This is a genomic window from Aquimarina algiphila (assembly GCF_947494415.1).
GTDB classification, from domain to species: Bacteria; Bacteroidota; Bacteroidia; order Flavobacteriales; family Flavobacteriaceae; genus Aquimarina; species Aquimarina algiphila.
On sequence record NZ_CANLVC010000001.1, the window covers coordinates 403,700 to 519,042 of the forward strand.

A 115,343-nucleotide genomic window follows, 5' to 3' on the forward strand; every position below is an offset into this window, starting at 1 on the left:
TTACGCTAGTTGTTAACTTACACGAGTTATGAAGCATTTGCTTAAATCTTAAAGCGATATGTTCATCATCAAATTTCATTGCTTCACTTATACTAGTAGACAAAACAAGCTCACCAATAAGATATTCTACAAAATAACTTTGCTCATCTGTTAAAAGTACATATTCTGTCATATGGTAATCTATCTAATCTTAATTTTTATAAATACATCCTAACAAGACTGGTAGAATTTGTAAGTAAAAGTAAGTTTAAAACATATGTAAAACAGAAAGTATGTCGAATACTTTTGCACAGAAGTATTAACAATTTATCCTTTATAAACTATGGGTATGATTTTTGATATTATAGAAATCAAAATATGTATTATGCAAATATATTCGTCATCACTAGTTATTCTCATTGTGGTACTTAGCTTTACATCTTGCACAAAATCTTCAAAAAAGCCATACATCCTTCCAGACAATGCCATATCCTTATTGGCAGGAGAAACAGGAAAAACCTGGAAATTAGCATGGAGATATAATAATGGTACTCGCATGAACATGAGAGGTTGTTTTCTTTCATATAGAGCTACTTATTCTCCAGATATGATGTTTAGGGATAATAATGGCGATCATCAAGATTGTGGTCTAACTTTATTAGGAAATTGGGAGATCACTAAGGATAAAAAAGGAAATCCATACATAAAATTAACTAGCGATCAGCTTCCGGATATCATGCACATTGATAAGAATTATAAGTTTTTCAAAATCTTAAAACTCGATAAGGATACGCTTAGAATTCAATTCAGACACAAGCAATTTTCTTCTAAAAGTACTTTTGTCGACACTTTTGTTTCTGAACATATAAAAATCGAGGGGAGAGATTTTCATTGGTAGAATATTTTTTGTTTCAAGAGAATCAAATAAAAAAACCGATCATAATATTCTCTAAATATTATAATCGGTTAATTTAAAACATATGACTGATTTTAATCAGACACAAAACGTAAGTAAACCTGGGGCAAAAAAAGCTTTTCTTCAAACTTAGTTAAATCAATATAACTAATGTTTGTTAGCTATAACTAACTTCAATTTTTCGCAAAAGACCTATTTCTATATATTCTAATATTTTATCAGCTTTACCTATTTTTTCTGTTTCTATTGGTACCCATCCATCAATTTTGATCATGTCATTAGGGTTACTGCTAAAAAACATTTCGTATTCATACTCTTTGGATCTCCCATCATTGAAAGAAGGGTATGGACTATTCTTTGTTTTGTCCATCATCCTTTTTTGAACAATTTCTATTTTTGAAGCTAAATCTAAGGTTTCTGTATCCCTATGTACTTCTACATCCAAAAACTCTGCAATCGAGGCCATAATTACTTCTTCTAAATTCATAAGCATAAATTTTAGTGATTAATAATATCTAACACTACATGTTAAAATATTTTCTTTACTTTTTTATTAAAAAACATAATACCCTTATTTTTACAGGGTGTAATTTAAAAAAAACTTGTTTAAACCAAATTAAACCCTATAAAAACAAGTCAAATCTATATATAATTAGTTAAAAATTAAAAATACACCCCATAAAATATAGGGTATACATTAAAAATTTACATTTTGATGAAATTTAGATTATCCAAATTGAGTATTTGCTAATTGAGTATTAGGAAAATTCTTTTTTTTCCAATGAGTGAATAGAAAAAAACATCATATCAACTAATAATAAGCCCTAAAAAGTTTTGATTACATACCAATAGAGATAGAAGAGTACTTTTTTTACCCCTGTTTTTTTAACCGGAATGTATTAATTTGAAAAAATATTTAGACAACTTCTAAAATTATTTTTTCAAAATTATCCTTAGTAGCCTCACATAGGGAGCAAGAATAAGTTTTTGGTAAATCATGAAAATCGATACCAGCCTGAATTTCTAAAGTTACATCTCCCACTGAGGGATCATAAATGGTTTTACAATCTTTACATTGATACACTTCTATTTCAATACTCTCTCTTTTGGCTATAAAATTTTGAGATTGTTCATCCTCCTCTGTTCCAAGGTTCTGAAAATAAGTTTTAGTTAATTCAATTAGTAGTCTAGGTAAATCCATCTGATCAATATCCTGAGCATATACTTTATACATTCTTGAATTCGGATTAAAATTCCTTGCATACAAGACATTATAAGTCGGTCGTACTACAAAATCCTCTATAGGTTGAGATATTTTATTTTCTTCTATCATTATTGAAGTAAAATACCGGTTTCTATTTTTACTGGCAGTAACTCCAAATGTCAATCCATACGTACTGATATCATTCTGATCAAAATTCATCACTAAAGATTTTTTTAGATCTAAAGCTTTTTTATCATTAACTGGCAGATGCCAATTTAATTCTAACGAAGAATGTCGAACATTTATTCCAGACTGTCCTAATAGCTTTTCTAATGCTAATTTACTCTCCTTGGGAATCGCTTTAATAATAAATGATTTCCATGGTGTTAAGCAGATTTTTCCGATTCTATGTTCTACACAAAAATCACATAGTGTTTTAAGAAATTCTAAATCATATTGATTATTTCTCCAATACAATCCTAACCAGTATTGGTTAATCCCCATTTTATTCATTCCTTCATAGTAAGGAAAAGGATTAAAAGCAACTCGAAGCGGTTTCTCTATAACTCTATTATTAGTATCCAAATTTTCATTTAAAAACAAAAAAAGCTCATTAACATCTCCTACCTTTTTATAGGCGTTCTCAATCGCTTCTGCCACTTTTGCAATATCCCAAGTATAAATTAGCACAGGATAATATTCCTCTTCCCAGCCTGGTAATTTTAGAAACAAATACCAATAATCTTCATGTGAAGATGCAATAAAATTAAGATCTCCAGAAAATAAAGGTACAATTTGTTGTTTAGGATCTGTAATATTTATTTTCAATTCTGGTTTATATCTAAAATTTTCTAAAATATATAAATAGGTCGTTCCTCTTAACCATACTGTAGCATTAAAAATATCTATTGAAACGTAAGAACAGCTTATATTTTGCTGTATTTCAGAAGTAAAAAAAGAGGGGTCAAAAGATTCTTTTTCGGTAATTAAATCTCCATTGCCATCCTGCAACGGAAAAATAATATCTTGTCTAGACCCAAAATGAAATGTTTCCAATCCAAGATTTTGTGCATAGCTTATAATACGCTGTAACTCTATAGGAGATAGCACACCTCCTTTTACATCAATTCTTTGCAAAGACTGTTCTTTATTCATTTTTATTCAGTTTTAAATCTTCAAAAAACACTTTAACACTATGCTAATTGTAAGACAGAATTCAACACCTCTTTAACTTCGGGTTTACAACTACCACATCCCAGACCTGCTCCAGTTTTAGTGCACAATTCTGAGAAATCTTCACATCCAGACTTAATCGCCTCTTCTAAATTACCTTCTCCAACTTGACTACAAGAACAAATGAGTTTACCAATCACGGGTTCATTAGATGTAGCGGATCTTAATAATTCTTCCCGTTTCTCTGATAATTCGATCTTCCCTTCAATAAGATTCTTAAAATCAGCAAATTCACTCTTATCTCCCATTAATATAGCTCCAACTAATCGATCATCCTTTACAATACATTTTTTATAAAAACGCTTTCGAACATCCATCAAAATAACCTCCTCAAAGGATGAATCATTTTTTGGTATATCAACACTACCAATACTGCATAGATCAAGATCTTCAAACTTAAGGATATTCATAAATACAGATCCTCTGTAAATTGCACTATAATCTCCCAATAAATACTTCGCAACGATATCCGCCTGTTGTTCTGCAGCAGCTGTGATACCATATAAATCACCTTCAAATTCTGCTATTTCACCCACAGCAAATATATTGGGATCACTAGATTGTAAATACTGATTTACAAGAATTCCGCGACGACAATCCACATTTGTTTTCTTTACCAAGTCAATATTAGGAATTGTACCAATTGAATATACCACCGCATTACAACTAAATGATTTTCCTGATTTTAAGTTTACCAAAAGATCTCCTCCTTCTTGATTAAATACAGTATCCACTTCATTATCAAAATGAATCTGAATCCCTTTCTCGAGAACATCCTCTGCTAATAAACGACTCGCTACAATATCTAATTGACGCTCCATTAATCGGTTTCCTCTTTGTACAATAGTTATTTTAACTTGTTTTTTACGTAATGCAGCTGCAAGTTCTAACCCTAACAGCCCTCCTCCTACTATTGCTACATGTTGTTCGTTTTCTGGCAGGCCAGTTTCATTAAGATATGTTTTTAATTTATCAGCATCCCCTCTGTCCCGCATTGTAAATCTCCCTGGCAAATGAACAGGTACTTCTTTAGGAACAAATGCACGACTACCGGTTGCCATTAAAATAACATCGTAATCATGTTTATCTCCTTTGCTATCTATGATAAATTTATCTTCTCTATTAATTTCTGCAACGGGATTACTAGTATACAAGTTCACATTTAGAGATTCCATGCTTCCTTCTCGCATTTTCTGCAATTGCTCCCATTTTAATTCTTCACTAACATACTCAGGAAGCAACACCCGATTATAAAACGGATAAGGCTCCTTTGAAAACACTACAATCTCATCTTCGGTATTATACTCTCTATATGTCTGTATAAAACGATACGCGGCTGTACCAGCTCCTATAATACAAATCTTTTGTTTTGATTTCACAAATTTAGAAACCTGCACCGCAGAATATTTAAAATCTGGTTCTTTAGAAATTGGATCTAAGATATCTGTAGTAAGGTTATTTGCTCTGCCATAATCGTTACCCATCACCTTTCCCCAATGCATAGGAAGAAAAACCACTCCTTTTCCTATGTTATCAGACACTTTTACTTTTACCTGTACTTTACCTCTTCTACTCTCTACCACAGCAATATCACCATCCTTTAATTTTCTTAAAAAGGCATCTACTTGATTAATCTCCAAATACGGATCTGGAATATGTGTAATCAACTTATTTACTTTACCCGTTTTTGTGCGAGTATGCCATTGATCTCTCACCCTTCCTGTTGTGAGAATTAAAGGGTGTTTTTCTGTAAGAAGTTCTGAAGTGGGTTTATTAAATTTTGGAACAATAAACTTAGCATTACCTGTATCTGTATAAAACTTTTTATCCTCGAATAATCTTGGTGTACCCGAATGATTAGATTCTGGCACTGGCCACTGAAAACTTCCTTCCATCTTAAGACGGCTGTAAGAAAGACCTGATACATCAATAGAGGTTCCCTTTGTTAATCTACAATGTTCTTTATATACTTCTTCTGCCGAAGTATAATCAAATCCTTTATATCCCATTCGCTGTGCAAATTTCCATAAGATTTCGACATCAGGTAGAGCTTCTCCAGGGGGATCCACCACTTTATTGAGATACGTTATACGTCGTTCGCTATTCGTCATCGTACCTTCTTTCTCTGCCCATCCTGCTGCAGGAAGTACTAAGTCTGCAAATTCTAAAGTCTCAGCACGATGTGATATATCCTGAACTACTACAAATTTTGCGTTTTGTAAGGCCTTTTCTACTTTATTAGAATTAGGTAAACTCACCAATGGATTTGTACATATAATCCAAACTGCCTTTAACTTACCATTTTCTAAAGCATCAAACATTTCGGTAGCAGTATACCCTGGTTTTGGAGATATTTCTTTACCTCCCCAGAAATTCGCCACCTCTCTCCTATGCTCATCGTTACCTAAATCTCTATGCGCTGCCAAAAGATTCGCCATACCTCCAACTTCTCTACCCCCCATTGCATTTGGCTGCCCAGTTAATGAAAATGGTCCTGATCCCGGTTTTCCTATATGACCTGTTAACAAAGACAAATTTAACAACGCATTATTTTTATTCACTCCAATAGAACTTTGATTAAGTCCCATAGCCCAAAGTGTAATAAACCCTTTTGCATCAGCAATATATGTAGCTGCTTTTTTTATATCTGCAACGGTTACTCCACAAGCTTTAGCAGAATCACTTAATGAAACTGATTGTAAAGTTGTTTTAAGTTTTTCGAAATCGTCTGTATGATTTGTTATAAACTGCTTATCGATTTTTTTTCTATCAATCAATCGCTTAGCAATAGCATTATACAATATCACATCTGTACCGGGAAAAATCTGCAAATGTAAATCGGCAATATCACAAGATGGTGTTTTGCGGGGGTCAACTACAATAATTTTAGTATTAGGTTTTCTTTCTTTATGTGCTTCGATTCTCCTAAACAGTATAGGGTGACACCAAGCAGGATTAGCGCCAGCAATCATAAAACAATCCGCCAATTCTATATCCTCATAAGAAATAGGAACACTATCTTCACCAAGTGCCTGTTTATACCCAACTACAGCAGAGCTCATGCACAATCTAGAGTTTGTATCAATATTATTGGTTCCTATAAAACCTTTTGTTAGCTTATTAACCAGATAATACTCTTCTGTAAGACATTGCCCTGACACATAAAAACCAACGCTATCTGGTCCATATTTTTTAATTATTGTATCAAAGACTGAGGTTGCTCTATCTAAAGCTTGATCCCAAGATACCCGTTGACGCTCATGCCCTTTACTCCATCTCATTTCTGGATACAAGATTCGATCACTCTTATCCTGTACCACATGATGCAGATTCATTCCTTTTGAACATAACATTCCACGATTTACAGGATGATCTGGGTCTCCTTCTACCGTGATTGCACCCTTAGGATCTTTTTTAGCAATAATTCCACAGCCCACACCACAATATGAACACGTTGTTTTATATGATTTGAATACGGACATAAAGAGTTTTATCTAGTTTCTATTGAAAATCAAAATTACGTATAATTACGTAAAAATAATTATAAATAACAGCGAAATAGATGAAAGACAAATTAATTATGAAATTGATAAAAGAAGTGCAAAAAAAAGAAAAATCAAAAATAAAAAGGTAGCCTAACTCAAAAATATTAAATATAAAATAATAAGAAAACATCATATTACATAGGCATTTCAGAAAACCAGATTATGTTTTATTTAGTATCTAATTTAGAGAAAACATATTTCAAATAAATGATTCTAAGGATATTACAAAATTTTAAAAACTTGATTTTTACGATTATCGAAAATTAAGAAACAAGAATTTAAACTATTATCATATTTTTTACTAAAAAACCATAAAAATCATCAAAAATTAAACCAAAAAGAAGACAAAACATATAAAAAATCAACTTTTATTGAATATTTCATATTTGTTATTTATGTTTAGTTCAGATATATTTGATCAAAATTAAGTATTAATACTTAAGTATTTATTTTAAAATTGTAAACAATGTAATTATGGAAAAAAGAACAATTGAATTAGTACAGTCCTCTTTTGAAAAAATTGCCCCAATAGCAGAGACAGCTGCAAAAATATTTTATGATAAGCTTTTTGAATTGGATTCTGAGTTAGAAAAGTTATTTCCTACCGCAAATCCTGAAGCTATGAAGGGACAAGGCAATAAACTAATGACTATGCTTGCTTCGGCTGTTGCAGGCTTAACTAATCTAGATAAACTAATCCCAATACTAGAGAACTTAGGAAAAAACCATGTTAGCTATAATGTAGAAGCCTCTCACTATGATACTGTTGGTGCTGCATTACTAGAAACCTTATCCATAGGACTTGGAGAAGATTTTACTCCAGAAGTAAAAGAAGCTTGGACTGATACTTATACCGTAATGGCTTCAGTAATGAAAACAGCTGCATATGGAGAAGTTGTTTAACACAACTCTCTTTATAGCTACAAAATAATAAAAACACTCATCTAAAAAAACAAATGTATGAATCGTTACGGTATTAAAAATTTGGTTTTTCTTTTGGCAATAAATAGCATTGTATTCATTCAATCATGTGGCGGTGTTCCAGAAGAAAAATCTTCAACTACCCAATCTAATAAAGTATTTGCTGTTTCAGAAATTTTGACTCTAATAGCAGAAGAAAATGATATTACTAGAACATTATACACCAAAGGGATTGTTGGAGCAGGTAAAAAACAAGGATTAAAATTTGATGAAGACTGGCAAGATGACGAAATAGAAGCTGGTCCTCTTCCCGCTTTATTTTTAAGAGGAATATCATCAGACATAAGAAAAAGTGCAGTTCCCTTAGGTCTCTATTTAGGATCAGATTTTCCTATCAATGCATCAAATAAGTTCACAGGAAAACAAGCAGAACTCTTTGAAAAAATAAAAACTGACAAAGAGCCTCAACATTTTTTTGAGGAAGATCAAAAACTATATACATCCATGTTTGCAGATTTAGCAGTTGCTGCTCCTTGTGTAAATTGTCATAATGAACATAAAAACACGACAAAGACTGATTGGAAACTTGGAGATGTAATGGGTGCAACCACCTGGCAATATCCTTCAGATTCTCTCTCATATAAAGAAGCAATTGATGTTATTAAAGCATATCGAAACGGAACAAAAGCAATATACACAGCATATCTTGATGAAATAGCGGGTTTTAAAATAGATAGTACAAAACCATCTATAGGAGATAAGTGGCCTTCTAAAGGATTTTATCTTCCAACTGCTGAGGTATTCATTGATAGTGTTAGAAAATTAACTTCATATAAAAGTTTTGAAAAATTATTAGTAGACTCTAACAAGAGAAAGAGCCAATATCTAGTCTCTAATTAACGAATTCAACAAAAGTGAAAAAAACAGGGAGCTTTGTACTTATTGGCAGTATACTATTCTTAGCATATATACTGCAATACATTCTTAATATTAGATGGACTATATTATATGACTTACAGCTTAATGAAAATTATAAGCGATGGTCTGGAGCATTTGTTAGCGCATTCATACTGTTTCAATGGATACTTACGTTTACAAGAATATCAAAAAAACTAAGAATGTATGCGATACAATTCACATACATTCATAAGTGGATCGGTATCTTATCTCCTATTTTTTTCTATCTCCACGCTATGGAATTTGGATACGGTTATTTAGCTCTTTTATCCTATATATTTTTCATCAATATGATACTAGGAACTATTAATTTAGATATTATAAAAAGTACAAAAAACTGGGTATTTCAATCTTGGATGATAACACATGTAGCACTTTCGTTCTTCATTACTTTTTTAGTCCTTTTTCATATAGGTGTAGTCTTTTATTATAAATAAAAAATAAATCACATGTTATTAACTGTTAAAGATATAATACCGGAAACAAAAGATGCTGTAAGCGTAATATTAAAAAACAATCTTTTTTTTAATAAAATAAAATACAAGGCCGGTCAATTTCTTACCGTAAAAATCCCCATTAAAAACAAAATTGAAAAAAGAGCTTACTCATTTAGCAGCAGCCCTGTAACAGATAATTTTTTAAAAATTACTGTGAAAAAAGTTGAAAAAGGTCTGGTCTCTAATTATATCTGTGATATACTAAAACCAGGGCAAAAAATAGAAGTAGAAAAACCTGCTGGTAGTTTTTATGTAATCCCAAACAAAAATACTCAATTCAACTACATACTATTTGCTGCAGGTAGCGGAATAACTCCAATTTTTTCTATTATTAAAACAGTGTTAGAAAAAGAACCTTTATCAAAAATAATTCTAATTTACTCCAATAGAAATGAGGAATCTACTATTTTCAAAAAAGCAATTGAAAACTTAGAAAAGAAACACCCTAATTCCTTTGTCGTAGAACATATCCTGGAAAAAAAGAATTCAGACAAGCCTAATTATCACCAAGACTTATTAAACAAAGAGCTTGTCGATAGTATCTTAAAAAAACATCATACAACATATGAAGATGGTAAATATATGATGTGCGGACCTCATGGGTTTATGGATAAAGCTAAAGAAATTCTTTTAGAAAAAGGAATTACCAGAGACAAAATCAAACTAGAAGCTTTCAGCACTACTCTCATTACATCAAGTGATGCAAAAAAACTAGAAAGCTCTGTAACGATATATCATGATAACAACAAACATACACTTGATGTCAAAGGAGATAAAACAATATTGCAAGCTGCAATGTCCAATAATATTATGCTACCTTATTCATGTAGATCAGGGATGTGTAATAGTTGCAAAGCAAAATGTATATCTGGTTCAGTAAAAATGATAGATGGTCATTTTCTTTCAGAAGAAGAAGTAGCAGAAGGACATATACTTACTTGTATAAGTTTTCCTAGATCAAATAATGTAAGCATAAGTTTTATTAACGATTAGACAAACACATGCTTAACAGAAACCCATTACGGAAAAGACAATACATAGGTACACTAATTGGAATTACAGTTACAATTGTTGCATATATAATTCTCCCTTTAAAGCAGACAGAAGATTTTCTAAGTTTAGGACCTCTTAATACTGGTCACGAAGGTTTATCCTGCAGTGCTTGCCATACTGATGCTAAAGGGAATTTAATTCAGCAGTTACAGTCCAATATGGCTTACACTTTTGGCACCAGAAAAACTAAAGTTGATTTTGGAACACAAAATGTTGATAATAAGAAATGTATAGCATGCCATGATCGTCCAAATGACAGACACCCAACGCATCGGTTTCTAGAACCCAAATTCAAAGATGCCATTGCCAATATTGACGCCACACAATGCGAAACTTGCCATAGAGAGCACAATGACACAAGAGTTGTTCTTGCCGAGGCTAACTTTTGTATCAATTGCCACTACGATTTAGAAGTCAAAAATGACCCTATAGATGTTCCTCACAGTACTCTTATCTCTAATAAACAGTGGAATACCTGTTTACAATGTCATGACTTTCATGGTAATCACCTATACAAATTAGCAGAAAAAATAGAAGATACTATTCCACTACAAGAAATACAAAATTATCTGAAAGGAGGAAAAGATCCTTTTTCTTCGAAAAAAAAGCATTTACCTCTTAGTGAAGATGAATGGTTAAAAATGAAAACCAAGTATACCAATTCAGAATAAAAGCATGTTATTATGAACTCAAAAAAAGTCATTTTTCTTTATCTTTTTTTAACTATATCGATTCTAAACTCTTGTAAAGAAAAAGTTTCTTGCCAGATTCCAGAAAAAGTCACTTATACAAAACAGATCAAAACTATTATAGAAACAGATTGTTTTTTATGTCATGCCCAGGATGTTTATAAAACAAAAGCTTCCAGAAATAAAATATTTGACTACGAAAGTCTAAAAAAAATGGGGGAGTCTGGAGTTCTTATTGGGTCTATTACCCATGCCACAGGTTATATCGCCATGCCTTATAAAAAAGGTGTCAAAATAGATAGCTGCAATATTGAACTCATCAAGAAATGGGTACAAACAGGAATGCACAATTAACAACTAATTACGAATTAATTGAAATACATATTAAATACTCTTTTTTCTAGTCGATTTAGTGGGTTATTACTACTCATATTCGCAATATCAATGGCTATAGCTACTTTTCTAGAAAACGATTATAACACAGAAACTGCAAAAGCTTTGGTATATCATGCTAAATGGTTCGAAATATTATTGCTTCTATTGGTAATCAATTTTATAGGTAATATCACAAAATATAATCTTTTTAGTGTACAAAAAGCTCCAATATTACTATTTCATCTTGCTTTTATAATCATCATCTTGGGAGCCGGAATTACTCGTTATAGAGGTTATGAGGCATTAATTACCATCAAAGAAGGAGAATCTAATGACAGAATGATCTCTATTGATAATTATCTTCAGATAATTGCCGGTAATGGTACTATAAATAAAAACCACATCAGCAAACCAATACTAATGAGCGAATTAGGCTTTAACAATATAATAGAAAGCGTTGATCTTGACGGAAAAAAAATCGAACTCAAATTAAAAAAATATATTCCCAGAGCCAAATATGAACTGAAAGACACAATCTCTGGGCATACCTATTTACATATTGTAATTGCTGAAAACGAAAATAGAAAAGATTTTTATATCCAGGAGGGAACTCGTGAAACCATTTATGGAATATCTATTGCCTTTAATACACAAAACAAACTCAAAACTGATATTCTCGTTACCAAAAAAAATGAAATTTGGCACGCCTCTTTTCCAGAGGTTACCGATTATTTTTCCATGTTGACTAATAAAATCGATTCTTACCCAAAAGATCAACTTACTCCTATTCAATTTAAAGCACTCAGCCAGATAAACAACACTCCCGTTGTATTTAATGAAATAGTCGAAAACAAAGTTCGAATCATTGTTTCCAAGGAAAAAAACTCAAAAATAAAGAATCCTGAGGCTGCTATTATTATTTCTGCAACATCTGGAGCCGACCATAAAGAAATTACATTATTTGGTGGTCCCGGTTATATGAACCCCTTCAATACTTTTTTCATTAATGGTATTCATCTAAAGCTAAGATATGGTGCCAAACCCATTAAACTTCCTTTTTCAATTTTTTTAAAAGATTTCAAGCTAGAACGTTATCCGGGATCAAATAGTCCATCAGCATTTTATAGCGATATAGAAATTCAAGAAAAAAACAAGTTGTTGAATTATTCAATATTTATGAATAACGTTTTGAATTATAAAGGTTATAGATTTTTTCAATCTGCATATTTACCCGACGAAAGTGGTACTATCCTTTCTGTAAATCGTGATTATTGGGGAACATTTATTACCTATATAGGATATAGTTTATTAGCCTTTGGTATGTTATTAAGTCTATTCTGGAAAAATTCTCATTTCGGATTAACACTAAAACTACTACGTTGAAAAAAACCATTATATATAGCATCATAAGTTTAATTTTAGCAACATTAAACACTCTACAGGGACAACAATTGCATAGGCTAAAACCATATGAGCTTGTCAATAGACAATATATTGATATCCAGCATTCTGAAAAATTTGCAGCGATCCAGGTTCAGGATTTTCAAGGTCGAATCAAACCTATCAGCACATTAGCCCTAGAATTAATAAGAAAAATACATGGAAAAAATAGTTTTATCTATGTTGATAAAGAAAATCAAAAAAAGCAATTGACCCCCATACAAGTGTTCATCGGAATGCAATATAAACCAGATTCCTGGCAGTTATTAGATTTTATTAAAATTGAAAAAAAAGCGATCCCTGCTTTAAAAGATTTAATAAAAATCAATCCGTCCGGACATGTTAGTGCTTCGCAATTTTTTGATTTCAAAGGAATATATAAATTGAAATCATTAGTTTCTTCTGCCTATGCTAAACCTCCCGGAAAAAGAACAATATTTGATAAGGATATCATTAAAATAGACGAAAGACTAAATATTGTTTGGAGTATTTTTAATGGTCAATTCTTAAAAATTTTTCCAAAAATAGATGATCCAGACTTAACCTGGTATTCCCCTGTAGCTTCTGAAATTGAATTTAACAAAGACGATAAAAATTTTATTAGTAAAATAATTCCTACTTATTTTTCTTACCTGGATTTAGGAATTGAAAAAGGAAATTGGCAAAAAGCAAATGAAGTCATCGAACTGATAAAAAGTTTTCAGCAAAAAAATGGAAAAGCTATTTTACTATCCGAAAAAAAGGTAAATACAGAAATTTGGTTCAACAAAAATCATATCTTTTTATGGTCTCTTATAGGATATACTTGCTTTGGCAGTATACTGATGCTATTGTGTTTTGTAAGAATATTAAAAAAACATAAATCAACAATCCAAAAAATTATTAAAGTAGTCATCTTTTTATTAATAAGTGTATTCATCTTACATGCACTTGGAATTGGATTAAGATGGTATATATCAGGTCATGCTCCGTGGAGTAACGGGTATGAAGCTAGTATTTTTATTGCTTGGATAGGAATGTTAGCAGGTTTTATTTTTTCAAAAAACAACTCATTTACTCCTGCAGCAGCAGCAATATTAGCAATATGCTTACTTGGAATAGCACATGGTAGTCTAATGAACCCTGAAATTACAAACTTGGTTCCTGTTCTAAAATCTTATTGGCTTTTAATTCACGTAGCGGTGATAACAGCCAGTTATGGGTTTCTTGCATTAGGATCTTTACTTTCATTAATTACCTTGCTCATAATGTGTATTAGCACGTTAATACATAAACAAGAAACAGAAAATACAATTCAAGAATTAACCAATACCAATCAACTTACTAGCACAATTGGTTTATACTTGCTTACAATCGGAACTTTCTTAGGAGGAGTCTGGGCTAACGAATCCTGGGGAAGATATTGGGGTTGGGATCCTAAAGAAACCTGGGCTTTAATAAGTATAATCATATATTCGTTTGTACTACACATCAGAATTATTATTCCTAAAAATTATCTATATATATATAATGTTTGTAGTCTGCTAGCATTAAGTAGCCTTATTATGACCTTTTTTGGAGTAAATTACTATCTATCAGGATTACATTCTTATGCAAAAGGTGATCCATTTCCTATCCCTAAATGGATTTATATCATAATTCCAATTATCCTTATAATTATCATTATTCCATTACTTAAAAAACCTGTAGTTAAGAAAGAGATTCTTGTAAACTATGAATAAAAAAGTTAACTACAATACACAATCAAAACAAAACAAACTTAAAAACTATAACCGTATTTTCAACTCTGTTAAGGACAAAACAAATTTTGTAATTATTATAAAGCATTAATAAACTAACGAAAAGCCATTCATTAGAAGCAGTTTTTAATTTCAAAAAGGAAGGATACAATAGCTATTTAAAACTGAAGTTAAAACCTTTTGTTAGGTTATTAACAAGATAATATTCTTATGTAAGAATTACAGTGATTTGATCACAATTAACTCTAAATATATCAAACAAAAAAACCGGTCACAAACAAACTGTGACCGGCAACACAAGAAACACTTAAAGCTACTTATTCTTTAAGGTTTCAACACTAAATTTTTATACTTTAATTGTACGCAGGAATATTTTTCATTTCCTTTTGCACTTCTTTTTCATCTTCTGTTGAGAATTTAATTGCAAGTGTCATAACAGCAGTAAACACAACAAAAATTCCTATAATAAAATACCCACTCGAAACCGCCTCTGATGAAGCTAACGCTTGTGCTGCGTTCACAGCATCAACTCCGAGATCTTGGTTTTCTGCTATTGCAACTTTTTCTGCAAAAGCAGATTTTGACTTTAACACCAGTGCAGCAACAAAAGCACCTACATTTCCACCAGCACCTACAATACCAGAAATAGAACCTATAGCTTTTTTATTAATAAAAGGAACAACTGAAAAAGTAGCTCCCTCGGCCATTTGAACTGTCAAGCTAAAACCAACCAGAAAAACAATCCCAAAGGTCAGTCCTGTCATACCCGAAAACAAAGATAACATAAGCCCTTCAACTCCCAAAATAATTGCTAAAAATATAACTCTTCCCTTCAAACCTTTTAATTTACCAAACTTATCACCGAAGAAACCACCTAAAGTTCTGGCAAAAATATTCATTAGTGCAAACGACATCACTAAGTTACCTGCTGTAATTCTTTCTAATTGAAATGTATTTTGAAGATAATCATCCATAGTACCGTACACTGTTAACTCCATCCCAAAACAAGCAGCATACACCAAAAAAAGCAACCAAACTCGGTAATCTTTTATTGCTTCCAAAAAACGAACTTCATCCTTTTTGGACTGTAGTATTTCTCCTTTTGCCTTTAACTCCTTATAGTTACCATTAGGCGTATCTTTTGTAAAGAAAAAATACACAATCCCCATTAAAAAACATACCACTCCTGCAACAATCATACTATACCTCCATGCCTCTGTTTCTGCTATCCCAAAGCTCACAACAGCTGCTGCAATTAAAGGCATCCCCAAGCGATTAGCTCCACCACCCAAATTACCCCATCCAGCCGATGTAGCATTAGCTGTACCAACAATATTTGGTGCAAACATTATAGAAGTATGAAATTGTGTAATCACAAACGAAGCACCAATAAAACCTATAAACAATCTACAAACAATAAATTGTATAGGCGTTTGTACAAAACCAAGTAAGATCACCGGTATAGCACCCAAAGTTAGCAGCCATGTATAACAAATTCGAGGACCATATTTATCACATAATTTACCAATCAATAATCTGGCAAACACTGTTCCAGAAACGGCTACAATTATAGAATTCCATTTTTGATCAGGAGTCAATCCTAAATCTCTAACTACATCAGGCATAAATGGCACAATACCAAACCATGCAAAGAAACATAGAAAAAATGCAATTGAAGTGATCCAAAACGTTCGGATCGGTAGACTTTTAAAATTTAACAGTTGTAATGTAGTAGACTTATTCTCGATATTCATGATTACTTAGTTTTGATTCTTTGATTTTTTCGTATCAAAGGCATTAAATGAACAAATTCAAATCAAAACTAAGTACAAATACTTAAAATAAAAATTTAGAAGGGCTTATAATTACGTAATACTATCTATTATTATGATATTCATAAGTACTAAGGATACAATTTAAAAGAAACAAAATAATAAGGTTTATATATTTCAAATATCGTAATTACTCATTTGCAAAAAATTTCAAACCCATACATATTAATGTTCTAAAAAATTAATAAGATGTTCTCTATATTTATAGTAGTCAGGATGGTCTAATACATTTTTTCTAAGTCGTGGTCTTTCAAAATCTATTTCCAGAATATCACCCACTTTTGCCCTTGGACCACTAGTCATCATAATCACTCTATCTGCCAAGAATATAGATTCATCAACATCATGAGTAATCATAATAGCTGTAATCTTTTCCTGATTCCAAACTTCGATCAATACATCTTGCAACTCTCCTCTTGTTAAAGAATCCAACATCCCGAAAGGCTCATCCAACAACAAAACCTTTGGCTTTATTGCAAATGCTCTTGCAATACCTACACGTTGTTGCATACCCTGTGAGAGTTCTTTTGCCTTTTTATACATTGCATCTTCAAGTCCAACTTTTGCCAAATAGTACTTTACAATATCATCTCTATCTCTTTTTGTACCATGCGAAAAAACCTGCTTTACACCAAGCATTACATTCTCATAAGCAGTCATCCAAGGTAAAAGACTTGGAGATTGAAAAATCACTCCTCTATCTGGACCTGGTCCTTTTATAGTTTGATTATTCACAACAATTGTACCTCTGGAAATAGGATTAAGTCCTGCAATCATAGTGAGCAATGTAGATTTACCACATCCTGAATGACCTATTATAGAAACGAATTCCTCATGTTTAATTTTCAAATCCAAATCGTCTAAGACGACATAATCTCCATTAGGTGTTGGATAGATTTTTGTGAGTTGAGAAATATCCATCATATATTTATCCTCAAACAACCCATTATCAGTTCTTCTTATCACAGGTTTTTCCAGTATTTCTTTCATATATGTTGTGTTTTAATTAAAAATTAATCCTCTGAAAGGTATTGGTTTGATTCTAGGCTTGATATCGGGTAACACATAATTATTCTCTTTTTTAGAGTTACGTTGTTCTCCTATTTGTATCAAGTACTCCATAATACTATTACGCAATTTTTTATACTCCTCATTATGATTTAATGCGGTTTTATCCCTTGGGCGTTCTAAATTAACCTTATATTCTGGTCCCAATGTAGCCTTAGGCCCTGGTTTAAGAGGTATAATTCGATCAGCCATCAAAATTCCTTCATCTACATCATTAGTAATCAACAAAGCTGTCTTCTTATCTTTATTCCAAATTTTTAGGATTTCCTGCTGTAGATTTCCCCTTGTAAGAGCATCTAGTGCACTAAGAGGTTCATCCATAAGGATCACATCTGGACTCATCGATAATGCTCTGGTTACCGAAACCCTTTGACGCATTCCCCCGGATAGTTCTTTTGGTAATTTATGAATTGCAGGAGACAGGCTTACCATCTCTACATATTCTTCGACACGCTTAGTCCTATCTTTTCTTGACATTTTTTTAAACGCTTCTTTTACAGCCATACCAACATTATTTTTGACATTAAGCCAAGGCAATAATGAATAATTCTGAAAAATCACTCCACGTTCATGACTAGGTCCTGTTACAGGCTCACCTTTAAACAGCACTTCACCTTCATCTGGCATGATTAATCCGGAAATAATGTTAATTAATGTTGTTTTTCCACTTCCTGTAAATCCGACAATTGCCACAAACTCACCTTCTTCGATTTCGAGATTGATATTAGACAATACCTGTGTCTTGTTTTTTCCGGTACCAAAAGATTTTGATACATTTCTTAATTCTATGTATGCCATATTTTTTTCTTAAGCAGTTTCTTCTGTAAATGTTACGAATTTTTGTATCGTAAGCATAATTCTATCTAATAAGAATCCTATGACACCTATTACGAACATCGCTACTATGATTTTAGAATTTGAATCGTTTGCTCCATTCTGAAACTCTTCCCAAACAAATGATCCTAATCCCGGGCTTTGTGCTAATAATTCTATAGCAATTAACACCATCCAAGCTACAGATAATGTAATTCGCAATCCAGTAAAAATTAATGGAAAAGAAGATGGTAAAATGATTTTAAATACTTTTTGACCAACACTAAGCTGAAGAACCTTAGCAACATTAATATAGTCTTTATCCACCGACGAAACCCCCATACTGGTATTTACCAATGTCGCCCACATAGAACAAAGTCCTACACTAATAAATGAAATAATAAATGAGCTGTCTGTATCTGAGTTTTTTGTTAACGTTTTTACGATCATGAAAACCAAGAGTAACCACACCACTGGAGAAACAGGTTTAAAAATCTGTATCAACCAATTCACTGAAGACCTTAATGTCTCACTTAATCCTAACATAATCCCAATAGGAACTGCTATAAAAAAAGCTAATAAAAATCCAGCAAAAACGGTTTTCAAACTTGTGAAAATCTGGTCTACAAATGATGGCCTACCAGTATATTTAATAGCATCGAGACCTTGCGCTTCTCTTTTTTCATTAGTAGCTGCGACCTTATCAGCAAAAGCAGATTTCTTTTCTGCAATAATTCTATGATCTGCTAATAATGATTTATAAGCTGTCCATACCTGAGTTGGTGATGGTAATGTATTAGGCTGACAACTAACATCTCCTGATTCGATACATACTCTCATTTCATTAGCCGCTGCTTCTCCTCTATCTACGAGAGCCTTTTCTATACGTGCATCCTTTTCTATATTATACAAATACGTTGCTCCAGAATGCCACACGATCAAAAATAATCCCACCGATAAGATTGGCAAAAACACTTTCTTAAACAATATGACCAAATTTTTCTGTACTTCTTCACCTGTCGCCAATCTAATTGCTGGTTCAAAAAAACCTAATCCCACAAAATTTAGGACATGGATTGATCTATCTTTCATCTGTTGTCGTTTTTATATTTTTAAATTTTCTAACAATCAACCATTAAGTTTATATATGATACTTAATGATCGATTGCTATATTTGATATTTTAGTGACGCATCATTTCATTATTCGATGTTCGAAACACCTTCTTCACTTTCTTTATTTCCTATATTAAAACTGTTTATATACCCTATAGGATCTTTGGCATCAAACTTTTTACCATCAATAAAATCTGTCGTTGCTGGTTTATAACCATCTGTTTCTGGCAATTCTGATGCTTCTAAATGCCCTTCTGACACTAATAGGTTAGCAGCTTTTTTCCATATATCTGGTCGGTAAATATCTTTGATTGTTTTCTCATACCATTCTACTGGTTTACTTTCTGGGATTTGCCCCCATCTTCTCATCTGAGTCAAGAACCAAATTCCATCAGAATAGAAAGGATATGTTGCATCATAGCGATAGAATACATTAAAATCTGGCATTTCTCTTTTATCACCTTTCTCAAATTCAAATGTACCAGTCATTGAATTAGCCAATACTACTTCATCTGCACCTACATATCCGGGCATAGATAAAATCTTAACAGCTTCTTTACGATTACCAGGAGCATCCAGCCATTTTCCCGCTCTAATTAATGCTTTTGTAACTGCTACAGCCGTATTAGGGTATTTCTCAATAAATTTCTTAGTCATCACAAACACTTTTTCCGGATTGTTTTTCCAGATGTCATAATTTGTAGTTACAGGCACACCAATCCCTTTAAAAACAGCTTGTTGATTCCAAGGCTCACCTACACAATATCCATAAATTGTTCCTGCTTCAAGTGTAGCTGGCATTTGTGGTGGTGGAGTTACAGACAATAACACTTCAGCATCAATTTGTCCTTGTATATTTTCTTTAGAATACATCCCTGGATTAATTCCGGCTGCCGCGAGCCAGTATCTAATTTCATAATTATGAGTTGATACAGGAAACACCATTCCCATCTTAAAAGCTTTTCCTTCATCTTTATAAGAATCAATTACTGGTTTAAGAGCGGTTGCCGATATCGGATGAATCGGTTTACCATCTTCTCCGACAGGAACATTAGGCTTCATTTTTGACCAAACATCATTAGAAACAGTAATACCATTTCCATTTAAATCCATAGAAAATGGAGTTACCAACTCAGCTTGCCTTCCAAATCCTGCACCAGCTGCTATTGGTTGTCCCGCTAACATATGAGAGCCATCCAATTGACCATCGATCACTCGGTCTAATACATTTTTCCAGTTAGATTGTGCTTCAACAGAAACAAATAAACCTTCATCTTCAAAAAAACCTTTTTCTTTTGCAATAGCAAGAGGTGCCATATCGGTTAATTTTATAAAACCAAAAGTCAATTGAGGCTTTTCTATAAGCAATTTTGATGATTCTTCTACAGAAGAATCACTTGAAGCTATTTCCTTTTTCTTTTCTCCCCCACAAGACATTAATGCCATAGTGGTAATAATTATTATAATTTTAAAATGTACTTTTTTCATAATTCTGTGTTTTGAGAATTTTATTAAATAGGATTATTCAAAACTAAGTATTATTACTTAATTTACATAACAAAAAATACGTATTTGACTCATTATTATCTATTACAAAATATTCGGTATCACAAATTGAGTATTCGATAATTTGAGTCGAAAAAAATTATAAATCGATTAATACTCATTACCAAAACAATAGCATAACTATCAATAAAATAAGGTCTTTTTCCACTTTTAACATGGTTTTTCCGTTAAACAAGTCTTAAATAAGCACTAGCAGATTACTCCTTCTAAACCCTCATGAATAATAAAAAAATAATTATTTGACAGGAATTAAAAAATAAGTATATTTACTTAAAAAATATTAAAACCTAAATCATTCTATATGACATTAAAATATTTACTCAAAAAACCAAAAACCCTATTCATTTCTATTTTTACGATATTATTAATTACCTCTAATTCATTCTCTCAATCTCAAGATTATGGATCAATTAGCTACAATAAGGCCATAAACATATCAGGAAAACAACGAATGTTATCACAAAAAATGTCTAAAGCATTTTTATTGATCTCTAAAGGAATTGATAGCGAAGAAATCAAAAAGGAACTTAATTCGAGTAAGTTTATTTTTGAAAAACAATTAGATATATTAAGTAAAAATGCGCCTAGTTCAGCAATCAAGCTCTCTATAAAAGATGTAAAAAAGTCATGGGTGAAGTTTAAAGGAGTTATAAGTTCCCCTCCTAATTATATGAACTCAGAAGAGGTTATGAAGTTAAATACATCATTACTAAGCAAATCTCATGAACTAGTTTTAAGCATAGAGACAAGTTCTAAATACAATAATCAATTCTTTAAAAATAAAAATCAAGATCTTGCAAATACAATTAATGTCTCTGGTAAGCAACGAATGTTATCACAGAGACTTTGCTTATACTATACAGCTTCTTTAATGTTTCCTGATCAAAAAAACGAGCACAAAAATGTAATGAATAAAATTTTTGATGAGTTTGATTCGGTTATTGGAGATTTATTAATCAATAGCTATAATACAACTGAAATCGAAGAAGAACTTGGTAATGTAATGGCAACATGGGAAAAATTTCAAGCTAACAAAAAAGGATTTCTTAATGGAACTTTTTCACTTGAAGATGTTTTTAATACCACTAACAGCTTAACCAAAAGTTTTAATAAAATAACAGGGGTTTATGAAATAATATCCAAAAGCCTCTGAAACTTTACTTCAAAAAGCTAGGGAATCATTCCATATTCCCTAGCTTTATTATTAAGCTCCAATACATTTTTAACTCCCATCTTTTTCATAAGATTAAAACGATGTACTTCTGTTGTTCTTTTACTTATATTAAGTTCCTGCGCTATGTCTTTATTTGTCATTCCAGAAACAGCAAGGCGCAGTATCTGAGCTTCTCTTTTAGTTAATTCAAACAAATCTTTAGATGATTGTTTCTTTGCAACATTAGTATCTATTACAGAAATATTTGAAGAATCACTACCTTTTATACTTCTAACCAAAATAGAAGATACATCTCCACTAAAATATTTATCTCCTTTACTAACCACAGAAATGGCTTTAAGAAATTCTTCCTTGCCAGCATCTTTAAGTAAATAACCTTCTGCCCCCGCATTAATGGATTGTAATATGTACTCATCAGAATCATGCATTGACAACATGATAGTTCTTACTGAATTATCTAGTGCTGTTATTTTTTGAACAACCTCTATACCTGACATCTGAGGCATTCTTATATCACAGATAACAATATCAGGACTCAAAGACTGAACTAATTCAATAGCCTCTGGACCATTTGACGCTTCTCCCACTACACTGTATTGTTCCTCATCTTCCAGAATAGCACGAATGCCATCTCTTACCATAAAATGATCGTCAACCAATACTATTTTTATCATAATCGCGTATTATTTATTTAAAATGTAGCATAAAATGCAACTTCTTCTGCATCCAAATATATGAATATTTCAAAAACGCTTAAGTAATTTTATAAATTTGAAAAATAAAACTAAGTATTTTTACATATAAAAACAATAAAAAATAAGTATTAATACTTATTTTTGCTTTCAGTAAATGACATTATCATTAATAATACAATCAGAGGAATACAAAATGATATCAGTCATAATTTACATTTAAATCAGGGGGTACTTTTATCAAAACATAAATTAACTTCCTAAGGTTCTATTTTTAAACTAATCTAAAATTATTGAAATGAAAAACAAGTTATTGATAACAACATTACTGTTTGTAGTATTTGCTTTTAGAGGAAAAAGTCAAGAATTAAGTATTGATGCAGATATCAGGCCTCGGTTAGAATATTTAAATGGTTTTGGAAGCCTTTTACCAGATGGAGTTGATGCAGGATTATTTGTACAACAACGTTCGCGTTTAAAATTTGGATATACAACAGATAAATTCTCTACCTACCTAAGTGTTCAGGATGTTAGCGTTTGGGGGGATACTCCACAAATCGCAGCAGCAGATAACAATAATAGCTTTTCTCTGGCACAGGCATGGATAGATTTTAAATTCGGAAGTGGATGGTCCACCAAACTAGGAAGACAAGCCTTGTCTTATGATGATCAACGAATTTTTGGAGGTTTAGATTGGGCGATGCAAGGACGTTTTCATGATGCGGCTCTACTTAAATACTCCAAAGAAGGATTTAAATTTGATCTTGGAGTTGCATTTAATCAAAATGGTGTGAGTAGACAAACGACATTATTTGATCCTAATAATGCAGGTAATGCAAGAGCTGTTTTTGATTATAAAGGAATGGTATATGCTTGGTTACATAAAGACTGGGAGAAATTCTCTGCAAGTGTATTGGTTGCAAATAACTCCTATCAAAATTTGGGAGATGATGGTCAAACTCCGGTGGATGGAAATGTGAATCGTCAAACTTTTGGAACACACCTAGTAGCCAAACCAACCAAAGGACTCTCGATAGCAGCAAACGTATATGGACAAACAGGAGAATTTACAGAAGATATTGATCTATCAGCATACAATGCTATGTTAGAAGTAACATATAAACCAGGAAAAACACTTTTTGGACTTGGATTTGAAACTTTAAGTGGTGATGAAAACGGAGGTACAGATGGAGAAATCGAATCGTTCTTTCCTATTTTTGGTACCAATCATAAATTTAATGGGTATATGGATTATTTCTACGTAGGAAATCATGCCAATAATGTTGGACTCAATGATATTTATGCCAAAACAGTGATAAAAACCGGTGAAAAATCTAGTCTACTACTCAAAGCTCATTATTTCTCTGGAGCCGAAAGCCTGGGAGATAATGTAGATGATTACCTGGGAACTGAAATAGATATTGTATTTACACAAAAACTATTAGCTTTTGCAACACTTAAAATAGGATACTCTCATATGTTTGCCTCTGATTCTATGGAAATACTTAAAGGAGTACCTGAACCTGCAGATAATCAATTTTGGGGATGGGCTATGCTAGTCGTAAAACCTAACTTCTTAAAATGGAGCCCAAAACCTGAGGTTCCCTCAGAATAAAAAATATTAGTTCACAATAAGTTAGCTATAAAACACTATAATATAGACAAAAACCTGCAAAATTGATTTTGCAGGTTTTTGTCTATATTTTTTAGAGATTCATAATTTACCATATTCATAATTACGTAATTCTTATTACATTAATAAGTATTAATACTTAATTTTGACTTATAAATACGTAATTTATGAAAAATGTAGTAGTGATCGGTAATGGAATGGTAGGTTATAAGTTCTGTGAAAAGTTTGTAGCCTCAGAAAAATTTAGCGAATATAAACTTACTGTTTTTGGAGAAGAGCCAAGAAGAGCATATGATAGAGTCCATTTAAGCGAATATTATTCAGGAAAGACAGCAGAAGATTTAAGTATGTCTTCGCCAGGCTGGTATGAAGAGAACAACATCGATCTTCATATCTCAGAAATGATTACAGAAATTAATAGAGAAGAAAAAACAATTGCAAATCATAGAGGAATCAAATATTCATATGATTATTTAATTCTGGCAACAGGATCCTCGGCATTTGTACCTCCTATCCCAGGTGTCGAAAAAGAAGGAGTTTTTGTATATCGTACTATTGAGGATTTAGAAGCAACAGAAGCTTTTGCAAAAAAATTAAAAGCTGCTGGCAAAACAGAAGCTGCGGTGCTTGGTGGAGGGCTTTTAGGTTTAGAAGCTGCAAATGCAGTCAAAAATTTAGGGTTAAATGCTCATGTGGTAGAATTTGCCCCACGTTTAATGCCCAGACAGTTAGACAAAGGAGCAAGTGATATGCTTCAATCAAAAATTGAGAGCCTAGGCTTAAAAGTACACTTATCAAAACAAACACAGTATATTCAAGGAGATAAAACAATTAAAGGTTTACAATATGTAGATGATACAGAATTAAAAGTAGATATGCTTGTAGTTTCTGCTGGTATTCGTCCTCGTGATGAAGTTGCTCGTGAGTGTGGTTTAGAGGTAGGTACTCGTGGTGGTATTCTGGTAAACAATCAAATGCAAACTACAGATCCAAACATCTACGCAATAGGAGAATGTGCCTTACTCAACAATATGATTTATGGCTTGGTAGCTCCTGGTTATGATATGGCAGAAGTTGTTGTAGATCAAATCACAGGCGGAGAAAAAGAAATGCCTTCATATATCGATATGTCTACGCAATTAAAACTTATTGGTACAGAAGTAGCTAGCTTTGGTGATGCATTAAATGATGCTAAAGAAGAGATTGATGAAATTACGTATGTAAATAAACGTAACGGAGTTTATAAAAAAATAAATGTTACTAAAGATGGAAAAAAATTATTAGGTGGTATTCTTGTAGGTGATTCTTCAGATTATAACGCCTTATTTCAGATTTATAATACGGCGATGAAGCTTCCTGAAGAGCCAGAGGATCTAATTTTAGGAAGTCGTGGCGGAGATGGTGGTTCTTTATTAGGGGATGTTATGGATTTACCTGATGATGCACAAATTTGTTCTTGTGAAAGTGTTACTAAAGGTCAAATATGCGGTGCCATACAAAATGGAGAAGCTAAAGACTTAGCTGATGTTGTTAGTTGTACTAAAGCCGGAACAGGTTGTGGTGGATGCAAACCTATGGTAAAAGATCTAACCGATGCCACGCTAAAATCCTTAGGGATCGAAGTAAAAGATCATATTTGTGAGCATTTTGATTACAACAGACAAGAATTATATGATATTATTCAAATAAAAGGATACACAACCTTTGACGAAGTTTTAGATCACATCGGAAACGGAGGGCATGGTTGTGAGCTGTGCAAACCTCTTATCGCCTCATTAATGGCTACTATTCATGCAGATACTGCCAATAAAGAATATACTATTCAGGATTCTAATGATCGTTTTTTAGCGAATATCCAACGTAACGGAACTTATTCTGTAGTGCCACGTATAGCAGGAGGTGAACTAACCGCACAACAATTAATTGATTTAGGCGAAATAGGAAAGCGCTATGATCTATATACCAAAATTACTGGAGGACAACGTATTGACTTTTTTGGCGCAACGCTAAATCAATTACCAAAAATATGGAAAGATTTAATCGATAAAGGTTTTGAAAGTGGGCATGCTTACGGGAAATCATTACGTACTGTAAAAAGTTGTGTAGGTTCTACATGGTGTCGTTATGGAATGGATGAAAGTGTAAGTTTTGCAATCGAATTAGAAAACCGTTATCGCGGAATGCGCTCACCACACAAAATTAAAGGTGGAGTTTCGGGTTGTATTCGTGAATGTGCAGAGGCACGTGGAAAAGATTTTGGGGTCATTGCTGTAGAAGGTGGTTGGAATTTATATGTTGGTGGAAATGGAGGAGCAACCCCAAGACATGCAGAATTACTTGCTGAACAAATTGACAATGAAACCGTAATTAAATACATAGATCGCTTCTTAATGTTTTATATGCGAACTGCAAAACCTTTACAACGAACAGCTGCCTGGCTGGATAGATTAGAAGGTGGTATTGGACATTTAAAAGAAGTAGTGATCAACGACAAATTAGGTATTGCTGAAGATCTAGACCGGGAAATGAAAACACTGGTAAATAAATTTGAATGCGAGTGGAAACAAGCTATTGAAGATCCAGAAATGATGAAACGCTTTAGTCACTTTGTAAATAGTGATGATGACGATGATAATTTGGTATTTGTTCCGTTACGTGAACAAAAAATGCCACAACACTGGAAATAAAAAAATAGAATGGGGTTTCCGTTTTTACGGAAATAACTTAAACAAAACCTTATTATGGAAGAAATTTTAGAAATATATAAATCTACTTCATTAGAAAATGTAACTGTATGGTTCGAAGCTGCCAAAGTAAGTGATTTCCCAAAAAATGGAGGAGCCTGTATCAAATACAAAGAAAAGCAAATTGCAGTTTTTAACTTTGAAAGAAAAAATACCTGGTACGCTTGTCAAAATGTTTGTCCGCATAAAATGGAAATGGTACTAAGCCGGGGTATGATTGGTGATCAGAATGGAATACCAAAAGTTGCGTGTCCAATGCATAAAAAAACATTCTCTTTGGAAAACGGAGAGAATTTAAATGGTGATCTTGCTCCTATAGCTACTTACCCTGTAAAAATAGAAGATAACAAAGTTTATATTGGTTTTTCGGAGTGAGAAAAAGTAGTATTTATAATTCTTTTGTTTAAAATTGTAATTTCATAGAAAAAGGTAGCAACCTAAGGTTACTACCTTTATTAAAAAATTAATCTAATAATTCATAAGTATTATTTAGATTATAAATAATTCCTTTTCTAGTGCACTTAAGCCAAAAAATCCTTAACCGCATGAATAAGATGCTGTGCAAGTAGTCCAATGACCGCCACCTCCGCAATCTTTACCTCTTGTAGGATAATTTCCACCTCCTACTATTTTTCTTTGGTTAGAGTTACTAAGACTACTAATTTTTTGCTTACCTAAAGACAGTTTTAAATTTTTCTTTTTTTTCATGTAATTTAGTTTTAAAAGTTATCTTAAATTTATTTAAAAAATCTAACATATCTTTTCAATTAACAAAAGTTTATTACCCTCATTAACATTACGTTAAACACTGGAAGAATATCATAAATAGTTCCTTAAATTTAATGACTGAAACCTAAAAAATACAATGAAAATACTCCACAGTTTTTGGTCAAAACCCTATTTTTTTAATAAGAACTACAAAAATATTGGAGGTTGGCGACAAAATCGTTTTTTCTATATGAGTTGGGCATTAAGTTGTTTAACTCTAAATAAAATCTACGGTAATATCTCTTTAGTAACAGATCGACAAGGCTATGACATATTAATTAAGAATTTAGACTTACCATATTCGAATATTACTATTGAGCTAGACAATTTAAATAAATATCCTGCTAATCTTTGGGCTTTAGGAAAGATTGCGGCTTATTCTTTACAAAGAGATGCTTTTATTCATGTTGATGGTGATGTCTATATATGGGATCGTTTTGGCTCAAGAATCGAGAACGCAACATTAATTGCCCAAAGTAAAGATATTGATGAAGGTCACTATGAATATGCTATTAAAGAAATTCACAAAAACAATTATATTTTACCAAAATTAATTACCAATAGATTATCATCAGAAAGTAAAATAGTTGCAGCTAATGCTGGTATTTTTGGAGGAAATGACTTAGACTTTTTTGACGAATATTGTGAACATGCTTTTAAGCTTATAGAGGCTAATCAGAAAATTAAAAATTCTGATTTAAATGGCACATCTTATGCATTAATTTATGAGCAATATTTATTTAGTTGTATGGCACACAAAAAAGGGATCAAGATTGAATATCTAGTTTCAGATACTCCTAATCACACCAATTATGTAAAAGACATATCCAACTTTAGTAACAAATACGAATCCTCGTTAAAATATGTTCATTTATTATCAACCAAAAAACGATATATGGATTCGTGTTATGAATTACAAAACCAACTAGAATTAGAGTTTCCAGAGTATATGGATAAAATAGAAAGAATATGTCACAAGATTTAATAGGTAAATTAAAAATATATTACTCCAGAAGTATTGCTTTATCAAAAACATTAGGAATATTCATTCCTGATTTATTAGATTTTCATGACGGTGAAATCAAAGATGAAAATAATCCCATAAAAGGGTATTACAAAAGCAAGATTACTTATCTAAAGAAAAATGATCCCAAACACAATATGCTAAAAGAACTTCTTTCTATCGAATTCGAAAAAGCACAACTTTATACACCTTCTAATTTAGATAAGATTAAAGAAAATGATGTAAAACTAAATATACAAAGAGAAGAAATTTTATCAATCTCTTATGATGAATTGTGTAATAAGAAAATCGTACAAAACCCTTTTGTAAATACTTATGAATCTTCATGGGAGTTTATAAATAATGCCACTGAAAAAAAGTTCTCTACAATAGAAATGAAAGGAGATTATTACTTTGTTTTTCAGTTAACAGGAATGTTTGACAGGGAAACACAGACATCAATTTTAGAATTTCCACTTCACAAACTAGAGTACTATTTTCTTCAACTTTCTGAAACCCCAGTAGTATTATTAGAAGTAATTAATGAATTTAAAAAAGTGTTTGATATTAATGACTTAAAAGAAGAAAATACATTAAACAATGAAATAAAAACAATGATAAGAAAATTACTTTTCAGAAAGTTCTTGATTTTTTACAAAGAGGAAGAGTATTCTATTCTTAAAAACCTATCTTTACAACGAAGACATTCCTTCTCTTCCTAATTAATAATTAAGCACATCTTAAAAATCTGATTATTAGCAGCATAAGTCTTAGTAATAATTGAGATAATACACCTTACATATCCTATAAAAAAGTTATGGGTTGAGCTATATATAATGGGAATTCAAAGTAAGAATCTCATTTGAATTCTGGTTTAAAAAGCACTAACTTTGTAGGTATATCAATACAATACTTTTTATGTCAAGCAATTTATTAGTTGAGGCTTATGCTTTATTTGATCAGGCAAACGCAAAAGATCCAAATCAGCATACTATAAATGGAAAACTTGTTCCTAAAGAATTAATTTATGGCCAAAGAATGTCTCAAACTATTGAAAAATTCGAACCCAATGCTTCTGAGGCACTAAAATTAGCTGCAAGATCTCAACACATCTGTAGGTGGGAAATTCCTCGTAAAGACTACCCTATGGATCGTATTGGATACCTAAAATGGAGAGAAGACTTAAAAAAATTTCATGCCGCAAAAGCTTCTGAGATATTAGAAAAGGTTGGATATGACTCAGAAATTATTGACAGAGTATCTTTTTTACTGCAAAAAAAGAAACTAAAAAAAGATGAGGATACACAAACATTAGAAGATGTAATTTGTCTTGTTTTTCTAAATTTCTATTATGAAGACTTCTTAAACAAACATACTCCTGAGAAAGTAATTGATATTTTACAAAAAACATGGCGTAAAATGTCTGAAAAAGGTCATAAAGCAGCATTACAACTGTCATATTCAGAAAAAGCATTAGATTTGGTTAAAAAGGCATTAGCATAATTATAATTGAACAAACAAGAATCATTAGATCATCAAACTTTTGGACGCCTAAGCAAAATATATAGTATTGCATTAGGTGCTATAGCGCTATTTTCTATTGGAAGTCAATTTTTTATACAGAAATACTTAAACTCTCAGATTGATGATTCACGAATCATTAATATATCAGGTAGACAAAGAATGCTAAGTCAAAAAATATCAAAGGATATTCTTGTGCTGTGCCATCTAGAAGATGAAGAATCAAAAATACAATACGCTAGTGATTTAGAATCTACCCTTGATCTCTGGAAAGAATCTCATGAAGTACTTCTTCAATATAACGAATCTGTACAGAAAAAAAATCGTGATAGTAGTGAAATAAGAAAAATGTTTTCTGTTCTGGAACCCTATTTTCAAAACATTCTACAAAGTAGCACCGAAGTCCTTAATCTTGTGAAAAACGATTCTATTGATGCTATAGCTTTAAAAACAAATCTTGATACTGTACTTCTCAATGAACCTTTGTTTTTAGAACAAATGAATGCAGTTGTTTTTCAATATGATAAAGATGCAAAACAAAAAGTCTCAAGCTTAAAAAGAATTGAATATTTACTTTTTTGTATTATAATTTTAATTCTGGTTTCTGAATTCTTTTTATTATTTAGACCAGCGGCAATACGTATTAAAAAGACAATTTCAAACCTATTAATTTCTCAGGAAAAAGCTGAAAGCATGGCTTCGAGAACAGAAGTATTGAGAAAAATACAAGAAGAAAACGTACAGGAATTACTTACACTTACTAAAGCAATCAATCAAACTCTTTTGTATGCCAGAGTGGATAAAGCAGGCTTAGTTATCGATTTAGGTGAGCGCTTTGGAAAACTCCTTCAAGTTGACCAAGATAACAAGCAAAAAAGCCTTGCTGACCTTATGAGACTTAATGAAGTTCAAAAAAGTAGATTACTTGAGCTTATTTCACAAAATAAAGGAGGTGTTTTTAACGAAGAATTTGAACTACAAATCGTTGCTAACCAAAAAATCTGGTTGGACGTATCTATATACACTGTATTTAAAGAATCAGGAAAATCTGAACGACTTGTATTATGTTCTGATATTTCTAAGCGAAAAGAAGCTCAAAATGAAGTAGAACGACTAAATGCTAAACAATACAAAGAAAAAGAAGAATTACAAAAATCTAACGCCAGTCAAATAGTAGAAGCCCAAGAAGAAGAACGAAAACGCATCGCAAAAGAGATTCATGACAGTATTGGTCAAATGCTAACCGCTCTTAAATTTAATATAGAATCTATAAATCTAAAGAATATTGAAAAGGCAGGGCAAAAAATTGAAGGTTTAAAGAAAGTTTCTAAAGATTTAATTCAAGGAATTAGAATGGCAACTTTTAATCTTACTCCGCCAGAATTAAAAGACTACGGAATACCTATCGCTCTGCAGAAAATGGCTAGGGAGCTTTCTAAATTGACAGGAAAGAACATCATTTTTGAAAACAAATCAAATTTTGAACAAAGGTTTGACACTTTAGTCGAAACCAACTTGTATAGGGTCACTCAGGAAGCCGTTAACAATGCTATTAAATATGCCAATTCTGATTATGTTATGATTTCAGTAAATCATTCTAATTCGATACTTAGCATCATTATTGATGATAATGGTGATGGATTTGACATTGATAGTATTCCTTCTAAACCTAAAAACAACGCCGAAGGTGGCATGGGTTTATTCTTTATGAAAGAACGTATGAATTATATTGATGGCAGAATATTTATTAACTCTATCCCAGGTGAAGGAAGTCGAATTACTTTAAATTACTCTATTTAGCGATAAGATTTCTTTACACTTTATCTTTCTTACCTTTTATAATTTCATTACGGTAATAATCAATAATGCCATCTATAGGTCTTCTCACTATATTTCCAACAGTAAGGTTATATGGCCATACTGCAGCTCTAATAATATCCTCACTAAAATGTGCTATTGAGCCAATAAAATGAATAGGTACATTTTGCGCTTCAGAAAAACACAATACTCTATTCTCTACAAACTCCTGGATACCTTCAGTTACAATTTTATAAAAATACCCATTACGTTCGCTGGTAAAGATAAATTCAGCAAAAGAAGCTAAATACGTATTTGGATTATCTTTTTTGTACAAATTTTCTTTGATCGTATCTGAAGAAAGGTCAAAACGTTTTTCAAATTCTGATGCCACTTCAGGAGGCATTCTTTTATAATAGTAATCACGTATTAAACGTTTCCCAAAATAATTACCACTTGCTTCATCCATAAGAATATACCCTAAAGAATCCACAGTCATATGAATATCATCACCATCATAATAGCAACTATTAGATCCTGTACCCAAAATACAAACAATACCAGGTTCTGTTGTAGCAGCATAAACTGCAGCTACCATATCCTCTTGTACATCAACCTCTGCATTTTCGAAATAATCTTCAAAAATTTTCTTTAGCATTGCAGCCGGTTTTGGTGTACCACACCCTGCTCCATAAAACTTGACGATATCTATTTTTTCTCTATAAGAAGAAAGTTCTTCGTTGGCTCTTATTCTTTCTTCTAGTAAAGATTTTCCAAATACAGCAGGATTTAACCCCTCTGTTCGGGTTTTAAAAACGATTTCTCCAGAGTTATCTAGAAGAATCCAATCGCATTTAGTAGAACCACCGTCAGCTAATAAAATCATTTGAAAATTTATTTGTTGTTTACAAAAGGGAAAAAAGCCCCGAAAAAAGCCTCGGGGCCAAAATTATATAGTCTTCTTATAGGTTACCTACGTACTCTGATAAATCAACTAACTTAGAGGAATACCCATATTCATTATCATACCAAGAAACTAGTTTAAAGAAATTATCGTTTAATGCAATACTGGCTCCTGCATCAAAAGTAGATGTATGTGCTTCTCCAACAAAATCCTGGGATACTACATCTTCATCAGTATATGCTAAAACTCCTTTAAGTTCATTTTCAGAAGCATTTTTAAGCACAGCTTTTACGTCATCATAAGATACTGATTTTTTAGTTCTTACCGTAAGATCTACTACTGAAACATCTGCCGTTGGGACTCTAAATGCCATACCTGTAAGTTTCCCATTTAGTTCAGGGATTACTTTACCTACAGCCTTTGCTGCTCCTGTTGATGATGGTATGATATTATTCAATGCAGAACGACCTCCTCTAAAATCTTTTTTAGATGGAGCATCCACAACAGCTTGTGTTGCAGTAGCTGCATGAACAGTGGTCATTAATCCTTCTTCAATTCCAAAATTATCATCAATCACTTTAGCTAGTGGAGCTAAACAATTTGTTGTACAAGAAGCATTAGAAACAATAGTATCTGTTGCTTTTGCCTGAGTATGGTTAACTCCCATTACAAACATAGGAGCATCTGCAGAAGGAGCTGAGATTACCACCTTTTTTGCTCCTGCTACTAAGTGAGCATTAGCTTTATCTAAAGTTGTGAAAATCCCTGTACAATCCATTACAACATCCACTCCAGCAGCATCCCATTTTAACTCTTCTGGGTTACGCTCTGCAGTCACACGGATTTCTTTTCCATTTACTACAAGGTTTCCATTTGCAACTTCTATTGTACCGTCAAATCTTCCATGTACGGAATCATATTCTAATAAATAAGCTAAATGTTCTACATTTAATAGATCATTGATTGCTACAATCTCTACATTATCACGTTTAGAAGCAATTCTAAATGCAATTCTTCCAATTCTTCCGAAACCGTTAATTCCAATTTTTAACGTACTCATATCTAAAATTTTAGTTGTTTTTGATTTAAATAAAATGTGGTTATAATATAAACTTTACACCGAGGTGATATCTGCGACTTTTATTAATCCGTCATGCTTATGTAATCTTTTGTCTAATGCTGTCTTAAGAGGCACAATAGTAACCACCTTATGAACAATACCAATCATTACTTCACTCTTTCCTTCTAAAAGTGCTTCTACAGCACCTACTCCTAATTTACTTGCCAGCACTCTGTCATAACAACTTGGCGGCCCGCCTCTTTGTATATGCCCTAGTACCGATACTCGTACTTCGTAATCATCAAGGTTTTCTTCAACATACTCTCCAAGTTCAAAAATATTTTTTCCTGACTTATCTCCTTCTGCAACGACAATTATACTTGACGTTTTTCCTGTTTTCTTACTTTTTCTAAGAGAATCCAAAAGTCGTTCTACTCCCATATCCTCCTCTGGGATTAATATCTCCTCTGCTCCTGCTCCAATACCTGCATTAAGTGCAATATCTCCTGCATCACGACCCATAACCTCAATAAGAAATAATCGGTTATGCGAACTTGCAGTATCTCTAATCTTATCGATTGCTTCAACCACTGTATTTAATGCAGTATCATATCCAATAGTATAATCTGTACCATTAATATCATTATCAATAGTACCAGGAATACCTACAACAGGAAAATTAAATTCTTCTGATAATTTTAGCGCGCCTGTAAAACTTCCATCTCCACCAATTACAACTAATGCATCAACATTATTCTTAATTAGGTTTTCATATGCTTTTTTTCTACCTTCTACAGTTCTAAAATCTTTGGATCTAGCAGATTTAAGAAAGGTTCCTCCTTTATTTATAATATTACGAACAGAACGTGCATTTAGCTCTTCAATCTCATTATGTATCAGGCCTTCATATCCTTTATAAACACCAAAACAATTTATTTTATAATAACTACACGCACGGACCACAGCTCGAATGGCAGCATTCATTCCAGGAGCATCTCCCCCAGAAGTTAGCACAGCTATATTTTTAACTTTTTTTGTCATCGAGCCAAATCTATCGTTATTGGAAGTAATAACCTAATTTGCTAAAAAACTAAAACGTTTTCGGTTGATAAATTCAGTATTTACCGACAAAAAAGACATTATTTTAACACATTTTCATACTTTTCGTTAAGAATAAAACAATATATTAAATCACAAATTTTAAATATTATAATATCATAATAGATTATATAAAACATAAAAACGACCTGTCGAGACAAGTCGCTTTTATAAAATATTGCTTTTGTTTTTGATTATTTTATAATATACTCTTATTTAATAAACTGTTTAGTAATCACTTTATCATCCTCTACATATACTTTTACGATATAATTTCCCTTTGATAATTTTTCAATATTTATGGTATTCGTATTTGAAACACTTAACAACCTAGAATTTAGATCATAAATTTCGCTTTTTATAATATTTCCAGAATACTGTACTTTAATTTCTTCATTACCTGGGTTTGGGTAAATCTTTAAGTTTTGAATAGAACGTTCCTTTTCGATGTTAGGAGTTTGCACATCTCTTTCTGGGCCATTTGGTCCAGAAAATATTTGGCTTACAGTACTTGTTGGTACTGTCTGGGCACAATCCTGCATTTCGATTCCTGTCCATCTTATAACCCAATCTCTATTCTTTGCTGTACTTGCTCTTAATGGATTTGCAAAATTTAAAGATCCTACCGTTGGCAAATCAGAAGGAGCATCTGTCCGTCCATCTTAGATATACTCTAAATCCTGTGTAGGCGTAACATTATATAAAGACGGAGTACCCGAAATATTCCAGTGAAAGCCTTTATTAGTTGTGGATTCTAAGGTTACCAGATAATGAGGAGTAGTATTAAAGCCACAAGCCGAGGTATTAATATCCACATAAATACCTGTTGTATTATAATCTACCCAGTCATCTGGAGAGGTCACTCCCTGGCCTATTTTTACCTGAGCTTGAATAATGATAAAACTAAATACTGTAAGAATTGTTAATACTAGTGTTTTAAGAGATTTCATGATTAAAAGGTTTTAAGAATTAAAAAGTTAGTTGTTTTGGCATACCGATTTAGTCAACTTTAAAGCTTTCCTAAGATACCATAAACCTCAAAAAACTTATTATGGAATAACAACAAAAAAAAGATTGACTCTCCTGATGTTTTGTCTTAAAAAACATATAACCCATTGATTACATGAAATTTAAAAACAAAAACCATTAAAGAAGCAATCTTCTAATATCATGCTAATTAATAAATAATTAACAGATTATTTCCCTTAATTTAATTGTGATATATAAATTATTACAATTTTATTTTTTAATCAAGATCCAATAGTCCCAAGCTGCAAGTTCATATTCTTGTCCGGGTTTTATTTCAAAATTATCTCCTGAAAGATAATTTGTAAATTCTCCTTTATATTCTGTTGTAAATTTTACTGGTTCCTTAGTCAAATTAGCCACAAAAACAACTTCATGATTGTCTTTTTTCCTTGCAAATGCTAATACTTTTTTGTCATCTGAAGTTGTAATACGAGTATAAGAAGCTGCATTTTTACCTCCATGTAAGGCAGGGTTAGTATTTTTAAGTTTTCCTAACTTCTTATATAAAGGGAAGAACTTATTTTTCTTTTTAATAATTGTATCTTTTTCAAAGAACAATAAGCGCTTATCCATATCATATTCTTGTCCAGAATAGATTAGCGGCATTCCCGGAGCAACATATGACAGTGCCGCGAATACTTCTGCTGCCTCTCCCATTCTTTCTTTTACTGTTCCGTTCCAGGAGTTTTCATCATGGTTCGAAGTAAAATTCATAAGAATATCATCTTTGGCATACATAGTGTCTATTTGTACCATTCTTTTATCCCATTCACTAACATTACTTTTACCTTGAGCGATATCATTCATTTTATGATGTGTATCCCATCCATATCCCATATCAAAAGCATTTTCTAATAATTCTGGCTCCCATCCTTCAGCTAACATAAATACTGGTTTAATTTTCTTAAGTTCGGTAACCGTCGTATTCCAAAAATCTACAGGAACCATTCCTGCTACATCGCAACGAAAACCATCTACTCCTTCTTCTTTTAACCAATATATCATATCGTTTTTCATCTGCTCCCGCATGGCGGTATTGTCATAATTGAGGTCAGCTACATCTGTCCAATCTGTATCCACAGTATGGGTAATATTACCTTCAGTATCTTTGGTATAGTATTCTGGGTGTTCTTTTAACCAAATATGATCCCATCCCGTATGATTTGCTACCCAGTCTAGAATTACATAAATATCGTTATCATGAGCAGTTTTTACCAGTGTTCTAAAATCCTCGATAGTTCCAAATTCTGGATTTACTTTTGTATAATCTGATATTGCATAATAGCTCCCTAAAGAACCTTTACTTTTGGTTGTCGAAATTGGATAGATAGGCATTAACCATAATACTTTCACTCCAAGTTCTTTAAGAACAGGAATATCTTTTGTAAACGCATTAAATGAACCTTCTGCAGAATATTGACGGATATTTGCTTCATAGATAATAGCATTTTCCATCACGGTATCACTAATTGGTTGAAGTTCTTCTTTTACCTCTTCCTTAATTTCAGTTTCTGCTTCTGCTATAATATTCTCTTCTTTTGTTTTTCCGCAAGAAAATAGAATTCCTATTGCGATAAAACTTAGTATTATTTTCTTCATTTCAAAAAATTTTATATCTGTAAGTATTCGTTTATTTTAATTCGATTATCATTGAGGTTTTTGCCGCCACGCCAAAATTCTCTGTTACATTTATATTAGAATCTGTAATAATATCTGTTCCAATCTTAAAGCTTTTTAACCCTTCTCTAAACCTATTGATATCTAATTCTTGATTTTTTAAACTATTATTAATAATTACCATAACACTTTTCTCTGCATTATGTCTAAAGTATACGTATACATTATCAAAAGGAATAAACTGCAATAGCTTTCCTGTATGAATCACCTTGGTATTTTTCCTCCATTGTAATACTTTTTTTGTAAAAGCATGAAAAGCTTCCTGATCTTCTGTTCTTCCGTTTTTTTGATCTGAAGATAAAAATGCATTTTGCGTATCTTCTGGCCATCCTCCCGGAAAATCTCTACGAATATCTCCATCACCTTTCTTATCTTTATTTCCCAACATCCCTATTTCATCCCCATAATATAGCTGAGGAATACCGCGAGTAGTGAGTATCAATGTCATTACCATTTTATATGTATTGATATCTTCCTGGTAAATTTCATTGATACGGTTGGTATCATGGTTTCCTGAAAATAGAAGAATATTATTAATATCAGGGTATAAAAAGTCATTTGTAAAATTATCATATGCTCTTATCATTCCTTTATCCCAAGCATTTTCATCCTCATTAAACATTACTGTAATTGCATCATGGAGTGTAAAATCCATGACTGATGGTAAATGAGAATTATAATTATCGATAGCTCCTATTTTACTATCTTTTTGCCAATACGCCATTTGAGCCTGATCATGCATCCAGACTTCTCCAACAATATTGAAGTTAGGATATTCATCCATAATTGCTTTAGTCCATTTGGCAATCCCTATCTTATCATTATAAGAATAGGTATCCACTCTAAATCCATCTAAATCGGCATATTCGATCCACCAAATTGCATTTTGAGTGATATATTTGAGTAATAATGGGTTACTTTGATTCATATCAGGCATGGTAGTATCAAACCATCCATCCATACAGCCCTTACTATCAACTTGTGAAGCATTTGTATCAAACTGTGTCGTCATACGATAATTACTACGCTTAAATCCTTCTGGCCACTGATGTATCCAATCTTTGGTTGGCAAATCTGTAATCATCCAATGCTTGGACCCCCAATGATTAGTAACATAATCCATAATCAGTTTCATATCTTTCTTATGCATCTCTGATGCTAATCTTTTATAATCTTCATTTGTTCCATATCTAGGATCAATCTTATAAAAATCACTTTGTGCATAGGTATGATATGAATATGCTGGTTCATTATCTTCCAATAATGGCGTACTCCATAATGCGGTAGCTCCAAGATCTTTTAAATAATCAAGATGATCAATTACTCCCTGAATATCACCTCCATGACGTCCTCCCGGATTAGTGCGATCTGCTTTCTCGGCCGTATCTTTATGTGAATCGTTTTTAGGATTTCCATTTGCAAAACGATCTGGCATAATGAGATACATCACATCACTACTATCAAATCCTTTCCTTTTAGCCGAGTTTTCTTTTCTGGACTTAAACTCGTAGGGTTGCGAAAACACCACTTTATTATTTTCTTTAAAATCAATAGAAATTGTTCCTGTCTTGACTCCTTTTGTATCTATTGTAACAAACAAATAATTAGGATTTTCGGTTTTAGTAATATCACTAATCGTAATATCTTTTATATGAAGATCATATTTGGCTATATCTTTTCCATAGCAAAGTATTTGCAACTCTCCTGTGTACATATCACTCCACCAAAATGGAGGTTCAATTCTTTCTATTTGTGCATGAGTTAAAGAAAAAACAAAACAGAAAAATAGGGTTATTAATGTACTCTTCATTTTTATATTTTTTATTAAATAAATTCATTATGTAAAATCAATACTTTAAAAGTATTTCGGTACAGAAATAAATACCCCAAAAACATCGAGCGTCTTTGAGGTATTTTATCCTTAATCAACACTAAAATTTATATTGTAATTAGACTATTAGGAGAAATTTTGAACTCCTTATCATCAACATAAATTAATAGTTCATGGTCACCCTCAAGATTAAAAGATGTTCCTTCTTGAGAAACATTAACTTTTAGAATTTGATTCCTGAAATTGACATTAAAAGTATATCCTTTCCATTCTTTAGGAATTTTAGGAGCAAAAGACAAAGTATCGTTTTTAATTCTAAGTCCTCCAAACCCCTCTACGATACTCATCCAGGTACCTGCCATACTAGTGATATGCAATCCTTCTTCTACTTCTTTATTATAATCATCAAGGTCTAATCTAGAAGTTCTCAAGTAGAATGTATATGCTTGATCCATTCTGTCCAATGCCGCAGCCTGAATACTATGAACGCAAGGAGACAATGAAGATTCATGTACTGTAAACGGTTCATAAAAATCAAAGTGAAGTGCTAATTCTTCTTTGGTAAACTGGTCCTCAAACATATAGAATCCTTGAAGCACATCTGCTTGCTTAATATAAGGAGAGCGTAATATTCGATCCCAACTCCACTTTTGGTTAATTGGTCGTTGTGATGAATCTAAATCAGAAACACTTATTAATTCTTTATCCAGAAATCCATCCTGTTGTAAATACACTTTATGCTTTTCTGAAAATGGGAAATACATTTTTTCTGCAACTTCAGACATTGCATTAATCTCTTCTTGTTTTAGATTCGTTTTTTCTATAATCCTAGTATAGTCACTTTTGTATTCTGCTTTTACTTTATTGATGTTTTCAATACAATATTCTATACTCCATTTTGCTAAATAGTTAGTATACCAATTGTTGTTGACATTGTTTTCATATTCATTAGGTCCAGTAACTCCTAGAATGACATACTTATTTTTATCTGTTGACAATGTAGCTCTCTGATGCCAAAAGCGGGCAACCCCTATCATAACTTCAAGACCTTTTTCTGGTATATAACTATAATCCCCGGTATAACGATGATAATTATAGATAGCAAATGTCATAGCTCCATTACGATGTATTTCTTCAAACGTAATTTCCCATTCATTATGACATTCTTCTCCATTCATAGTTACCATAGGATATAACGCCGCTCCATTAGTAAAACCAAGTTTTTCGGCATTCTCTATAGCCCTTTCTAAATGGTTATAACGATAGGTTAACAAATTACGTGCTACAACCTGATCTTTGGTTGCCATATAAAAAGGAATACAATATGCTTCTGTATCCCAATACGTACTACCTCCATATTTTTCGCCTGTAAATCCTTTTGGTCCTATATTGAGTCTGGCATCTTTGCCCAAGTAAGTCTGATTCAGTTGAAAGATGTTAAAGCGTATTCCTTGTTGTGCTTTTACGTCACCTTCAATTGTGATATCTGCCATTTCCCAAATTCTTGACCAGGCTTTCTTTTGCAAATCTAATAATGCATCAAATCCTGATTCTGAGGCCTGTTTAAGTACCGTAGTACTAGCGGAAGCTAAATCTTTTTCTTTGTGATTAAGTGATACCGTATATCCACCAAACTTTACTATACCTGCTGTTTTTCCTTTAGGTATAACAATCGAATAGTTTAATTTGACATATGTACTATTTGTTTCTACTTTGGGATAGATATTTTTTTGTTCTCCTTCAAGAAAGATTTGATTCAACATTCCTGTACACACATGAAATTCGGTCTTCATTGTTTTTGACAAAATATATGCTGAATCTCCTTGTTGTGATAAATCATAAGTATCCCAGAATTTATCATCCCAATTTGTATCTTCATTTGTAATTCCTGAATCAAGATAGGGCGTAAACACAACGGTAGCATCATGATTTATAGGAGTCACTTCGTATTTAATAGCACCAACCTCATCCAAATCAAGACTTAGGAACCGTACAGATTTAACCGATACTTCAATACCGTTTAATAAAGTAATATCAAAAGAACGCTGATACCAGCCTTCCTTCATATTTAATTCTCTTCTGAAATTAGTGATCGATCTACATCTATATAAATCGAGTTTCTCTCCATTTATTTCTACATTGATACCTATCCAATTTGGTGCATTAAGAACTTTGGCAAAATATTCTGGGTATCCATTTTTCCACCAACCTACTCGGGTTTTATCAGGATAATATACTCCTGCAACATAACTTCCCTGAAAAGTAGGACCTGAATACGCCTCTTCAAAATTGGCTCGTTGTCCCATTGCTCCATTGCCTATACTAAAAAGGCTCTCTGAGGATTTAACTCGTTCTACATCAAATCCTTCTTCAATTATTGACCAGTTATCTGGTTTTATATAATCCTGATTCATCTGCTTTTAATATTTTTTTAGATGTCAGATGGAATTTGCCACTACATCAACTATATAATTATCAACCAACGCACTAGCTGGTCTCTTCTCTAAAAATGTCTTCAAGACATTTTCTTTACATTTGATCTTATGGCTCATTTCATACTATAAACTGTTAAACTTTTTGAGTTGTAACTAACGTATCTATAAACTCTTCTTTTATTTCTGTAAAATCTTTAAAAATGTAATCTGCTTCATGTAACACACTAGGGTTACCAATACCAATACTGATCATATTGGCGCTATTAGCGGCTTGAATACCTGCTACAGAGTCTTCAAACACCACACAATTCTCTGGGGAAACCCCTAGTGCTTCTGCACCTATAAGAAATACTTCTGGATCAGGTTTTGCTTTTGAAACATTAGTACCATCTACTATGCTATGAAATTTGTCGTATAGCTCTACTTTCTCTAAAATAATTCTGGCATTTTTACTGGCAGAACCTAAGGCTACGCCTTGTTCTTTTGATATTAAATAATCTAAAATTCTTGGTACATCTGGTAGAATTTCACTAGTATCCATTCTAGATATGTAGTTTAGATATTCTTCATTCTTTTCAGACATTAGTTTGGTAAATCTTTCTTCTGATATCGTTTTACCTCCCCACTCTAATATTTTTTCTAAAGAACGAACTCTACTAACTCCTTTAAGTTGTTCGTTTTGTTCTTCTGAAAAAGAAATTTCTAAACTAGTGGCAAGATTTTGCCATGCTAAAAAGTGATATTTAGCGGTGTCCACAATAACACCATCTAAATCAAATATAAATGCTTTCTTCATTATTCTACTACTTATTTTGGGTTATAGGTTATGGCGTCTTTATTAGTTATTAGCAGGTTACAAAAAGCTGCTATTGTCAAACTCATTCCTGCTATTACCATGGCATAAATTGTTTCGTTTCCAATAAGTTTATAAGCAAAATTAACTCCTCCTACAGCCGCTACAATCTGTGGTATCACAATGAACATATTAAATATGCCCATTATAACTCCCATTTTCTTTGGATCGACAGAGCTTGACAACATCGCATATGGCATTGATAGAATACTACCCCAGGCAAATCCTATTAGTGTAAAAGAAAGGAACAACCAATCAGGAGAAGGGATGAAATACATAGATACAAATCCTATACCTCCTAATAATAGTGACCCCATATGAACTAACTTTCTATTAATCCTTTTTCTGGATGTATAGAAGGTTAATATTAGAGCAAAAGCCATTGATGACAGTCCATAGGTTCCCATATATCTACCAACCTCATTAGATGATTTTTGAAATGCTGTATTTGCTAATTCAAATGCTTCTTTGGATTCGGGGATACTCATATCAAATGAGGATTCGGTAGGAACTGGTGTTTTAAAAACATGTTCTGTTAATGCAGGATTAGCAAGGCTCCACATTGTAAAAAAAGCAAACCAACTGAAAAACTGAATCAATCCCAGTTTCTTCATAGTAAGTGGCATACTTCCTATATTATTTAATATATCAGGAATGAATTGGTTTTTTTTCTTTTTCTCTTTTTCGAATTCTTCCATATTTTCTGGAGGATATTCGGAGGTTGTAAATACTGTATATAGAATACTTATAAGAAATATAAAAGCTCCAATAGCAAAAGCTATTTTTACTGACATAGGAATAACACCATTTGGAGCAGAATCGCTTACTCCTATTTGAGAAATCACCCAAGGTAAATTACTTGCTACCCAAGTTCCTATTCCAATAATTAGTGTTTGTGTAACAAAACCATATGATCTTTGAGATTCAGGTAATTTATCAGCTACCAGAGCCCTAAATGGTTCCATTGAAATATTAATAGAAGCATCTAAAATCCATAAAAATCCTGCTGCAACCCATAATGTTGGAGAATGAGGTACCAAAAACAAAGCTATAGAGCTTAATATAGCACCTATTAGAAAATAAGGCCTTCTTCTGCCCCACCTTGGGCTCCAGGTACGATCACTTAAATATCCTATTATAGGCTGAACCAACAAACCTGTTAAAGGAGCAGCAATCCATAATAATGGTATTGCATCTTTTTCTGCACCTAAGGTTTGAAAAATTCTAGACATAAATCCGCCTTGCAAAGCAAAACCGAATTGAATTCCTAGAAAACCGAAACTCATGTTCCAAATTTCCCAGAAACTTAATTTACGCTTGTTCATCAAGTAAAAAATTTAATTATTACTCTGATAAGCGAAACTACTTATCAAAACTTATTTTAGTAGAAAGCGAAAATATAAGTTTTGAATAGAGGCCAAAGATATTATAATTTTTCAATTATTAGGATCACTCCCTATTTTTTTTGTAGATTTTCTTTGGATTAAGCTAGTATCGATAATTACCGTCCTATACTCTTCTGTCACCTCATCATCTCCTTCTAATTTATCTATGAGAAGCTTCGCAGCTCTTATGCCCATATCTTCTCCATGTTGACTAACTGTTGTTAAACTAGGAATAAAATGCTTTGACAATATCCCATCGGTAAAACCTATAACAGAAACATCATCAGGCACTTTCTTTCCTTGTAAATCAAGGACTTTGACAGCAGTAACAGCAAATAATTCATTTACTGCAAAAATAGCATCAATATCTTTATCTTTTAAAAACTCAGAGATTTCAGCTTCACAATTATCTATATCTTCTATCTTAAGTATAAACTCTTCTTTTTCGGTAATATCGTATGCTCTTAGTGCTCTTAAATACCCATTTGTTCTTAATTTCCCAACACTTATGTAATCTACGGTAGTGAGTATTGCGATTTTCTTACAACCTATAGAGAGTAAATGATTTGTAGCGGTTTGTGCTCCTTTAGTATCATCAATAATCACTTTATCACAAACCACTTCATCTATAATTCTATCAAAAAGAACCACAGGCATTCCCTGACTCATGGTTTCCTCAATATGGTGATAATCTTTTTTAAGTTGAGTCTCTTTTGCCACAGATAGAATAAATCCATCGGCACTACCACTAGCTAACATCTCAAGATTGATCACTTCTTTATCAAATGAGTTATTAGATGAACATATAATTACATTATATCCTTTTTCATTTGCTACTTTCTCTACTCCACCAATAACCGTAGTAAAAAAGTGATGTACAATCTCTGGGATAATAACACCAATGGTTTTCGTTTTACGATTTTTAAGGCTTAAAGCTATATTGTTAGGTTTATAATTATAAAGCTTTGCAAATGCTTTTACCTTTTGTCGTGTATCCAGGCTTATTTCTACGCTATCTTTTAGCGCTTTTGATACTGTAGAAATAGAAACATCCAATTCTTTTGCAATCTGTTTTAACGTAACTTTTTGTTTCATTCCCTAATAATTTTGGTTAAAAGTCAAATTTTGAAGCGAAAATATGTCATATGGACAGAATTAAACTTAAAATTTTAACGGAATTTCAAAAGTTTTCCACACGCAAACGTTTGCGTAAGGTTATGGTTAAACCCTACTTAAAATTTAACACAAAATTTACATACTTTGGTTGCGGAAAGCGAAAATATAAGACTTAAAACAATCAAAAACTAATTTAATTTTATGAAAACATTTACTAAAAGCGCATTGTTTTTATTGTGGTTGATACCAATGAGCTTTTTTGCACAGTCGACTGTTAATGGAACAGTTACTGACGCAGGAAATGGTCAACCCATTCCTGGTGTAAATATCATTCTTAAAGGATCTACAAACGGAACAACTTCTGATTTTGATGGAAATTATACTTTAAGCAATGTTAACGATGGGGATATTATTGTATTCTCTTATGTTGGATTTTTACCTCAGGAAATGGCATACAGTGGTCAAGCCACAATAGACATTGTATTAGAAGAGGATGCCGCCGAATTAGAACAAGTAGTTGTAATTGGTTACGGTACTACCAGAAAAAAGGATTTAACAGGATCTGTTGCTCTGATAACTTCAGAGGATTTTAATACTGGTAATAACATTACCGCAGAAACTCTATTTAATGGTCGAGTAGCTGGGGTAAACATTAATACCAACGGTGGTCCTGCAGGGAATTCTGAAATTAGAATTCGAGGAGGAGCGTCATTAAACGCCTCCAACAACCCCCTAATAGTTGTTGATGGTCTACCATTAAATGATCCTGGAGATACTGATAACGGCTCTAGATCTGTTCTTTCTGCCATCAACCCAAATGATATTGAATCATTCTCTATCTTAAAGGATGCTTCAGCGGCAGCCATCTATGGTAACCGTGGAGCAAATGGAGTAATTATCATTACAACCAAAAAAGGTAAAAAGAATTTACAAATAAGCTTGGATTCCAAAACTGGTATAAATTCTGTAACCGATGTGGTAGACGTATTCTCTCCTAGTCAATACAGAACGTTTATAGCAGAAAACTTCCCTTCTCGAGTTGACGATTTAGGTTCTGCTAATACAGACTGGCAAGATGAGATTTATAGAGATGCTTTTTCTTCAGATCACAATTTATCTGTTAGTGGTTCTATATTACAAGTATTACCTACCAGGCTGACCCTAGGTAGATCAGATCAAGAAGGTCTTAGAAAAACTTCAAAATTTGAAAGAACAACAACCTCTCTTTCTTTAAACCCTAGACTTTTCAATAATCATTTAAAGATAGATGTTAATGCAAATCTTAATTTTGAGAAAAATAGATTTGCTCCCAATGTAGAGGGATCTGCTATTACATTCGATCCTACTCAACCAGTACTCGATCCAGGCTCGCAATATGGAGGTTTCTTTGAGTACCTAGATCCTAGTACTGGTTTTGCAAGAGCAAATGTGCAACTAAATCCAGTTGCTCAATTACTCCAAACCAGAGATATTGCAAATGTGAGAAGATATTATGGTAATGCTAAATTCGATTATCAACTACATTTTTTTCCAGATCTAAGAGCCGTAGTAAACCTTGGGTTGGATACTAGTGAAACAGATAGATTTGAAGAACGCTCTACAGAAAGTGCAAATACATTTAATGCTGCTCAAGGAGAATTCAATGGTTATAAATCTGATACTGACTTTATTGCTAAAAACAAATTATTGGATACATATTTGGTATATAACAAAAAAGTTGGCGGTTTAGATATCGAAGCAACTGGAGGATATTCTTATCAAAAATTTGAAGTAGAAGAATTGCTAACAGGAGATCAACGAGATCCAAATATAGAACCTGAAGAAACTATCAATGCCGATGTAGTATTATTAGCATATTTCTTAAGAACAAATTTAAAATTTAATGACAAGTACTTTTTAACTGGATCTATACGTCGAGATGGTACTTCTAGATTTAGTGAAGATAACAGGTTTGGTTATTTCCCTTCAGCATCTTTTGGATGGCAAATTAATGAAGAAGATTTTCTTAAAAGCTCATCCTTAGTAAGTAATCTAAGATTAAGATTAGGTTATGGTATTACTGGACAACAAGATATTCCTTCTGCAAATGATTACTTAGAACGTTACAGAGGTAGTGGGCCAAATACTCAATATATCCTTAATGGAGAAGTTGTAAATATTGTTCAGGCTCAATTTAGAAATGAAGAAATCGAATGGGAAAAGATAACTGAATATAATATCGGTTTAGACTATGGTCTCTGGAATGATCGAATCAGTGGTTCTGTAGATGTGTTTAGAAAAGAATCTGATGATTTACTTTCTCAAGCCCCTGTACCAGATGGTGCGAACTTTTCTAATCAAGGGTTTCAAAACATCGGTAAGTTTGTTACAGAAGGATTAGAATTTTCTATCAGTGCTGATATCATTAAAACCAATGACTTAAATTGGAATGTTAGTTATAATGCTACTTATATTAATAGAGAAATTGAAGAGTTAGCATTTGGGCAAGACATATTAACTACCGGTATTGGAGGTGGTACAGGTAATACTATCCAAATTCAAAGACAAGGAGAAGCCCCTTTTTCTTTCTTTACATTTGCTCAGCTTTATGATTCTAATGGTAGACCAATAGAAGGAGCTTATGCAGATTTAAATGGAGATGGTGTCATAAACAACGATGACAGATATGTTTCTGGTGATGCAACTGCAGATATCACAATGGGACTTCAATCAAGTTTCAATTATAAGAATTTTGACTTTAGCTTTAACATGAGAGCTAGTATTGGAAACGAAATCTACAACAATGTAGCTTCATCAAACGCACAACTTGGAAATGTATTTAGAAATGTATTTAATAATACTCCAGTAAGTGTATTAGATACTAATTTCCAAAATACTTCTGATGTGATTTTATCAGATTACTATGTAGAAGATGCATCATTTGTAAGAATGGATAATATTACAGTAGGATATACAATGCGAGACCTAATGAAAGGGATATCAAGCTTACGTATATGGGCCGGGGTCCAGAACGCATTCGTTATTACGGATTATTCTGGATTAGATCCTGAAATCCAAAATAACGGTGTGGATAACACAATCTTTCCAAGAGGACGCACTTTGTTATTAGGAATTAACTATAAATACTAAAAAAAATAAGGAATGAAACTATATAAGATTTTTTTATACGCATTTCTTTTCATCGGTATATTTGCGTCTTGTGAAGATGACTTAAATATCGAGTTAGAAGATGATGATGATTTACTCGCTGAGGACGTATTTAGTAGTCCTGATGCTTATGAACGAGCAATAGCTGGGGTTTATGCAAACTTTTCTGTGGTAGGTTTGGATGCTCCTGGAACATCAAACATTGCAGGAATAGATGCAGGAACCGGACAATACGTAAGAGGTTTGTTTAGCCTACAAAACTTGGCTACAGATGAGATGATTTTTACATTTGAAAATGACCCTGGTATTCGTGAAATACAAAGAAATTCTTGGAATGCTAATAATGTGGTAGTTCTTGGTTTCTTTGCAAGAGCTACTTTTCAAATTTCTTTGGCTAACGAATTTTTACGTCAAACTACCGATGATAAATTAGATGGTAGAGGGGTTTCTGGAGAATTAAGAAACGAAGTTAGGACTTATAGAGCAGAGGCTCGTGTACTTCGTGCATTAGCAAATTATCATCTATTAGATCTTTTTCGAAGAGCTCCTTTTGCTACCGAAAATGATGCTGTTGGATTTACCAGAGTACCAGAAATCAAAGATCAGGAGTTATTCGATTATATAGAAGCTGAATTGCTTGCTGTTGATACTGATTTATTAGACGTAGCTCCTGGTAATGCTTCTCTCTACGGGCGTGCAAATAAAGGAGTAGCAAAAATGATTCTTGCTAAACTCTATCTAAATGCCGGTGTATATTTAGGAGAAGAAAATGAACGTTTTGCAGATTGTCTTAACACTTGTCAGGAAATTATTAATAGTGGATACTCTCTCACTGCAAACTACTTAAATAATTTCAATGCTGATAATGATTCTAATGGTGCGCAAAATGAAGTTATTTTTCCTATTGTATCAGATGGAGCTTCTGTAAGAAATTTTGGTGGTGCCGGAATTTTAATTCAAGGGCAACAAAATGCTAGAGCCGGTTTTCAACCAACTCCAGAGTCTTTGGGTGTTGGAGGTTTTGGTAACCTTTATAGAACAAGAAAAGAATTTGCAGAGTTATTTGTGAATGACCCACTCTTTGTTAATGATGATAGAAACACCGTAGTTTCTAAAGATATAGAATTGGATGACGAAGGAAATATTATTACCGAAGAAGATCGTCCTATAGAAATTGCAGACATCAGTGATACATCTGGTGGATACCTTATTTCAAAATTTTCTAATATTACTTCTGGTGGACAACCCGGTAAGGATGCCACTTTTGTAGATACAGATTTTCCTCTTTTCAGACTTGCAGATGTATATCTAATGTATGCAGAAGCTCATCTCAATGGTGGAGGTGGTGACCCTAATATAGCACTTGGATATGTAAATGCTTTAAGAGAAAGAGCATTTGGTGATGACACTGGTAATATTGAGATAGGTGATCTTACTTTAGATTTTATTATAGATGAACGAGCAAGAGAATTATATTGGGAGGGTCATAGAAGACAGGACTTAATACGATTTGAAAGATATACAGGAGGAACCTACAATTGGTCATACAAAGGTGGACCACAAAACGGATCTTCAATTTCTGATAATTTTAAACTATTCCCTATCCCTGCTTCTAGTAGATCTGCTAACCCAAATCTTGGTCAGAACAGAGGATTCTAAAAAAAACAATACAACAAATTTAATTTATACAGTCATGAAAAAAATATCAATACTATTGTTTGCATTTGTAGCAGCACTATGTTTTAATGCATGTGTGGAAGATGATGAGCCTACATTTGTTATACAAGAAGAACAATCAGAAGGACCACTAATTGTAACTGCTAACTCATCTGTTACTCTTAACAAAGATATCGAAAACGATCAAGCCTTTACCTTTGTTTGGGAAGACGCTGGATATAATATTAATTCTCCGATTACATATACAATAGAAGCTGCCCGTGCAGGTACAGATTTTGAAACTCCAGAAACAATTGCTTCTACTACTGACCGCTTTTATAGCTGGACAGTAAAAGAATTAAATACTATGGCAATACTAGTTGGTTTATTGCCTGATGAAGAAGCTTCAATAGAATTACGTGTTGTCTCTTCACTTGGAACAAATGGAGGCAGTGCTATAAAATCTAATGTGATTTCTGTAACAGTTACTCCTTACTCCACAATACTTCCTGTGAAAAACTTATTTTTAGTTGGAAATACCGTTGATACTAACAAAAGTGGTGCTGCTGATAATGATGATTGGGAAAATGGTACTAATCCTAGTTCTATAAACACTTACATATTTAGAGATGCAGATGATCCTAATATTTTTCATTTTAGAGGATACTTTGAAGTTGATCCAGGAGAAAATGAATTTAAATTATTAGAAACTCAAGGGTCGTGGCAACCACAATGGGGATTAGATGGTGGTGGATTTACCAGCAGTGATATTCTTGGAGGTGATCCTGGTGCATTTACAGTTCCAGCATCTGGGTATTATGATTTGACAGTGAATATTGATGATTTAACTCACTCTTTTACGCCTTTCACTATTACTACTGAACCTACATATACTACTATTGGTATTATTGGTGCTTCAAGAACTGGTGATGATAGCGGATGGAATGCTCCTGACACAGATATGACTCAATCTCCTTTTAACCCGCATATTTGGTATTTAGAAGGGCAAACTTTATTTGATGGACCTTTAAAATTCAGACATAGTGATGACTGGCCTGGAAACTGGGGAGGAACAACTGAATTTGCAGGTGTTGGAATTACAGATGGTGATCCACCAGCAATACCTGTGACTGCAGGTACATATGACATCTGGTTTAATGACCTTGATGGACGTTATTTATTAGTTCCTGTAGAATAAGTGAATTTAACAAACTTAAAAAGTTGAAATGAAAAAAATAGCAAATATATCAACCAAAGCAATCCTCCTTTTAGGAGGGTTGGTTCTTGGATTGACAGGGTGTTCTGAAGATGATGATTCTGGAAATAATAGTGAAGCTATTATTACTAGTCAATCACTAAAAATGGACCTTACACAATTTGAAAAAGAAGACGCAGGTGTTTTTATGCAAGCTTTCTATTGGGATGTTGAACCTATAGGAGATTGGTATAATGTAGTAGGCGAAAAAGTTGAGGATTGGGCCGATTCTGGTATAAATAGAATCTGGCTACCTTCTCCAAGTAAAGGTGCTTCAGGATCATTTTCTATGGGGTACGACCCGATGGACTATTTTGACGTAGGTGAATTTAGTCAACGTGGTGAAGATAATGTTGAAACTCGTTTCGGATCACGACAAGAATTAGAGGATTTGATCCAAAAATCCCATGCAAATGATATTGAAGTTATCGCAGACGTTGTTATGGGTCATAACTCTGGTGGTGGGTTACAATATAATCCATATAGAGATGCAGAGGTATTTAGCCTATTTAATGAAGAAAATGGAAATGCTTCTGGTAAATTCAATAGAAATTTTGAACATTTTCACCCTAATGCAATTGTTGATTCTGATGAAGAAGCACTGTTTTTTGCTGAAACAGATCTTAGCCACGCAGTACCTTATGTACAAGAATGGTTATGGGGTAGGGATGATTCTGTAGGAGAATTTTACAAATCTTTAGGATTTGATGGATGGCGTTTTGATTATGTAAAAAGTTTTGCTCCAAAATGGGTAAAAGCATGGAATGATAAAATTGGAGGGTTTTCTGTTGGAGAAAATTTTGATGGAAACCAACAAGTATTAAAGGACTGGGTTGATGCATCTGGGTCACCAGCATTTGATTTTGCATGTTTCTATAGATTGGACGAAACACTTGACAGAGCACAAGATCTTACTCCATTGGGAGAAGCAGATAATATGTTAAGAAAACTGGATCCAAATATGGCGGTTACATTTGTTGCCAATCATGATACCGAAAAAGATGAAAACCCTGATAATAGAATTAGCTATGGAAATAAATTATTAGCATATTCTTACATTCTTACGCATGATGGGTATCCTACAATTTTCTACCTTGACTATGAAGCTTTTAAAGGGCAGTTAAAAACATTAATACAGATTTACAATACTTTGGCTGTTGGTGATGTCGAGATAATTGAAGCTAGTAAAGATGAGTATATAATGAAAAGAAGTGGTAGTGGTGATAACCCTGGTCTAATTCTTTACATGAATATTAGTAAACAGACAAAACAACATGTTGTAAAAACCAATTGGGCGGGTAAAACTCTAGTAGACTACACCGATAACTCTAGAGCAACGCCTACCGCAGATGCAGAAGGTAACGCTACTATTCAAGCCCCGCCAGGTAGTTATTCTATCTGGTCTATTACTAAAGAATAATAAAACATATAATTTTATAGTGTTAGCCAATAACAATTAAAGAGTGCTTTTTAGCACTCTTTTTTTATTCCGTTAAAGTAAACCCAAAAAAGAGTCAATAAAATGGTTGATAATTTTAGTATTATAATTTCGATAGTATAATCAAAAAGAATTACTTTTCTTTGTAAGATATCTTATCACACAAAATCAACTTAATAATAACACTTAATGCCAAAATTTCCTTTCTACAAACAAGCTGAATCTAAAGATTGCGGACCTACTTGTATTAAAATTATCGCTAAGCATTATGGAAGAGTTCTTAATACTCAAAAATTAAGAACATTGAGCGAAACAACTCGAGAAGGAAGTTCTCTTTTAGGGCTAAGCGATGCTGTAGAAGAAATTGGATTTAGGTCTCTGGGAGTAAAACTTTCATTAAAAAAATTAGACGAAGTACCATTACCATGTATTGTTCATTGGAATAAAGTTCATTATGTAGTTGTATATAAAATCAAAACTACTCGTAAAGGCCAAATGACAATATACGTTTCTGACCCGGCACATGGATTGATAACGTATACAAAAGAGGAATTTATAAAAGCATGGATAGGTAATAATGCAGACGAAAACACAGAAGAAGGTGTAGCGCTATTGGTAGAACCAACACCAAAATTTTACAGTGACAACCTGGATGAAGAAGATCAAAAATTTGGTTTTAAATTTATCTCTAAATATATATTCAAATATAAAGCCTTCCTTTTTCAATTAGCCTTAGGGCTCGGTGCGGGAAGTTTGCTGCAACTTATCACTCCCTTTTTAACACAAAGTATTGTTGATGTAGGTATAAAAAATCAAGACCTTAATTTTGTTTACCTTGTTCTCATTGCAATGCTTTCTCTTTTTATAGGTAGAACTTTAATTGATGTTCTAAGAAGTTGGATTTTACTTCACCTAAGTACTCGAATAAATATTTCACTGATATCTGATTTCTTTATCAAACTTATGAATTTACCTATCTCCTACTTTGATGTAAAAATGACAGGAGATCTTTTACAGAGGATTAACGATCATAAACGAATAGAACAAATATTAACCATGTCATCACTCAACGTGTTGTTTTCAATGGTAAATCTTATTGTGTTTAGCATCGTTTTGATTTATTATAGCATTCCGATTTTTGGTATTTTTGCTATTGGTAGTACTTTTTATTTTGCATGGATACTCGTGTTCTTTAAGAAACGTAAAAAACTTGATTATAAGCGCTTTTCTCAAATAAGTGAAGAACAAAGTAAAGTGATAGAATTAGTTAACGGTATGCAGGAGATAAAACTCCATAATGCTGAAAAAAGAAAACGTTGGAATTGGGAATTCGTACAAGCCAAACTATTTAGAATATCAATAGAAAACCTGGCATTAGAACAATACCAAAGTGTTGGATCTTCTTTTATAAATGAATTAAAAAATATTCTAATTACTGTTTTCTCTGCCAAGTTAGTTATTGATGGAGATATCACATTAGGTATGATGCTGGCAATAACGGCTATTGTAGGACAGTTAAACGCTCCTATTTCTCAGTTGATTAATTTCCTAAGAGAACTTCAGGATGCACAAATTTCATTAGAGCGTTTGGGAGAAATACATAACAAGGAAGATGAGGAACAAGCTGGAGAAGAGAAAATAAAAGAAATAGCAGAAAATTCTGGTTTTGAAATCAAAAATCTCCTTTTTAGATATGTAGGATCTGATAAACCTGTATTAGAAAATCTTGACCTATCTATTCCTGCCAATAAAATTACTGCTATTGTTGGAGTTAGCGGAAGTGGAAAGACCACCTTGATGAAACTCTTACTAAAGTTTTATGAACCTGATGAAGGACAAATTTTTATCGGTTCCCATGATTTAAAAAATGTATCCCAAAGATCATGGAGAGATCAATTTGGTGTGGTAATGCAAGAAGGGTATATTTTTAATGATACCATTGCAAATAATATTGCTGTAGGAGAAGATTATGTGGACAAGAAAAAATTAGCACATGCTGTGGATGTAGCAAATATTAAAGATTTTATCGAATCTCTCCCCCTTTCTTATAATACTAAAATAGGAATGGAAGGTGTAGGATTAAGTACCGGTCAAAAACAACGTCTTTTTATTGCTCGCTCGGTATATAAAAATCCAAAATATTTGTTTTTTGATGAAGCAACTTCTGCCCTCGATGCGAACAATGAAAAGGTAATTATGGAAAAATTAGATACCTTTTTCAAAGATAAAACCGTTATGGTAATAGCCCACCGATTAAGTACTGTTAAAAATGCACATCAGATTGTCGTCCTGGACAAAGGTGAAATTGTAGAAGTAGGAAATCATGAAACTTTAATCGAAAAGAAGGGTAATTACTATAATTTAGTAAAAAATCAACTCGAATTAGGAAAGTAATACATGAATTAAGAATTATTAATTAGAAATTTATTGATTCATAACTAGATATTATGCCAGATACATTAGACGATATACAATTACGTAGTGAAGAAGTACAAGAGATCTTAACAAGGGTTCCACATTGGATGATCAGGTGGGGTAATCTTTTAATTTTGGCCTTAGTGCTTATGCTTTTATTTCTTTCCTGGTTGGTTAAATACCCTGATGTAATACCTGCAGAAGCTATTATAACCACCAGAATACCACCACAAAAGGAATATGCCAAAGTGAGCGGAAAAATTGAATCGATCCTAGTTGAAGACAACCAGATTGTTCCAAAGGATACTCCTCTTGCAATATTAGAAAGTAGTGCAAACTATAAAGATGTGTTCTTGCTTAAATCTATTATAGATACTATTAAAATAAATAATAAATCGTTTAGTTTTCCTATAGAAAACCTACCTGTTTTGTTTCTGGGAGATATTGAAACTAGTTTTGCTTTATTTGAAAATAGTTATTCTGAGTATATTTTAAACAAAGAGCTTCAACCTTTTTCTAATGAAGCAATAGCAAATCAAGTATCTCTTTCTGAACTTTATAGAAGGCTTGAAAGTCTTAAAGCACAAAAAAGACTTGGTAAAACCGAACTTGAGTTTAAACGAAAAGAACTTCAGCGCCAAAAGAACCTATTTGAAAAAGGAGTTATCTCTGCTCAAGAATATGAAAGTAAAGAACTCGATTATCTTCAAGCTAAACGTACTTATGAAAATAATGACGTTCAGATATCCCAAATCAATGAGAGTATTAGCAATGCTAACAAAACATCTAAGGGTACAGAAATTAATAAAAGAAAAGAAGAAATAAATCTATTTAAAAAAGTATTACAGTCCTTTGATCAATTAAAAAAGAGTATTAAAGACTGGGAGTTACAATATGTCCTTAAATCAGATTTAGAAGGACGCGTATCTTTCTTAAATTTTTGGGTAGAAAATCAGACAGTATCTGTAGGAGATCTTGTCTTCATTGTTATTCCATCAGAAGATTCTTCATATTTAGCAAAAATCAAAGCACCTTCTCAAAACTCTGGAAAAATAAAAATTGGACAAATTGCTAACATTAGATTAGAGAATTTTCCTGATGATGAATTTGGAACTCTGAAAGGTAAAGTAAATCACATATCTCTACTTCCTGATAAAGACGGTTTATACTTAATTGATGTGGCTCTGCCAGATAAACTTATCACTACTTATAATAAAGAAATTCCTTTTAAACAAGAGATGAGAGGTGTAGTAGAGATTATAACAGAAGACCTACGCCTTATGGAGCGTTTCTTTTATCAATTTAGAAATCTTATGGATAAATAAGTAATAAACAAAATAATATCATCTAATAATAAAAGTGCTTCCTAAGAGATTTAGGAAGCACTTTTGTTATCTTGATAAAGACAAACTCTAAGAACTTTTCGATTCTTTAGTTTCATTAGAAATTGTATTTGCAATCCATTGCTCTACTAATTCTTCTAATATGGTAAGTGGCACAGCACCATTAGTTAATACCACATCATGAAACTCTCGTATATCAAATTTATCTCCAAGTTTTTCCTTTGCATTTTCACGTAATTCAAGGATTTTATTCATTCCTATTTTGTATGCCGTTGCTTGACTAGGCATTACAATGTGTCTTTCTACCATTTTTATAGCATCACTCTCTGCATTTGGAGTGTTATCTGTATAATATTTAATCCCTTGTTCTCTACTCCACTTTTTACTATGAATTCCTGTATCTACTACTAATCTACATGCTCTCCAAAGTTCCATTGCTAATCTACCAAAGTCTGAGTATGGATCACTATACATTCCTATTTCTTTGGGTAATAACTCATTATATAAACCCCAACCTTCTACATAAGCCGTATAGCCGCCAAATTTTCTAAACTTAGGAATATTTTGTAATTCCTGAGCTATAGAAATTTGCATATGATGACCTGGAATACCTTCATGGTATGCCAAAGCTTCCATTTGATACTTTGGCATCGCTGTCATATCATATAGATTTGCATAGTATGTTCCTGGTCTTGATCCATCAGGAGTACCTCTTTGATAAAAGGCTTTTCCTGCACTTTTTTCTCTAAAGGATTCGACTGCCTTTACTATAATATCTGCTTTAGGTTTGGTTATAAAAAGTTCATCCATCCTTGATTTCATTGTATCTATTAATCCAACAGCTTGCTCAAGATAAGCAGCTTTTCCTGCATCGTCATTAGCAAAATAGAATTTTGAATCCTCTTTCATGTATGTAAAGAAATCCTGTAACGTCCCTTCATATTTAACTTGTTTCATGATATCCCGCATTTCATTATGAATTCGGTCTACCTCTTTTAAGCCAAGTTCATGAATCTGATCTGCAGTCATGTTAGTCGTTGTAGTTCGTTGTAAGGCATTATTATAGAATGCATTTCCCTTAGGGAATTTCCAAACTCCATCATCTGTCGTTGCTCTTTTCTGTTGGTCACTTAATAATTTAACCAGGTTGTCAAAAGCTGGTTTTACTCCTTCTAATAATGCTTTTTCTGCATTGGCAATTAATTCTTGTCTTTCTTCTGGAGTAATTTCAATTTTTTCAATTTTACCTTTAAAATCAGAAAACAATGTACTTTCTTGGTTAGATTTATCAAATGGTCGTCCAGTTATTATATTACGACTATCATCCAGAACCTTTGCAAATACAAACTTCGGAGGAAGAATACCATTTTTTTCTCTGATTTTCATATTTTCTACAGCCTGTGCAAACATATCATTCATACCATTAAGTCGAGAAATGTAAGCTTCTGCATCACTTTTATTTTCTATCCTGTGCATATTAATCATAAAAGCAGGTATTTCTGCTTGCATTCCATGCATCTGATTTACAGGATAATCATAAAAACGATATTTAAAATCGTCTATCTCATTCTCAAGATCTTGTTTCATCAATTTATAGCTAAGCGCAGTTGCAGCATTTAGTTTGGATACATCAATAGAATCTTTTAGATACACAAGCCTTCTCTTTGCTCGTTCCAGATCTTTCGCATCCTGCTTAGATGAAATATCATCCCATTTACCATAATCTGTTTTTATTCCTAAGTATGTTTGTGTCATCGGAGAGTTGGCTACTTCTTCTTTGAATTGCGTTTCGAACCAATCATTTAGATGTTTAGAATGTTCTTCAATTATTTCTTCTGAAGAAACTATATCCATGTTTGATTCTTTTGCTTCTTGTTTACAGCCAATTACTACAAAAAGTAAAGAAAACAGTAATACACTGACTTTCAATTTATTCATAATATAATTATTAGGGTTAATTAGTTACTTTAAAATTGAGATTTCTATTGCAGAATCATAATATACCTTATGAGTTTGTTTAGTAAAATCTGAGGCTTCTGCCTTAAAAATATTAGGAACATATTTTTGAGGATTTAAATCTATTAAAGGAAACCAGGTACTCTGAACTTGAATTTGAATTTTATGTCCTTTTTTGAAAGTATGATGTATATCCTGTAATTTTATATTCACATCAGTTTTTTTATTTGCGATAAAAGGTTCTGGTTTGCTGAAATCGTTTCTAAACCGCCCTCTCATTACTTCACTACGTACCATCATATGGTAATTCCCCATTTTTAGGTATTTTTGAGTCTCTTCTGTATCCTTTACATCATTAGGATAAACATCTACCAATTTCACCACCCAATCGGCATCTGTACCCGTAGTAGCAACTTTTAGCTTTGCTAAAATTTCTCCCGACAGTGTCATATCCTCTGAAAGAACCGGGGTTTCAAAAACTAATACATCGGGGCGTCGAGCAGCAAATCGTTGGTCATCTGCCATATATTTTCTTGGAGTGAATACCATTTTAATATCCTCAGAATATGGAACGGGCTTTTTAGGGTCGCTTACAAATTCTATGGCACCTCCTGTTGACGAGTTTGATAGTTTTTCATTTTCTGAAAGATATAAAGTTTTCTTTTCTGTATTTGAAGGTGGCCATTTTTCAAAAGAATTCCATTCTTTTTTCCCAGTGTCGAAAATTTGAATTTCTGGTAAACCTGTTTTTCCATCTGCAGCCCCTTTAAGGAAATGGTTAAAAAACTTAGTTTCTACATTTTTTTGATAGTTTATTGAAAGATCATCTCCAAAGTACACATTACTAACCGCCTGACGTTTTTTAGTTCTAGACCAATCCCCATGACTCCAGGGACCAAAAACCATGATATTATAGTTATCACTTCGTTTCTCTATATTCTCATACGTCTCAAATGGGCCATATAAATCTTCTGCATCAAATAACCCTCCAACGACCATAACAGCTGGTTTTATTTTTTCTAAATGTTGAATAATACCTCTCTTTTTCCAAAACTCATCATAGTTAGGATGTTCTTTCAACTGAGTCCAAAATACATTATCTTCCTTGTAATAGGTATCCAAATTACTTAGAGGTCCTGCATCTAAAAAAAATTGATACTGATCCTCACTTGGCAATTTTGCAAATTTATACCAGGCTTCAGATACAGGTTGTGTCTTTTCATGACCAAATAATGCAGTGACTCTCCAATAACTTAGCAAATAGGCTCCATTATGATGAAAATCATCAAAAAAGAAATCCCCTATACATGCTTGTGGAGATACTGCTTTAAGAGCCGGATGAGCATCTAGTAATGAATATGTTGCATAAAACCCTGGATAAGAAATACCCCATATCCCTACTTTTTTATTAGTATTGGCTACGTTTTTAACCAGCCAGTCTATGGTATCATAAGTGTCGCTAGCTTCATCAAATTGTTTTCCTTTTTTATTAGGAATATACGCTCTCATATTATCATATACTCCTTCACTCATCCAACGTCCTCGAACATCCTGATAAACAATAATATTACCTTCTTTCATAAGAAATTCGTTTGGACCTATTTTAGATCTAAACTTATCTTCTCCATATGGCCTGGAGCTATATGGCGTTCTTTGCATTAAAATAGGATACTTTTTGGACGTATCTTTTGGAGAATAAATTGTAGTGTGAAGCTTGACCCCATCTCTCATAACAATATCTACTTCCTGTTTAGTATATTGACTCTTTACATCATAAGAGGCAGTTTCCTGAGAAAACCCAGTGATAAAATAAAAAAAGCATATGCTTCTTAAAAGAATAAATCTGACTGATCGCATTGGTTTAAGTTTAGTTTATGGCTGAAGATAAAAAATTGGAATCTCGGCGAGATAGTTTTAAGGAGATTTTAACACCTAAATACAGGTTATAAAAGAAAAGAAAACCTTTGACTGTGAAGTCAAAGGTTTATCATCTTAGGTTACGAACATTTATATCCCCCAATATAAATGGTTTAGTTCTAAGGAAGGGTATATCTTATTGTGGTTGGATATTTATATCTATTATATTATATCCTCCTCTTGGATCTCCAGACCAAGTTACCCCTGGAGCGCTATTAATAACTCTTTTACCAAATTGCACATCATCTAATGATGATACTCTTCTAATCATAGTATTTGCATCTGCTGGCCCCATATTATCAGATCCCTGATTCATTACCTGATTATCTCCAAATCCAACTGGCTGGTCTTCTTCTGTTCCTGCATCATATAAATATGTATTCGAACTTATGCTGTTACCTGAAAACGCACTTCCATCTTCATTAAATAATGTCAAACCAACATTATTGTTACTTATAAACCAGTCATTAGATTTTACAAACATAGTCCCGAATCCAAGTTTATAATTTTGTCCTTGTGGTACTTCAATTGTAAAAGTATAAGATCCACCTGGGCCAATTGGTCCATTCTCTGCTGGCAGAGCTACAGGAATTCCGAAGTCTTTTAAATAATTATAAGCAACCATTCTATTTCCGTCTTCAGCTATTTCTTCTATACCACTTGCTCCTTTGGCCGCATCTCCTTGCGTAAACCATGGATCTTTTTCTGTATTAAAAGCATATATTAAGGCTGGAGAGAAAGGCGTTAATGAAGAAGATAAACGTAAAGGTGTTCCTTGAGATCCTGTTTCTGTGAACCAATCGTACAATGCTCCTGGCATACCATCTTCTGCGATACCTTCGAGACCTACTCCTCTATCTACTTCTCCCAAAGTAAATAATGGCTCTGACTGAGCATGCAATACTACAATTCCCGGAGTAATTACAAATCCATTATTCTGACTTGTCGGCATGCCAGCATCTGGAGCATTAATTGCAGTAATGGTTAATGTAAACGTTCCAGCTTCATTTCCTCCGCTTGCTGCATAATTTAATATCGCCGTCATATATATTTCTCCTGTACCTCTTCCTGGTACCAAACGTACTGATGTATTTGAATCTGCTGGTCCCACATTTTCTCCTGCTGTAGGAAAAGTAGCCGGATCACCATCTGCCTCTGTTCCTAGGTCATATAAAGAAAGTTGATCTGCAATATCAATACCATTAAGTGCTGTACCTCCAGGAAACAAATCAATTCCTGCAAGGTCTGTTGGTGCAAGAAACCAGTCATTACTATTCCCCATCATAGTTACTGGCGTAAATTTGGTTCCAGGAACAGCTTTAAAAGATATCTGATACTGTGCATTATTAGTCGCTAATGGACCCGGACTTCCTGCTCCAACAGGAGTAGTAAAGGTATGTACATTAAGATAGTTAATTGTATTCTTAATTGTTATAGAAAACGTAGTACTATTAATAGGAGTTGCATTTCCCATTCCGAATGTTGGATTAATTACTTCAGACCAATCAGAAGCAGCGTTTCCTTCTCCATCATATGAGATACTATAACTAGGCAATCTTACGGATTGAACAAATTCTCCTTCAGTCCATATTCCTGCTGTCACTGCTACATTTTCTCTTGCGCTTCCCGCAGCTCCCCATTGTACAAAATCAATAATAGCATCAGCGCTCGCAAAACTATTCGAAGAATATAACCCTAAACCTTCACTATCACCTAATTGATCCCAGTTTACAACCAAAAATTCTCCAGCAGCTAATTGTGTTGTACCACTAATTACAGAAGCATTCTCGATTTGCACATATCTTCCAGGTCCAAGACACAACCAATATGGTGCCAAATCTACGGCAACGGTACCGTTATTCCACAATTCTATTTGTTTACCTTCTCCATAGTTAACTTCATTGATCACAATAGACCTCACATCATTGTTAGGCATTGTAAGAACATTTTCTTCTCCAGGAGTAACCGTAGTCGTTTCTGCCCAATTAGCAGCACCATTACCATCTCCATCAAACACAATACTATTATCCTCGTTCCCCACTGTTGGGACAAATTCTCCCTCGGCCCATATTCCTGCTGCAACGGCTACATTTTCTCTTGCACTTCCTGCTTCACCATATTGAACAAAATCTACAATAGCATCAGCACTTGCGAATTGATCGGTTGAATATAATCCCAGACCTCCGCTAGTATCATTTAGTTCATAAGGTACTACCAAATATCCTCCTGCTGGAATTGTAGTAGTTCCACTTAATGGAGTTACATCACTTAATTGCACATAAGTTCCTGGTCCAAGGCATAACCAGTAGTCGCTAATATCAGCCTCTTCAGTTCCTTTGTTAAAGATTTCAACCCAGTCTGTTCCTTGGTACTTTACTTCGTTTAGTACCACATCAATTTCTGTTGATCCACCATCTGGTGTTACTACATCATCATCATCGCTACATGAAGCGAAAACGACCATAGCCATAATTAAATACGTTAATTTCTTTTTCATGATTTTATTTTTTTTATTCATTTATTTGGTACAAATGTAAAAGCACAAAACCATTAAATTTGGTGACAAAAGTTACTGAAAAACGTTAAAAAAAGATTAAAAAATAAGCACTCAAACACCTGAATATCAATTATTTAAAACAAAAAAAACAGAACAAAAACCAATACTTAAAAAGCATGGTTTTTGTTCTGTTTTTTTATATAATATCTGTTATTTTTTTACATCTAATTGCTGGCTAAAAGTTCTATATGTCTTTTATGTTGAATCAATAAATTTGTAGATTGTAGTTTTTTTGTTATCCTCGATACCACCTCTCTCGAAGTTCCTAAATCAGATGCTATTTGTTGATGAGACATCTGAATCATATTACAATTTTGAAGTTTTGCCTTTTCATTCAAATAATTTACCAACCTATCTTCAATTTTATAACAGACAACTTGCTTAGTTGTATTTAGTAAATCTTCGTAATTGCGTTGAAAATCTTTTAGTATAATTCTAATAAAAGATGGGTATTTTACAAACCATTCTTTTACCTTTTCTATTGGTAAACAAAGAACTTTAGTATCTTTTTCTGTTTTAGCAGAAAACCGAACTGCCTCCTGGTTAAATAAATGATTAAAACTAAGAATACAACACTCATTTGGATGTATATAGTACAACAGAAACTCTACTTCATCTTCTTCTGCATACATTTTAATTAAACCATCTAAAATGATCGGTAAAAAATTCATGTAGCTTCCTTGTTTTACAACATATTCGCCTTTAGGGATTTTTTTAAATGTACCAGAAGAAATTATTTCGTCTTCAAGTTCTTTTTCGATAAAAGGAAAACATTGAGAAAGTTCTATTTTTTCGACCGACATAGATTATTAGTTTTAATACATACAAGAAGTCGATAATATATCTCATCCTTACAATTTTATTATAACAAAAATCTATACAGTTATAAGTGACTATTTTTTATTATTATTCTTTAAACCAGTTTGAAGCCACTTTAGATATTCAATTGCATCAGGAGTATACGCCGTAGTATGGTTTAGAAGATTCATACTTGTATCTAGTAACACATAATAAGGTTGAGAATTATTTTGAAAATTTAAGGTTTGAAAAGTTGCCCATTTATCCCCTATTGTTCGAATATTTTTAACTCTTCCATCGGGTTTTAAAAATTTGAATTGAGATTCTTCAGGTAATTCTTTACGATCATCGACATATAAGGAGATTAATACATATTTATTTTTGAGAATATCTATAACCTCAGGATAACTCCATACCTGTTCTTCCATCTTACGGCAATTTACACAGGCCCAGCCCGTAAAATCAACTATAATTGGTTTATTCTGAGCCTTTGCTGCCTTAACTCCTTCTTCAAAATCTGTATAGGCATTTAGGCCTAAAGGACCATGTGCTTCTTTTTCATAAATACTATAAAATAACGGTGGTGGAAAACCACTAAGTAGTTTTAAGTTAGCATATGCCGTATTGGTTAATCCCGGTATTAAATATAGTACAAATATAAGAGTCAGTATTCCTAGTGTTTTCCTTCCTACACTTAGTTTTTGTATTGGGCTATCATGAGGAAAACGTATTTTTCCAAAAAGATATAATACCATTCCGATTCCTACTAATATCCAAATTGCAATAAATACTTCACGTTTTAAAACTCCCCAATGTTCTACAAGATCGGCATTAGATAAAAATTTAAATGCCAGTGCAAGTTCTATAAATCCAAGAACGACTTTTACAGCATTTAACCAACCTCCACTCTTTGGTAACGAATTTAACCAGTTTGGAAATAATGCAAATAATGCAAATGGCAATGCCAATGCCAATCCAAAACCACCCATTCCAAAACTTAATTGCATTGCTCCACCATCACTACTAAGAGAACCTCCTAACAAAGATCCCAAAATTGGACCAGTACATGAAAATGATACCAATGCTAATGTTAATGCCATAAAAAAGATACCCACTACTCCTCCTATACTTGTAGCTTTACTATCCAGCTTTGTACTCCAGGATGCGGGTAATGTGATTTCAAAATACCCAAAAAAGGATATTGAAAAAATAATAAAAATGACAAAAAAGATAACGTTAAGTGTAACATTTGTTGAAATATTATTCAATATTTCTGGATCTACAGAATCCAAAAGATGAAATGGAAGACTTAAAAGTACATAGATAAAAAAGATAAAAAATCCATAAAGTACTGCATTAAATAACCCTTTCTTACGATCTTTTGCTCCCTTTGTAAAAAACGATACGGTAAGTGGTATCATAGGAAATACACAAGGTGTCAACAGTGCTATTAATCCTCCTAAAAAACCTAAAATAAATATATTGAAGTAACTTTTCTTTTCTACCTCTTCTGAAGGAAAAACATCTTTACCTTTAATATCAATATATAATGCATCTGATTTATTTTGATCTTCTGCAGTAATTGCCGACAAATCTCCTTTATTCTCTGTTGCTTCACCAGAAAGGCTGATATCAAATTCTATAGTCTCGGGAGCCAAACATTTTTCATCATCACATACAGAAAAGAATACTTCTGCCTTAATAGACTTTAAGTTTTTATCAATACGCTTTATCTTTTGAGAAAATGTAACCTTATCTTCAAAATACTTAACATCCATCTCGAATATATTATCGTATTTCTCTATTCCTTTTGGCTCTATAGTCTCGCCAATAAGTTCATATGTCTCTGGAGTATTATTATATCCAAATTCTGTTGGCGTAGGTGCTATTTCATCTGAATCTGCCTCATTTTGTGAGTATAAATGCCAACCTTCATCCAGGGTAGCCTCAAAATATAATGTATAAGAGTCATCTGTCTCTTTTTCTACGCTTGCTTTCCATTTAATTGGGTCAAGCGTCTGAGAAAAAAGTGTCGTTGAAAATAATAATGTGGTCAGTAAAATTAGGAAGTAACGCATCAGGTTATTGTAATTTTTAGTAGTTGTTTAGTTTGGGGCATTATTTTAAATCTATTATCTGCTCTATAATTTATAATCCAGACAATTTCTTTTCCAGAGCACAGTAACCATACTCTTTCCTTGGCAAGTAAAGATAATTTTTCGTCTTTAAAATATTTACTAAGTTTCTTTTTACCTTTCATTCCAAGTGGATAAAAATAGTCGCCTTCTTTCCATTTCCTTACAGATAAAGGATACTTTAACTTTTCTTTATCTACATAAATAGTTTTAAGATCTACTTCAGAGATTTCTTCTACAATTTTAAATTTTAGTGTCCCAGAAGGAATCATTAGCATACTCTCTGCTTCAGAGATTTTATAAGTGCGATCCGAAATATCTTCGATTATGGGGCTTAACAGTAAATAAGCACGATCTTTTACTAATCTATGCGTCTCTGAAAACACTTGCTTTCCTGATTGCGCCACTATCATTTGCTCAATGTCATCCCAAGCCTTAAACCCATATGGTTTTAACAAAAAGTAAAGACATGTTCTTGGATTTCCAAATTCTCGTAATCTATGTATCGGTATTTTGATACAATCTGTTTCACGAATTTCAAATAGCTCATTTTTTAACCGAAACACCTGACTCTTTATAAATTCATTACTTTGCTTAAGATGTTCTAAAGTTGTCATGAAATTTTGCAAAAACTGAGGATTCACTAACTTTAATTCGGGCACCACTTTATGTCTAATAGCATTTCTTAAATACTTTGTACTGCTATTACTACTATCTTCTCTCCACTCTAATTTGCTTTTCTTCGCAAATTCTAAAATTTGATCTCTTGAAAATGGTAAAAGTGGGCGAACAAAAATATCATTAACTTCAGGTATACCTGTTAATCCTTCTATTCCAGTTCCTCTAGATAGATTAATCAAAAAAGTTTCGAGATTATCATCTGCATGATGCGCTGTAAGAATATAATCAAACTGATGTTCTAATGCGAGTTCTTTAAACCAATCATACCTCAACTCCCTCGCCGCCATCTGAATCGATATATTTTGTTTATTGGCATAACTCGATGTATCAAAGCTGGTTATTAAAAAAGTAGCATGAATATAATCTGCCAATGCCTTTACAAACTTCTCATCTTCATCGCTCTCTTTACCTCTCAAATTAAAATTGCAATGCGCAATATCAAATTCGAGATTTATTAATCTACAAAGCGCAATAAGCACAACGCTATCTAACCCCCCGCTACAGGCAATTAATAATTTGCTTCCTGAAAGAAATGAGAGCTTGGTTGTAATATGATCTTTGAACGCTTGTAACAACGGATTCTCGATTAACTTTTTAGTTTTTCAAATATACGATTTTGAATTGCTATTGCAATTCTTCTTAAAAACAGATTTAATCATTGATTATCAAGTTTTTAACACCTAAATTGATTTGTTTTCGTTATTTTTAGGAAACAACTCTTAAATCATTTACCAATGAATAGGACGCATGAATTATCAAAATTTAATGAGGCTGATGATCAAAGAGAATTCAGCAAGAAGTTATTATCAATTGTTCCTCACTTACATCCCTATGTAAAACATAGATTATATATTGCCGAAAGCGTCGGTATCCTCCCACAAAATATGTATTGTTCCAATGGTATTATTGACGACGCTATTGTAAAACTACATCATGATGAAATTGACTTTGAGATAAATACATTATCTCTAGAACTAAAACTTTTTAAAATAGCAGACGAGCTTATCGACGAATTACACATACGAGAAGGCTGGCATCAAAGAAATATTAGTACAAGTCATTTCTTAAAAGAAGAATTGGAAAAACTAGAAGAAAACTTTACCGCAGAAGCCGATAATGAATTGGTCATGAAAGAAGAATTAGATGATATTTGTTATCATCAAAATACAGAAGATAAACAAAACTTTATTTATAATGATAAAGATTCTGCTATTCTTAAGGTTATAAATTCAGAACCCTCATCAGATTTCAGAAAACAAAAACTACTTGGTAAGTTCTATAGTTGGTTACCAATGGAAGCCTCTAAAATAATTGATCTTTTTGTCTTTGGTAGATTAAATTTTGAAGAAATAGCTATTATAAAAGGTATTACGGCAAAAGAAGTTAAAGAAACTATTATTGATGTTAGAAAAAGTTTTAGACGTAATCTAATATGATTATGAGATTTCACATATAGGAAACATCTTTCTATAGTTGATAATTGATAATTGATCTATTATATCAAATCACTTTATATCTCATTTTAAGCCTTTGGTTAAGATAAGGTCTTGACTATAGTAGACTTTATTTAATACAAGGTTTATTGTTTTAAAATTCTCCATATAAAGCCCTGGATTCCTCTCCTTTTTTATCAAAAAAACACTTAGAAACAAAACTTTATTTTTTCAAAATCTTAATTACGGTAAGACTTATCTATCTGTTTTAAACTAAAAAGAAAAATAATGTTTTTAAAAGGATATTCATTTGTTGAGTTGTTTTTATAATAGAATGGCAATCAAAAAGACTTAACTAATCAAATCCATTCAAAATTATAGAAAGAATAAAACCTAACACAAACCCAACTTACCGTGAACACAAAGACATATTTGATTATAGTCATTCTTTTGACTATATCAAAGGGCTTATTCGCACAAACAATGACATTAACCTCAAATGCGCCTTCAAATACCATTTGTAGAGGAGATATTATTCAGGTTGATGTAAATATAACTCCTCCAAATGGAGCCAGTGGATATAATTGGACAAATGTAACTACTGGTCAATTTATTAAAAGTGTAAATGGCAATGCAGGAACATTTCACCTTTTTACTGGTGCAGATAGACTTCTCACAAATAGCACCATAAGAGTTGAAGCTTTTGGCGGAACAGGAGGAAACCTATCACAGACCATTGACATTATAGTACAACAGCCTGCAAACCCAGGTACAGAAGGTAACCTCCTCTTATGTAATAAAACAGGAGATATTGATTTGTTTACATTACTTCAAGGAAATCCTAACAGAGGAGGAACTTGGGATCCACCATTGGCCAATGGAGATAGAGGTACTTTTACCATTGGTACTGATACTCCAGGGATATATCGATATATGGTATCGGCAACAGCTCCCTGTTCTAATAGCGAAGCTCGTGTAGTAGTAAAAGAGTGTTTTAATGATGATTTTGATAATGATGGAGTTAACAACAAAGATGATTTAGATGATGATAATGACGGAATCCTAGATTCCGTAGAAAACTCTGCTTGTACTTCTACTACTTTAACTGAATCGAGTCCTGTCGTAGATATAGATTTTGGAACAGGCAATACTCCTACTACAGATCCTAATATACAAGGACACCAACATAATCCTAATTGGCCGGATGATGGATTCTATAATGTAGCAAATTCTTTATACATGTCTAATTCTGCCAATTTTGATGTATGGTTTATAACGACAGATACAAATCCAGTACCACATTCTGATGGAAACGGAGACGTTAATGGTCGATTTTTAGCGGTCAATATTGCTTCAAACTTCGGAAATAAAGTATTATATGAGCTAAAAGACATTCCTATTTCTGCCGGAATACAATACAATTTTAGAATTGACATGGTTGGACTATGTGATAGAGGGTGCGCAGATGTTCCAGCATTAGATCTGGAAATCATAGATCAAACAACAGGAAATACTATACTTTCTACTACTTCTGCAGCTCTGGGAGTTGCCAATGATGATATTTGGAGAACACTATTAGACGATATTACGGTTCCTACAAATACCTTATTAACATTACGTATACGAAATCAACAGTTGCAAGGGAGTAATGGAAATGATATCGGAATTGACAATATTCGTTTTGCTCCTTTAGAATGTGATTCTGACAGAGATGAAGTCCCAAACTTTCTAGATCTTGATAGTGATAATGACGGTATTTTTGATATTATCGAAGCTGGTCGTTCTGATTTAGATACCAACGGTGATGGAATTGTCGATGGAATTCGAGATATAGATGGAGATGGAATCGCCGATATTGGAGTTGATGCTAATGGTATTCCTATAGCAGCATCTGGAGGGTTAACTCCAATAAGTAGTGATGGAGATGGACTCCCTGATTATTTAGATATCGATGCTGATAATGATGGTATACAGGATAATATTGAAGGACAAGCTACATTAACTTATATAGCCCCAAGTAGGAATGATCTGAATAAAAATGGAGTTGATGATGCATATGAAGGTGTTGGTTCAATTACTCCTGTAAATACGGATACAGATACTTTACCCGATTATTTAGACCTAAATTCTGATGATGATTGCTTAAATGATACTGTAGAAGCATATGATCTTAACCTAGATGGTATTTCTGACATCACCTCTATTGGAGCGGATACTGACAATGATGGTATGGATAATGCCTTTGACGTTGTAATATTAGATGCACTCACAGCTATTACAAACCCCACAGATAATGGTGAATTACCTACCGACTTACCAAACAATCATAACATTGGGGGAGATGTCGATTTTAGAGAAGAATTTAAGAAAGTAGGTGAAAAGAAAACCGCTGGCGGATGTGCAAGCGGAATACCAACTATTAATCTATTTGATAGTCTGGTGGATGCTGCAATTCCGGGTGGAACTTGGTCAGGGCCTAGTGTTTTAACAGGAGGTGAATCAGGAACATTTAATGCAACTACCAATGTAACAGGAACATATACATACACACTTCCAACAATTGGATCGTGTCCCTCCAGGAAAGGAGAAGTTAAGGTATCTATTGTAAGTACATCAGACCCAGGGACCAATGGAACATTGAATACATGCGTATTGGTCACAACACCTATTAATTTGTTTGATAGCCTAGGAGGTACTCCCGATACAGGAGGGTCATGGAGTGATCCAAACGGAAATCCTTTTGGAACCACTGATCAAGGAGTACTTAACCCCTCTGCTACTAGCACACTACAAGGTACTTATGTATATACTGTAGGAACAACAGGTTGTAGTAGTACTGCTAACGTAGAGGTTACTATAAACCCTGGAGCTAACGCAGGACTAGATAATAAAGTATCATTCTGTTCTACACAAAGTAGCATCAATTTATTTGATAGTCTTGGAGGTACTCCAGACACAGGAGGATCATGGATTGACCCTAATGGAAATCCATTTAGCACTACCGATCAAGGAGTGTTGGATCCATCACTTACAACTACATTATCGGGTGATTATATTTATACCGTTTCTGCAACAACTTGTCCTATTCAGGACACTGCTATAGTTACAGTAACCATAGAAATTGCTCCAAACCCAGGAACTAACGCATCGTTAGAAATCTGTGCCAATGCTTCTGCTATTAATTTGTTTGATAGCCTTCGGGGGGCTCCAACAACAGGAGGAACATGGACAGGGCCTGGGGGAGCAACTTTTGGAACTAATGATAAAGGAGAGTTTAACCCGGCTAGCGATGCTGCCGGAACATATACTTATACCACAGGAACAATAGCGTGTAATAATACAGCAACGATAACGGTAACTATTAATCCTGCAGCTAATGCAGGTGAAGATAATAAGGTTTCTTTTTGTTCTACTGATACAACTATGAATTTATTTGATAGTTTAGGTGGTTCGCCAAACATCGGTGGATCATGGACAGATCCAAATGGAAATCCTTTCGGAACAACCGATCAAGGAATAATAGACCCGTCTGCAACAACTACCCTATCTGGAGATTACACCTATACTGTTTCTACTGGAAAATGTACAATACCAGATATTGCTAAAATCACCGTGGTGATTGAAACAACACCAAGTATTTCTTTTGATAAAACTACTTGCTCTGATGATCGCAATAGTTATAGTGTATCATTTACTTCTAACGAAACATGGTCTATAACCATTGATCCACCTAATGCCGGTATCATAGATGTTACAAATTCTATGATTACAGGTATTGCTAGTGACACCGATATCATAATTACTGCCACAAACCCAGCTAATACTACTTGTGAAGATACTTTAAATATCATTGCTCCTGATTGCACCTGTCCTGATATTACAGAACCCACTAACCCTATTCATCAACGAATTTGTGCTGGTGATACTAATCCTGTATTATCTGTAACAGTTTTGACAGGTCAAACAGCAAATTGGTATACTCAAGACGGCACTCTTTTAATTGCAAATACTACTACGTATACTCCAATAGAAACTGCTATCGGGACCTATACCTATTCTGTAGAAGCTTTTGATAACAACGAAAAATGCCCAAGTGATCGAATACCTGTATTTTTTGATATTGTAACTGCTCCTGAGGTAACATTATCTAGTGACAGTGCGATATGTGTTTCTGAAGATGGAGTACCTTTACCTACTAATGATTTTCCCTTTATTGATACTTTTTTAAATACTACAGATTTTACATTTATATGGAGTTTTGAGGGCACAGTAATTCCTGGACAAAATTCTTCTGGTATTGAAACCTTATTACCAGGTACTTATACAGTACAATATACTGATAAGGTTTCAATGTGCTCAGATACTTCAAGCGTCACCATAAATGCTATAGAAGGTCCGCAAAGATTAGATCTTTCTTTATCGTTAGGAACTTTTGCAGATCATAATGATATTATTGCCACAGTAGCTGGTAATAGTGAATATGAATTTAGTCTGGATAATGGATCTTTTCAAACTGAAAATATTTTTAGGAATGTTGCCTTGGGATTACATGAAGTCACGGTTAGAGATATTTATGGTTGTGGAAACCTATCTAAAGAAATTTTCGTCATGGGTTTCCCTAACTTTTTCACTCCTAATAACGATGGCATTAATGATACCTGGAATGTAATTGCTGACGAAAATTTACCAGAAATGATAATTTATATATTCGATAGATATGGTAAGCTTTTAAGTCAACTTAATCCCAATGGACCTGGATGGGATGGTATTTATAATGGGCGAACTTTACCTTCAACAGATTATTGGTTTGCCGCTCAATTTAAAGATGGTTCAGAAACTTATCGTAGTCATTTTACTTTAAAGCGATAGCCGTGATCTCATTTTTTATATCAATACAAATCATATGAAACTCATTAGCATTTCCCTTCTCGGAATATTGATGTTATGTACAAAAATTGGCATCGCTCAGGAAGGATTACCAATATACTCAGATTATCTTACCGATAACTATTATCTTATACATCCATCAATGGCTGGTGCTTCACAATGTTCACAAATACGATTAACAGGTAGAAGAAATTGGGTAGGAGAAAAGGATACCCCAGAGCTTTTTACGGCTGCTTTTAATGGAAGACTAACAGATCAGTCTGCAATTGGTGCTACCGTATACAACGATGAAAATGGTTTTTTTTCACAAACAGGAGGTTTTCTTACCTATGCGCATCATTTAATGTTTTCGAGGAGTGAATTGGACCTAAACATGTTATCGTTTGGATTAAGCGCTGGAGTCATTCAATATAGACTTGATCAAAGTAGTTTTATTTCAAACGGAGACCCCTTAATATCCGCAGGGTCTTTAAGTTCTGCAGAGTTTAATATCGATTTTGGATTATCATATAATCTATACAATTTCTATACACATGTGACCATGAAAAATGTATTGGAAAACTCCGGAGTTAATTCTGATTTTCAAGCTACACCTAATCTTAGAAATCTATTAATATCTGTCGGGTATGTTTTTGAAAGAGGTAATAAAAACTGGTCGTTTGAACCATCCATATTATACTCATACAGAGATGGTGTTAAGCAATCTAATATCGATTTAAATCTTAAATTTTATCGCAATGTAAGCGTTGGAAAAATTTGGGGAGGATTATCATACAGAACCAGTCTGGACAAAATAGATTTTGCAGATGGTACCGAGTTAAAAACTCAGGCTCTAAATTATATTACTCCATTTATTGGCGTAAATTATGGAAAATATGTATTTGCTTATACCTATTCATATCAATCAAACCCAGTAGTATTTAATAACGGAGGATTTCATCAAATCACTTTAGGAATTGATTTTTCATGCAGAAAGAAACGCTATGCTTGTTATTGTCCTGCTGTAAATTAGGTGTTATAGTATTGATGTAAAAGTAATTCTTATTTCTTTTAATAGTTGTTTGTATCATTTTTCCATAGTTTATCTGATAGTACTTTTTCTTTAACTTCCTTACGATAATTTCGACTAATAGGAATACTATCAGAACCAATCAAAACCTCATGACTTTCGATAGAATCGATTTTAGGAATAGATACAATATAGGATTTATGAGTTCTTATGAAATTCTTATCTTTTAATTTTTCCTCAACACTTTTTAGAGGTAATAACGATATGTATTTTCTATCATATGTATGAATACTTACATAATTCTGTAGCGCTTGAACAAAAAGTATATCTCTAAAATAAATTTTCTCAAATTTATGATCACACTTTATAAAAAAATAGTCTTCTGTGTACTTATCAGAAACCAATTGACCTGATGTATTTTGTAATTGAAAAAAATCGTTAGCTTTATTTGCTGCTTTTATAAAACGTTTTAATGTAACAGGTTTTAATAAATAATCCAATACATCCAGATCAAAACCTTCTAAGGCATAACTAGGATACGCAGTAGTTAGAATAACCATAGGAAGATTTGACGTTATTTTCAGAAAATCTATTCCATTAATCACAGGCATCTGAATGTCTAAAAAAATAAGATCTACTTTTTTTTGATTCAATATATTGGTTAATTCAACAGGACTATTCCCCTCACCTACTTGTTCCAAAAAACCTATTTCAGCTATATAATTATTAATACATTCTCTTGCCAAAGGTTCATCATCAATAACAACACATTTTATCATAACTGGTATGGTTTTAATTGAGGAGAGATATGCTCTTCTAGATTTAATTTTAGTACAACAATATATTTGTCATTCTCCTGATTTAGTTCTAATGTATAATTATTAGGGTATAGCAACTCTAATCTTCGCTTTACATTTTTTAAACCAAGTCCGCCATAGGTAACTGCGTCTCTCGAGGTTTTTTCATTTTGTGCTACTGTATTCGATATTTTAAACATAAATTGATTATCCTCCAAACGTACCTTGATCTCTATACGGTTAGGTTTATTGTTATGTTGAGATATATGTTTGAAAGCATTTTCTATGAAAGGCATTAGTAAAAATGGGGCTACGGCAAGATTTCCTGATGACGTGTTTGGTAGGTCTGCCGTAATCACAAAGTTATCATTCTGTCTTAGCTCTTCTAATTCTATAAAACTTCTTAGATAGGATAATTCTTTATCCAACAAAATTTGATGTTCATTACATTCATATAATTGGTACCGTAGTAGGTCCGAAAATTTAGCTAACGACTCAGTTGCCATAACTGTATTCTTATTAATTAACACAAAAATAGAATTGATTGTATTAAACAGAAAATGAGGATTAAATTGTGATTTCAAAAACTTTAATTCAGTTTCTAATTTCTCTTTTTCTAATACTTGTTGTTTTTTTTGCGATGACAGCCAATTTTTCGTAAGTTTTATACTCATACCAAGTGTCATTGAACCTATAGAAGAAGGGAGTGTATTGTGCAGAAAAAATGAATATAATCCTCCGGGATTTTTCTGTTTTACTGGAAAAAAAAGATCCCAAAAAATACTCGGAATCAATATAAGTATAGCCATTGCAAAAATAGTAATGATAACCAGTGCGATATACTTCAAATATTTTGACTTCTCTAAATACCTGGGAATGAGAAAATATAAACAAAAGTATACTCCTATAGCTTGAAAAATTATATAAGAGAAAAACGAAATAAAAACTGAAGGTTGACTAATCTGATCAAAAACTTTAATAAAACCTCCTTTAAAAACTATCCACCAGGTAAAATGATATGCAAACCAAAATACAAGATGGTAAATCTTGTATTTAATTACCCAATCATATATAGACTTTATCGCATTCAACAGCTTTCTGTTTTTTAAAACAATGAAAATCAAACTTACAATATTTTAATAAAAACATTCCATCACTCATTATCAACAGTTTAGTTTTATTGACAAGATGCTAACTTTTATTGATAAGATGTCTATTTAATATGAATTGGACATGATGGGGGATTAATAGAGCAAAATGGTTGTTTAATCAAGTATAAACGACCTGTAATCAATTTGATTTTACCATCATTCTCATTTGCTATTGATTTGTAACACATTAATTTATTAAATCAAAAAACATGAAAACATTAATCATACATCTTTTAATAACAATAAATATAACGACTATAAGTTATGCTCAAAATCTAAATGCTGAGTTAGAAAACACAACTTATAAAATTAAGTCAAACAAAAATGTAACTCCACATTTTATTAAAGAAGTGCAAAATAGAAATACGCCCAATCATGCAAAACATTTTGAAAACTTAGCTTCACAATGGGGTATACAACAAGTATCTAAATATGATAAGCCTAAAAAATCATTTAATGCTACTTTTAAATCCGACAAAGGGCAAATCGCTGTAACTTATGACAAAAATGGAAAACTAATAGCTGCAGAAGAAGAGTTCAAAAATATAGCTTTACCAAAACATGTAATACAATTTATTTATAACAAACATAGAGGATGGACAGTAACTGGCAATATGTATTCTGTTTCTTATCACAGAAATAAACTCCTTAAAATTTTATATGAAGTACAATTAAAAAAAGGGTACCTAAACAAGAGTGTACAGCTTAACATTGATACTATATATTAGTTAGTCTAATACATAGTAAAACTATCAAAAATGAATGGTAAATAATCTAAAAAAATAGTACCTTAAAAATGTTTAAATCAGAATGTAATTAACATCATCCAATTACTTTTAATCTTAAAACCTAATCATTATGTTAAATCACTTTCTAAACCCTGTAAATATTAGGGTACTAAAGAAATCAGAGCAAAGTAAAATTAACGGAGGTACCGAAGACCCTTGTTCTCCTGGACATCATGTTTCCTGTGGATTTTGTATTCCTAAGGAAGAGTCTTCTGATGTTTGTTTAGATCCTTGAAAATTATAAAAAAGCTGTCTTCTAAGACAGCTTTTTTACATATTTAGTTTAAACTATGAAGCTTCTAGAACTTCACGCATTGCTTTAGCTTTTAGTAAACACTCCTCGTATTCTTTATCTGGATCTGATTCTGCTGTTATTGCGCCACCTACGGTATATGAGATATATTTTTTTTCTTCATTATAGAGTATACTTCTAATCACTACATTAAAATCAAAATCTCCCGTGGGAGTAAAATATCCAACGGCTCCACTATACAAGCCTCGTTTAGATTCTTCTAAATCTTCAATAATCTGCATTGCTGAAATTTTAGGCGCTCCGGTCATACTTCCCATAGGGAATGTAGTTTTAATAATATCTAAAGGCGAAGTGGTTTCATCTATTTCTGAAACTACAGTAGATATCATCTGATGGACTTGATTAAATGAATATACTTTACAAAGTTCTTCAACGGTAACAGAACCTTTTACAGCGGTTCTTGATAAATCATTACGAACCAAATCTACTATCATTACATTTTCAGAACGTTCTTTTGGATCATTTTTTAAAGCTGATACTAATTTTTCATCTTCTACTCTATTCTTAGATCTTTTTGCAGTCCCTTTAATCGGTTGAGAAATAATTTTCTGTCCTTCTTTACGTAAATAGCGTTCGGGAGAAGCTGACAATAAATAGTGTTTATCTATTTTTAAAAATGTAGCAAAAGGAGGTCGTGAAATAGCATTAAGGTGATGATAAGTCTGCAAAGGATTAATACAACTCTCTTTTGCAAAAAACTCCTGACAAAAATTGGCTTCATAAATATCCCCTCTATAAATATGAGTCAACATAGCATTGACTTTTTCTTTATATATATCTTTGGTTATCCTAAGACTTATCTTAATCTTACCACAAGGAGATTCTTCAGCTTTATTTTGTGTTGTCAATAAAGTGGTAGAAATGGTTTTAAAATCTTCTTCAATTTCATCATTAACCATTCTTAAGTAATGCATTTCTAATACATCTCCAATAAAAAAAAATAATTTTTTGGGCTGAAAGAAATATAAATCTGGAAATTCTAATTCGTCTTTATTTCTAGAAACAAGTTCTTCTGTATCATTTTTAAGCTCATAGGAGAGATATCCAAAAATCCAATCTCCTGATTGTTCTTGATATTCTTTTAAGCTATCAAATCCATCATGATAATCTGTCTTAATTGCGGTAAAAGCCTCAACAGCCAAAATACCATCAAAACTAGAATATTGTTGAGTAAAATCATTAGAGTCCATCCAGGTGATTTCATCAAACTGTTGTGCCCATTGTAAGAGTTTGAGTTTAAATTCTGACGGGTTTTCTAATGTATATTTTTTGATACTTCGCACCTACTCATTAAATTTGATGTGTAAAAGTACTTATAACCTGATTTAATCCCAATAAAAGTGTCTCATCTGTTACGGTATTGGACTCTACCGAAAAATTATCATAAAAAGAAGGAAAACTAAAGCTTTCTATAATTTCTGCTCCAAATCTTGGAAATACATTTTTGGCATATTCTAAAGAACTTACTCCTCCTCTTTTTCCAGGAGAAGTACTCATTAAAAGAATTTTTTTGCCTTCTAAAAAATTACGGTCCAAACGGGATAACCAATCTATTATATTTTTAAAAAAGGCTCCCCAACTACCATTATGTTCATTTACTGAAATTATCAATGCATCTGTATCAGATATTTCCTGTCTAAGTCCCATTGCCATCCCGGGAAAACTATTATTTCTTTCCTCATCTTCACTATACATTGGCATATTATAATTTGTTAAATTGACAATTTTAACCTTATGTCCTTCTATTTTTGATGCTACAAATTCTACAAGTTTATGATTGATAGAAGTACTGCTATTAGAACCTGCAAAGGCGATAATGTTTTTCATTGCTATATCTTAAGAAACCAAAAGTAACTAAAATCAAAACAGTCACAAAATAAGGCTACCTTTGTATCATCAAAAAACAAATCAATTGACTTTTCAAGATTTAAATTTAAGCACGCAACTTCTTAATGCCCTTGACGATTTAGGGTTTGAGACCCCCACTCCTATCCAAGAGCAAGCTTTTTCTGTAGTAATGTCTGGAAAAGATGTAGTAGGTATTGCACAAACAGGTACAGGAAAAACATATGCTTATATGCTTCCTATTTTAAGAATGCTAAAGTATTCTGTACAACAAAACCCAAGAGTATTAGTGTTGGTTCCTACAAGAGAATTAGTAGTTCAGGTAGTTGATGAAATTGAAAAACTATCCACATATATCAATGTAAGAATTACAGGAGTATATGGAGGGACAAATATAAATACTCAAAAACAAGCTGTTTCTCAAGGATTAGATATCATTGTAGCTACTCCGGGACGCTTATACGATCTAGCTGTGAGTAGAGTGTTACAATTAAAATCTATTCAAAAAATAGTAATCGATGAAGTTGATGTAATGTTAGACCTTGGTTTTAGGCATCAATTGATGAATATTTTTGATATCCTTCCTCGGCAAAGACAAAATATTATGTTTTCTGCTACTATGACCGATGAAGTAGATAAAATGATTTCAGAAACATTTGTCAAACCTCAAAAAATATCTGTTGCAAAAAGTGGAACTCCTTTAGAAAACATTAAACAGTTTGGATATAAGGTTCCAAACTTTTATACTAAGGTTAATTTACTAGAACATTTACTTTCAGATAAGGAAACGTTTCATAAAACCTTAATTTTTGTCGGTTTAAAAAAAATAGCAGATCGACTATTCGAACAGTTAGAAAAACAATATGCCGATGAAATTTGCATTATTCATTCTAACAAAACTCAGAATTATAGACTACGTAGTATTGAGCAATTTAGACAAGGAGAAAATCGTATTCTAATTGCTACAGATGTTATGGCTAGAGGTTTGGATATAGAAAATGTAAGCCAGGTAATCAACCTTGACACTCCAGAATATCCTGAAAATTACATGCACCGTATTGGTAGAACAGGTCGTGCAGAAAAAGAAGGAGTTTCTTTTGTGCTTACTACCGAAAAAGAACAAGAACATCTTGATAGTATCGAGAATTTAATGGAAATGAAAATCGAGCAACTGGATATGCCAGTAGGCGTAGAAATTTCTGATCAACTTACCCCTGAAGAACAACCTGTTGTAAAAGAGATTAATAATCCTCATAAACGTCCTAATGATGAAGTTGGACCAGCTTTTCACGAGAAAAAAGAAAAAAACAGAAAAGTAAACCTGGGAGGATCATATCAACGTGAAATTAAAAAGAAATACAAAAAACCTAAGACAAAAGGTGATAAAACCTACAATTTAAAGAATAAGAAAAAAAGGAAATAAGGTTCAGTCTTTCGTTCAGAAAGGATTTCAAATAAAAGAAAAAGCAAGAATCGTTGAAAAACTAATTCTGAATTTCTTGTAATGGAAAAAGTACTGATTGAAATACGTTTTTTTAAGATACTTTTTTTAATCAATTTTCGGAAATACCTGATTAGTATTTACTATAGAGATCATACTGTTCCGCATTTTTTTTAATTCAATAATCTGAAAAAAAATAACAATCACAAAACAACCAATACCTATATAAGTATTGAGAAATGCTAAGAGTGCTCCCATTATATATATAGCTGAAAAAATGATATCTTTTTCTTTTCGCCCAATAAGTTTACCCAATATAGAGGTCTTCCCAATATGACCAATTATACATTGTTTTAAAATAAAGAATGATATTCTACTCATTAGTAATACAAAACCGTATAAAGCAACAGGGATGGCATCAATATGATTTTCACCAATCCAAGAAGTTGTAAAAGGAATTAATGATAACCAAAACAATAAATGCAAATTAGCCCATAAAATTTTGTTATTAACGGTTCCTATTATTTGAAATAAATGATGATGACTATTCCAATAAACACCAATATATATAAAGCTTCCTAAATAGCTAATAAATATTGGAAAAGACGGAATAATAGCTTCGAATGTAGTTTCCTTGGGTGCTTCTAATTCTAAAACCATAATAGTAATAATAATAGCAAGTACACCATCGCTAAAAGCTTCTAATCGACTTTCATTCATTTTTTTAGTATAACTAGTTAAACATAGATATGTCGAATACTACTTATTTAAAATAATTTCGATCATCTGGTGCTTCGTTTAAAGTAAATGTATGTTGGTATTCTGGATCATATACATTTAATATAGTATAAGTTCCCGAAGTTTTCCATGATTCGCCATCCCAGGTTCCATCATCATTAAGTGATTTTTGAATATGTTGTGACTGAATTAAAACACGACCCCAAAACAACCATTTACCATTTATATTATGCACATAATAGACTCTAACTGGATCTAATTGAAAAATTCTGGCACTTGGTTTATCTTTAAACTCAAACACCATACCTTCTACATCTTTTAATGTAACTGGTGTTTTCTTATGCTTTTCCAGGTCAAAAATATGAACAGGAAATCCCTGTTCTATTGTTAGTTGTAATGTGTCATTAATTTCTACGAGACTTCCCATTTTTATATTTTTTAGTTATTAATTAATTTTCCTCCAAACATCTTCACTAAATTTTTGAATCCATTTTGATAAAACTGTGTTAACCCATCTTCTGAAGAATAGAATGTAGAGGACCACTGTACTATACAGCGCTTATCCAACTCTGTTTCTATAACTTGAATTTGAGCATGGTATTTTTGTGTCGTTTCTCCCCACTCTCCTTTATACCATTTATACTTATATCGCATATTTTCATTATCCATAAAAACTAATTCCTCCCATGTTGGGGTTTGGCCGGGAAAGATTAATTTTCTACGAATATCTCTCTCTTCTCCTTGTCCTTCCATTACTTCAGAAATTGGAATATCTGGATGCCATTGGTTTATATTATAAAAACCCCCAACAAGATGCCATACTTTGGCTGCAGAAGCATTCAATTCACATACTACAACTACTCTCCAATTCTTATATTCTTTTGTACTCATTTTGTTATATAATCTAAATTTCAAATTCTATAATTCTTTATACCACCGAATATCTTTATAGTTCTGCTTTAAGAATTATTTGTTAATTAAAAAGAGCGAACAGCGCGAACCCGGCATTCATGATTCTTAAGATCCGTAAATATATTACCAATCAGAAAGTATTGAGCCCAAGCAAAATTGAGATCTAATTCTGTAGAACTCCAATAGAAATCACTAGCAAAATTACCAACATCTTTGTGCGGAGGTTTGGCACCACGGCCTATATTTGTATACATTAAGCTTAATTCTTTTTTTGATGGTAAATACCAATCTGTAAAACCGTTTAATTCTAAATCGTAACAAAGTTGTGCTGCGTATGGTTTGGTTCCTTGACTTACAATAATCTTTGATGTATTAGCTTTTCCTGATCCAACAATGCTATCAAAAGATTTGGTATTGGTAAAAGCTCCATAATGCCATTGACTTCCTGTACTTTGATCTTTTGCTGCACATACCAATCCATGTTGTCCAGTCGCGTCCAAATAGAATATAATCCCTCCTAATTCTGGTACATTCTGACCAATACTATATTTGGGAGTACTCTTACTCTGTGCAAATACATTAATGGTAGCTAACAGCAAAAAAGCGAATAAAATATTTTGTGTTTTTTTCATTGTATTATTTTTTAAAAAATTCAATTATATCATTCTAAAACAAGGTCCGTAGTGAAGTCCCTCCTTATGATCGGGAATTGGTGTCTGAATAAGAGGTAAAGCAAAGTGTTCTAATTTAAACATCACTTCGACAGCATTTACTAAAGCCGCCTGTCCTCTGCCATTTATTGCCCAGGCATCTTCTAAAAACTTTACTAAATCGGTATACACTTTATCAAATTCATGAATTAAATACCAAACTTCTGGCGATACATTTTCTTCTAAATACCCTCCTTCTGGAACTCTTGCAATCTTATATGTCTCTGGGCGTGGATTAGGATCTTTAAAATAGTAAGTGTCTCCTTCCTGAACTATCTTCTTCTTATAAAAGACTTCCCAAAAACGATAGAAATGTGCTAAATTGTCCATCCCTGTACTTGCAGGAGTTACATTTTCTGAACCTTCACCTTGCTCCTTAATCATATCTATAGCTTTAGAAACGCTTTTAGCATCGGCCATTACCCACCAAGATAACGGACCTGCTAATTGACGTTCTACATTCATTTTTGGCTGTAGTTCTTGAAACAGTTCATTAATTCTATCATATAATTCACCAATAGTTGTATTGTGTTCATAACTTTGATCATGCTTTTTAGAGCTGATACTTCCATCTTCAAGACAAAGCCCACCAATACTTACCAATTCTTTGGTTTCATAATCATATATATCTGCAATTTCTTCTGGTAGTTCTATTTCCATAAAATTTCGGAGGGAACAATCGTTCAACCCTTCTAAATGCAAGAAAAGATCTGGATGTACTCCTCCTGGTAATCCCGAAGGAAATTTTAATCCGTTTTCTGGATCATAAATTTTAGGTTCACCACCAATACCCACAATCATATTACATACCATCGCCATATGTAACATTTCTTCCTGAAAGATATTACGGATAGATTTTGCAACATCACACTTATTATCCTTAATAGTCCACATTGCCTGTAAGTATATTGGTATGGTTGCAAATTCCAATACCACGGCATTATTTAATAATTCTTTTAAAACATATAGCTTATCTTCTTCCTCATCACTTACCGATTTAGAATGCTTGATTAATTCTTTTACATTATTAATCTTTGTTGCTTTTTCTTGAAAAACATTTTTGAATTGTATTGCTTCTGTTGACATTTTTTTTCTTTAAACGTTAGTTTTTAGTAGCTTTTTTTGTCAAATGATCCACCAACCTAAAAGCCATTGCAGTAAGAGTAAGTGTTGGATTTACAGCACTTCCTGTTGGAAAAGCTGCATTAGAACACACATACAAATTATCGGTATCATGTACTCTCATAAATTTATCGGTCACACTGTTTTCTGGTGAAGTTCCCATACGTGCTGTTCCTGTTGTATGATGCCCTCCTGGTTTTTCTACTTTTGATTTAATGACTTCTAATCCCATTTTTTCTATAATTGCTTCCAATAATTTTAAGCGATCATTTGCATTTTTCATTTCTTCATCTGTCCTGCTAAAATGTACCGTGGTTTGTGGTAGTCCAAAACGATCCACCCCTGGTTTTGCTTCTAAACGGTTACTATGCTTTCCTTTTTCTTCTAAAAAAGCCTGAATTTGAATTTCCATTTCTCCGTAGACAACCTTATCAATTTCTTCTCTTGTTTTTCCATCAATCATTAATTGAGCAATATCTATATTGGGAGTAACACGGTTTTTAAACATAAATATCTTTCCCTTTTTCTGGTGTTCTTTTGTGTTATAACTATGGGACATTAGAGTCGGGAAATCATATTCCTGAAACCAACCGTTTGGATTAGATTTTGCCTTTCCAGTGACATTTAACATAGAATGTGACACCACGAATCGTCCAACAAGGTCATGGTCATTACCAATACCATTTTTCCAAAATTCGTTTTTAGACGCTCTCAATAGCTTAGGAACATTGTATGCTCCAGAAGCCAAAATAATTGTATCTCCATATACTTTGTGTTTTTCTCCATTTAGGTTATCTGTATAAGTAACAGATTCTATTTTTGATTTATTTAGCACATTTACTTCATGTACAGGAGCATTTATACGAACTTCAAAATTGATAAATCGGGTATCATTTTTCAAATCATCTAGTACATATTGCGCATTAAATCGTCCTCCGATTGGACAATACTTACAGGTTCCGGTTGTCATACATTTTCGGTACCGCGCAATGGGCATTTTACCTGATTTTATCTTACTTTTTGTTCCTGGATCTATGTCCCCATCCTGATAAGTAACATCTAATTGCTCCCATGCTTTAATCATTTCTCCATCTGCTGCCGTCCATTCAAAAGGTGGTACCGGATAAGGTTTTGATCTGGGAATCCAATTTGCATCGTCATCCCCACAAACAGATAAAAATGCTTCGGCATCATTATAATACGCTTCTAAATCCTCATAATTAATGGGCCAATCGGCACCTTCTCCTGTATTCGTAAAAAGATTAAAGTCTTCTGGTCTAAAACGTAAACACCAAGCCCCCCAATGCATAGTAGAACCTCCATACGCTTTTACACGAACACCATCGGTTTGATAATCAATGTTTCCTGTAGAGTCTGCTTCAAATTTTTGATCATAAGTAAATGTATATGGTCTTTCCCCTCTGGTAATATAATCCCACCAAAAACGCCTGTCTTTTGCTACAATTTCTGGCCCTGCTTCGAGAATCAAAATAGAAACATCATGCTTTCTTTCGAGCAACCCTTTAGCAATAGTTGCCGCAGCAACGCCGCCACCAACAATTACATATTCAAATTGGTTTTTCATGCCTGGTCATTTTTCGAATTATTACTATCAGGATTATAAGATCGCACTCTAGAAAGACGATTATAACGAGTTCCTCCTAAAAAGCCATGGTAATTTTTTGCTTGTTCTCCTCCGAATTTGGTGCCCCAACTTTTAAATCCACCTGCAGTAATTTGCATTCTAATAAATTCATTTACTACATAAATTTTACAATGTGCTAATCGTGTGGTTGGTGGTGCATTATTATCTATTCCACTCTCAAAGAATAGCTTTTTATATGCCTCTTCATTTCCGTACATTGCTTTTAATTCATTAATCACATAAATAGCATTTACATATTCTCCTGAATAATTAGGTGCATTTTCTGTTTTTGCCTTTAGCATCTCGAACCAGGAGCTTCTTTGATTATTAGAATCGTAAATCGTGTTAGACCAATTGGTCCCAATAGCTTCAAAGATTTCCCATAATGCCTCTTTGTTTTGATATGTAAGATCCTGTCCTTCTGCAAAAATCAGACCGGCTGAGAGTTTTTCATTACAGACTGGTCCTCCAATACAAGTGAGTTCTTCATTCATAAAGTGTCCTTATTTAAAAAAAGTTATTGTATCCTTATTTAAAAACTATGTACTATCTAAAAAGTTCACGCTCCATTAAATGCTGTGTTCCTTTTTTAAAATAGATATCTGTCCAAGAGTTATCTGTAGCCAAAAAATCACTAAAAAAAACTTCATCCTTACCATGGTTGGCCATTTGATCACGAAATTCATAATGGTTAAATAGACGTACAAATTCTGTAAGATAAATATCTACGACACTGGTATTACCTCGAATAATGATCATATTTTCATCATTATTTTGCGTGGAACTTTTTGAAAAATTTGCAGATCCTGTGATCAATATAGGATCATCTGTTAATGGATCTACAAACAAATATTTAGTATGTAAATATTTAACATGATCATTAAGTCCAGTAAGATGTTCAGATTCCCATCCTTTTAATCCTTCTTCTTTAATTTCTTCCTTATTAATAATTGCGCCCATTGCAATTCTATTATTCTTCGTGTTTTTAAAAAGATCAAAAGTGTTCCCCTCTTTTTCTAATAATATATACCGCAGTGATTTATCTTCTACACTCATGATTTCGGCAAAATCCTGGTTTACACCAAAAGCAGCAGTAAATCCAATAGATTGCTTAGCTGTTTCAATTTGTTTTCCATACCATTCTAAAACACTTAGATCTTCTCTGGGGCTAAAAATTGGAGTAATACCTTTATCTATCTTGCCGTTTGGTGTTGGTGTATGTTTATCATTTTCAGGACGTAGTTCTTTCATTTCGGGATTTTTTGAAAGACGTGTCCAATATTCCATATAATCAGAAGCTATTTTTTCATCTCTAACAATATGTCCAACATTTGATTGTCCAAAAATTCCACCCTTAGTAAAATTAGTAGACCCCATCCACACTTCTTTTGGTTTTCCTTTATATAAAAGCACAATGTATTTATTATGTTTTATGGAGGAATTTGCAGATCTGGGAATCATTAATTTTTCTATTCCAGGAACTTTAGCAACTGCTTCATCTGTATTTTCCCATGGACCATTTTTTGATCTATCGTATATGATTTTCACATCAGCACCTGTTTTTGATGCATCATATAAAGCCTGAATAACAGGAACATGATCAAACTCGTATGCAGCTACTCTTAATGAATAATCCTTACCATTTGCTTCTTCTATAAATGCCAACATGGCTTCTTCTAATCCACGAGACAGCCATTTATATGCTTCGTTATTAGGAACTTCATCAGGGTTTTTATTGTCAAATTTTTGTGCATATGCCTGACTAACCGTTCCTCGATTGAAAAAAACTCCATGGGTCCCTTCATTAGGGTTTTCAGTTGTGACTTCAACATTAATTTCATCTCCCTCCTGTAAATTAGCAGCTGTTCCGTATACAGGACACACAGTATATTGATATTGAGTATTTGGTTCTGCAGTATAATCACTCCAAAGAAAAGCCTGAATTAAATTTGTGTCCTCTTTTTTTCCATTTTTTTTAAACTCTTTAAAACCTCTAAGATTTTTTACTTTTCCAGATAGAATATTTTTTCGTTTAAAAAAGAACCCTAATAACCCTTTTCTTGCCTTTTCATCAACATCTAAGCAAAGTACCACAACATGTGTTCCTGCTATAACATGTAGAGAAACTCCATTAAGTTGGTTTCGTAATCTCATATTTTTTGTTTTAATGTTTTAAATCATCTGAAATCTTGGTTCATCAAAACAAGCTACACTCCTTTTGATAGTGTTAAGTTATAGTGACATGATGAAAAATAATATTTCATTATATTTCATGAATCTAACCTCATAAAAGTGACCTAGTTACGCTCGTCACTTCTAAATAGAGTTAAATGTTCTCCTGGTTGTTAGAGATACTACTTTATTAAATCATTAGCTTTTTTTATGAGGTTTTCTAAAAAACAAGGAAGCTTAAAGACGAAGAAGGTAATTCTAGATATAATAGATGATTTACTATTTGAATAATTTGTCATTCAGCACTTTGTTCTTGTTAATTCACAAAAACTTTGCTATCATCAAATCAAAGAGTACTAAAACGTATCTAGTCATATTAAGAATGTTCTAGAAAAAAACACATCCAACGATTTAATATTAATAAAGAAGATGAATCTTATGAAATAAAAAGAAAAATCTGGATCAATACTTACTGTAAAAGAAAATGAGTTCGTACTTTGTAAAAAAACTAATCTCTTTTCATGGATTTAAATCTTGCAGTACTAATCGACGGTGATAATATACCATCTACTTATATCAAAGAAATGATGGAAGAGATAGCTAAATATGGTAATCCCACCATAAAAAGAATTTATGGCGATTGGACCAAACCGGATCTTACCAAATGGAAGAAAATTCTTCTTGAAAATGCTATAACTCCTATTCAGCAATATGGTTACACCAAAGGAAAAAATGCAACTGATTCTGCTATGATTATTGATGCTATGGATATTTTATATTCTGAAAAGGTAAATGGATTTTGCCTGGTATCCAGCGATAGTGATTTTACCCGTTTAGCTACTCGACTTAGAGAAGCAGGAATGAAAGTTTTTGGAATTGGAGAAAAGAAAACCCCTAATCCTTTTATTGTTGCTTGTGATAAATTTATTTATCTTGAAATACTAAAACATGAAGCCGAAGAAAATGAATCTGAATCTACAGATAGTAAACCTGTATCCAAGAGCAATGTAGATAAAATAACGCAAAAAGATATCAGATTAATTTCATATACAATATCTGATTTGGCAGACGATGATGGCTGGGCTTTTCTTGGTGATGTAGGAAGTCTTTTACAAAAGAAACAACCCAACTTTGACTCTAGAAACTATGGTTTTCAAAAACTAACTCCGCTAATTCAATCCATTAAAAGTTTTGAAATAGAACAACGTGAAACTACAAAGGGGAGATCTAAACTAATTTACGTTAGAAACAAAAAGCAAAACAGGAATAAACATTAAAAGACATTTAGACTACTCTAATTATGGCATCCATCTTTGCTCACGGATTTACTGCTTTTGCTTTTGGTAAAAGTTTTTCAAAAGAAATCATCAATTGGAAATTCTGGTTCCTAGGAATCCTTTGCGCTATTATACCCGATGCTGATGTTATCGGTTTTAAATTCAATATAGCATATGAAGATTTTTGGGGACATCGAGGATTTTCTCATTCATTAGTCTTTGCTTTATTTTTCGGAATAACCATGACCTCTATTTTTTATCGTAAGAAGCTAATGACTAAAACTGGCTTAATATTAATTACTTATTTTTCAGTTTGTACAGCATCACATGGTATTTTGGATGCTATGACTACAGGAGGTTTGGGTATTGCTTTTTTTTCTCCTTTTGATGATACACGCTATTTTTTTCCGTGGAGACCTATTAAAGTTTCTCCCATTGGAGCTAGTAATTTTTTTAGCATTTGGGGAATTAAAGTATTGTTAAGTGAATTGATTTGGGTCGGAATTCCAGGTGGTATTTATATATTAACGATGTATTATGTCAAAAAACGTAAGATTCAATCAAACTGAACAACAAGCATGAGAGAATTTCAAAACACCACTACTTCTAAAGACAAAAAAAAGTCAAAAGTAACTATTGGAAAAGCATTTAAAACCATTATTTGGCCAAGAAGAAATCTTGTTTTTATTGGATTACTTCTCATTGTCATAAGTAGGTTAGCTAGTTTAGTATTACCTGTAGCTAGTAAATATCTCATGGATGACGTAATCGCTAAAAAAGATTACGAAATGCTGAAGTTATTATTAACAGGAGTAGGAATTTCAATTCTAATACAGGCTATTACTTCATTTCTTCTAACTCGGATACTTAGTGTGCAAGCTCAATTTTTAATATCAGAATTACGAGCACAAGTACAGAAAAAAGTATTATCACTACCTATTAGCTTTTTTGACAATACCAAATCAGGAGCCCTAGTATCTCGTATCATGAGTGATGTAGAAGGCGTTAGAAACCTTATTGGCACGGGATTAGTACAATTGGTCGGAGGTACAATTACAGCAATCATTTCATTAGTTTTATTAATTCGAATTAGTCCATCTATGACTCTATTTGTATTGGTTCCAGTATCTGTATTTGGCGTAGTTGCCTTAAAAGCTTTTAAATACATAAGACCTATCTTTAGGAAACGAGGAGTTATTAATGCTGAAGTTAAAGGCAGACTAACAGAAACCCTTGCCGGAGTTCGAGTGATAAAAGGATTTAATGCAGAGGAGCAAGAAAATAGAACTTTTGAAGAAGGAGTTGATCGCTTATTTCAAAATGTAAAAAAAAGTTTAACAACTACTGCGCTGATCACTAGCTCGTCTACATTTCTATTAGGTATTGCTTCTACCGGAATTATGGGGATTGGCGGTTATAAAATTATGGTTGATGAACTTACTGTTGGTGATTTTCTTTCTTTTACATTATTACTTGGTTTTATGATTGCTCCAATAGTACAAATGAGTAATATAGGAAGTCAGTTGACTGAAGCATTAGCCGGATTAGATCGTACCGAAGAGCTCATGAATATGACTCCAGAAGAGGAAATAGAAGATCGAACGGTAGAACTGGTTGATATGCATGGAAATATTATTTTTGATGATGTTACTTTTTCTTATGAGGAAGGAAAAGATGTATTGCATAATATTAGTTTTAAAGCTACTTCAGGATCAGTTACTGCTTTGGTAGGTAGTTCGGGATCAGGAAAGTCTACGATTGCTGGACTATCAGCCACTTTTCTAAATCCAAAATCGGGTCTTATTACTATCGACGGTCACGATTTATCAAAAGTCAAACTAAGTAGCTACAGAAGGAACCTTGGAGTAGTTTTACAAGATGAATTCTTATTTGAGGGTTCTATACGACAAAATATCTTATTTCCACGACCAGATGCTACAGAAGAACAATTACTTCAAGCAGTTAAAGCTGCATACGTTAATGAATTTACAGATCGTTTTGATGAAGGATTAGATACGCTAATAGGTGAACGTGGGGTAAAATTATCTGGAGGACAACGACAACGAATTGCAATCGCAAGAGCAATACTAGCAGATCCCAAAATTATCATTCTCGATGAAGCTACTTCTAATCTAGATACAGAAAGTGAAGCATTGATTCAAAAAAGCCTTAGTGAATTAATGAGAGGTAGAACCACTTTTGTGATTGCCCATAGATTAAGTACCATTAAAAAAGCTGATCAGATTTTGGTCATAGAATCAGGAAAAATTGCCGAACGTGGTACTCATGATGAACTCATCGCTTCAGAAGGTAGGTATTTTGATTTATACACGTATCAAGCAAGGATCTAGTAAAAGAATAAAATCTTAAAATTCCTTTATCGGTGTAGAAATTACCATCTTAATACGACTTACTTCTAAAGTAATTAGGATGATACGATTTATATTTGCCTTGGTTTTTATCTTCAATATTGGTGTGACCAATGCTCAAAATACGGTTAATAATACCTTAGAAAAACAAGACTATGAATATTTTCTGGATTTCTTTACTTCTGGAAATACTCAAGTCCATAAAGAAGCACTAAAATATATTGAAGATCACTGGAAAGAAAGTTTTGAAGTCATGGCAGTTGAAACCATGTACTTTTTAAGAAGCCCCTCGACTTCACTTAAACTTCTAAACATTCTTCAGAAAAAAACTAAAAAATATTATCCTCGCGATTTTGATAAATGGTATGAATACATATGGAGTAAACAATCGTCTTATCCAGATGCTTACTATACCTTTAAAGCTATCCTACATAAAGCTATAGATTCTCGTTTTGACAGATATTTCCTGGATCGTGAACATCAATCTACCATTCGATTAGATGAAGTACGTTGGGGAGGTGTAAAACAAGATGGTATCCCGCCACTTCGAAATCCCAAAATGCTCAATGCAAAAGATGCGACTTATCTCGATGATAAGGATATTGTTTTTGGCATTTCTATTAATGGAGATACGCGTGCATATCCAAAACGTATTTTAGCCTGGCATGAAATGTTTACCGATCAAGTCGGAAATATTCCCGTTGCCGGAGTATACTGTACATTATGCGGAACTGTAATTTTATATAAAACAGAAAAAGATGGAATTCGCTATCAAATGGGTACTAGTGGTTTTTTATATCGATCTAATAAATTAATGTACGATCAAAAAACACAATCGCTTTGGAATACGCTTTGGGGAAAACCTGTTATAGGACCTTTGGTAGGCAAGGGTATTGAATTAGAATACCTTAGTGTGGTCACAACAACTTGGGGAGAGTGGAAAAAACGACATCCAAAAACTACTGTTTTATCCTTAAAAACAGGACATCGTAGAGATTATAATGAAGGAGTTGCTTATAAAGATTACTTTTCGACCGATGAATTAATGTTTACGGTGCAAGAAAAGGATCCCAGATTAAAAAACAAGGAAGAAATTCTAGCCATACGACTTCCTGATAAAACTGAAGAGAATATTGCCATTTCATCCAATTTTTTAAAGAAAAATCATATTTATAAAGGTGTAATAAATCACAATAATTTTACCGTATTTACAGATCAAAGTGGTGCGCATCGTGCATATTTTACCAAGGAGATTGAATTTACTTCATATGACAAAACATCATCAGCCCAAGACAGTAATGGTGAAACTTGGGAACTAGATGAAAATCAAATTAAAAATATTAAAAGCGGTAAAACTTTACAACGATTACCTACTCATAATGCGTTTTGGTTTGGTTATCATGCTGCTTTTCCAGATGTGAAATTGATCAAATAAGCTTTATTCATTATCATCATAATTTATTTTTTTATCCAAAATAAATAAGGTTGTTATCACTTATTTAAAACGAATCTTAACGTAGGATTTGATATTTTTAAAGATAAAAACATAGTTATGAAAAATAATATACGAGGTGGTGATGCGCCTATTCCTTGTCAATTAGAAGCAGATAAGAACTATGCATGGTGTAGTTGTGGGCATAGTGCAGACCAGCCTTTTTGTAATGGTACTCATAAAAAAGAAGGAGGTACTCCGCCAACTATTTTTAGTGTTGATGAAGCTAAGGAAGCTTATCTATGTACTTGTAAAGCAACTAAAAACCCACCGTACTGTGATGGGTCTCATAAAAATTAGAAAATGAACAATTCCTGATTCATCTAGGTGAATCAGGAATTGAATATCACTCCTACTTTCTTATAAATTCTGCTTTTTTTCCACCTAATTGTAGGATCATTTTATTTTGTTCTGGAAAAAATTCAATATGTACTCCTGCTCGATTTGATTGAAATTTGTTTTTTGCATGTGATTCTACCGGAAATGTTGGACCTTTTTTTGCACTTACGATTAGTGTAGTGTCTTCTTTGGTCATGGTTATTTCAAATGGAAATTCTTCTCCTATATAAACCCCTAGATATGCATCAAGTTCTTCGGTTTTTAACTGTAATGCGGGCTTAAATTCTGGAAGTTTATATTCCAGGTCATAATATATATTAGCGACCCCAACTAATATCTCAGTCAACCCTAATATTACACCATTAGACAAATAGCTAATTGACAGTTTATCTTCTGGTACATAAATCGCTACAGATTGAAAACCATCAATTCCTCCTGAATGACCAAAGTTTTCTTTATGGTCATAAGGAAATTGAACAAGTCCCATTCCATAACTATCTTCAAGATCTTTCATCTTAAGTAAGGATTCTTTAGATACCAGTTTATCAGAGAACAAATTATGATAAAAAATGGCTACATCTTTTGATGTAGAAACTATAGCTCCTGCACCTATAGGCACACTCATATCTGTTTCTGGTTGTAACATCCACTCTTCATCCATGTGATATGACAACGCTTCATTTTCCTTTGAATTTATTTTACTTCCATAATATGTATTCTTTAAATGACAAGGAGTAATTATCCTTGATTTAAGAATTTCGGCATAACTTTTCTCTTCGATATCTTCGGCTATATAAGACAATAAGACATAATTTGTATTAGAGTATTTACCTTTCTCATCGGGTTTAAATTGAATTTCTTTTTTTTCAATTCGATCTAACATTTGTTGTCTCGTATTAGGAACCACCATCCATTTCCTAAAGTCTTTATCATTAGTTATATTATATAAACCACTGCGATGTTTTAAAAGATGTTTTATTGTAATTTTATCAGCATTAGGAATTTTAGGAAAATAATCACTAAGAAAAGTTCCTAGACTCAGCTTCTTTTCCTCGATCAATTGCATAATTATTGTTGCTGTAAATGTTTTGGTAATAGAACCTATTCTATATTTGGTATTATGACTAGCCTTTACTTTATTTTTAAGATCTGCATATCCCATAGTATGCTGATAGATTTCTATTCCGTTCTCTAAAACAGAAACACTTCCCATTCCTTTATTTTTATGATCAATCACAGAAAACAAACTATCTAGTTTTGCCTTATTAATCTTTTGTGCATTTATGGTATAGCTTATCAAAAAAGCTATAATTAATATTTTTTTTATCATAATATTTTAGTTTTTAACTGATAATCTTTTGAGTTCTTTTTTTGCTATTTCAAATGAATGATATTCTCTGTATACTCCATCTGAATCTACAAGGTAATGCATTGGGATTGCACTAATTTGCAATACTCTTCTTGTTTCTTTTACTCTTTTAGAAATAAACTGCATTCCTATTGGGTTTTTATCATTTACAAACTGTTTCCACTTATGGATATCAGAATCAAATGAAATGTCTATAAACTCGATATTAGAATTTCTGCTTAGTTCTTTTTTTAGTTTTTCCAGTTCTGGTTTTTCATGCATACATGGTGGGCACCAAGTAGCCCAAAATGTAATCAAGTATGTTTTTTCCTTGATATTTTTTAAATTAAATTCGATATCTTTTTGATCATATAATGTATGATCTGGAAGGATTAACTTTCCCTTTTCCGTAAAATCCCAAAGGGTATTAGCGTTTATTAATTCTCCATGATCATTATAATCTGAATTCTCAGTTAATACGATAAGAGGCTGGGAAAACAAAAAATAGAAGAAAACACTTAAAACTAGAAAACCCGAAAAAAACCTATATAGTTTTCTAATGGAATCTCTTGTGACGATCAAGCTAAGAATCCCTAAAATGATAAGGGTAAAAATAAAAGGGATATATAAAAAACCAAAAAGATCAAAAATAAAAAAAGGTAAAAAAAGAAACGGTAGAAATTTAGGTGGTGTCTTTTTATTTATTATACCGCTAAAAAACATACCAATTACTCCTATCAAAATCGGAATCCATTTCAATAAATTTACCTCATGAATATGTAAAGGATTAAAAAATAGAAAAAAGTAAAAGCCTATAATCATTATTAATATAGTCGCTACTATTCCAAAAATTATTTTTAGTACTATTTTTTTCATCATATTGTGTCCGTATTTTCTTAGTAAAAATTAATGTTGAAAAAGTGAAGCTACAAAGTTAGAATTCATAGTTTCATTATGCGCTAGAAGTTTCCCCAACAATTAATACACGCTCAACTGAAAGGAATTTTACAAATTATTTTCTCAGGAGTTATTTTTGGCCTGCTTCCTTACCAATCCAGGTAAATACAATAATCGCAGCTCTTGAAATTATAAATACAAAAAAACCAAAGATGGGAGGAAGTGCCGATACTTTTAATCCTCCGGCAAAAATACCAGTAGAAAGATCTCCAATTTTTTCGACGTGATCAAACATTTCTACCAAACCTATCAGTTGTCCTAACATTCCCCAAACCAAAGTCAAAAGACCTATAGAACTTAATAAGCTAATGTTTTTTTGTAGGGTAGCACTCCCTTGTTTTAACGCTATTACACTTTTAATGATTAGAAAAAACGTTAACAGTAACATGATCAAAATTGGAACCATAAAAAATGGACCACCTTCATTAATGCGGCTAAAGAGTGCTGAAAAAAAAGATTCTTTTTGTTGAAGAATAAAAAGTAATGAAATCATAGAATGATGGATTTTGAATTAGACATATCCAAAACTAATTTTTGTTATGTTACATTTTTTCTTTTTGCGCTTACTTACCTAATTAATGTGATATTTAGCAGAATTACTACTCAATATGAGTAAAATTAGTTCTATTTTGTTAAATACAGCTTTAAAGAGGTTATTCATCTCAAAATTATATTTCAAAACACAAAAAATACGGATATTGTCTGTTCATATGATTTCCAGAGATTTTATACTTAAAAAAACTGCAAAGCTCCTACTTCATATTATTTTTTGGGTGATAGTGTTATTTTGTTATTCCTATTTCTTTGGACATAATAGTGATAATATTAATTATGTTTTCTCTTTTTCTCTTTTTTTAATGCCCGTTACTATAGGAACTACATATGCTGTTACAGACATTCTAATTCCAAAATATTTATTACACGAAAAATATGGTCTATTCATATTGTATTGTACATATACTATTATTATTTCGGCTTTCTTTATTGTAATGTCCTTTTTCTATGGTCTATTATTTCTTACCGGATTAAAAATTGGCGAAATGGCTCCGATGACCCAAAGTCCTCTATTTCTTTTTATTGCTGTATATTTTGTAGTCTTTGTAGCTAGCGCAATTAATCTTGTGCAACATAACTATACTTCTATTAGTGCAAATCAAGAATTAAAAAATAAAGTGCTCGAAGCACAGCTTAAACTTAAAGAGCAAGAACTGCATTATCTAAAAATGCAGATACATCCCCATTTTTTATTCAATACACTAAATACTATGTATGGTTTTGCTTTAAAAAAATCAGAAGAAACTCCAGAAATGATATTAAAGCTATCTAATCTTTTAGACTATCTATTGTATCAAGTGGATAAACCTTTTGTTTCGTTACAAGAAGAAATTAATCACATAGAAGATTATCTCGCCTTAGAAAAAATGCGTTTTATGAATACTTTGGACGTTTCTATGAATTTTGATAAGATAGCTCACACTATACAAATTGCACCTATGCTTTTTATTCCATTCATAGAAAACAGTTTTAAACATGGGCAAATTCGCAATCAAAAATTATCTATTATAATCGATTTAAAATATCGTAATAATAAGATACATTTTAATATCAAAAACTCTATTTTAAACTCTTCTAAAGATAACGCACAAGGTATAGGGCTGACAAATATCAGGAAACGATTACAGCTGTTATATAAAGATATGCATGAATTAAACATCTCTGAAAATGATGATTGGTATCATGTACATCTCGTTTTAAAAATTACAAAACCCGTATAATGAGTACAAAAATATCATGTATTATAGTAGATGATGAGCCTACCGCAAGAGATATTATAGCAAGCCATTTATCAAAAATTGATACGGTTGACATAGTTGATATCTGCAGTAACGCAATAGAAGCTTTTAATTCTATTAACACTCAAAAAATTGATCTCATTTTTTTGGATATTAATATGCCCGAAATTTCTGGTATCTCTTTTGCTAAATCCATCAATACTAATATTAAGGTTATTTTTACCACTGCATATCGTGAATATGCTATTGATGGTTTTGACCTACATGCTGTAGATTATCTTCTTAAACCTATTTCTTTTGAACGGCTTTTAAATGCAATTACTAACTATTTTGAAGTTTATCATAAACCTAAAGCCACCACTATAGAAAAAATTCATTCTAACAATTTTATTTTTGTAAGATCAGAACGCAGGATGAAAAAAATAGATTTCCCTGACATCATTTATATTGAAAGTTATAGTGATTATATAAAAATACATTGTACTTCTGGAACCATTATAACGAGAGAAACTATTAGTACTATAGAATCAAAATTACCTCAACAACAATTCATAAGGACACATAGGTCATATATTATTGCTATTTCTAAAATAGACTCTTTTTCTAATGAAGAAATTGTTCTACATAATAAATCTATCCCTATTAGCAGAAACTATAAAACTGAAGTCTTATGTCGGTTAGAAAGCATATAAGATTCTAATATCCTGATTTTACTCTCCTTTAGAAATATTGTTAATAGCTACCAATTCTTCCTCAGAAAACTGTAACTGTTCTAATGCTATTATATTCTCCTTAAGTTGATTTGCAGAACTAGCGCCAATAAGTACAGAAGTTATTTGAGGTTGATTTAATAACCATGCAATAGCCATCTGAGATAATTTTTGCCCTCTTTCACGCGCTATTGCTGCCAAGCTCTGTATTCTTTTTAGATTACTCGTTAATTTTTCTTTATCCAGATATGTAAAATTCTTTGCTGCACGAGAGTCCTCTGGGATTCCGTTTAGATATTTATCTGTGAGCATTCCTTGTGCAAGAGGTGAAAAAGCAATGCATCCAACTCCATTATGCCCTAATGTTTCTAATAAACCATTTTCGACTTCTCTTTCAAAAATCGAATATCGAGCTTGATGTAATACAAAAGGCACTTTTAAATCTTGTAATAATGCTGCTGCTCTAGCAGTTTCTTCTGGTTGATAATTAGAAATACCTACATATAATGCCTTTCCTTGTCTAACAATATCAGATAGTGCAACCATAGTTTCTTCTAGTGGTGTTTCTGGATCTGGTCTATGGTGATAAAAGATATCTACATAATCTAATCCCATACGGGTAAGACTCTGATCAATACTAGCCATCAAGTATTTTCGAGATCCCCAATTTCCATAAGGGCCTGGCCACATATCATAACCAGCTTTTGTCGCTATAAAAAGCTCATCCCTATACGGTAGGAAATCTTTTTTATACAATACTCCAAAATTCTCTTCTGCAGAACCATAAGGTGGGCCATAATTATTTGCAAGATCAAAATGAGTAATTCCTAAATCAAAGGCAGACCTCAAAATTTCTCTTGCATTATGTATATTATCTACAAAACCGAAATTGTGCCAAAGTCCAAGTGATATAGCTGGTAAGAGCACTCCGCTTTTTCCACATCGATTATAAGCCATTGTTTTATAACGCTCTGGTGAAGCCTGATATTCTTTAATTCCTGTTTTATCATTAATATGCATTATACTTAGTTTTTTTGACACAGCTAATATATAGATAAGTTCGTTTTATGATTCATAAAGAAAAAATAAAAAATGAGCCACCCTAAAAAGAATGGCTCGTTATCATAATTTCCTCAAAACATCTTTCCTAAAACTGCAAGAGGATATCAATATAAAATCTATACGTGTAGCGCTCTATCATCTGTCGCTGCTAGTGCAGCTTCTTTTATAGCCTCAGTAAACGTAGGGTGTGCATGAGACATACGTGAGATATCTTCTGCCGAAGCTCTAAATTCCATAGCTGTAACAGCCTCTGCTATAAGATCAGCACAACGCGCTCCTACCATATGTACTCCTAGCACTTCATCTGTAACCTCATCTGCAAGAATTTTCACAAAACCGTCAAGATCTCCACTAGCACGTGATCTTCCCAATGCTCTAAATGGAAACTGTCCTGATTTATATTTTACTCCTGCTTCTTTTAACTCTTCTTCAGTTTTTCCTACTGCAGCTACTTCTGGCCATGTATATACTACTCCAGGAATTAAGTTGTAATCAATATGTGGTTTTTGTCCGGCAAGTGTTTCTGCAACAAAAACCCCTTCTTCCTCTGCCTTATGTGCAAGCATTGCTCCTTTAATTACATCTCCTATTGCATAAATATTTGATGTAGAAGTTTGTAGATGATCGTTCACTTCTACTTGACCTCTATCATTAAGTTTTACTCCTGCAGCTTCTGCATTTAACCCATCGGTATAAGGACGACGACCAACCGATACCAAACAATAATCTCCTTTGAATTCCACAGGTTTACCTTTTTTATCATCGGCAGTAATAACTACCTCTTTGGCTCCAGTTTTTACTCCTGTAACCTTATGTGAGGTATAAAACTTAACTCCTTGTTTTTTCATTGCTTTCTGCAATTCTCTAGAGAGTGCTTTATCCATTCCAGGAATAATTCTGTCCATATATTCCACAACAGAAACTTCTGCTCCCAAACGACGATATACTTGACCTAATTCTAACCCTATTACTCCTCCTCCAATAACAACTAGATGTTTTGGTATTTCTTTAAGTTTTAATGCTTCCGTAGAAGTAATGATTCTCTTTTTATCTATTTTGATAAATGGCAACGTAGAAGGTTTCGAACCTGTAGCAATAATAGTATGCTTAGCTTCGATAGTTTCAACAGTTTTATCTGCTTTTGTAATATTAATGTGAGTTGCATCTTTAAAAGCTCCAACTCCTTCAAATACATCAATCTTATTTTTTTTCATCAGAAAATCAACACCTCCTGTAGTTTGATCAACTACTGCCTGTTTACGGGCAATCATTTTTTCAAGGTTAATCTTTACATCTCCAGGAATTTCTATACCATGATCTGCAAAATGCTTTACTGCATGTTCATAATGATGAGAAGAATCTAATAAAGCCTTACTAGGTATACAACCTACATTAAGACATGTTCCTCCAAGAGTTGTGTATTTTTCGATTATTGCTGTTTTCATACCCAGTTGTGCGCATCGAATAGCGGCTACATATCCACCAGGTCCAGAGCCAATCACGGCTACATCATATATACTCATAATAGATTATTATGTTGTGCGTATTAAATTTGAACTAACAAAGTTAAAGTATTAAAAGAAATAATTTTAAGTAAAAAGAAATAATTTAACTAGTATTATATTTTATCAAAAAGCAATATATGTATAGGCTAACAAGTTATACTTTCATCAACATAAATAATGATTAAATGAAAGAATGAGAAAATGAAGCTTTTAAAAACAAAAATCTTTGCTAATTTGCAACTTTATGTATTCTCTTAAAGACCTTTTTATATAAATATGCGTTACTTATCAACTCTTTTCTTACTTGTATTATTAATTTTATGGAGCTCTTGTCGTAATGATTTTGAATCTGGGCCTAGTACTGGAAATTTACAATTTTCAAATGACACTCTATTTTTGGATACTGTTTTTACCAATATTGGCTCTAGTACGTATAGCTTTAAAGTATATAATCGAACAGACGATGATTTTACAATTCCCACTATTGCATTAGAACGAGGTGAAAATTCTAACTATAGACTTAATGTAGATGGTATTCCTGGAAAATCTTTTGAAGATGTTCAGGTACTTGCAAAGGATAGTATTTTTGTATTTGTAGAAACCACAACCGATATAACAAGTCAAACAACAGATACCGAGTTTTTATATACAGATCGTATATTATTTGATACAGGTGGAAATCAACAAGATGTTGATCTGGTTACCTTAATAAAAGATGCTATATTTTTATTTCCTTCTAGAGACGCTATGACAGGTGAAATAGAAACAATTTTATTAGGTTTAGATAATGAAAATAATGAAATTAGAATTGAAGGTTTCTTCCTAGAAGACGAGCAGCTAAATTTTACCAACGAAAAGCCCTATATTATTTATGGATATGCAGCTGTTCCCGGTGGAAAAACTCTTACTATAGATGCTGGTGCAAGAATACACTTTCATGCCGATTCTGGGCTTATTGTTGCTAATGAAGGTACTCTTGTTATAAATGGTGATGTAAGTACAGATCCCGAACTCCTTGAAAATGAAGTGATTTTTGAAAGTGATCGTTTAGAACCTGGTTTTAGTGATATCCCGGGACAATGGGGTACAATATGGCTCACCGCAGGAAGTACAGGACATAGTATAAATCATGCCACAATAAAAAATGCTACGGTGGGTATATTAATGGATTCTAATGATGGCGGACCAGATCCAACACTTACCATTTCGAATACACAGATTTATAACAGTTCTAATGTCGGTCTTTTAGCTCGCACAGGTAATATACTTGGTGAAAACGTAGTTATTAATAATGCTGGACAAGTATCTCTCAATTGTTCATTAGGAGGGACTTACAATTTCAATCACTGTACTTTTACTAATTATTCTAGTATAGGAAGTGGATTTAGAGAACTTCCAACCGTCTTAATAGATAATAATCTTAGAGCAAGTGAAACAGAAGTGGTTGTTGCTGATTTAGTCGAAGCTAATTTTACAAATTGTATTATTTATGGTAACCAACAACTTGAACTTATATTTAGTAGAGTTGACGGTACTGCTTTTAACTATAATTTCAAGAATAGTCTGATTAGATTCGAAGATACAGGAAATCAATTTGCTGATAATGCCTTGTATGATTTTACAAATGTAGCATTGTTTGAGAATATCGTATTAAACGGAGAACCTGATTTTAAAGACCCTTTCGAAAATATGCTCAATATTGGTGAGAATTCTACAGCAAATGGAGGTGCATCTACTCCAACTTCGGGAACTGATATCCTGGGTAATCTGCGCAATACAACTGCCCCCGATATTGGTGCATATGAAAGTGCCGCTTTTGAAGAAAACAACTAATCATTCTTTTATAATCTTATAGATAATATAAAAGAACCGATACTCTTATAAATTTGTATGGATTGCAATATGAGATTGATATCGATATTATTGAAAAAAGACATCATGAAACAGAAATCAAAAGGAGTCTAAAAATATCCAGAAAAGACACTTTAATCTCCAAATAGTCTATTTTTAGATTAAATAAAAAATGTCCTTTAGATTATTATTTAAAGGACATTTTTTTATGTTATACAATACTACTATTCAACAGCTTTAAGAAGTGTTTGTATATGTTGATCGTCTTTTAATGTATTAATTTCATCCCTTGTTTTACCTTGACTAGATTTGATATAAGCATCAAAAATATGGCTAAGATATATTGGAGAAGTATTACCTGTAAAACTAACTCCTGCATGACATGAAAAGCAATTAGCGAGATTATCTACTGCTATTTTTGAAATACTATCTTGAAAAGTCTGGGTAAAGGTTTCCATAGAAACATTTGCGTTATTTAAAGAACCTCTTGCAAAAGATCCTGGTGTTGCTGCTCCTATTTTATACCCTAAACTTACGATCTTTTCTGCTTGTTCCTTTGGTGTCATATTATCTGTATTAATCCAAATAGAACCATTATAGAAATAATTATTCCATACATCGGTAAGTTTTGCAGCCACACAAGTATTAATATCTTTAATATTATCAAAATTTTCTGGCTCTGATTGGCTTGTTTTCAAAAAACCAGAAGCATCTACAGGAACCCCATATTGAAATAAATCATACGCCATATGGGCTTTCACTGGTGCTTTGTTTGTTGTATCCCAGGTAATACCACCTAAGTCAGTTGTTGTCCCTTTACTAAATAATAATTTCTCTGTGGATGAACTTGCTGTATTGGCAGACCAATCATAATTTGGTGCAATATCATTATGTTCAAATGTAGCCCAAATAAACTCAGGATGATTTTCTACAACACCAGTAACATGCATCCCTAACAAAGCCATCTTAGTATTTGTAAAAGTAGCACCTCCATCTGTGCTCAAAGCAGCAACAGTTGTAAAATAATTACTTTGTTTATCACTGGAAATAGCATTAATATCTACCCATGACACTTTTAACTCTAAAGAACCTACTGGAAATACTTCTAAATTATCTGCAGGCAATGTTCCATCATCTAATTGTTTTTTAAAAATCTCAGCTTGGTTTAACATTATTGGACTAGTATGAATCGAATAATATATAGTAATAGCCTCATTGGTCGCACTATTATATGCAGGATTTGTTTTTAGTATACCATTCGACCCTGCTTGTTCTGTATCTGTTAACACCACATTTGCACCAGTCTGTTGTGGTATTTTCTCCATTAAATCACTCACTTGAATTATTGAATCCTGATTTAGAAATAAAGGGAGGTTACCATCTGGTTTTGTCAACCATAAAAATTTCTGCCATGACCATTGGTGAAAAATACAATTGGTCGTAGAAGATACATCAAACGGGCTTCCTTTTCCCTCGGCAGGAGCAGATGTTTGACTGTGTGGGAACCAGCTCGATTCACAAGCACAAGTAGTTTCTGTCTGAACTTCACTATATGTGGTTTCAGGCTCTATCTTTTCTTCTTTTTTTTCTTCCTTTTTACAAGAAGTCATACAAGCAGCCCCAATAGCTACTATTATAAAACCATGTAAAATAATTCTTGTTTTGTTTTTCATATTTGGCTGGTTATTAGGTTAGTATTCTTATAAAGAATCGTGTATAACCAAATATAATTATTATATAATGTAAATAAAAGAGGGTAAACACCTGTTTTTTTATGTAAAAAACGTTAACGTGCTCCTATATTTATATAGAAGTATTAAATGATACTTTATATTTACATAAGCCAACATGAAAATGCTTAAAATGAATACATACATCTTTACATCTGAACGCTTAGGTTTCAGGGAATGGACGCTAGACGATCTAGAACTTTTAACAGAAATTAATAATGATGATGATGTAATGGAATTTTTCCCCTTTAAGCCATCAAAGCAAGAAACTAAGGCTTTCATTGTACGAATGCAAGAAATGTTCGCTGAAAAAGGGTTCTGTTACTTCCCTGTTGATCTTTTAGAAAATGGAGAATGTATTGGCTTTATAGGTTTATGCGAGCAGACCTATTTAAAAGATCTCGATGTTTTTATAGATATTGGTTGGCGGCTTAAAAAAAGTATTTGGAACAAAGGATATGCTACCGAAGGTGCAAAAGCATGCCTGGATTTTGGATTTCAACAAATGGGACTAAACAAAATCTATTCTGTTGCCCCAGAGATTAATATAAAATCAGAATTAATCATGAAAAAAATAGGAATGCAACGCATTAAAACTTTTATACATCCTAAATTATTAGATAATGACCGATTGAAACATTGCGTATTATATGAACAACAAAATATTTAACAGTTATGAAATCTAAAATAAAAATAATATTTATAATAATTCTACTCTCTTATTATTCAAATCTTGATTGTATAGCGCAAGAAACTGCTATTCATGAAAAAATTAATGCCGACATGTATGGTAATTTTTCTAAAGCCTTTGAAACATTAGATTACAATTTGTTTGCCTCTATTCATAGTAATGACATGATTCGTATTTCTGGAAATGGTGGAGAAATAAAAGGTGTTAAAACCTACCTTGAAGGATATAAAAAAAGATGGAGTAAACCCAAAGGAAAACCAGCTCTTATTGATTTTAGGTTATTCGAAAGAGTGTATTCTGAAACCCTTGTTTCTGACAGAGGTATTTATAGAGCATCGTATACTGATAATGATAATAAAGTACAATATTCATATGGCCAATTTCATGTCATACTAAAAATGATAGAGGGTAATTGGAAAATTTTAATTGATTATGATTCTAATGAAAATGAAACTATTAACAAAGATAGTTATGATAAAGCTTTCTCTCTTTCTGAACATAAAAAATATGAGAAACATGAGAATAATTGATCGTTTCTATTACTTTTGAAATTATAATGAAAATCAAAGGAAAAATAAGAATAATACTCATACTTTCTCTGGTTTTGCTAAATATTAGCTGCGACCAGATCTCAAAAAGTGTTGTACGACAAGCAATTGAACCTTATGAACGTATAGCTGTTTTTAAAGATAATTTTGTGTTGACTAAAGTCGAAAATACAGGAGCAGCGTATAGTTTAGGTTCGGATTTAAGTCCGATACTAAAAATTATTTTATTACAAATTCTTCCAATATTCGTTTTACTAGTATTATTAAGACAAATATTAATCAAGACAAATTATTCCAGAGAAACTATTATCGGTTTTGCTTTCATTATTGGTGGAGGAATTGGAAACCTTTTTGATCGTATTATGTATGGATCGGTGACTGATTTTTTGATTTTGGATCTAGGTATTTTTAAAACTGAAATATTTAACCTAGCAGATGTTTCTATTATGCTAGGATCAATGTTAGTATTATTTAGTGCTCTTTTCAGTAAAAAAGGGTCATTTTTTAGAGAAAAACTTCAATAAATGAGTTGGATAAAGGAAATAGCATATAAAGATGCTACAGGTCAATTAAAAAAGATTTATGACCGTATCAAGGGCCCTGACAATAATGTAGATAATGTTTTATCTATTCATAGCTTACGACCACATACCCTTATAGGTCACATGGGATTATATAAAAATGTACTTCATAATTCGAATAACACACTACCAAAGTGGTATTTGGAAACACTTGGTGTTTATGTGAGTAATTTGAACCAATGCAGCTATTGTGTTGATCATCACGCTGCCGGGTTAAAACGTTTGCTCAATGATGAAACTACTTTTCAGGGAATTATGTCTTCTATCATAAAAGATCAACCAGAACTTCATTTTAAATATCAATATTTAGAGGGCTTACATTATGCAAAACAATTAACACTATCTCATCACACTATTACAGAAGCAGATATTCATAAACTTAGAGAGCAACAATTATCTGATGGAGAAATATTAGAAATTAATCAAGTGGTTAGCTATTTTAATTATGTAAATAGAACTGTCGTTGGTCTGGGTGTAAATACTGATGGAGACATTATCGGACTTTCTCCCAATAATAGTGACGATGCAGAAAATTGGAGCCATTCATAAGCATCTAAGGATTAGTTTTTAGTTTTTATTTCTCCTATAATCACTCCAAAATCTCCATCCAATTGCTCCCAATTCTCTGAAGGCAAATATGTTCTAGACACAAAACCATCTAGATACAGTGCATTCTTGCAGCCGTTTTGTTTAAAATACGATGCAAAATCATAGAAGTTTATTTTTTCTTTTGACATTGCAAAAAGTAAATTTCCATTAGGAAGAATTCCTACTCCGTTTCTGATATGAACATTAACAGAACCTTCAGTAAACTTAGGGTGAATTTTATTATCAATCAATAACATTGGCCCTGATTGAGTCGCATATTTTATATCACTATTACTGTTAAACTTAGTTGTCGGGCATATAATAGGGGTGTTATCTATGGTTAAATAGAAAATACCATTGGGCTGCAAATAAAAGTTTCCATATCCTTTATCCACGGTATCTATTTTTGCCTTACGAACTCCGTTTTCTATATATAATCCCTGTGGCGTCCTATCTTTATTATACATGCCTCCATTCATGGCAAAAACTAACTGTTTATTTTCTTCCTCTAATTTTGTTTTTAGATTGTTTAGGCTTGCATATGTATTCCCGTTCTTATCTTTCCAATAAAAATGTACCTCTTGTTCTTTAGGGTTAATAATGTGACTAATTAATTTTGATTCATCAATCTTATTACCCAATGATTGAATTGAATAAAAGCTACTTAGACCAACGAGTAAACTTATACTTACTATAACACCTATTCTTCTTATCAATTTTTAATTCTTTTTAATTAATCTTAAAGCTTCTTTTCTACTTAACCTACTCAATTCTGTCTTGTTCGTAAATTCTACAACCCATTCTGGATTTGTTCTACTGTACTCTCTCAGCACCCAACCAATAGCTTTATTAATAAAAAATTCTTGAGTCCCGGTTAATGAATTAATCACATAACTCAAAAACACAGGATCTAATTTTTCTTTATACTTCAGTTGAAATAGCAAACATGATCTTTGCAACCATATATGATTAGATACAAGCCATTTTTTTATATAAATATCCCTTTGTTCTGGATACATCTTAAAATATTCACCAATTAATTTTGTGGCAATAAAATCAATTGTATCCCACCAGGATTTATGAATCACCATGAATTCAAAAAGTTCAATATCTTCTTTTTCAAACTGCTTTACATATTTTAAGGTAAGCTCTTGTCCAAAATGCTGAAAATCTCTTTGAGGTTTCTCCCAAAGTATTTTAACAATTTGATGTAATTCACCTTTTTTCGGGAGAAATTCTTTAATAAAAAATGGTTTTTGAATTTCTCTTCTTTGGGTTGCTTTGAGTCCGAAAAATTCAAATTGACCCCTCATATAAGCCTTTTGATCCAATGCAATAGTTGGGTTTCCATTTTTCTTGAATTCACTCTCTATTGTTTGTATATATTCTTTCATTATATTAGGCTTTCATGAGGAAAAAGACATTTTGAAATCTTTTTTCACATCAATACTCTATTCCTTATCAGAAGAATTAGTATTATATTTCTTCCATTTACTCAGAAAAATTGAATCATTTTCTATAAATCTCTCTCCTGTTCTATATTTGATGAATTCATTTCTTCCTGTTATACTAGTATCTTTATACACTTCATTATAAAAATCAATATATTCTTTTTTTTCTTTCTCTAATGTTTTCCGAAGAGAAACATAAATATTTGATTCTGGATTCGATTTTCTCCATATACCATATATAGTCATATTTGAAGTATATCGAGTTGTACTGATCAAACTATCATTTACTATGAGATCCATACTTTTACTATGGTATATAATTTTTTCAGGATAGTCTATTTCTTTTTTATAAAACCTGTTTTCTTTATAAGAGAAGATTCCATGTTCGCCAATAGGACTGTATGGATTAGTTTTTGTAACCTTAACAAAACCAAACTCTGTATCAGAGATACGGTTTATGATTAATATCCCTTTATATATACTATAATCGTGTATTTTTTCTGGCCCATTTCCAAACCCTTCTATAAGATCATATCGTCCTTCTATATCAGGAACAGTAATGTCATCGGAGGAGGTTTTCTGTTTTTCCATATTGTTTTCATCAGATGTAGGGTTTACATCCTCTGTTTCTACTTTATTCTTTGTAGATGTAGACTGTTGTTTTTTATTACACCCTGTCAATACAACAGTTATTATGATCAACATCGAAATAAGTGTACTCTGTATATTCATAACATTCATATATTTGTTCATCTGTATTGTTCTAGAATATTACATTTTGAATAAAAAGAGAGTCTAATTCTTTTTGTTTTTCATAATCCTTGATTTTCTTAATATCTCTGCATATATATTAGCTTGTTCAAGAAATTCAGTTTCCTTAAAAGTTCTTTCAAATAAGGGCTTTCCTTTATTGAGTTCTTTTATAAGTTTATAATTTTCAAAATAATATCTTCCTTCAAATTTAATTTCGAGTTTAGATGTATCAAAATGCATCCATTCTCCTGATTCATCAAAAACATCCTTAAACTTATTTTCCCGCTGATACGCAAAAAACACGTCCCCGTCTTTTAAGTAATAATCTGTTATGATAACTCCATAAGAAGGTCCCATCCATTCAGTAATTTTCACCAAATGATCACTCTCAAAAAAACCAGTAATCTGACCTCCTCCATCTGGTATATATTCCATAAATTCTTCATTATTCAAATTAATCTTTTTTAATGTTGTACTCGAATTGATACGTTGAAACTCTTTCCTGATTTTTAGAATAGATTCATCTATATTCTGTGATATACCAATAAAAGGCCATATCAATACGAATATGAGTAATTTTATATTTTTCATAACTCTATGGTGATAACCAATCCAAATTTAAATACATAATTCGTTAAAAACTTCCTTACCAGCAAATTTATTATTGGGGATAATTCTAGATCAAATCATATTTTATAATGAATCCAAAGATCAGGAATATAAAATATGTAAACTACCCTATTTCTAGTGAAAAACTGATACTATTCCTGCCGTTTCTAATAGATAATAATGTAAATCTGTTGTATTAAATACGAAAAGCGCATTATCTACTAATAAGACAATGCGCTTTAATTATTATAATTAATCTGCTAAGCTATAAATAATGGTTTGTCTGCCATCATAGCATTTACTTCGTTAGCAATATCATGTAATGCTTCTTCATTCTCTACATTAACAATTACTTTGTCAATTAATTCTACAATAGCAAGCATATCATTTTCTACAAGTCCGCGTGTAGTAACTGCAGCCACACCTATTCTAATTCCTGAAGTAACAAATGGAGATTTATCATCAAAAGGTACCATATTTTTATTTACAGTAATTTCTGCAACACCAAGAGCTTCTTCAGCCTGCTTCCCTGTTACTCCTTTATTACGTAAATCGATTAACATCATATGATTATCTGTACCTCCAGAAATCACTTCATATCCTTTTTTCACAAATGCTTCAGCCATAACTGCTGCATTTTTCTTTACTTGTACTATATAGTGCAAAAATTCATCGGTTAACGCCTCTCCAAACGCAATAGCTTTTGCAGCAATGATGTGCTCTAAAGGTCCACCTTGATTTCCTGGAAAAACAGCACTATCAAACAAAGAAGACATCATACGCTTCTTTCCACTTTTTAAAGTAATTCCAAAAGGATTTTCAAAATCTTTACCCATAAGGATCAACCCTCCTCTTGGACCTCTAAGCGTCTTATGTGTAGTCGTCGTTACTACATGACAATGCGGAACAGGATCAGAAATAACACCTTTTGCTATTAAGCCTGCTGGATGTGCAATATCAGCCATAAGAATTGCACCTACACTATCTGCAATCTCTCTAAATCTTTTATAATCGATTTCTCTTGAATATGCAGACGCTCCGGCAATGATCATTTGTGGCTTTTCTGCTGTCGCAATTTCCTGAATCTTGTCATAATTTAATTCTCCCGTCTCTTTTTCTACCCCATAAAAAACCGGGTTGTATAATTTTCCTGAAAAATTAACCGGAGATCCATGAGTCAAATGTCCTCCATGAGAAAGATCAAAACCTAATATTTTATCTCCAGGTTTAAGACATGCATGATATACCGCAGTATTCGCTTGCGAACCAGAATGTGGTTGCACATTAGCATACTCTGCTCCAAACAATTCTTTTGCACGATCAATAGCAATCTGTTCTACAACATCTACTACTGCACATCCGCCATAATAACGTTTTCCGGGATATCCCTCGGCATATTTATTAGTTAGTACAGATCCGGCAGCTTCCATCACTTGTTCACTTACAAAATTTTCTGAAGCGATAAGTTCTAATCCGTTGATCTGACGTTCTCTTTCGTCCTGAATTAAATCAAAAATTTGTTCGTCGCGTTGCATGTATTCTCAATTTGTTAATAAAAGTGCAAAAATAGGAAATACATTCATTAAATTAGATGAAATGAATAGTAATAAATATGAACATTTTCTTAACAACATAGCAGATAAGAGAATTGTATATTATCTATTTTTACTACTCTTATCGAGAAGACTCTTCAATAAGAAGGCTTAATAAATATTATTATTACAATCAATTATATTCTTTTGTAAAATTTTAATTAATTTTCACACAATTAAAAATTTTTAAACGAGCGAAAATTATATATTTGATTTTAAGAATTACCAACAATCTATTAAAAAAACAATAATGCCCATAACCGCAAATTATCCAGATAGAAAAACGTGGATTAAAACCCCTCTTAAAACTGATTTTCCAATTCAGAATATTCCTTTTGGTGTTTTCCTTACCAGGGATGATATTATTACCATAGGAACACGTATTGGTGATACTGCTATTGACTTAGGAGCTCTTCATCAGTTGGGTTATTTTGAAGGAATTCCTTTAACCGATGATATTTTTTTACAAGATTCTTTAAATGACTTTATTTCTGACGGAAAAAAAACATGGAGGTTAGTTCGTAATAGAATTGCGGATATTTTTGACGCTACCAATGACAGTCTAAAAAACAATGAAAAACATAGAAAAGAAGTATTATTCTCTCTAGATGAAATCGAAATGCAATTACCTGTTAGCATTGGAGATTATACTGATTTTTATAGTAGTATTGAGCATGCTACAAATGTAGGAAAGATGTTTAGAGATCCAGAAAATGCTCTACTTCCTAATTGGTTACACATGCCTGTTGGGTATCATGGACGAAGTAGTTCTATAATTCCATCTGGTATTCCTGTTCATCGTCCGCAAGGTCAAAAACTAACTAATGGTGCTACAGAGCCAATTTTTGGTCCTTCGAGATTAGTCGATTTCGAACTTGAAATGGCATTTATAACTACAGATGCAAATCAATTGGGAGAACCAATCCCTATTGAAGAAGCTGAGGATTATATTTTTGGGATGGTGCTTTTTAATGATTGGAGTGCAAGAGATATACAAAAATGGGAATATGTACCTCTTGGTCCTTTTTTAGGTAAAAACTTTGCCTCATCAATATCACCATGGATTGTTACTCTTGATGCATTAGAACCTTATAGAACTGAGGGTCCAAAACCATTAAAAAAACAACTGCCCTATCTTCAATATAAAGGCAAAAAGAGTTTTGACATCAATCTTGAAGTAGCTATTCAACCAGAAAAAGAAAAAGAAACTATCATATCCAGAAGTAATTTTAAACATATGTACTGGAATATGGCACAACAACTCACACATCATACCATAAATGGGTGTCCCGTTAATTCTGGAGACATGATGGGAAGTGGAACTTTATCAGGTCCAACTCCAGAATCTTATGGTTCTATGTTAGAATTAAGCTGGCGAGGAGAGAAACCAGTTCAGTTAGATTCTGGTGGAAGTCGTAAATTTGTTGAAGATAATGATACCGTGACTATAAGAGGGTATTGTGAAAAGAATGGAGTACGTATTGGGTTTGGAGAAGTTTCTACTAAATTACTTCCTGTTTTCAAAAAATAAAATAATCGCAACCGTTATAAAACCTCGGAAAACTCAATTTCGAGGTTTTTTTTATTATCTTTTGGCATTAAAGTTGATTTTATGACCCCAATCAAAATACTATTGACATGAAAAAACTATTACTTCTAGTACTTACATTTGTTTTTGCTGTTTCTTGTAGCAGTGTAAAGAAAACCGAAAAAGCACTTAATACAGGAAACTACGATCAAGCTATAAATATTGCTTTAAACAAACTTAAGACCAATAAAGATAAAAAGGGTAAGCAACCTTATATTCTTATGTTAGAACAGGCATATGCAAAAGTTATTGAGAGAGATAAAAATGCTGTAGCCTACCTAGAAAAAGAAGGGAATCCTGCAAATTTAGAACGTATTTTTAATACATATACTACTTTAAAAAGTCGACAAGAACGTATTAAGCCTCTTCTACCACTTTACCTTGTAGAAGAAGGACGTAATGCAAATTTTTCTATCGATAATTATGATCAGAGAATTATAAGTACAAAAGATAAACTTTCTAAGTACCTTTTTGATAATGCTAAAACACTTTTATCCTCTGCAAAACAAAAATCAGATTACAGAGCGGTATATGATGATTTAATATACCTTGATAAAATCACCCCTAACTATAAGAATACAAAAGAGATGATAGAAGAAGCTCATCTCAAAGGGACAGATTTTGTAAGAGTTACTATGAAAAATAACACAGACGTCATTATCCCAAGAAGATTAGAAAGTGATTTGCTAAATTTTGGTACGTATGGTCTTGATGATTTATGGACAGTATATCATAGCCAACCTCAACGTTCTGTAAAATATGATTATGCAATGGAAGTTTCCTTGAGAGAAATTAATATCTCTCCAGAGCAGATAAAAGAACGTCAACTAGAAAAGGAAAAACTAGTTAAAGATGGTTGGGAATATTTACTAGATGAAAATGATGAAATAGTGGTAGATGATAAAGGGGAAAAAGTAAAAGTAGATAAAATGGTAAAAGTTCGTTGCGAGTATTATGAATTCACTCAGTTTAAAGCAGCGAATGTAGTGGGTAATGTTCAATACAGAAATCTTAGAACCAGACAACTTTTAGAAACTTTCCCTATATCTAGTGAATATGTATTTCAACATATTTATGCCAATTATAGTGGTGATAAACGTGCATTAGAAGATGGTTTACTGGGATATCTGGGACTTAAAGCAGTTCAATTTCCATCTAATGAGCAAATGGTTTATGACTCAGGTGAAGATTTAAAAAATAAACTAAAGAATATTATTACTAATTATCGTTTTAAATAGTAACGATAGACCTCTTGTCTTGCACAACAAGATTTTTTATAGTATTAGCCATATCACTATTGAATTTTGACGGATAATATGATCCATAGAAAAATTTAGCATGATAGATAATGAAAAATTACTTAACTCGGGGGCTGTTTTAAAAAAATATAAACGAGGTGAACAACTTTTTGAAGAAGGCACTATAGCTCGCTATTATTATCAGGTGCATGCTGGCGAGATTAAAATGAATAACTATAATGAAGAAGGCAAAGAGTACATACAAGGTATTTTTGCAAAAGAAAAGAGTTTTGGTGAACCTCCTTTATTTTCAGATTTCAAATACCCTGCGAATGCAGAAGCAATTATAGATTCTGAGGTTTGGCAATTATCCAAGGAGAAATTTTTAAAACTCTTAGAAGAAAACCCTAAGATTCATTATAAATTTACCAGCACACTTGCTTCTCGTTTGTATTACAAAGCTATTATGGTTTCAGAAATATCAACTCAGGAACCAGAGCATCGTATTTTAAGAATATTAGATTATTTTAAAAAGAATAATGATCCCCAAATAACATCTTCAAAAACATATAAAGTAGAACTCACAAGACAACAACTTGCCGATTTAACCGGATTACGTGTAGAAACCGTAATAAGGAGCATTAAAAAGTTAGAGCAAAAAGGAGAACTTTTAATCAAAAATCGAAAAGTTTATCGATAAATCAGTGGTTCTACTAGCTTTATGATCTTGATCATAAATCCATACCTCTTCCTTGAAATACCTTTGTAATATATATCTAAAATCTATTGTTATGTATTCAAGGTTATTAAAAGATTTCAAAGAAATGTATATGGCATATATACCATTAATGATCATACTTTCCAGTTGTCTGGGATCAGTTGCTGCAATGGTTATTCTTATGCAAGATCGATCTACAGCACAAGTTATAGAACTTTCTCTTTGTGTGATCGCGTGCATGACATTTAACGCCTCTATTTTAGCTCAAATGAAAGCCAAAATAGTATTTAATTTACTAATAGTTAGTTTACTTATTAATAGCGTTATTATCCTTTTAAGTCTCATATAAACTAACAGACTTATGAATATTGAAAATTTGAGTCTATGAAAAGTGATATAAGGAGTAGAGATGATGTTTATCTATTAATCACCTCATTCTATTCAAAAATTAGAGAAGAACCTACACTTGGTCCTCTTTTTAATCATGTAATCCAGGATTGGGATGCACATCTAGAAAGGTTAACTGACTTCTGGGAAACCAATCTTTTATTTGTTGCAAAATATAAAGGTAATCCTATCAAAGTACACCAAGAAGTCGATCAAGTTTTTAAGGGTACTATTACAGAAAAAC

General features: G+C 32.6%; 96 protein-coding genes (1 of these 96 cut by a window edge). 46 read left to right on the forward strand and 50 right to left on the reverse strand.

Annotation, left to right across the window (positions count from 1 at the left end; translation table 11 throughout):
• Nucleotides 1–364 precede the first annotated feature (364 nt).
• Nucleotides 365–877 carry a lipocalin family protein gene (locus PQF96_RS01660; protein ID WP_160114182.1) on the forward strand — a complete coding sequence of 171 codons (513 nt, stop codon included), beginning with the start codon at nucleotides 365–367 and terminating at the stop codon, nucleotides 875–877.
• 175 nt (nucleotides 878–1,052) lie between these two features.
• Here PQF96_RS01660 and PQF96_RS01665 read toward each other — a convergent pair whose 3' ends face one another.
• From PQF96_RS01665 to PQF96_RS01675, 3 genes are all read right to left on the reverse strand, one after another.
• The gene (locus tag PQF96_RS01665) at nucleotides 1,053–1,382 is read right to left on the reverse strand and encodes a hypothetical protein (protein WP_109436489.1); all 330 of its coding nucleotides are present in this window, start codon (nucleotides 1,380–1,382) and stop codon (nucleotides 1,053–1,055) included.
• A 429-nt stretch (nucleotides 1,383–1,811) separates the two neighbouring features.
• Nucleotides 1,812–3,254 (reverse strand): rubredoxin, encoded by a 1,443-nt coding sequence (locus PQF96_RS01670; protein ID WP_271764879.1) that lies wholly within the window; start codon nucleotides 3,252–3,254, stop codon nucleotides 1,812–1,814.
• 38 nt (nucleotides 3,255–3,292) lie between these two features.
• Entirely contained in the window at nucleotides 3,293–6,814 is a 3,522-nt protein-coding gene (locus tag PQF96_RS01675; protein ID WP_271764880.1) for a nitrate reductase, read from the reverse strand.
• A 537-nt stretch (nucleotides 6,815–7,351) separates the two neighbouring features.
• On the opposite strand from PQF96_RS01675, the gene PQF96_RS01680 reads away from it, so the two are divergent.
• Genes PQF96_RS01680 through PQF96_RS01715 form a run of 8 tightly spaced genes read left to right on the forward strand, consistent with a single transcriptional unit; the run spans nucleotide 7,352 to nucleotide 14,530 of the window.
• Nucleotides 7,352–7,780, forward strand: a complete 429-nt coding sequence (locus PQF96_RS01680) for a globin family protein (protein WP_109436486.1) — start codon at nucleotides 7,352–7,354, stop codon at nucleotides 7,778–7,780.
• Between the two features lie 57 nt (nucleotides 7,781–7,837).
• On the forward strand, nucleotides 7,838–8,698 hold the full coding sequence (locus PQF96_RS01685) for a c-type heme family protein (RefSeq protein ID WP_271764881.1): 861 nt from the start codon (nucleotides 7,838–7,840) through the stop codon (nucleotides 8,696–8,698).
• A gap of 14 nt (nucleotides 8,699–8,712) precedes the next feature.
• Nucleotides 8,713–9,192, forward strand: coding sequence for a hypothetical protein (locus tag PQF96_RS01690; protein ID WP_109436484.1), 480 nt, complete (start codon nucleotides 8,713–8,715; stop codon nucleotides 9,190–9,192).
• A 12-nt stretch (nucleotides 9,193–9,204) separates the two neighbouring features.
• Complete coding sequence (locus PQF96_RS01695) at nucleotides 9,205–10,245, forward strand: ferredoxin--NADP reductase (protein WP_271764882.1); 1,041 nt, start codon at nucleotides 9,205–9,207, stop codon at nucleotides 10,243–10,245.
• Between the two features lie 8 nt (nucleotides 10,246–10,253).
• The gene (locus tag PQF96_RS01700; RefSeq protein WP_271764883.1) at nucleotides 10,254–10,976 is read left to right on the forward strand and encodes a cytochrome c3 family protein; all 723 of its coding nucleotides are present in this window, start codon (nucleotides 10,254–10,256) and stop codon (nucleotides 10,974–10,976) included.
• Between the two features lie 12 nt (nucleotides 10,977–10,988).
• On the forward strand, nucleotides 10,989–11,348 hold the full coding sequence (locus PQF96_RS01705) for a hypothetical protein (protein ID WP_271764884.1): 360 nt from the start codon (nucleotides 10,989–10,991) through the stop codon (nucleotides 11,346–11,348).
• Nucleotides 11,349–11,366: 18 nt separating this feature from the next.
• On the forward strand, nucleotides 11,367–12,752 hold the full coding sequence (locus PQF96_RS01710) for a cytochrome c biogenesis protein ResB (protein WP_271764885.1): 1,386 nt from the start codon (nucleotides 11,367–11,369) through the stop codon (nucleotides 12,750–12,752).
• A complete protein-coding gene (locus tag PQF96_RS01715) occupies nucleotides 12,749–14,530 on the forward strand; it encodes a cytochrome c biogenesis protein (protein WP_271764886.1) in 1,782 nt (593 codons plus the stop codon). Before PQF96_RS01710 ends, PQF96_RS01715 begins: the two co-directional genes overlap by 4 nt.
• Nucleotides 14,531–14,901: 371 nt before the next feature.
• Here the strand turns inward: PQF96_RS01715 and PQF96_RS01720 are convergent, their stop codons facing one another.
• The 5 genes from PQF96_RS01720 to PQF96_RS01740 all read right to left on the reverse strand — a co-directional run bounded on the left by PQF96_RS01720 (nucleotide 14,902) and on the right by PQF96_RS01740 (nucleotide 20,863).
• A complete protein-coding gene (locus PQF96_RS01720; RefSeq protein ID WP_109436478.1) occupies nucleotides 14,902–16,302 on the reverse strand; it encodes an MFS transporter in 1,401 nt (466 codons plus the stop codon).
• 243 nt (nucleotides 16,303–16,545) lie between these two features.
• Entirely contained in the window at nucleotides 16,546–17,370 is an 825-nt protein-coding gene (locus PQF96_RS01725; protein ID WP_109436477.1) for an ABC transporter ATP-binding protein, read from the reverse strand.
• A gap of 12 nt (nucleotides 17,371–17,382) precedes the next feature.
• Nucleotides 17,383–18,246 carry an ABC transporter ATP-binding protein gene (locus tag PQF96_RS01730; RefSeq protein ID WP_143916064.1) on the reverse strand — a complete coding sequence of 288 codons (864 nt, stop codon included), beginning with the start codon at nucleotides 18,244–18,246 and terminating at the stop codon, nucleotides 17,383–17,385.
• A gap of 9 nt (nucleotides 18,247–18,255) precedes the next feature.
• Complete coding sequence (locus tag PQF96_RS01735; RefSeq protein WP_143916063.1) at nucleotides 18,256–19,353, reverse strand: ABC transporter permease; 1,098 nt, start codon at nucleotides 19,351–19,353, stop codon at nucleotides 18,256–18,258.
• A gap of 109 nt (nucleotides 19,354–19,462) precedes the next feature.
• On the reverse strand, nucleotides 19,463–20,863 hold the full coding sequence (locus PQF96_RS01740; RefSeq protein ID WP_109436474.1) for a CmpA/NrtA family ABC transporter substrate-binding protein: 1,401 nt from the start codon (nucleotides 20,861–20,863) through the stop codon (nucleotides 19,463–19,465).
• 379 nt (nucleotides 20,864–21,242) lie between these two features.
• Between PQF96_RS01740 and PQF96_RS01745 the strand changes: the two genes are divergently transcribed.
• On the forward strand, nucleotides 21,243–22,094 hold the full coding sequence (locus PQF96_RS01745; RefSeq protein WP_143916062.1) for a type IV pili methyl-accepting chemotaxis transducer N-terminal domain-containing protein: 852 nt from the start codon (nucleotides 21,243–21,245) through the stop codon (nucleotides 22,092–22,094).
• Nucleotides 22,095–22,111: 17 nt separating this feature from the next.
• Here the strand turns inward: PQF96_RS01745 and PQF96_RS01750 are convergent, their stop codons facing one another.
• A complete protein-coding gene (locus PQF96_RS01750) occupies nucleotides 22,112–22,789 on the reverse strand; it encodes a response regulator (protein WP_271764887.1) in 678 nt (225 codons plus the stop codon).
• A gap of 316 nt (nucleotides 22,790–23,105) precedes the next feature.
• Between PQF96_RS01750 and PQF96_RS01755 the strand changes: the two genes are divergently transcribed.
• The 3 genes from PQF96_RS01755 to nirD all read left to right on the forward strand — a co-directional run bounded on the left by PQF96_RS01755 (nucleotide 23,106) and on the right by nirD (nucleotide 27,559).
• Nucleotides 23,106–24,422, forward strand: a complete 1,317-nt coding sequence (locus PQF96_RS01755) for an alginate export family protein (RefSeq protein ID WP_271764888.1) — start codon at nucleotides 23,106–23,108, stop codon at nucleotides 24,420–24,422.
• A gap of 185 nt (nucleotides 24,423–24,607) precedes the next feature.
• Nucleotides 24,608–27,127: a nitrite reductase large subunit NirB gene (gene nirB, locus PQF96_RS01760; protein ID WP_271764889.1), complete on the forward strand. Its 2,520-nt coding sequence runs from the start codon at nucleotides 24,608–24,610 to the stop codon at nucleotides 27,125–27,127.
• 54 nt (nucleotides 27,128–27,181) lie between these two features.
• The gene (nirD, locus tag PQF96_RS01765; RefSeq protein ID WP_271764890.1) at nucleotides 27,182–27,559 is read left to right on the forward strand and encodes a nitrite reductase small subunit NirD; all 378 of its coding nucleotides are present in this window, start codon (nucleotides 27,182–27,184) and stop codon (nucleotides 27,557–27,559) included.
• 162 nt (nucleotides 27,560–27,721) lie between these two features.
• Here the strand turns inward: nirD and PQF96_RS01770 are convergent, their stop codons facing one another.
• Entirely contained in the window at nucleotides 27,722–27,892 is a 171-nt protein-coding gene (locus PQF96_RS01770) for a class I lanthipeptide (protein WP_160114390.1), read from the reverse strand.
• 157 nt (nucleotides 27,893–28,049) lie between these two features.
• Between PQF96_RS01770 and PQF96_RS01775 the strand changes: the two genes are divergently transcribed.
• The 4 genes from PQF96_RS01775 (at nucleotide 28,050) to PQF96_RS01790 (ending at nucleotide 32,276) form a co-directional block, all read left to right on the forward strand.
• Nucleotides 28,050–28,937 (forward strand): DUF6734 family protein, encoded by an 888-nt coding sequence (locus PQF96_RS01775; RefSeq protein ID WP_143917258.1) that lies wholly within the window; start codon nucleotides 28,050–28,052, stop codon nucleotides 28,935–28,937.
• Complete coding sequence (locus PQF96_RS01780) at nucleotides 28,922–29,677, forward strand: hypothetical protein (protein ID WP_271764891.1); 756 nt, start codon at nucleotides 28,922–28,924, stop codon at nucleotides 29,675–29,677. Before PQF96_RS01775 ends, PQF96_RS01780 begins: the two co-directional genes overlap by 16 nt.
• 196 nt (nucleotides 29,678–29,873) lie before the next feature.
• A complete protein-coding gene (locus tag PQF96_RS01785; protein ID WP_143917256.1) occupies nucleotides 29,874–30,458 on the forward strand; it encodes a DUF4202 domain-containing protein in 585 nt (194 codons plus the stop codon).
• Between the two features lie 6 nt (nucleotides 30,459–30,464).
• Nucleotides 30,465–32,276, forward strand: coding sequence for a PAS domain-containing sensor histidine kinase (locus PQF96_RS01790; RefSeq protein ID WP_143917255.1), 1,812 nt, complete (start codon nucleotides 30,465–30,467; stop codon nucleotides 32,274–32,276).
• A 13-nt stretch (nucleotides 32,277–32,289) separates the two neighbouring features.
• On the opposite strand, the gene PQF96_RS01795 is transcribed toward PQF96_RS01790, so the two are convergent.
• The 11 genes from PQF96_RS01795 to PQF96_RS01845 all read right to left on the reverse strand — a co-directional run bounded on the left by PQF96_RS01795 (nucleotide 32,290) and on the right by PQF96_RS01845 (nucleotide 45,640).
• Complete coding sequence (locus PQF96_RS01795; RefSeq protein WP_109439092.1) at nucleotides 32,290–33,159, reverse strand: BadF/BadG/BcrA/BcrD ATPase family protein; 870 nt, start codon at nucleotides 33,157–33,159, stop codon at nucleotides 32,290–32,292.
• A gap of 76 nt (nucleotides 33,160–33,235) precedes the next feature.
• Entirely contained in the window at nucleotides 33,236–34,237 is a 1,002-nt protein-coding gene (gene gap, locus PQF96_RS01800; RefSeq protein ID WP_109439093.1) for a type I glyceraldehyde-3-phosphate dehydrogenase, read from the reverse strand.
• 54 nt (nucleotides 34,238–34,291) lie between these two features.
• Nucleotides 34,292–35,278 carry a 6-phosphofructokinase gene (pfkA, locus tag PQF96_RS01805; protein WP_109439094.1) on the reverse strand — a complete coding sequence of 329 codons (987 nt, stop codon included), beginning with the start codon at nucleotides 35,276–35,278 and terminating at the stop codon, nucleotides 34,292–34,294.
• 269 nt (nucleotides 35,279–35,547) lie between these two features.
• A complete protein-coding gene (locus tag PQF96_RS01810) occupies nucleotides 35,548–35,970 on the reverse strand; it encodes a T9SS type A sorting domain-containing protein (RefSeq protein ID WP_271764892.1) in 423 nt (140 codons plus the stop codon).
• A gap of 27 nt (nucleotides 35,971–35,997) precedes the next feature.
• The gene (locus PQF96_RS01815) at nucleotides 35,998–36,285 is read right to left on the reverse strand and encodes a hypothetical protein (RefSeq protein WP_271764893.1); all 288 of its coding nucleotides are present in this window, start codon (nucleotides 36,283–36,285) and stop codon (nucleotides 35,998–36,000) included.
• Nucleotides 36,286–36,574: 289 nt separating this feature from the next.
• The gene (locus tag PQF96_RS01820; protein WP_271764894.1) at nucleotides 36,575–37,963 is read right to left on the reverse strand and encodes an alpha-amylase family glycosyl hydrolase; all 1,389 of its coding nucleotides are present in this window, start codon (nucleotides 37,961–37,963) and stop codon (nucleotides 36,575–36,577) included.
• A gap of 31 nt (nucleotides 37,964–37,994) precedes the next feature.
• Nucleotides 37,995–39,851, reverse strand: coding sequence for a glycoside hydrolase family 13 protein (locus PQF96_RS01825; protein WP_271764895.1), 1,857 nt, complete (start codon nucleotides 39,849–39,851; stop codon nucleotides 37,995–37,997).
• Between the two features lie 128 nt (nucleotides 39,852–39,979).
• Entirely contained in the window at nucleotides 39,980–42,286 is a 2,307-nt protein-coding gene (locus tag PQF96_RS01830; RefSeq protein ID WP_109439098.1) for a glycoside hydrolase family 65 protein, read from the reverse strand.
• 154 nt (nucleotides 42,287–42,440) lie between these two features.
• Nucleotides 42,441–43,106 carry a beta-phosphoglucomutase gene (pgmB, locus tag PQF96_RS01835; RefSeq protein WP_109439099.1) on the reverse strand — a complete coding sequence of 222 codons (666 nt, stop codon included), beginning with the start codon at nucleotides 43,104–43,106 and terminating at the stop codon, nucleotides 42,441–42,443.
• 8 nt (nucleotides 43,107–43,114) lie between these two features.
• Nucleotides 43,115–44,485, reverse strand: coding sequence for an MFS transporter (locus PQF96_RS01840; RefSeq protein ID WP_271764896.1), 1,371 nt, complete (start codon nucleotides 44,483–44,485; stop codon nucleotides 43,115–43,117).
• A gap of 111 nt (nucleotides 44,486–44,596) precedes the next feature.
• Complete coding sequence (locus PQF96_RS01845) at nucleotides 44,597–45,640, reverse strand: LacI family DNA-binding transcriptional regulator (protein WP_271764897.1); 1,044 nt, start codon at nucleotides 45,638–45,640, stop codon at nucleotides 44,597–44,599.
• A gap of 222 nt (nucleotides 45,641–45,862) precedes the next feature.
• Between PQF96_RS01845 and PQF96_RS01850 the strand changes: the two genes are divergently transcribed.
• The 6 genes from PQF96_RS01850 to PQF96_RS01875 all read left to right on the forward strand — a co-directional run bounded on the left by PQF96_RS01850 (nucleotide 45,863) and on the right by PQF96_RS01875 (nucleotide 56,897).
• A complete protein-coding gene (locus tag PQF96_RS01850) occupies nucleotides 45,863–48,790 on the forward strand; it encodes a SusC/RagA family TonB-linked outer membrane protein (RefSeq protein WP_271764898.1) in 2,928 nt (975 codons plus the stop codon).
• Nucleotides 48,791–48,802: 12 nt separating this feature from the next.
• A complete protein-coding gene (locus tag PQF96_RS01855) occupies nucleotides 48,803–50,467 on the forward strand; it encodes a RagB/SusD family nutrient uptake outer membrane protein (protein WP_109439103.1) in 1,665 nt (554 codons plus the stop codon).
• Nucleotides 50,468–50,501: 34 nt separating this feature from the next.
• The gene (locus PQF96_RS01860) at nucleotides 50,502–51,662 is read left to right on the forward strand and encodes a SusE domain-containing protein (RefSeq protein WP_271764899.1); all 1,161 of its coding nucleotides are present in this window, start codon (nucleotides 50,502–50,504) and stop codon (nucleotides 51,660–51,662) included.
• A gap of 28 nt (nucleotides 51,663–51,690) precedes the next feature.
• Nucleotides 51,691–53,139, forward strand: a complete 1,449-nt coding sequence (locus PQF96_RS01865; protein WP_271764900.1) for an alpha-amylase — start codon at nucleotides 51,691–51,693, stop codon at nucleotides 53,137–53,139.
• 207 nt (nucleotides 53,140–53,346) lie between these two features.
• The gene (locus PQF96_RS01870; RefSeq protein WP_271764901.1) at nucleotides 53,347–55,551 is read left to right on the forward strand and encodes a peptidase domain-containing ABC transporter; all 2,205 of its coding nucleotides are present in this window, start codon (nucleotides 53,347–53,349) and stop codon (nucleotides 55,549–55,551) included.
• A 53-nt stretch (nucleotides 55,552–55,604) separates the two neighbouring features.
• Nucleotides 55,605–56,897: an HlyD family secretion protein gene (locus PQF96_RS01875; protein WP_109439107.1), complete on the forward strand. Its 1,293-nt coding sequence runs from the start codon at nucleotides 55,605–55,607 to the stop codon at nucleotides 56,895–56,897.
• A gap of 87 nt (nucleotides 56,898–56,984) precedes the next feature.
• On the opposite strand, the gene PQF96_RS01880 is transcribed toward PQF96_RS01875, so the two are convergent.
• The 6 genes from PQF96_RS01880 to tilS all read right to left on the reverse strand — a co-directional run bounded on the left by PQF96_RS01880 (nucleotide 56,985) and on the right by tilS (nucleotide 67,534).
• Nucleotides 56,985–58,853 (reverse strand): DUF885 domain-containing protein, encoded by a 1,869-nt coding sequence (locus tag PQF96_RS01880; RefSeq protein WP_271764902.1) that lies wholly within the window; start codon nucleotides 58,851–58,853, stop codon nucleotides 56,985–56,987.
• Nucleotides 58,854–58,877: 24 nt separating this feature from the next.
• Nucleotides 58,878–60,728, reverse strand: a complete 1,851-nt coding sequence (locus PQF96_RS01885; RefSeq protein WP_271764903.1) for a CocE/NonD family hydrolase — start codon at nucleotides 60,726–60,728, stop codon at nucleotides 58,878–58,880.
• 196 nt (nucleotides 60,729–60,924) lie between these two features.
• Nucleotides 60,925–63,285, reverse strand: a complete 2,361-nt coding sequence (locus tag PQF96_RS01890; protein WP_271764904.1) for a spondin domain-containing protein — start codon at nucleotides 63,283–63,285, stop codon at nucleotides 60,925–60,927.
• 224 nt (nucleotides 63,286–63,509) lie between these two features.
• Nucleotides 63,510–64,148 (reverse strand): Crp/Fnr family transcriptional regulator, encoded by a 639-nt coding sequence (locus PQF96_RS01895; RefSeq protein ID WP_271764905.1) that lies wholly within the window; start codon nucleotides 64,146–64,148, stop codon nucleotides 63,510–63,512.
• Nucleotides 64,149–64,238: 90 nt separating this feature from the next.
• Nucleotides 64,239–66,221 carry a protein-disulfide reductase DsbD family protein gene (locus PQF96_RS01900; RefSeq protein WP_109439112.1) on the reverse strand — a complete coding sequence of 661 codons (1,983 nt, stop codon included), beginning with the start codon at nucleotides 66,219–66,221 and terminating at the stop codon, nucleotides 64,239–64,241.
• Nucleotides 66,221–67,534, reverse strand: coding sequence for a tRNA lysidine(34) synthetase TilS (gene tilS / locus PQF96_RS01905; RefSeq protein ID WP_271728707.1), 1,314 nt, complete (start codon nucleotides 67,532–67,534; stop codon nucleotides 66,221–66,223). Before tilS ends, PQF96_RS01900 begins: the two co-directional genes overlap by 1 nt.
• 159 nt (nucleotides 67,535–67,693) lie before the next feature.
• Here tilS and PQF96_RS01910 point away from each other — a divergent pair, with 159 nt between their 5' ends.
• The 3 genes from PQF96_RS01910 to PQF96_RS01920 all read left to right on the forward strand — a co-directional run bounded on the left by PQF96_RS01910 (nucleotide 67,694) and on the right by PQF96_RS01920 (nucleotide 74,291).
• Entirely contained in the window at nucleotides 67,694–68,395 is a 702-nt protein-coding gene (locus PQF96_RS01910; protein WP_109439114.1) for a hypothetical protein, read from the forward strand.
• A 411-nt stretch (nucleotides 68,396–68,806) separates the two neighbouring features.
• Nucleotides 68,807–73,261, forward strand: a complete 4,455-nt coding sequence (locus PQF96_RS01915) for a T9SS type B sorting domain-containing protein (RefSeq protein WP_271764906.1) — start codon at nucleotides 68,807–68,809, stop codon at nucleotides 73,259–73,261.
• A gap of 34 nt (nucleotides 73,262–73,295) precedes the next feature.
• The gene (locus tag PQF96_RS01920; RefSeq protein ID WP_271764907.1) at nucleotides 73,296–74,291 is read left to right on the forward strand and encodes a PorP/SprF family type IX secretion system membrane protein; all 996 of its coding nucleotides are present in this window, start codon (nucleotides 73,296–73,298) and stop codon (nucleotides 74,289–74,291) included.
• A 38-nt stretch (nucleotides 74,292–74,329) separates the two neighbouring features.
• Here the strand turns inward: PQF96_RS01920 and PQF96_RS01925 are convergent, their stop codons facing one another.
• Both PQF96_RS01925 and PQF96_RS01930 read right to left on the reverse strand, forming a co-directional pair.
• Entirely contained in the window at nucleotides 74,330–75,067 is a 738-nt protein-coding gene (locus PQF96_RS01925) for a LytR/AlgR family response regulator transcription factor (RefSeq protein WP_109439117.1), read from the reverse strand.
• Entirely contained in the window at nucleotides 75,064–76,176 is a 1,113-nt protein-coding gene (locus PQF96_RS01930) for a sensor histidine kinase (protein ID WP_271764908.1), read from the reverse strand. The genes PQF96_RS01925 and PQF96_RS01930 overlap by 4 nt, the downstream gene beginning before the upstream one ends.
• 269 nt (nucleotides 76,177–76,445) lie before the next feature.
• On the opposite strand from PQF96_RS01930, the gene PQF96_RS01935 reads away from it, so the two are divergent.
• Nucleotides 76,446–76,964 carry a hypothetical protein gene (locus PQF96_RS01935; RefSeq protein ID WP_271764909.1) on the forward strand — a complete coding sequence of 173 codons (519 nt, stop codon included), beginning with the start codon at nucleotides 76,446–76,448 and terminating at the stop codon, nucleotides 76,962–76,964.
• Between the two features lie 130 nt (nucleotides 76,965–77,094).
• Nucleotides 77,095–77,259, forward strand: coding sequence for a hypothetical protein (locus tag PQF96_RS01940; protein WP_271764910.1), 165 nt, complete (start codon nucleotides 77,095–77,097; stop codon nucleotides 77,257–77,259).
• Nucleotides 77,260–77,312: 53 nt separating this feature from the next.
• Here the strand turns inward: PQF96_RS01940 and pabB are convergent, their stop codons facing one another.
• A complete protein-coding gene (gene pabB / locus PQF96_RS01945; protein WP_271764911.1) occupies nucleotides 77,313–78,620 on the reverse strand; it encodes an aminodeoxychorismate synthase component I in 1,308 nt (435 codons plus the stop codon).
• 7 nt (nucleotides 78,621–78,627) lie between these two features.
• Nucleotides 78,628–79,164, reverse strand: a complete 537-nt coding sequence (locus tag PQF96_RS01950; protein ID WP_271764912.1) for an NADPH-dependent FMN reductase — start codon at nucleotides 79,162–79,164, stop codon at nucleotides 78,628–78,630.
• An 85-nt stretch (nucleotides 79,165–79,249) separates the two neighbouring features.
• Between PQF96_RS01950 and PQF96_RS01955 the strand changes: the two genes are divergently transcribed.
• The gene (locus tag PQF96_RS01955; RefSeq protein ID WP_271764988.1) at nucleotides 79,250–80,605 is read left to right on the forward strand and encodes a DEAD/DEAH box helicase; all 1,356 of its coding nucleotides are present in this window, start codon (nucleotides 79,250–79,252) and stop codon (nucleotides 80,603–80,605) included.
• A gap of 126 nt (nucleotides 80,606–80,731) precedes the next feature.
• Here the strand turns inward: PQF96_RS01955 and PQF96_RS01960 are convergent, their stop codons facing one another.
• From PQF96_RS01960 to PQF96_RS01995, 8 genes are all read right to left on the reverse strand, one after another.
• Nucleotides 80,732–81,343, reverse strand: a complete 612-nt coding sequence (locus PQF96_RS01960; RefSeq protein WP_271764913.1) for a TMEM175 family protein — start codon at nucleotides 81,341–81,343, stop codon at nucleotides 80,732–80,734.
• Nucleotides 81,344–81,386: 43 nt separating this feature from the next.
• Nucleotides 81,387–81,788, reverse strand: coding sequence for a hypothetical protein (locus tag PQF96_RS01965; RefSeq protein ID WP_109439122.1), 402 nt, complete (start codon nucleotides 81,786–81,788; stop codon nucleotides 81,387–81,389).
• A gap of 11 nt (nucleotides 81,789–81,799) precedes the next feature.
• Nucleotides 81,800–82,252, reverse strand: a complete 453-nt coding sequence (locus PQF96_RS01970; RefSeq protein WP_109439123.1) for an SRPBCC family protein — start codon at nucleotides 82,250–82,252, stop codon at nucleotides 81,800–81,802.
• Between the two features lie 86 nt (nucleotides 82,253–82,338).
• Nucleotides 82,339–82,905, reverse strand: coding sequence for an Lcl C-terminal domain-containing protein (locus PQF96_RS01975; protein WP_160114394.1), 567 nt, complete (start codon nucleotides 82,903–82,905; stop codon nucleotides 82,339–82,341).
• Nucleotides 82,906–82,929: 24 nt separating this feature from the next.
• Nucleotides 82,930–84,069, reverse strand: coding sequence for a ferritin-like domain-containing protein (locus PQF96_RS01980; RefSeq protein ID WP_271764914.1), 1,140 nt, complete (start codon nucleotides 84,067–84,069; stop codon nucleotides 82,930–82,932).
• A gap of 16 nt (nucleotides 84,070–84,085) precedes the next feature.
• Entirely contained in the window at nucleotides 84,086–85,690 is a 1,605-nt protein-coding gene (locus tag PQF96_RS01985; RefSeq protein ID WP_271764915.1) for a GMC oxidoreductase, read from the reverse strand.
• Nucleotides 85,687–86,244: a hypothetical protein gene (locus tag PQF96_RS01990; RefSeq protein WP_271764916.1), complete on the reverse strand. Its 558-nt coding sequence runs from the start codon at nucleotides 86,242–86,244 to the stop codon at nucleotides 85,687–85,689. Before PQF96_RS01990 ends, PQF96_RS01985 begins: the two co-directional genes overlap by 4 nt.
• 52 nt (nucleotides 86,245–86,296) lie before the next feature.
• Nucleotides 86,297–87,904 carry a phospholipase D-like domain-containing protein gene (locus PQF96_RS01995; RefSeq protein WP_271764917.1) on the reverse strand — a complete coding sequence of 536 codons (1,608 nt, stop codon included), beginning with the start codon at nucleotides 87,902–87,904 and terminating at the stop codon, nucleotides 86,297–86,299.
• A gap of 539 nt (nucleotides 87,905–88,443) precedes the next feature.
• On the opposite strand from PQF96_RS01995, the gene PQF96_RS02000 reads away from it, so the two are divergent.
• The 5 genes from PQF96_RS02000 (at nucleotide 88,444) to PQF96_RS02020 (ending at nucleotide 93,360) form a co-directional block, all read left to right on the forward strand.
• Nucleotides 88,444–89,199: an NYN domain-containing protein gene (locus tag PQF96_RS02000; RefSeq protein ID WP_271764918.1), complete on the forward strand. Its 756-nt coding sequence runs from the start codon at nucleotides 88,444–88,446 to the stop codon at nucleotides 89,197–89,199.
• A 23-nt stretch (nucleotides 89,200–89,222) separates the two neighbouring features.
• Nucleotides 89,223–89,768 carry a metal-dependent hydrolase gene (locus PQF96_RS02005; protein ID WP_109439130.1) on the forward strand — a complete coding sequence of 182 codons (546 nt, stop codon included), beginning with the start codon at nucleotides 89,223–89,225 and terminating at the stop codon, nucleotides 89,766–89,768.
• A gap of 9 nt (nucleotides 89,769–89,777) precedes the next feature.
• A complete protein-coding gene (locus PQF96_RS02010; protein ID WP_271764919.1) occupies nucleotides 89,778–91,550 on the forward strand; it encodes an ABC transporter ATP-binding protein in 1,773 nt (590 codons plus the stop codon).
• A gap of 79 nt (nucleotides 91,551–91,629) precedes the next feature.
• Nucleotides 91,630–93,003, forward strand: coding sequence for a DUF3179 domain-containing protein (locus PQF96_RS02015; RefSeq protein WP_271764920.1), 1,374 nt, complete (start codon nucleotides 91,630–91,632; stop codon nucleotides 93,001–93,003).
• 117 nt (nucleotides 93,004–93,120) lie between these two features.
• A complete protein-coding gene (locus PQF96_RS02020) occupies nucleotides 93,121–93,360 on the forward strand; it encodes a CDGSH iron-sulfur domain-containing protein (RefSeq protein WP_271764921.1) in 240 nt (79 codons plus the stop codon).
• A 52-nt stretch (nucleotides 93,361–93,412) separates the two neighbouring features.
• Here the strand turns inward: PQF96_RS02020 and PQF96_RS02025 are convergent, their stop codons facing one another.
• From PQF96_RS02025 to PQF96_RS02035, 3 genes are all read right to left on the reverse strand, one after another.
• A complete protein-coding gene (locus PQF96_RS02025; RefSeq protein WP_271764922.1) occupies nucleotides 93,413–94,729 on the reverse strand; it encodes a serine hydrolase domain-containing protein in 1,317 nt (438 codons plus the stop codon).
• 6 nt (nucleotides 94,730–94,735) lie between these two features.
• The gene (locus PQF96_RS02030) at nucleotides 94,736–95,626 is read right to left on the reverse strand and encodes a TlpA family protein disulfide reductase (RefSeq protein WP_271764923.1); all 891 of its coding nucleotides are present in this window, start codon (nucleotides 95,624–95,626) and stop codon (nucleotides 94,736–94,738) included.
• Between the two features lie 148 nt (nucleotides 95,627–95,774).
• Nucleotides 95,775–96,197: a MotA/TolQ/ExbB proton channel family protein gene (locus PQF96_RS02035; protein WP_271764924.1), complete on the reverse strand. Its 423-nt coding sequence runs from the start codon at nucleotides 96,195–96,197 to the stop codon at nucleotides 95,775–95,777.
• 205 nt (nucleotides 96,198–96,402) lie between these two features.
• Between PQF96_RS02035 and PQF96_RS02040 the strand changes: the two genes are divergently transcribed.
• Nucleotides 96,403–97,479, forward strand: coding sequence for a sensor histidine kinase (locus PQF96_RS02040; protein WP_271764925.1), 1,077 nt, complete (start codon nucleotides 96,403–96,405; stop codon nucleotides 97,477–97,479).
• The gene (locus PQF96_RS02045; protein WP_271764926.1) at nucleotides 97,479–98,189 is read left to right on the forward strand and encodes a LytR/AlgR family response regulator transcription factor; all 711 of its coding nucleotides are present in this window, start codon (nucleotides 97,479–97,481) and stop codon (nucleotides 98,187–98,189) included. Before PQF96_RS02040 ends, PQF96_RS02045 begins: the two co-directional genes overlap by 1 nt.
• Nucleotides 98,190–98,207: 18 nt before the next feature.
• Here PQF96_RS02045 and mgrA read toward each other — a convergent pair whose 3' ends face one another.
• Together mgrA and lpdA are read right to left on the reverse strand one after the other, a co-directional pair.
• Nucleotides 98,208–99,227 carry an L-glyceraldehyde 3-phosphate reductase gene (gene mgrA, locus PQF96_RS02050; protein WP_109439138.1) on the reverse strand — a complete coding sequence of 340 codons (1,020 nt, stop codon included), beginning with the start codon at nucleotides 99,225–99,227 and terminating at the stop codon, nucleotides 98,208–98,210.
• A gap of 158 nt (nucleotides 99,228–99,385) precedes the next feature.
• Entirely contained in the window at nucleotides 99,386–100,792 is a 1,407-nt protein-coding gene (gene lpdA, locus PQF96_RS02055; protein ID WP_271764927.1) for a dihydrolipoyl dehydrogenase, read from the reverse strand.
• Between the two features lie 258 nt (nucleotides 100,793–101,050).
• Between lpdA and PQF96_RS02060 the strand changes: the two genes are divergently transcribed.
• On the forward strand, nucleotides 101,051–102,607 hold the full coding sequence (locus tag PQF96_RS02060; protein WP_271764928.1) for a hypothetical protein: 1,557 nt from the start codon (nucleotides 101,051–101,053) through the stop codon (nucleotides 102,605–102,607).
• A gap of 242 nt (nucleotides 102,608–102,849) precedes the next feature.
• On the opposite strand, the gene PQF96_RS02065 is transcribed toward PQF96_RS02060, so the two are convergent.
• Nucleotides 102,850–104,298, reverse strand: a complete 1,449-nt coding sequence (locus PQF96_RS02065) for a hypothetical protein (protein WP_271764929.1) — start codon at nucleotides 104,296–104,298, stop codon at nucleotides 102,850–102,852.
• Between the two features lie 190 nt (nucleotides 104,299–104,488).
• Here PQF96_RS02065 and PQF96_RS02070 point away from each other — a divergent pair, with 190 nt between their 5' ends.
• Genes PQF96_RS02070 through PQF96_RS02085 form a run of 4 tightly spaced genes read left to right on the forward strand, consistent with a single transcriptional unit; the run spans nucleotide 104,489 to nucleotide 106,724 of the window.
• Nucleotides 104,489–105,025 (forward strand): GNAT family N-acetyltransferase, encoded by a 537-nt coding sequence (locus PQF96_RS02070; RefSeq protein WP_271764930.1) that lies wholly within the window; start codon nucleotides 104,489–104,491, stop codon nucleotides 105,023–105,025.
• 5 nt (nucleotides 105,026–105,030) lie between these two features.
• Nucleotides 105,031–105,576 carry a hypothetical protein gene (locus PQF96_RS02075; RefSeq protein WP_271764931.1) on the forward strand — a complete coding sequence of 182 codons (546 nt, stop codon included), beginning with the start codon at nucleotides 105,031–105,033 and terminating at the stop codon, nucleotides 105,574–105,576.
• Between the two features lie 26 nt (nucleotides 105,577–105,602).
• Nucleotides 105,603–106,118, forward strand: coding sequence for a signal peptidase II (gene lspA / locus PQF96_RS02080; protein ID WP_143916165.1), 516 nt, complete (start codon nucleotides 105,603–105,605; stop codon nucleotides 106,116–106,118).
• Nucleotides 106,119–106,724 carry a carboxymuconolactone decarboxylase family protein gene (locus tag PQF96_RS02085; protein ID WP_271764932.1) on the forward strand — a complete coding sequence of 202 codons (606 nt, stop codon included), beginning with the start codon at nucleotides 106,119–106,121 and terminating at the stop codon, nucleotides 106,722–106,724.
• Nucleotides 106,725–106,735: 11 nt separating this feature from the next.
• Here the strand turns inward: PQF96_RS02085 and PQF96_RS02090 are convergent, their stop codons facing one another.
• The 5 genes from PQF96_RS02090 to glyA all read right to left on the reverse strand — a co-directional run bounded on the left by PQF96_RS02090 (nucleotide 106,736) and on the right by glyA (nucleotide 111,111).
• The gene (locus PQF96_RS02090) at nucleotides 106,736–107,479 is read right to left on the reverse strand and encodes a phosphodiester glycosidase family protein (protein ID WP_271764933.1); all 744 of its coding nucleotides are present in this window, start codon (nucleotides 107,477–107,479) and stop codon (nucleotides 106,736–106,738) included.
• A 3-nt stretch (nucleotides 107,480–107,482) separates the two neighbouring features.
• Nucleotides 107,483–108,157: a DNA alkylation repair protein gene (locus PQF96_RS02095; protein WP_271764934.1), complete on the reverse strand. Its 675-nt coding sequence runs from the start codon at nucleotides 108,155–108,157 to the stop codon at nucleotides 107,483–107,485.
• Nucleotides 108,158–108,214: 57 nt separating this feature from the next.
• Nucleotides 108,215–108,946 (reverse strand): hypothetical protein, encoded by a 732-nt coding sequence (locus PQF96_RS02100; protein WP_271764935.1) that lies wholly within the window; start codon nucleotides 108,944–108,946, stop codon nucleotides 108,215–108,217.
• Between the two features lie 63 nt (nucleotides 108,947–109,009).
• The gene (locus PQF96_RS02105) at nucleotides 109,010–109,558 is read right to left on the reverse strand and encodes a hypothetical protein (protein WP_271764936.1); all 549 of its coding nucleotides are present in this window, start codon (nucleotides 109,556–109,558) and stop codon (nucleotides 109,010–109,012) included.
• Nucleotides 109,559–109,836: 278 nt separating this feature from the next.
• Nucleotides 109,837–111,111: a serine hydroxymethyltransferase gene (gene glyA, locus PQF96_RS02110; protein ID WP_271764937.1), complete on the reverse strand. Its 1,275-nt coding sequence runs from the start codon at nucleotides 111,109–111,111 to the stop codon at nucleotides 109,837–109,839.
• 307 nt (nucleotides 111,112–111,418) lie between these two features.
• Here glyA and fahA point away from each other — a divergent pair, with 307 nt between their 5' ends.
• From fahA to PQF96_RS02135, 5 genes are all read left to right on the forward strand, one after another.
• Complete coding sequence (gene fahA, locus PQF96_RS02115; protein WP_109439149.1) at nucleotides 111,419–112,699, forward strand: fumarylacetoacetase; 1,281 nt, start codon at nucleotides 111,419–111,421, stop codon at nucleotides 112,697–112,699.
• A gap of 107 nt (nucleotides 112,700–112,806) precedes the next feature.
• Nucleotides 112,807–113,994, forward strand: a complete 1,188-nt coding sequence (locus PQF96_RS02120) for a hypothetical protein (protein WP_109439150.1) — start codon at nucleotides 112,807–112,809, stop codon at nucleotides 113,992–113,994.
• Nucleotides 113,995–114,094: 100 nt separating this feature from the next.
• Nucleotides 114,095–114,694: a Crp/Fnr family transcriptional regulator gene (locus tag PQF96_RS02125; RefSeq protein WP_109439151.1), complete on the forward strand. Its 600-nt coding sequence runs from the start codon at nucleotides 114,095–114,097 to the stop codon at nucleotides 114,692–114,694.
• 91 nt (nucleotides 114,695–114,785) lie between these two features.
• Nucleotides 114,786–115,061, forward strand: coding sequence for a hypothetical protein (locus PQF96_RS02130; protein ID WP_143916160.1), 276 nt, complete (start codon nucleotides 114,786–114,788; stop codon nucleotides 115,059–115,061).
• 35 nt (nucleotides 115,062–115,096) lie between these two features.
• Nucleotides 115,097–115,343, forward strand: the 5' portion of a protein-coding gene (locus PQF96_RS02135; protein WP_271764938.1) for a group III truncated hemoglobin. Its footprint extends 188 nt past the window's final position; the window shows 247 of its 435 coding nt (coding positions 1–247); its start codon is at nucleotides 115,097–115,099; its stop codon lies off the right edge, out of view.

Excerpts from the sequence above, each read along its gene's own strand:
- PQF96_RS01990 (WP_271764916.1), bottom strand. The coding sequence starts at position 86,244 with ATGAATGAAGAACTCACTTGTATTGGAGGACCAGTCTGTAATGAAAAA.
- PQF96_RS01845 (WP_271764897.1), bottom strand. The coding sequence starts at position 45,640 with ATGAAACAAAAAGTTACGTTAAAACAGATTGCAAAAGAATTGGATGTT.
- PQF96_RS02025 (WP_271764922.1), bottom strand. The coding sequence starts at position 94,729 with ATGATAAAAAAAATATTAATTATAGCTTTTTTGATAAGCTATACCATA.
- PQF96_RS01925 (WP_109439117.1), bottom strand. The coding sequence starts at position 75,067 with ATGATAAAATGTGTTGTTATTGATGATGAACCTTTGGCAAGAGAATGT.
- PQF96_RS01940 (WP_271764910.1), top strand. The coding sequence starts at position 77,095 with ATGTTAAATCACTTTCTAAACCCTGTAAATATTAGGGTACTAAAGAAA.
- PQF96_RS01970 (WP_109439123.1), bottom strand. The coding sequence starts at position 82,252 with ATGAGTACAAAAGAATATAAGAATTGGAGAGTAGTTGTAGTATGTGAA.
- PQF96_RS01705 (WP_271764884.1), top strand. The coding sequence starts at position 10,989 with ATGAACTCAAAAAAAGTCATTTTTCTTTATCTTTTTTTAACTATATCG.
- PQF96_RS02120 (WP_109439150.1), top strand. The coding sequence starts at position 112,807 with ATGAAAAAACTATTACTTCTAGTACTTACATTTGTTTTTGCTGTTTCT.
- PQF96_RS01875 (WP_109439107.1), top strand. The coding sequence starts at position 55,605 with ATGCCAGATACATTAGACGATATACAATTACGTAGTGAAGAAGTACAA.
- PQF96_RS01850 (WP_271764898.1), top strand. The coding sequence starts at position 45,863 with ATGAAAACATTTACTAAAAGCGCATTGTTTTTATTGTGGTTGATACCA.
- PQF96_RS01960 (WP_271764913.1), bottom strand. The coding sequence starts at position 81,343 with ATGAATGAAAGTCGATTAGAAGCTTTTAGCGATGGTGTACTTGCTATT.
- PQF96_RS01825 (WP_271764895.1), bottom strand. The coding sequence starts at position 39,851 with ATGAAGAGTACATTAATAACCCTATTTTTCTGTTTTGTTTTTTCTTTA.
- PQF96_RS02060 (WP_271764928.1), top strand. The coding sequence starts at position 101,051 with ATGCGTTACTTATCAACTCTTTTCTTACTTGTATTATTAATTTTATGG.
- PQF96_RS01770 (WP_160114390.1), bottom strand. The coding sequence starts at position 27,892 with ATGAAAAAAAAGAAAAATTTAAAACTGTCTTTAGGTAAGCAAAAAATT.
- PQF96_RS02020 (WP_271764921.1), top strand. The coding sequence starts at position 93,121 with ATGAAAAATAATATACGAGGTGGTGATGCGCCTATTCCTTGTCAATTA.
- PQF96_RS01840 (WP_271764896.1), bottom strand. The coding sequence starts at position 44,485 with ATGAACAAGCGTAAATTAAGTTTCTGGGAAATTTGGAACATGAGTTTC.
- PQF96_RS02035 (WP_271764924.1), bottom strand. The coding sequence starts at position 96,197 with ATGATTTCATTACTTTTTATTCTTCAACAAAAAGAATCTTTTTTTTCA.
- mgrA (WP_109439138.1), bottom strand. The coding sequence starts at position 99,227 with ATGCATATTAATGATAAAACAGGAATTAAAGAATATCAGGCTTCACCA.
- PQF96_RS02105 (WP_271764936.1), bottom strand. The coding sequence starts at position 109,558 with ATGAAAAATATAAAATTACTCATATTCGTATTGATATGGCCTTTTATT.
- PQF96_RS02010 (WP_271764919.1), top strand. The coding sequence starts at position 89,778 with ATGAGAGAATTTCAAAACACCACTACTTCTAAAGACAAAAAAAAGTCA.
- lspA (WP_143916165.1), top strand. The coding sequence starts at position 105,603 with ATGAAAATCAAAGGAAAAATAAGAATAATACTCATACTTTCTCTGGTT.
- PQF96_RS01785 (WP_143917256.1), top strand. The coding sequence starts at position 29,874 with ATGTCAAGCAATTTATTAGTTGAGGCTTATGCTTTATTTGATCAGGCA.
- PQF96_RS01685 (WP_271764881.1), top strand. The coding sequence starts at position 7,838 with ATGAATCGTTACGGTATTAAAAATTTGGTTTTTCTTTTGGCAATAAAT.
- PQF96_RS01890 (WP_271764904.1), bottom strand. The coding sequence starts at position 63,285 with ATGAAAAAGAAATTAACGTATTTAATTATGGCTATGGTCGTTTTCGCT.
- PQF96_RS02015 (WP_271764920.1), top strand. The coding sequence starts at position 91,630 with ATGATACGATTTATATTTGCCTTGGTTTTTATCTTCAATATTGGTGTG.
- PQF96_RS01980 (WP_271764914.1), bottom strand. The coding sequence starts at position 84,069 with ATGTCAACAGAAGCAATACAATTCAAAAATGTTTTTCAAGAAAAAGCA.
- PQF96_RS01755 (WP_271764888.1), top strand. The coding sequence starts at position 23,106 with ATGAAAAACAAGTTATTGATAACAACATTACTGTTTGTAGTATTTGCT.
- PQF96_RS02000 (WP_271764918.1), top strand. The coding sequence starts at position 88,444 with ATGGATTTAAATCTTGCAGTACTAATCGACGGTGATAATATACCATCT.
- PQF96_RS01880 (WP_271764902.1), bottom strand. The coding sequence starts at position 58,853 with ATGAATAAATTGAAAGTCAGTGTATTACTGTTTTCTTTACTTTTTGTA.
- PQF96_RS02070 (WP_271764930.1), top strand. The coding sequence starts at position 104,489 with ATGAATACATACATCTTTACATCTGAACGCTTAGGTTTCAGGGAATGG.
- PQF96_RS02125 (WP_109439151.1), top strand. The coding sequence starts at position 114,095 with ATGATAGATAATGAAAAATTACTTAACTCGGGGGCTGTTTTAAAAAAA.
- PQF96_RS01700 (WP_271764883.1), top strand. The coding sequence starts at position 10,254 with ATGCTTAACAGAAACCCATTACGGAAAAGACAATACATAGGTACACTA.
- PQF96_RS02100 (WP_271764935.1), bottom strand. The coding sequence starts at position 108,946 with ATGAATATACAGAGTACACTTATTTCGATGTTGATCATAATAACTGTT.
- nirD (WP_271764890.1), top strand. The coding sequence starts at position 27,182 with ATGGAAGAAATTTTAGAAATATATAAATCTACTTCATTAGAAAATGTA.
- PQF96_RS01730 (WP_143916064.1), bottom strand. The coding sequence starts at position 18,246 with ATGGCATACATAGAATTAAGAAATGTATCAAAATCTTTTGGTACCGGA.
- PQF96_RS01910 (WP_109439114.1), top strand. The coding sequence starts at position 67,694 with ATGAATAGGACGCATGAATTATCAAAATTTAATGAGGCTGATGATCAA.
- PQF96_RS01780 (WP_271764891.1), top strand. The coding sequence starts at position 28,922 with ATGTCACAAGATTTAATAGGTAAATTAAAAATATATTACTCCAGAAGT.
- nirB (WP_271764889.1), top strand. The coding sequence starts at position 24,608 with ATGAAAAATGTAGTAGTGATCGGTAATGGAATGGTAGGTTATAAGTTC.
- PQF96_RS01675 (WP_271764880.1), bottom strand. The coding sequence starts at position 6,814 with ATGTCCGTATTCAAATCATATAAAACAACGTGTTCATATTGTGGTGTG.
- fahA (WP_109439149.1), top strand. The coding sequence starts at position 111,419 with ATGCCCATAACCGCAAATTATCCAGATAGAAAAACGTGGATTAAAACC.
- PQF96_RS02130 (WP_143916160.1), top strand. The coding sequence starts at position 114,786 with ATGTATTCAAGGTTATTAAAAGATTTCAAAGAAATGTATATGGCATAT.
- PQF96_RS02045 (WP_271764926.1), top strand. The coding sequence starts at position 97,479 with ATGAGTACAAAAATATCATGTATTATAGTAGATGATGAGCCTACCGCA.
- PQF96_RS01745 (WP_143916062.1), top strand. The coding sequence starts at position 21,243 with ATGACATTAAAATATTTACTCAAAAAACCAAAAACCCTATTCATTTCT.
- PQF96_RS01775 (WP_143917258.1), top strand. The coding sequence starts at position 28,050 with ATGAAAATACTCCACAGTTTTTGGTCAAAACCCTATTTTTTTAATAAG.
- PQF96_RS01950 (WP_271764912.1), bottom strand. The coding sequence starts at position 79,164 with ATGAAAAACATTATCGCCTTTGCAGGTTCTAATAGCAGTACTTCTATC.
- PQF96_RS02065 (WP_271764929.1), bottom strand. The coding sequence starts at position 104,298 with ATGAAAAACAAAACAAGAATTATTTTACATGGTTTTATAATAGTAGCT.
- PQF96_RS01965 (WP_109439122.1), bottom strand. The coding sequence starts at position 81,788 with ATGGGAAGTCTCGTAGAAATTAATGACACATTACAACTAACAATAGAA.
- PQF96_RS01895 (WP_271764905.1), bottom strand. The coding sequence starts at position 64,148 with ATGTCGGTCGAAAAAATAGAACTTTCTCAATGTTTTCCTTTTATCGAA.
- gap (WP_109439093.1), bottom strand. The coding sequence starts at position 34,237 with ATGAGTACGTTAAAAATTGGAATTAACGGTTTCGGAAGAATTGGAAGA.
- PQF96_RS01900 (WP_109439112.1), bottom strand. The coding sequence starts at position 66,221 with ATGCGTTACTTCCTAATTTTACTGACCACATTATTATTTTCAACGACA.
- PQF96_RS01660 (WP_160114182.1), top strand. The coding sequence starts at position 365 with ATGCAAATATATTCGTCATCACTAGTTATTCTCATTGTGGTACTTAGC.
- PQF96_RS01870 (WP_271764901.1), top strand. The coding sequence starts at position 53,347 with ATGCCAAAATTTCCTTTCTACAAACAAGCTGAATCTAAAGATTGCGGA.
- PQF96_RS01720 (WP_109436478.1), bottom strand. The coding sequence starts at position 16,302 with ATGAATATCGAGAATAAGTCTACTACATTACAACTGTTAAATTTTAAA.
- PQF96_RS01740 (WP_109436474.1), bottom strand. The coding sequence starts at position 20,863 with ATGAAAAAAGTACATTTTAAAATTATAATAATTATTACCACTATGGCA.
- PQF96_RS01815 (WP_271764893.1), bottom strand. The coding sequence starts at position 36,285 with ATGAAATCTCTTAAAACACTAGTATTAACAATTCTTACAGTATTTAGT.
- PQF96_RS01665 (WP_109436489.1), bottom strand. The coding sequence starts at position 1,382 with ATGAATTTAGAAGAAGTAATTATGGCCTCGATTGCAGAGTTTTTGGAT.
- PQF96_RS01725 (WP_109436477.1), bottom strand. The coding sequence starts at position 17,370 with ATGAAAGAAATACTGGAAAAACCTGTGATAAGAAGAACTGATAATGGG.
- PQF96_RS01750 (WP_271764887.1), bottom strand. The coding sequence starts at position 22,789 with ATGATAAAAATAGTATTGGTTGACGATCATTTTATGGTAAGAGATGGC.
- PQF96_RS01985 (WP_271764915.1), bottom strand. The coding sequence starts at position 85,690 with ATGAAAAACCAATTTGAATATGTAATTGTTGGTGGCGGCGTTGCTGCG.
- PQF96_RS01820 (WP_271764894.1), bottom strand. The coding sequence starts at position 37,963 with ATGAAGAAAATAATACTAAGTTTTATCGCAATAGGAATTCTATTTTCT.
- lpdA (WP_271764927.1), bottom strand. The coding sequence starts at position 100,792 with ATGAGTATATATGATGTAGCCGTGATTGGCTCTGGACCTGGTGGATAT.
- PQF96_RS01995 (WP_271764917.1), bottom strand. The coding sequence starts at position 87,904 with ATGAGATTACGAAACCAACTTAATGGAGTTTCTCTACATGTTATAGCA.
- PQF96_RS01855 (WP_109439103.1), top strand. The coding sequence starts at position 48,803 with ATGAAACTATATAAGATTTTTTTATACGCATTTCTTTTCATCGGTATA.
- glyA (WP_271764937.1), bottom strand. The coding sequence starts at position 111,111 with ATGCAACGCGACGAACAAATTTTTGATTTAATTCAGGACGAAAGAGAA.
- PQF96_RS01935 (WP_271764909.1), top strand. The coding sequence starts at position 76,446 with ATGAAAACATTAATCATACATCTTTTAATAACAATAAATATAACGACT.
- PQF96_RS01920 (WP_271764907.1), top strand. The coding sequence starts at position 73,296 with ATGAAACTCATTAGCATTTCCCTTCTCGGAATATTGATGTTATGTACA.
- PQF96_RS02030 (WP_271764923.1), bottom strand. The coding sequence starts at position 95,626 with ATGATGAAAAAAATAGTACTAAAAATAATTTTTGGAATAGTAGCGACT.
- PQF96_RS02095 (WP_271764934.1), bottom strand. The coding sequence starts at position 108,157 with ATGAAAGAATATATACAAACAATAGAGAGTGAATTCAAGAAAAATGGA.
- PQF96_RS01860 (WP_271764899.1), top strand. The coding sequence starts at position 50,502 with ATGAAAAAAATATCAATACTATTGTTTGCATTTGTAGCAGCACTATGT.
- PQF96_RS02075 (WP_271764931.1), top strand. The coding sequence starts at position 105,031 with ATGAAATCTAAAATAAAAATAATATTTATAATAATTCTACTCTCTTAT.
- PQF96_RS01670 (WP_271764879.1), bottom strand. The coding sequence starts at position 3,254 with ATGAATAAAGAACAGTCTTTGCAAAGAATTGATGTAAAAGGAGGTGTG.
- PQF96_RS02085 (WP_271764932.1), top strand. The coding sequence starts at position 106,119 with ATGAGTTGGATAAAGGAAATAGCATATAAAGATGCTACAGGTCAATTA.
- PQF96_RS01680 (WP_109436486.1), top strand. The coding sequence starts at position 7,352 with ATGGAAAAAAGAACAATTGAATTAGTACAGTCCTCTTTTGAAAAAATT.
- PQF96_RS01865 (WP_271764900.1), top strand. The coding sequence starts at position 51,691 with ATGAAAAAAATAGCAAATATATCAACCAAAGCAATCCTCCTTTTAGGA.
- pfkA (WP_109439094.1), bottom strand. The coding sequence starts at position 35,278 with ATGACAAAAAAAGTTAAAAATATAGCTGTGCTAACTTCTGGGGGAGAT.
- PQF96_RS01695 (WP_271764882.1), top strand. The coding sequence starts at position 9,205 with ATGTTATTAACTGTTAAAGATATAATACCGGAAACAAAAGATGCTGTA.
- PQF96_RS01975 (WP_160114394.1), bottom strand. The coding sequence starts at position 82,905 with ATGAAAAAAACACAAAATATTTTATTCGCTTTTTTGCTGTTAGCTACC.
- PQF96_RS02005 (WP_109439130.1), top strand. The coding sequence starts at position 89,223 with ATGGCATCCATCTTTGCTCACGGATTTACTGCTTTTGCTTTTGGTAAA.
- PQF96_RS01885 (WP_271764903.1), bottom strand. The coding sequence starts at position 60,728 with ATGCGATCAGTCAGATTTATTCTTTTAAGAAGCATATGCTTTTTTTAT.
- PQF96_RS01735 (WP_143916063.1), bottom strand. The coding sequence starts at position 19,353 with ATGAAAGATAGATCAATCCATGTCCTAAATTTTGTGGGATTAGGTTTT.
- PQF96_RS01830 (WP_109439098.1), bottom strand. The coding sequence starts at position 42,286 with ATGAATCAGGATTATATAAAACCAGATAACTGGTCAATAATTGAAGAA.
- PQF96_RS01795 (WP_109439092.1), bottom strand. The coding sequence starts at position 33,159 with ATGATTTTATTAGCTGACGGTGGTTCTACTAAATGCGATTGGATTCTT.